This is a genomic window from Collinsella aerofaciens (genome assembly GCF_964243765.1).
Lineage (GTDB): Bacteria > Actinomycetota > Coriobacteriia > Coriobacteriales > Coriobacteriaceae > Collinsella > Collinsella aerofaciens_BU.
In genome coordinates, this window is sequence record NZ_CAXTGI010000004.1 from 114,797 (window position 1) to 196,221 (window position 81,425).

Annotated in this window: 72 protein-coding genes and 2 tRNA genes (1 of these 74 cut by a window edge); 18 read left to right on the top strand and 56 right to left on the bottom strand. The window is 60.2% G+C overall.

Annotated features, from left to right (window positions below; translation table 11 throughout):
- A protein-coding gene (locus ACESSC_RS04300) for a metallophosphoesterase (protein WP_373161371.1) crosses the window boundary here: on the bottom strand, positions 1 to 626 show its 5' portion. It extends 100 nt beyond the left edge of the window; only the first 626 of its 726 coding nucleotides appear in the window; it begins with the start codon at positions 624 to 626; its stop codon lies off the left edge, out of view.
- A gap of 85 nt (positions 627 to 711) precedes the next feature.
- Positions 712 to 951 (bottom strand): hypothetical protein, encoded by a 240-nt coding sequence (locus ACESSC_RS04305; RefSeq protein WP_373161374.1) that lies wholly within the window; start codon positions 949 to 951, stop codon positions 712 to 714.
- Positions 952 to 1,502: 551 nt separating this feature from the next.
- Here ACESSC_RS04305 and ACESSC_RS04310 point away from each other — a divergent pair.
- The 3 genes from ACESSC_RS04310 to ACESSC_RS04320 are packed head-to-tail and all read left to right on the top strand — an operon-like array spanning position 1,503 to position 4,128.
- The gene (locus ACESSC_RS04310; protein WP_117629961.1) at positions 1,503 to 2,045 is read left to right on the top strand and encodes a UBA domain-containing protein; all 543 of its coding nucleotides are present in this window, start codon (positions 1,503 to 1,505) and stop codon (positions 2,043 to 2,045) included.
- Positions 2,046 to 2,063: 18 nt separating this feature from the next.
- Positions 2,064 to 2,849: a response regulator transcription factor gene (locus ACESSC_RS04315; protein WP_373161377.1), complete on the top strand. Its 786-nt coding sequence runs from the start codon at positions 2,064 to 2,066 to the stop codon at positions 2,847 to 2,849.
- Entirely contained in the window at positions 2,833 to 4,128 is a 1,296-nt protein-coding gene (locus ACESSC_RS04320) for a sensor histidine kinase (protein WP_373161380.1), read from the top strand. The genes ACESSC_RS04315 and ACESSC_RS04320 overlap by 17 nt, the downstream gene beginning before the upstream one ends.
- A 272-nt stretch (positions 4,129 to 4,400) precedes the next feature.
- Here ACESSC_RS04320 and ACESSC_RS04325 read toward each other — a convergent pair whose 3' ends face one another.
- Positions 4,401 to 4,775 carry a VOC family protein gene (locus tag ACESSC_RS04325; RefSeq protein ID WP_349107311.1) on the bottom strand — a complete coding sequence of 125 codons (375 nt, stop codon included), beginning with the start codon at positions 4,773 to 4,775 and terminating at the stop codon, positions 4,401 to 4,403.
- Between the two features lie 11 nt (positions 4,776 to 4,786).
- Complete coding sequence (locus ACESSC_RS04330) at positions 4,787 to 5,074, bottom strand: PTS sugar transporter subunit IIB (RefSeq protein WP_006235903.1); 288 nt, start codon at positions 5,072 to 5,074, stop codon at positions 4,787 to 4,789.
- A gap of 163 nt (positions 5,075 to 5,237) precedes the next feature.
- On the opposite strand from ACESSC_RS04330, the gene ACESSC_RS04335 reads away from it, so the two are divergent.
- The 3 genes from ACESSC_RS04335 to ACESSC_RS04345 all read left to right on the top strand — a co-directional run bounded on the left by ACESSC_RS04335 (position 5,238) and on the right by ACESSC_RS04345 (position 7,753).
- A complete protein-coding gene (locus tag ACESSC_RS04335) occupies positions 5,238 to 5,861 on the top strand; it encodes a hypothetical protein (protein WP_349107309.1) in 624 nt (207 codons plus the stop codon).
- Positions 5,862 to 5,892: 31 nt separating this feature from the next.
- Positions 5,893 to 5,977, top strand: a tRNA-Leu gene (locus tag ACESSC_RS04340).
- Positions 5,978 to 6,451: 474 nt separating this feature from the next.
- Positions 6,452 to 7,753, top strand: coding sequence for an ATP-binding protein (locus tag ACESSC_RS04345; protein ID WP_373161384.1), 1,302 nt, complete (start codon positions 6,452 to 6,454; stop codon positions 7,751 to 7,753).
- A 141-nt stretch (positions 7,754 to 7,894) separates the two neighbouring features.
- Here ACESSC_RS04345 and ACESSC_RS04350 read toward each other — a convergent pair whose 3' ends face one another.
- From ACESSC_RS04350 to larC2, 6 genes are all read right to left on the bottom strand, one after another.
- A complete protein-coding gene (locus ACESSC_RS04350; protein WP_373161387.1) occupies positions 7,895 to 8,899 on the bottom strand; it encodes a Ppx/GppA phosphatase family protein in 1,005 nt (334 codons plus the stop codon).
- A 20-nt stretch (positions 8,900 to 8,919) separates the two neighbouring features.
- Positions 8,920 to 9,681, bottom strand: a complete 762-nt coding sequence (locus ACESSC_RS04355) for an FtsB family cell division protein (protein ID WP_373161390.1) — start codon at positions 9,679 to 9,681, stop codon at positions 8,920 to 8,922.
- 196 nt (positions 9,682 to 9,877) lie between these two features.
- Positions 9,878 to 11,167, bottom strand: coding sequence for a phosphopyruvate hydratase (gene eno, locus ACESSC_RS04360; protein ID WP_373161393.1), 1,290 nt, complete (start codon positions 11,165 to 11,167; stop codon positions 9,878 to 9,880).
- Positions 11,168 to 11,356: 189 nt separating this feature from the next.
- Positions 11,357 to 12,217, bottom strand: coding sequence for a nucleoside triphosphate pyrophosphohydrolase (gene mazG, locus ACESSC_RS04365; RefSeq protein WP_373161397.1), 861 nt, complete (start codon positions 12,215 to 12,217; stop codon positions 11,357 to 11,359).
- 2 nt (positions 12,218 to 12,219) lie between these two features.
- Positions 12,220 to 12,768: a phosphodiesterase gene (gene yfcE, locus ACESSC_RS04370; RefSeq protein ID WP_373161399.1), complete on the bottom strand. Its 549-nt coding sequence runs from the start codon at positions 12,766 to 12,768 to the stop codon at positions 12,220 to 12,222.
- A gap of 97 nt (positions 12,769 to 12,865) precedes the next feature.
- The gene (gene larC2 / locus ACESSC_RS04375; RefSeq protein WP_373161402.1) at positions 12,866 to 13,351 is read right to left on the bottom strand and encodes a nickel pincer cofactor biosynthesis protein LarC2; all 486 of its coding nucleotides are present in this window, start codon (positions 13,349 to 13,351) and stop codon (positions 12,866 to 12,868) included.
- Between the two features lie 383 nt (positions 13,352 to 13,734).
- Between larC2 and ACESSC_RS04380 the strand changes: the two genes are divergently transcribed.
- A complete protein-coding gene (locus tag ACESSC_RS04380; RefSeq protein ID WP_373161405.1) occupies positions 13,735 to 14,178 on the top strand; it encodes a 6TM ABC transporter family protein in 444 nt (147 codons plus the stop codon).
- Between the two features lie 71 nt (positions 14,179 to 14,249).
- On the opposite strand, the gene tet(W) is transcribed toward ACESSC_RS04380, so the two are convergent.
- Positions 14,250 to 16,169: a tetracycline resistance ribosomal protection protein Tet(W) gene (gene tet(W) / locus ACESSC_RS04385; RefSeq protein ID WP_373161408.1), complete on the bottom strand. Its 1,920-nt coding sequence runs from the start codon at positions 16,167 to 16,169 to the stop codon at positions 14,250 to 14,252.
- A 643-nt stretch (positions 16,170 to 16,812) separates the two neighbouring features.
- On the opposite strand from tet(W), the gene ACESSC_RS04390 reads away from it, so the two are divergent.
- The 3 genes from ACESSC_RS04390 (at position 16,813) to ACESSC_RS04400 (ending at position 21,511) form a co-directional block, all read left to right on the top strand.
- Complete coding sequence (locus tag ACESSC_RS04390; protein ID WP_373161411.1) at positions 16,813 to 19,944, top strand: thiol reductant ABC exporter subunit CydD/CydC; 3,132 nt, start codon at positions 16,813 to 16,815, stop codon at positions 19,942 to 19,944.
- A complete protein-coding gene (locus ACESSC_RS04395) occupies positions 19,944 to 20,363 on the top strand; it encodes a nitrous oxide-stimulated promoter family protein (RefSeq protein ID WP_373161412.1) in 420 nt (139 codons plus the stop codon). Before ACESSC_RS04390 ends, ACESSC_RS04395 begins: the two co-directional genes overlap by 1 nt.
- 236 nt (positions 20,364 to 20,599) lie before the next feature.
- Positions 20,600 to 21,511, top strand: coding sequence for a PHP domain-containing protein (locus ACESSC_RS04400; RefSeq protein ID WP_373161415.1), 912 nt, complete (start codon positions 20,600 to 20,602; stop codon positions 21,509 to 21,511).
- 29 nt (positions 21,512 to 21,540) lie between these two features.
- Here ACESSC_RS04400 and hisE read toward each other — a convergent pair whose 3' ends face one another.
- From hisE to ACESSC_RS04555, 31 genes are all read right to left on the bottom strand, one after another.
- Positions 21,541 to 21,858: a phosphoribosyl-ATP diphosphatase gene (hisE, locus tag ACESSC_RS04405; RefSeq protein ID WP_117583614.1), complete on the bottom strand. Its 318-nt coding sequence runs from the start codon at positions 21,856 to 21,858 to the stop codon at positions 21,541 to 21,543.
- Positions 21,859 to 21,873: 15 nt separating this feature from the next.
- Positions 21,874 to 22,101 (bottom strand): RDAC family protein, encoded by a 228-nt coding sequence (locus ACESSC_RS04410; protein WP_373161418.1) that lies wholly within the window; start codon positions 22,099 to 22,101, stop codon positions 21,874 to 21,876.
- Positions 22,098 to 22,439: a phosphoribosyl-AMP cyclohydrolase gene (gene hisI, locus ACESSC_RS04415; protein WP_373161420.1), complete on the bottom strand. Its 342-nt coding sequence runs from the start codon at positions 22,437 to 22,439 to the stop codon at positions 22,098 to 22,100. The genes ACESSC_RS04410 and hisI overlap by 4 nt, the downstream gene beginning before the upstream one ends.
- 148 nt (positions 22,440 to 22,587) lie before the next feature.
- Positions 22,588 to 23,370, bottom strand: a complete 783-nt coding sequence (hisF, locus tag ACESSC_RS04420; RefSeq protein ID WP_373161423.1) for an imidazole glycerol phosphate synthase subunit HisF — start codon at positions 23,368 to 23,370, stop codon at positions 22,588 to 22,590.
- Between the two features lie 3 nt (positions 23,371 to 23,373).
- Positions 23,374 to 24,117 (bottom strand): 1-(5-phosphoribosyl)-5-[(5-phosphoribosylamino)methylideneamino]imidazole-4-carboxamide isomerase, encoded by a 744-nt coding sequence (locus ACESSC_RS04425; RefSeq protein ID WP_373161425.1) that lies wholly within the window; start codon positions 24,115 to 24,117, stop codon positions 23,374 to 23,376.
- The gene (hisH, locus tag ACESSC_RS04430) at positions 24,114 to 24,815 is read right to left on the bottom strand and encodes an imidazole glycerol phosphate synthase subunit HisH (RefSeq protein WP_373161428.1); all 702 of its coding nucleotides are present in this window, start codon (positions 24,813 to 24,815) and stop codon (positions 24,114 to 24,116) included. Before hisH ends, ACESSC_RS04425 begins: the two co-directional genes overlap by 4 nt.
- A 139-nt stretch (positions 24,816 to 24,954) precedes the next feature.
- Positions 24,955 to 25,542: an imidazoleglycerol-phosphate dehydratase HisB gene (gene hisB, locus ACESSC_RS04435; RefSeq protein ID WP_373161430.1), complete on the bottom strand. Its 588-nt coding sequence runs from the start codon at positions 25,540 to 25,542 to the stop codon at positions 24,955 to 24,957.
- A complete protein-coding gene (gene hisC, locus ACESSC_RS04440; RefSeq protein WP_373161433.1) occupies positions 25,543 to 26,658 on the bottom strand; it encodes a histidinol-phosphate transaminase in 1,116 nt (371 codons plus the stop codon). It lies immediately after the preceding gene.
- A 1-nt stretch (position 26,659) separates the two neighbouring features.
- The gene (gene hisD / locus ACESSC_RS04445; RefSeq protein ID WP_373161436.1) at positions 26,660 to 28,096 is read right to left on the bottom strand and encodes a histidinol dehydrogenase; all 1,437 of its coding nucleotides are present in this window, start codon (positions 28,094 to 28,096) and stop codon (positions 26,660 to 26,662) included.
- A 102-nt stretch (positions 28,097 to 28,198) separates the two neighbouring features.
- Positions 28,199 to 29,914, bottom strand: a complete 1,716-nt coding sequence (hisG, locus tag ACESSC_RS04450) for an ATP phosphoribosyltransferase (protein ID WP_373161439.1) — start codon at positions 29,912 to 29,914, stop codon at positions 28,199 to 28,201.
- Positions 29,915 to 30,083: 169 nt separating this feature from the next.
- On the bottom strand, positions 30,084 to 30,920 hold the full coding sequence (locus ACESSC_RS04455) for a sugar phosphate isomerase/epimerase family protein (protein ID WP_373161441.1): 837 nt from the start codon (positions 30,918 to 30,920) through the stop codon (positions 30,084 to 30,086).
- Between the two features lie 83 nt (positions 30,921 to 31,003).
- On the bottom strand, positions 31,004 to 31,840 hold the full coding sequence (locus ACESSC_RS04460) for a PTS system mannose/fructose/sorbose family transporter subunit IID (protein ID WP_373161443.1): 837 nt from the start codon (positions 31,838 to 31,840) through the stop codon (positions 31,004 to 31,006).
- Positions 31,830 to 32,621 (bottom strand): PTS mannose/fructose/sorbose/N-acetylgalactosamine transporter subunit IIC, encoded by a 792-nt coding sequence (locus ACESSC_RS04465; protein WP_117757611.1) that lies wholly within the window; start codon positions 32,619 to 32,621, stop codon positions 31,830 to 31,832. The genes ACESSC_RS04460 and ACESSC_RS04465 overlap by 11 nt, the downstream gene beginning before the upstream one ends.
- 8 nt (positions 32,622 to 32,629) lie before the next feature.
- On the bottom strand, positions 32,630 to 33,100 hold the full coding sequence (locus ACESSC_RS04470) for a PTS sugar transporter subunit IIB (protein ID WP_373161446.1): 471 nt from the start codon (positions 33,098 to 33,100) through the stop codon (positions 32,630 to 32,632).
- A gap of 16 nt (positions 33,101 to 33,116) precedes the next feature.
- Positions 33,117 to 33,533: a PTS sugar transporter subunit IIA gene (locus ACESSC_RS04475; RefSeq protein WP_117637123.1), complete on the bottom strand. Its 417-nt coding sequence runs from the start codon at positions 33,531 to 33,533 to the stop codon at positions 33,117 to 33,119.
- 94 nt (positions 33,534 to 33,627) lie between these two features.
- Complete coding sequence (locus ACESSC_RS04480; RefSeq protein WP_373161447.1) at positions 33,628 to 34,689, bottom strand: SIS domain-containing protein; 1,062 nt, start codon at positions 34,687 to 34,689, stop codon at positions 33,628 to 33,630.
- Between the two features lie 176 nt (positions 34,690 to 34,865).
- Positions 34,866 to 36,074, bottom strand: a complete 1,209-nt coding sequence (locus tag ACESSC_RS04485; protein ID WP_373161450.1) for an MFS transporter — start codon at positions 36,072 to 36,074, stop codon at positions 34,866 to 34,868.
- Between the two features lie 91 nt (positions 36,075 to 36,165).
- Positions 36,166 to 36,999 (bottom strand): PTS system mannose/fructose/sorbose family transporter subunit IID, encoded by an 834-nt coding sequence (locus ACESSC_RS04490; protein ID WP_117638274.1) that lies wholly within the window; start codon positions 36,997 to 36,999, stop codon positions 36,166 to 36,168.
- Positions 36,980 to 37,753 (bottom strand): PTS mannose/fructose/sorbose/N-acetylgalactosamine transporter subunit IIC, encoded by a 774-nt coding sequence (locus ACESSC_RS04495; RefSeq protein ID WP_195445971.1) that lies wholly within the window; start codon positions 37,751 to 37,753, stop codon positions 36,980 to 36,982. Before ACESSC_RS04495 ends, ACESSC_RS04490 begins: the two co-directional genes overlap by 20 nt.
- 225 nt (positions 37,754 to 37,978) lie before the next feature.
- A complete protein-coding gene (locus ACESSC_RS04500; RefSeq protein ID WP_233540081.1) occupies positions 37,979 to 38,869 on the bottom strand; it encodes a DMT family transporter in 891 nt (296 codons plus the stop codon).
- 88 nt (positions 38,870 to 38,957) lie between these two features.
- Positions 38,958 to 39,791: a PTS system mannose/fructose/sorbose family transporter subunit IID gene (locus ACESSC_RS04505; RefSeq protein ID WP_117638274.1), complete on the bottom strand. Its 834-nt coding sequence runs from the start codon at positions 39,789 to 39,791 to the stop codon at positions 38,958 to 38,960.
- Complete coding sequence (locus tag ACESSC_RS04510) at positions 39,772 to 40,545, bottom strand: PTS mannose/fructose/sorbose/N-acetylgalactosamine transporter subunit IIC (RefSeq protein ID WP_373161454.1); 774 nt, start codon at positions 40,543 to 40,545, stop codon at positions 39,772 to 39,774. Before ACESSC_RS04510 ends, ACESSC_RS04505 begins: the two co-directional genes overlap by 20 nt.
- Positions 40,546 to 40,603: 58 nt before the next feature.
- The gene (locus tag ACESSC_RS04515; RefSeq protein ID WP_099432286.1) at positions 40,604 to 41,086 is read right to left on the bottom strand and encodes a PTS sugar transporter subunit IIB; all 483 of its coding nucleotides are present in this window, start codon (positions 41,084 to 41,086) and stop codon (positions 40,604 to 40,606) included.
- A gap of 57 nt (positions 41,087 to 41,143) precedes the next feature.
- Positions 41,144 to 41,563: a PTS sugar transporter subunit IIA gene (locus ACESSC_RS04520; RefSeq protein ID WP_373161456.1), complete on the bottom strand. Its 420-nt coding sequence runs from the start codon at positions 41,561 to 41,563 to the stop codon at positions 41,144 to 41,146.
- A gap of 46 nt (positions 41,564 to 41,609) precedes the next feature.
- The gene (locus ACESSC_RS04525; protein ID WP_373161458.1) at positions 41,610 to 42,671 is read right to left on the bottom strand and encodes an SIS domain-containing protein; all 1,062 of its coding nucleotides are present in this window, start codon (positions 42,669 to 42,671) and stop codon (positions 41,610 to 41,612) included.
- 60 nt (positions 42,672 to 42,731) lie between these two features.
- Positions 42,732 to 43,847, bottom strand: coding sequence for an SIS domain-containing protein (locus ACESSC_RS04530; RefSeq protein ID WP_373161460.1), 1,116 nt, complete (start codon positions 43,845 to 43,847; stop codon positions 42,732 to 42,734).
- Positions 43,848 to 44,041: 194 nt separating this feature from the next.
- The gene (locus tag ACESSC_RS04535) at positions 44,042 to 44,755 is read right to left on the bottom strand and encodes a GntR family transcriptional regulator (RefSeq protein ID WP_117638248.1); all 714 of its coding nucleotides are present in this window, start codon (positions 44,753 to 44,755) and stop codon (positions 44,042 to 44,044) included.
- Positions 44,740 to 45,507, bottom strand: a complete 768-nt coding sequence (locus tag ACESSC_RS04540; RefSeq protein ID WP_373161462.1) for a GntR family transcriptional regulator — start codon at positions 45,505 to 45,507, stop codon at positions 44,740 to 44,742. The genes ACESSC_RS04535 and ACESSC_RS04540 overlap by 16 nt, the downstream gene beginning before the upstream one ends.
- Positions 45,508 to 45,545: 38 nt before the next feature.
- A complete protein-coding gene (locus ACESSC_RS04545) occupies positions 45,546 to 46,034 on the bottom strand; it encodes a hypothetical protein (RefSeq protein ID WP_373161464.1) in 489 nt (162 codons plus the stop codon).
- Between the two features lie 420 nt (positions 46,035 to 46,454).
- Entirely contained in the window at positions 46,455 to 48,983 is a 2,529-nt protein-coding gene (locus ACESSC_RS04550) for a phosphoketolase family protein (RefSeq protein WP_373161467.1), read from the bottom strand.
- A 204-nt stretch (positions 48,984 to 49,187) separates the two neighbouring features.
- Complete coding sequence (locus tag ACESSC_RS04555) at positions 49,188 to 50,216, bottom strand: LacI family DNA-binding transcriptional regulator (protein ID WP_373161469.1); 1,029 nt, start codon at positions 50,214 to 50,216, stop codon at positions 49,188 to 49,190.
- Between the two features lie 183 nt (positions 50,217 to 50,399).
- Here ACESSC_RS04555 and murB point away from each other — a divergent pair, with 183 nt between their 5' ends.
- Entirely contained in the window at positions 50,400 to 51,362 is a 963-nt protein-coding gene (gene murB / locus ACESSC_RS04560; RefSeq protein WP_373161472.1) for a UDP-N-acetylmuramate dehydrogenase, read from the top strand.
- Positions 51,363 to 51,593: 231 nt separating this feature from the next.
- Here murB and ACESSC_RS04565 read toward each other — a convergent pair whose 3' ends face one another.
- On the bottom strand, positions 51,594 to 52,799 hold the full coding sequence (locus ACESSC_RS04565) for a coiled-coil domain-containing protein (RefSeq protein WP_373161475.1): 1,206 nt from the start codon (positions 52,797 to 52,799) through the stop codon (positions 51,594 to 51,596).
- Positions 52,800 to 53,065: 266 nt separating this feature from the next.
- Here ACESSC_RS04565 and galE point away from each other — a divergent pair, with 266 nt between their 5' ends.
- From galE to glgP, 3 genes are all read left to right on the top strand, one after another.
- Positions 53,066 to 54,127, top strand: coding sequence for a UDP-glucose 4-epimerase GalE (galE, locus tag ACESSC_RS04570; RefSeq protein WP_117736891.1), 1,062 nt, complete (start codon positions 53,066 to 53,068; stop codon positions 54,125 to 54,127).
- 222 nt (positions 54,128 to 54,349) lie between these two features.
- Positions 54,350 to 55,855, top strand: a complete 1,506-nt coding sequence (gene malQ, locus ACESSC_RS04575; protein ID WP_271728951.1) for a 4-alpha-glucanotransferase — start codon at positions 54,350 to 54,352, stop codon at positions 55,853 to 55,855.
- Positions 55,856 to 55,983: 128 nt separating this feature from the next.
- Positions 55,984 to 58,251: a glycogen/starch/alpha-glucan family phosphorylase gene (gene glgP / locus ACESSC_RS04580; RefSeq protein ID WP_118289414.1), complete on the top strand. Its 2,268-nt coding sequence runs from the start codon at positions 55,984 to 55,986 to the stop codon at positions 58,249 to 58,251.
- 457 nt (positions 58,252 to 58,708) lie between these two features.
- Here glgP and ACESSC_RS04585 read toward each other — a convergent pair whose 3' ends face one another.
- The 5 genes from ACESSC_RS04585 to ACESSC_RS04605 form a co-directional block, all read right to left on the bottom strand.
- Complete coding sequence (locus tag ACESSC_RS04585; protein ID WP_055252176.1) at positions 58,709 to 59,908, bottom strand: ABC transporter ATP-binding protein; 1,200 nt, start codon at positions 59,906 to 59,908, stop codon at positions 58,709 to 58,711.
- A 68-nt stretch (positions 59,909 to 59,976) separates the two neighbouring features.
- Entirely contained in the window at positions 59,977 to 60,816 is an 840-nt protein-coding gene (locus tag ACESSC_RS04590) for a carbohydrate ABC transporter permease (protein ID WP_373161478.1), read from the bottom strand.
- A complete protein-coding gene (locus ACESSC_RS04595; protein ID WP_099432301.1) occupies positions 60,816 to 61,670 on the bottom strand; it encodes a carbohydrate ABC transporter permease in 855 nt (284 codons plus the stop codon). Before ACESSC_RS04595 ends, ACESSC_RS04590 begins: the two co-directional genes overlap by 1 nt.
- A gap of 87 nt (positions 61,671 to 61,757) precedes the next feature.
- Positions 61,758 to 63,074 carry an ABC transporter substrate-binding protein gene (locus ACESSC_RS04600; RefSeq protein ID WP_055252173.1) on the bottom strand — a complete coding sequence of 439 codons (1,317 nt, stop codon included), beginning with the start codon at positions 63,072 to 63,074 and terminating at the stop codon, positions 61,758 to 61,760.
- Positions 63,075 to 63,380: 306 nt separating this feature from the next.
- Positions 63,381 to 64,100: a GntR family transcriptional regulator gene (locus ACESSC_RS04605; protein ID WP_117638177.1), complete on the bottom strand. Its 720-nt coding sequence runs from the start codon at positions 64,098 to 64,100 to the stop codon at positions 63,381 to 63,383.
- 224 nt (positions 64,101 to 64,324) lie between these two features.
- On the opposite strand from ACESSC_RS04605, the gene ACESSC_RS04610 reads away from it, so the two are divergent.
- The 4 genes from ACESSC_RS04610 to ACESSC_RS04625 all read left to right on the top strand — a co-directional run bounded on the left by ACESSC_RS04610 (position 64,325) and on the right by ACESSC_RS04625 (position 69,071).
- Positions 64,325 to 66,775, top strand: coding sequence for a PTS transporter subunit EIIC (locus ACESSC_RS04610; RefSeq protein ID WP_349107271.1), 2,451 nt, complete (start codon positions 64,325 to 64,327; stop codon positions 66,773 to 66,775).
- A 127-nt stretch (positions 66,776 to 66,902) separates the two neighbouring features.
- Positions 66,903 to 67,916, top strand: a complete 1,014-nt coding sequence (locus ACESSC_RS04615; protein WP_089573618.1) for a polyprenyl synthetase family protein — start codon at positions 66,903 to 66,905, stop codon at positions 67,914 to 67,916.
- Positions 67,917 to 68,055: 139 nt separating this feature from the next.
- Positions 68,056 to 68,961, top strand: a complete 906-nt coding sequence (locus tag ACESSC_RS04620) for a peptidoglycan-binding domain-containing protein (protein ID WP_187361857.1) — start codon at positions 68,056 to 68,058, stop codon at positions 68,959 to 68,961.
- A 38-nt stretch (positions 68,962 to 68,999) separates the two neighbouring features.
- A tRNA-Gln gene (locus tag ACESSC_RS04625) sits at positions 69,000 to 69,071 on the top strand.
- Between the two features lie 357 nt (positions 69,072 to 69,428).
- Here ACESSC_RS04625 and ACESSC_RS04630 read toward each other — a convergent pair.
- From ACESSC_RS04630 to acpS, 8 genes are all read right to left on the bottom strand, one after another.
- Complete coding sequence (locus ACESSC_RS04630) at positions 69,429 to 71,621, bottom strand: hypothetical protein (protein ID WP_373161483.1); 2,193 nt, start codon at positions 71,619 to 71,621, stop codon at positions 69,429 to 69,431.
- 184 nt (positions 71,622 to 71,805) lie between these two features.
- Entirely contained in the window at positions 71,806 to 73,695 is a 1,890-nt protein-coding gene (locus tag ACESSC_RS04635) for a carbon starvation CstA family protein (protein ID WP_373161486.1), read from the bottom strand.
- A 675-nt stretch (positions 73,696 to 74,370) separates the two neighbouring features.
- The gene (gene tsaD, locus ACESSC_RS04640) at positions 74,371 to 76,755 is read right to left on the bottom strand and encodes a tRNA (adenosine(37)-N6)-threonylcarbamoyltransferase complex transferase subunit TsaD (RefSeq protein WP_373161488.1); all 2,385 of its coding nucleotides are present in this window, start codon (positions 76,753 to 76,755) and stop codon (positions 74,371 to 74,373) included.
- The gene (tsaE, locus tag ACESSC_RS04645) at positions 76,742 to 77,248 is read right to left on the bottom strand and encodes a tRNA (adenosine(37)-N6)-threonylcarbamoyltransferase complex ATPase subunit type 1 TsaE (RefSeq protein ID WP_089573670.1); all 507 of its coding nucleotides are present in this window, start codon (positions 77,246 to 77,248) and stop codon (positions 76,742 to 76,744) included. The genes tsaD and tsaE overlap by 14 nt, the downstream gene beginning before the upstream one ends.
- Positions 77,249 to 77,260: 12 nt before the next feature.
- Positions 77,261 to 77,881, bottom strand: a complete 621-nt coding sequence (locus ACESSC_RS04650) for a uracil-DNA glycosylase (RefSeq protein ID WP_373161490.1) — start codon at positions 77,879 to 77,881, stop codon at positions 77,261 to 77,263.
- Positions 77,882 to 77,889: 8 nt separating this feature from the next.
- A complete protein-coding gene (alr, locus tag ACESSC_RS04655; protein ID WP_373161492.1) occupies positions 77,890 to 79,035 on the bottom strand; it encodes an alanine racemase in 1,146 nt (381 codons plus the stop codon).
- A gap of 2 nt (positions 79,036 to 79,037) precedes the next feature.
- Complete coding sequence (locus ACESSC_RS04660; protein WP_082435564.1) at positions 79,038 to 80,654, bottom strand: NAD(P)H-hydrate dehydratase; 1,617 nt, start codon at positions 80,652 to 80,654, stop codon at positions 79,038 to 79,040.
- Positions 80,655 to 81,194 carry a holo-ACP synthase gene (gene acpS / locus ACESSC_RS04665; RefSeq protein ID WP_055252164.1) on the bottom strand — a complete coding sequence of 180 codons (540 nt, stop codon included), beginning with the start codon at positions 81,192 to 81,194 and terminating at the stop codon, positions 80,655 to 80,657.
- Positions 81,195 to 81,425: the final 231 nt, after the last annotated feature.

Consider the following 81,425-nt stretch of genomic DNA (forward strand, 5'->3'; position numbering starts at 1 on the left):
CCGTAGTACCAGCGCTTGTAGTCCAAGCGATCTTCCAGCTCATCGAAAAACGCCGTAAGCCGATCAACGGCGGGGCAATTCCAGCCGGGCGCCGGATAAAGCGTGGGCGAAAGCATGCGCGTAGGGCAGGTGTGGGTGATCACGTAGTCGACCTTCCAGCCCACGCTGTCGAGCTTTGTCCGCGCCTCCTCAAAGTTGCGCTCGTCCGGCAGCTCCTGCGGCCACCAGCTGGAATACGGAATGCGGTATTCCTTGTCCACGCTCGTGGCGCCGCCCATGATAAAGACCGTTGAGCCGTCGAGTTCAAAAACCTCGCCGCGCGTCAGGCGCCGTATGGGCGAGGTGTCCGACAGGCGCTGTGTCAGTCCGCCGTGCCACAACTCCATGGGTCGCTCCGCCCAGTGGTCGAAACGTTCGTGGTTGCCGTCGACGAACAGCACGGTATAGGGGCGCGACTCCAGCCAAGCGATGTCGGCGCACTCCTCGGCAGAGAAATCCCACGGAAAGCCAAAGTCGCCGGCAATGATGAGATAGTCGTCGCTCGTCAGGCTTTCCCCAAGATCCCAATCGCGCAGCTTTTGCATGTCGAGGCCGCCGTGAATATCGCCCGTCACATAGACCGTCATCGGATTACCACTTCCCTGTAAGTCGCTAGCCCACATTCTGCACGATCACTAAGCCAACCGTTCCAGCCCTTCCATCCTTTAGGACCTACCCCTCGCTCTTCCATCCACACGGGTCAAGCACCCAAAAAACCAGATCGAGCACGCCGCTGGTCATCATGGCACCGGCAAGGGCCATGCAAACATGCAGAGAACTGGCACTTCGGAGCACGTCAAATGGTCCCAGAACAGCCAGCAGCGCGACCGCCACGCCGGCCGCGCACAGCACAAGACACGGCCCTGCGTCCTTGACGCACTTCTTTGCAAGGTGCTTGGTGTTGCCACTCATCAATATCGAACTCCTTAGAGGGTCGTTTTTTTCAGATGCATGCCGCCGCGACGGAGCATGGCGGCAGGGTAAGTGTCACATATCGTGCGGACATCAATGGAGAAACCGCCTGCTCGACCAACCCTTGACGCCGTTTTGCATCGGTACCCCATCCCCCGCTATCGGGCTCTATTACTTTTTCCGCGAAGTGAGCGTCTGTTTTTGGACCCCTGGAGCATCCGCATTTTTCAACGGCATAAACGCAGGATTCTGGCATCAAAACCGCAGAGAACGGCGCCCTCAAAGTGTCAATGCTTCGGGGGTCCGATTTTGCTCGTTCACTTCTCGGGAAAAGTATTAGACCTCGCCGCCAACCATAAAGAATAATCCCCTTCCACACACCCAAAAACTCATCCAACATTAATCTTGGCTCAAGAATCGCTTAATCTATAACCTGCACTATAGAGTTCGACCAAGGGCGGGGCGGCACCGCGCAACGCAGGCCGCCGAACGCAACGCTCGCGCCCGAGCAGATCGCCTGGCGTCGCGCCCATCGAACGAAAGGACAGGTCATGGACGACCTCGAAAAAGTTGAAACCATCCGCACCAAGTGCAACGTGAGCTACACCGACGCCAAGGCAGCGCTCGACGCCGCCGACGGCAACGTTCTGGATGCCATCATTTGGCTCGAGTCGCAGGGCAAGACCCAGACCACGTCGGCGCATGCCGCCACCGAGTCCGCGCCAGTCGATGAGCCCTCTGCCGAGATGGTCGCCGCGCAGGCAGCCTACGAAAAGTCGAGCGAAAAGACCGACTTCTCCAAGAAGATGGACAGCGCGTGGGAGTACCTCAAAAAGCTCTTCCGCCTGAGTCTGGACACCAAGTTTATCGCCACGCGCCGCGATGCGATCATCCTCAACATCCCCATCCTGATTCCCATCGTCGCGCTGTTTGCCTGGGGCGCCACGATATGGCTGATGCTGATTGGCCTGTTCTTTGGCATGCGCTACCGCATCGACAGCGACGGCGACGTGCCCGGCAGCATCAACAACCTTATGGATAGCGCTGCTAACGCTGCGGACGACATCAAGCAAAATCTCAACGACGACAAGTAATCGCAGACGGGGGCACGCATGGCACGGATCCTGATCGTAGAGGACGAGGAGAAAATCGCCCGCTTTGTGACGCTCGAGCTGGAGCACGAAGGCTACCAGGTGGAACACGCCGCCGATGGCCGCACTGCCGTGGACCTGGCGCTGGAGCGCGACTACGATCTGATTCTGCTCGACGTACTGTTGCCGCAGCTCAACGGCATGGAGGTCTTGCGACGTGTCCGCAAGCACAAGGATGTGCCGGTGATTATGGTCACCGCGCGCGATGCCGTGATGGACAAGGTGGCCGGGCTCGATGCCGGCGCCGACGATTACCTGACCAAGCCATTTGCGATTGAGGAGCTGTTCGCACGGATCCGCGTGGCACTGAAGCGCTCGGAGGCCGTGCGGGCGGCTTCGGGCGTTGGCGGCGCCGGGGCCGGGGCGGGCGTAGCGAGCGGCACGGCCGCCGGTATCGCCACAATGTCCCCGGCAACCGACACGGCCCAGTCCGCTGCCACGCCCTCCCCCGCCGCGCTCGCCGTGGGTTCGGTCGCGCTCGATCCCGACCGCCGCGAAGTCACGGTCGGCGGCTCGCCCATCGCGCTCACGGCCCGCGAGTTCGACGTCCTCGCCCTGCTTATGACGCATGCCGAAACCGTGCTCACGCGCGAGCGCATCGCGCGTGAGGCGCTGGGCTACGAATACGTGGGCGACACCAACAACGTCGACGTGCACATTGCGCACCTGCGCGCCAAGATCGAAGACGCCGGCAGCGCCCGCATCATCCAGACCGTGCGCGGGGTGGGCTATGTCTGCCGCGCGTAACACCGAGGCCAAGCGCGTCACCTCCATCGCCCGCGCCATCAACTGGGGCTATATGTGGCGCCGCTTGATGAGCTACGTCTGGCTCGATCTGCTGCTGATGGTGATTGCGGCGGCGATCCTCGTCTATGGATACAACCAGACGCTGCCCGACAGCGCGTTTACCGCAGGCTGGATTCCCGGCGCCACCGTTCACGGCATGTCGCTGACGCCAGCACGCGGCTGGGACCTGACAACGCTCACCTATACCGTCGAGTTTGCGCGTACCACCAAGACCTTCCCCCTCGCGCAGGACCTCATCGCGCTATGGCCTCTCTACCTTGTCGTTGTGGGTTGTCAGGTCATCAGCGTGCTCAACATGCTCGGCGGCGCCCGCCGCGTGCGCCGCACTATGGCGCCGCTCAACGACCTGGCCCTGCGCGTTGACGAGCTCGGCCGCATGCAGCTCGCCGGCGGCAAGATGGAAACGCTCGAGCAGGCCATCGAGCGCGCAAGCGTCGACTCGCCGAGCGTCACCACCGGCGACGCCGATCTGGCGAGTATCGAGGTCGCGCTCAACCGCCTGCTGCGCCAGATGCAAGAGGCCAAGCTGCAGCAGATGCGCTTTGTCAACGATGCAAGCCACGAGCTGCGCACGCCCATCGCGGTGATTCAGGGCTACGTAAACATGCTCGACCGCTGGGGGAAAGACGACCCGGACGTGCTGGCGGAATCCATCGCATCCCTCAAGGCCGAAAGCAAGCACATGCAGGAACTCGTGGAACAGCTGCTGTTTTTGGCACGCGGCGATGCCGGGCGCACGGTCCTGCGGCGCGCGAATACCAACCTGGCCGCACTGGTCGGCGAGGTATGCGAGGAATCGCAGATGATCGATACCGAGCACACGTATCGACTGGAGTACGACGCCGCGCTTGCCAGCGACCCGCGCTGCGACGCGCCCGTTGACGTGGCGCTCGCGAAGCAGGCTCTGCGCGTGATCGTGCAAAACGCCGCCAAGTATTCGGACGCAGGCACGACCGTCACATTTGGTATAACGCCCGATGCGGGCATGGGCACGATCGACATAAGTGTTGAGGACGAGGGTATCGGTATGAACCAGGAATCCGCAGCTCACGCGTTTGAACGGTTCTACCGAGCCGATAACGCACGCGATGCCGGCGCGCAGGGCTCGGGCCTGGGGCTCGCCATTGCCAAGTGGATTGTCGATAGCCATGGCGGCGTCATTGGCGTGACCTCGGTCGAGGGCGTCGGCAGCCGCTTTACGATTCGCCTGCCGCGGTAGGGGCACCCGCGCGAATCAAGGTCTAATACTTTTCCGAGAAGTGAACGCCTGTTTTTGGACCCCCGAACCATCCGCATTTTTTGGCCGCAAAATCGCAGGAAACGGCATCCTCAAAGTGTCGATGCTTCAGGGGTCCAATTCTGCTCGTTCACTTCTCGGAAAAATATTAGACCTGGATTTTATGGCCCTTTCAGAAGGTCGTCCCCTCGGCATAAAAAAGGGATAGGGCCAGGCGGCTCTATCCCTTTTTGCTAGCTATAGCAGCTTGTGCGCTACTCGCGGCACAGGTGCACGGCGAAGCCGGCGAACTCGCGCTTAAAGTACACGAGCTTGGTGCCGCCGTCGGGCAGCAGCACGCGCGACTCCTCGTTGACCTCGAGCCCGCGCTCGGCAAACCACTTCTCGGCCGCATCGATGTCATTGACGGCAAAGCCAATGTGGCCCTTGGCGCCACGACCGTTCTGCTTCATGATCTCGACCAGCGAATCGTTAAAGTACGAAACGGGGGTCTCGATGACGGGCAGGCCCATCATCGTCGAGAACAGCTCCGCGATCTCCAAGGCGTCTGCCGGATCGGCAGCGTTAATGCCCACATGGGCAACGCGAATGCCAAAGAGCTCAACCGGATTGGCGTTCTGCTCACTCATACAGCCAGCGCCTACTGAGCCATAACGTCGAGGACGGCCTTCTCGGCAGCGACGCGGTTCATGCCGGTCATGAAGGGCACGCCACTCACGTATGGGCAGGTGAGGCCCTCGGGGGCAACGGTGGTGGCGATCAGCAGGTCGGCGCCCTCGTCGCAGTAGTCCTTGGCCTCGGAGATGGCGCACTGCACGATCTCGTACTTGTCGGCGTAACCGTTGGCGTCGAGCAAGGTGGCGACCTTCTGGGCAACGAGCGTGGAAGTAGCAGCGCCAGCACCGCAAGCCAAAACGATTTTCTTCATAGGTAATGTCTCCCTTCATGGTTTACTTTAGGTAAGTGTACCGCAGCGAGCGATAGCACTCGGCCTCGATGAGCTTTTATGCCAGTTTGCTTGCGCGCTGCGTATAATACATCCAGTACGTGTTGTCATACCGCTCGCTTTATGAGTGACTAAGGACCCTAATATGCCCGATTCCCGCACACTCTGGACCGCCGTCGTTATCATCTGCATCGCCGTGTCGGTGTTCTTTAGCGTCAAAAAACGCACCACGTTTAAGCGCCTGCAGCAGTTGATGGCCGCCAAACAGTGGGACGAGTTCGATCGTTTGCTCGACGGCAAGCTCACCAGCATGCTGTACCCGCGCTACAACCGCGACTACCTGCGCCTGAACTCTTATCTGCTGCGCGAGGACCACGAGCGCGCCGATGAGATGTTCGATTTGCTGCTGGGGCTCAATCTGCCCAAGATGCAGCGCGTCGACCTGGTGATCAAAGCCTTTAACTACTACGTTGGCCAGGAGGACCGCAAAAAGTCCAAGGAGCTTCTGCACGAGATCAAGGGCTTTGAGGGGGGTCAGGCCGAGGCGGTCGCACACGAGTGTCAGCTGATGTACGACACGATGATCCTCAAACGCCACAACGACATTCCCGAACTGGAGCGCATGCTCAAGGATGCCGGCGATGACCCGGTCAAGCGCTGCCGCCTGGAGTACCTGTTGGCCCTGCAGTACCAAAACAAGGGCGACGAGGCAAAGTTCCAAGAGTTCCTGGAGAAGTCGGGCCAACACTCGATGGCCGTCAACGCGTAACGGACGGCTTGTGCTAGACTTCTAGTCTTACGGGGGCGTGGCGGAATTGGCATACGCAGGAGACTTAAAATCTCTCGCCGCAAGGATTGTGGGTTCGAGTCCCACCGCCCCTACCATATGGATTTTTCGAGCCCGTGTCCCCCAGGGATGCGGGCTCGTTTCTTTCGGACGCCGGTGGGGCTCGAACCCGCGAGGGGGCGAGCGTCAAGCGGACGCGCAGCGTCCGCAGCGAGCCGGCGAGGGCGCCGGCAGGCGGCCGAAGCCGGTGCGGATTTGCGCAGCAAATACGCAGACGTCCCACCGCCCCTACCATTTGGCTTTTACGAGCCCGTGTCTCTTTGGGATGCGGGCTCGTTTCTTTTGGATGCCGATACAGATGGTGAGTTGCGGTGGAATAGTTCTTGTTTATGCTGTTTACCAGCCTATTTAAGAACTATTTCACCGCAGCTTAGGTTGATACTCCCACATTTTTCGATGGAAGAACGTGGTTGTCTCGCACATTTTTCGATGGAAAAACGTGGTTGTCTCGCACATTTTCCAAGAGAAACGCGCATATGGCCTTATACTAGCCGAGAGGGTTGGGAGGCAATATGCAACGACAGCTTATGAGTGAACTTATCGCTTGGAAATCAAGGGCGAATCGCAAACCTCTCTTGCTTAAGGGAGCCCGCCAGACAGGAAAGACGTGGCTTCTTAACAAATTCGCAAGCCAGCAGTATCGAAACGTCATTCGTTTTGACTTTATGCTCGAGCCGAGCGCACGTTCGCTGTTCGATGGGGACCTCGACCCCAAGCGCATCATCTCCCAGATAGAACTCCTAAGTGGCCAAACCATAACGCCGGCAGACACGCTCATCATCTTCGACGAGATCCAAGAGGCGCCACACGGGATCACCTCGCTCAAGTACTTCAACGAACTTGCACCCGAATACCACATCGTAGCAGCCGGCTCCTATATGGGCCTCGCGCTCCGACGCGAAAACGAGTCATTTCCCGTCGGCAAAATCGACCAGCTCACCATGCGTCCCATGGGGTTTGCCGAGTTCGTTCGTGCCGTCGACGGCAACCCGCTCGCCGACGCCATCCTTGCCGCAGACATGAACCTTCTAGCAAACGTTACCGAAAAGCTCGAGCACTTGCTCAAGGAATACCTTGTTGTCGGTGGTATGCCCGAAGTTGTCTCCGCTTTCGCCGAGACACGCGACTTCATCGAAGCCCGAAGGCTTCAGCAGCAAATCATCGAGGCTTACGAATCCGATTTTGGCAAACATGCACCCGCCCGCATCGTCGAGCGCATGAGGTTGGTTTGGAAATCCCTTCCCGGCCAGCTTGCCAAGGAGAACAAGAAGTTTGTCTATGGCGCCCTTCGCCCCGGAGCGCGCGCACGCGATTTTGAGGAAAGCCTCCAGTGGCTCGCGGACTACGGAATCGTTCATAAGGTTCCGCGCGTTTCTGCCCTCAGAGCACCGCTCTCGAGCTATGAGGATCTCTCGGGCTTCAAGCTGTTTTGCATTGACACCGGCATCCTTGGAGCGCTCTCCAGCCTCCCCCCGACCATCGTCCTAAACGGATCCGCTGTTTTCACTGAGTTTAAGGGCTCGCTCACCGAGCAATATGTCGCACAGGAACTCTTGTTGCAAGGCAAAAGTCCTGCGTACTGGTCCTCTACCTCCGGCAATGCCGAAACCGACTTTGCCATCGACCATGCGGGAACCGTGCTTCCGCTTGAGGTCAAGGCGGCGGAGAACCTCAAAGCAAAGAGCCTGAAAATAGCCTGCGAAAAATTCAAGCTCATGCGTTGTGTGAGGACCTCCCTGGCGGCATATAGAGATGAGGGCATGCTCGTCAATATTCCGCTTTGGGAGATTGGGCAAATCAACAAGCTGGCATAGGCGCTGTGGGGACGCCCCGCAAGGACTGTCCCCAGGTGCCGGCAGAAAAGGAACGTCCCTAAGTGCCGGCTGTTGAGTTGCGGTGGAATAGGGACTGTTTGGGGACCGAAAGGGCGATTTTAGTCCGTATTTCACCGCAACTTATTGGAGGGTACTCAGGCTCGGAGTCCAGGTGATGGTGGGTAGCTCGCCGTCGAGAACTTCGTTGATAGTGGCAGCCATGCCAGCAAGCAAACTGTTCTCGCTTACGGTAAGCGTGTCGTAGCCGCCGGCTCGCATAAGCTCGCGAATCACCACGGCACCAGCCAAGATCACGCCCGCGCGCTTGGGCTGCACGCCCGGCAACGCGGCAATGCCCGCAACATCCAACGCGGACATACGCTCGATGGCAGCCGAAACCTGCTCCATCGAAAGCTCGCGCAGGTGCACAAAGCTCGAATCGTACGGTTCCAGCTCGTGGACCAGCGCCACGAGCGTGGTAACGGTGCCACCCACCGCGACCAGGCGCTCGGCACGCTCAAAATTGCTCGGCAGGCCCTCAAAATAGGCAGCGAACTGCTCGCCCGCCCAGCCGGCAGCGGCAGTAAGCTCGCCGTCCGCAGGCGGCAACGCGGAGAAAAAGCGCTCCGTCACGCGGCGACAACCGATGTCCAGCGAGCGCGTTCCCTCCAGCGCAAAGACGCCGCGCTCCGGCGCGTACACGCCAGTCGCGAGCTCCGTGGATCCGCCGCCCGAATCGGCAACAATGATGCGCTCGCCGGCAAAGTCGTGCGCCACGCCGAAAAACGTCAGGCGCGCCTCGACCTCGCCCGGAATCACCTGTGGCTCAAGCCCCAGATCGCGCAGGCCGTCCAGCAGCAGCGCGGCATTGGACGCATCGCGCGCGGCACTCGTGCAGGTGGTGCAGACGCACACGGCCCCAAAGGCACGGGCCTCGTCCACAAACATGTGACACGCAGCGAGCACACGCTCGACAGCCGCCTCGCAAAAGCGGCCCGTCGCGTCGACGCCCTCGCCCAGATCGGTAATCTCGGTATGCTTGGACGATTCCACAATCGCTCCGCCCTCGACCTGGGCCAACACCAGTCGCGACGACACCGTTCCCAGGTCGATCGCGGCCACCTTATAGCGTTTGCAATTTGTCATTGCGGGCTCCCCTCCGGGCGCTATTTGCCGTTGGACACGACCGTTTGACCCTCGACGCCGTTAAACCCAAACAGCATGTCGAGCGCCTGGATGTACCACGGCGCGTCCTTGCCGACTTCTTCGATTTCCTTGGCCACTTCGCTGGCCTTCTTGGCGTTTGAGGACTTTTTGCTCGACGACGAGTCCGAATCGTCGTCCAAGCCTAGCACGTCAATCTTCTTCTCGCCGGGCATCACCAGGCCCAGGTCCTCGGACGCCGCGTCCTTGATACCCTCCTCCGAGAGCAGCTTGTCGACGCTTTTTTGCAGCTCATCATTGTATTGCTGGCGAATCTCGACCTGCTTGGCCAAGATATCGCTCGAACGCTTTGCCACGTACAGATCGCGCACGGGGAAATACAGGCTCACGAGCACCAGCGCCACCACGATACCGATAAACAGCGGACGCAGAGGGCCATGCGTAAAGTCATAGATCGCCTTGACCACCGCGTTGTCGTTGGCGTAATGCATAAAGTCCGAGCCCGAAAGACGGTTCGAGGGCCTACTCGATTTGTCGTGTGCCTGAGTCGAGGGACGCGACGCATGCGACGAACGTGCCGGGCGCACCGGTCCATCTGCCAAGGTATTTGATTGAGCATTGGAGCGCGAGGTACTTGTCGGGCGCTGCGTGGAGCGGTCGGCGCCGGCATAGGCGGACCCACCAAGCTGCACCGTGCGCGCACGGCGAGGCGACGGCTCGCGCGAACCGGCGGAATAGTACCTGTTGTCGTAAATCTGATCCATGTGCGCCTTGTGCGGTTGAGGTTTGCTTGCGCTAAGTCCTTTAGTTATAGCACGAGCGCCCGCACCGCCTTCGCCAGCCTTTGCTCGACATAAAAAAGGCGCTGAGCCATATGGCCCAGCGCCCGACAGAACTCTGTAGCGTCTAGCTGGAGCGGGGCGAAGCCGAGTCCATCCCCTCCCCACCAGGCTCGTCTATCTAGCGAATGTTGTAGAACGCAGCCTTGCCGGCGTAGTGCGCGCTGCCATCGAGCTCGTCCTCGATGCGGATGAGCTGGTTGTACTTGGCGATACGGTCGCTGCGGCACGGGGCGCCCGACTTGATCTGGCCGGCATTGACGCCCACGACCAGGTCGGCGATCGTGGAATCCTCGGTCTCGCCGGAGCGGTGACTCACGATGCAGGCGTAACCGGCCTCCTTGGCGGTCTCGATGGCCTCGAGCGACTCGGTGAGCGTACCGATCTGGTTGACCTTGACCAGGATCGCGTTGGCGGCACCCAGCTCGATGCCCTTCTTGAGGCGCTCGGTGTTGGTGACGAACAGGTCGTCGCCCACCAGCTGCACCTTGTTGCCAATGCGGCGGGTAAGCTCAACCCAACCGTCCCAGTCCTCCTCGGCCATGCCGTCCTCGATGGAAATGATGGGATAGGTGTCGACGAGCTTCTCCCAGTAATCAACCATCTGGGCGCTCGTGTACTCCACGCCCTCGCCCTTGAGCTCGTACATGCCGGTCTCGGCGTTGTAGAACTCGGTCGAGGCCGGATCCATGGCGTACATGAAGTCGACGCCGGGCTTAAAGCCAGCCTTCTCGACGGCCTTGGTAATGTACTCGAACGGCTCGGCATTGGTCTTGAGGTTGGGCGCAAAGCCGCCCTCGTCGCCCACGCCGCCGCCCAGGCCCGCCTCGTGCAGCACGCCCTTGAGGGTGTGGTAGACCTCGGCGCACCAACGCAGGCCCTCGGCAAAGCTCGGGGCGCCCACCGGCATGATCATGAACTCCTGGAAGTCGACGTTATTGTCGGCATGCACGCCGCCGTTGAGGATGTTCATCATGGGCGTGGGCAGCAGATGGGCGTTGACGCCGCCCAGGTACTGGTACAGCGACAGGCCCGCCGACTCGGCAGCGGCGCGGGCGACGGCCAGCGACACGCCCAGAATGGCGTTGGCGCCGAGATTGGTCTTGTTGGGGGTACCGTCCGCGGCAATCAGCGCGGCATCGACGGCACGCTGGTCGAAGGCGTCGAGGCCCACGACGGCGTTAGCGCACTCGTTATTGACGTGCTCGACGGCCTGCGAAACGCCCTTGCCCAGGTAGCGGCCCTTGTCGCCGTCGCGCAGCTCGCATGCCTCAAAGGCGCCGGTCGAAGCGCCCGAAGGCACCATTGCGCGGCCGAAGCTGCCGTCCTCGAGCACGACCTCGACCTCGACAGTGGGATTGCCGCGGCTGTCGAGCACCTCGCGACCGTAGACGTCCAAAATATCACTCATGCTGTCTCCCTCTCACTTGGAAACGTAGTGGATGCAAGCGACCGGCTGACCGTGCACCGTCGGTGTGCCTCCGTAAGTTAGCCATGTCGCACTTTTTGCATTATGCCCTAAGTTAGCCGAGGGATACACTTGTTTTTCGAAAAACTTAGCGGGAACGATGAGGCGTGTCAGCCCGTCGCCCCCGCAGTCTTACTCCTCTGCCTTTGCGGCATCCCAGAGGTCATTGAGGCCGTGGGTCGAAAGCTCGGCCAGATCCACGTGGGCGTCGGCCGCCATCTGCTCCATCGCGGCCCAGCGGCGGCGGAACTTTGCCGTGCTGGCACGCAGGGCGCTCTCGGCGTCGATTCCCTCCTTGCGCGCAACGTTGACCAGGGCAAAGAGCAGGTCGCCAAACTCCATCTCGCGCTCGGGCGAGCCGGGAGCCTCGACCTCAAACTCGGCACGCTCCTCGGCGACCTCGTCCCACACGTCCTGGACCGTCTCCCACTCAAAGCCCACGGCAGCCGCCTTGCGCGATACCTTCTGAGCCTGCATGAGCGCCGGCAGATGCGTGGGCACGCCGTCGAGCAGGCCCTCGGGCGCTGGGTCGCCTGCCGTCACGGCCTTGTCCTTGGCGGCCTTCTCGGCAAGCTTGACCTCGTCCCAAATCTTGAGCACCTCGTCGGAGCTTTCGGCATCCACATCGCCAAACACGTGCGGATGGCGCCGGATGAGCTTGGCGTCGATATCGCGCGCCACGTCGACCAGCGTAAACTCGCCGGCGTCCGCCGCGATCTGCGCATGCAGCACGACCTGCATGAGCACATCTCCCAGCTCCTCGCGAAGGTGCGCCGTGTCATCGGCCTCGATGCAATCGAGCGCCTCGTAGGCCTCCTCGATCATGTTCTTGCCAATGCTGCGGTGCGTCTGCTCGCGGTCCCACGGGCAGCCGTCGGGCTGACGCAGGCGCCAAATAGTCTGCACCAGATGCTGGAGCTCGGCCGACGCATCTACCAACGTCGACAGGTCGCGCGAACCCTCGGCATTTTGCTGAGCCATATGCTCGGACATGGTTACTCCTCCTCCAGGATCACGTGGCGAAACGCGCCGTCCTCGTAGATACCGTAGCTGTGCGTGCCGTCTTTGGGAATGCTCACGCTGCCGGGGTTGAAGAGCCACAGGCCCGGGTGCGCCTCGCTCGCTTCGTTGACCTTAATGTGCGTATGGCCATAGACGAGCGCGGAGCCCTCGGGCAGCGCGGGCGCGTGGTCGACGCTGTTGTGCATGCCGGCGCCAAAGACGTGGCCGTGCGTCAGGAACAGCTCGCGGCCGGCCTCGTCAAACAGGGTGGCGTAGTCGGCCATGACGGGAAAATCGAGCACCATCTGGTCGACCTCGGCGTCGCAGTTGCCGCGCACCGCGATGATGCGGTCGGCCAGGGCGTTGAGCAGCGGAATCACGCGCTTGGGAGCGTAGTCGCGCGGCAGGTCGTTGCGCGGGCCGTGGTAGAGCAGATCGCCCAGCAGCACGATGCGGTCGGGCTGCTCGGACTCGATGGCAGCGACGAGGCGCTCGCACCAGTATGCCGAGCCGTGGATGTCGGAGGCGATGAGGTATTTCATGGGGGGGTCCTTTCGGGACGATGTTGATGGGGTTGGGGCCAAGGCGTCACTCGAGCGCGATGCTGATGGGGTTGGCGCGACGCGTCACTTGGCCGTGCTACTCAAATCGCAGCGCAGCGCTCTGGGCCGCCTGCATCACGCGCTGGAGCGGCACGTTGTGCTCACGGGCAAGACGGGCGCAGTCCTCGTACTCGGGTGCGGCGCGTTCGCTGCCGTCGGGCAGCGTCGCCACCTTAACGGATACCTCGCCCCAAGGCGTCGTGACCTGCTCAAAGCGGCGCGGCAGGCAAACGCGCTCCATAATCTGGCGTCGGATGCCGTTGGTCGTGGTCTCCAAAAAGATGATCGTCTGCAGGCGCTCGATATCCTCATGCGAGCAGATTACCTGCAGCTGCCAGCCGGGGCGGCCTTTTTTGCAGTAGAGGGGTAGCCAGTGCACCTCGCGCGCACCCGCCTCGCGCAGGCGTTCGGCGGCGTAGGCGAGCACCTCGGGCGATGCGTCGTCGATGTCGCACTCCAGCTTGACGATGGTCTCGGGCGCATCGGTCTCGCGGGACAGCGGAGATGTACTTCCACGTTGCATACGGTCCGAATCCTTTCCGCGCGGGCTCGTTTTGTTCACTCAAACGCTAGCACATCGGACGTGGCGCAGGCGTGACTTTCGTCCGTCGCCGCCCTCGCCCCTATCTAAACGTGTACGTCAGCCTCCAAACATGTCATTTTTTGTCGGTTTTGAAGGCTGACGTACACGTTTTGGAGCGGGGTCGCACACGATCAGAATTGCGCCCGCACTCCGTTCACCACAGAGTTCGCCGCACTCAACAATTTTGAACTTTCTACGCAGTTCATCGGCTAAAAATTACCATCGGCATACTTACTCGCTGCACGATGTTACTCTAGTTGCATTTGGCTAACTAAACGGCTGCCGAGAACCCCGCCCGGCACCGTTGCGGTATAGGAGGTTTCATGTTCGAGAAGCGGCTCTTCTCCCTGGTTCCGCAGGCAACGCCCTATATTGTGGCGAGCGTCCTGTTTAAATGGATCGCGCTGATGGCAAACATCACGGTGATGTGGGCCCTTGCACGCATTCTGAGCGGCATCGTCACGGACGGCCTTTCCGCCGCGCTCGCCGTCGATGCCCTCGCACAGGCGGCCCTGCCGCTCGCCGCCGCTATCATCGTGCGCGCCGCCGCCATCTATCTGGCGCAGCGCTCCGGCGACAAGGCCGCCTTCGAGGCCGTCCGTCGCGTGCGCTCGCTCGTCTACGACAAGCTCACCGCGCTGGGCCCGTCCTATACCGAGACCGTCCCCACCGCCGAGGCCGTCCAGACCAGCGTCGAGGGCGCCACGCAACTCCAGGTGTACTTTGGTGGCTACCTGCCGCAACTCTTGCTTTTTTGCTTCCATTAAATCTTCCTTACTATATTCCATTGTTACCCTCCATAACTTCTGATTGTTGCCGTCTTGACGATTATGTATCTTTACATTACCTTCTGAAACATATGGCGCACCTTGTCCAGGCGGCTGTTTGGACGGCGGGGCTGGATGACCGGCTGACCGACAGCGGCCTGATATCCTTTCAGCTCTGTAAGGCATACGCTCCGCCCGTTGGTGTAAAAGGCCAGATCAGTACGGTATGCCTGTATACAGCGGGCGGGAATCTCGCCAGTAAAGACAACTTCATCCTTTTTTACCTGGGCCGTTTCGATGGTGGCACAGTATTTCGGTGCATCATGATAAGCCCTGGAAAGGTATTCCCGGGGCGCATAGAGGATGAAGGAGAGATAAGGTTCCAGCAGCTGCGTCCCCGATTCCTTCAATGCCTGTTCCAATACAATCGGGGCCAATGAGCGGAAGTCCGCCGGCGTGCTGACCGGACTGTAATAAAGCCCGTATTCAAAGCAAATCTTACAGTCCGTTACGTTCCAGCCGAACAAGCCCTGCTCCAGCCCGTAACGGATACCATCCCTGACAGCGTTTTGAAAACTCTGGTTCAAGTATCCCAGCGAAACCCGGCTCTCGTATTGTACACCGGAGCCAAGCGAGAGTGGTGTAACAGACAGTCCTATGGATGCCCAAAACGGGTTGGGCGGCACCTCGATATGGATGGTGTGGCTGGCTGCTTTGAGCGGCCGCTCCATATAAATGACGGAGGGTTCCTTTACCACTGTTTCAAGCTTGTATTTTTCCGACAGCAAAGCGGAAACAACCTCCAACTGCACCCGGCCCAAAAAAGAAAGAATGATCTCATGGGTGATGGAATCCACTTCGCAACGCAAAAGCGGGTCAGTATCCGCAAGTTGCGTAAGAGCGTCCAGCAGCCGTTCTCTTTGCGCTGCCGTTTTCGGCGCAATCGACGTCCGCAGCATGGGGAGGGGGTCCTCACGCCACCTTTTACGAGGGAGCCGGGTTGGGTCCCCTAATACATCGTTTAACCTCACGCTGTCGCTGGGAAGGATAACAATTTCACCCGGATAAGCGGTGTCTGTCCGAACAATTTCCCCTTTGGATGGAATACGCATCTCTGTGATTTTCAGCTTTTCTCTCCCGGCCAGAGCCACCGTATCCCGCAGGCGCAGCGTTCCGCTGTATAGCCGCAAATAGATGAGCCGCTGGCCACAATCTGTATACTCCACCTTGAAAACGCTGCCGCATAGGGCGTCGCTCCCCTGTTCCCCAATCGGTTGGAACAGCCCTGTCACCGCATCCATCAACGGTTGAATGCCAAGGCCCTTTTTGGCGCTGCCATGATAGACCGGGAACAGGGAGGCGTCTTGAACCCGCCGCTGTTCCTCCTGCGCAAGTTCTTCCCGGCTGATTGGTTCTCCTGCGATATACTTTTCCAATAATTCATCGTTATTTTCGATGACCGCATCCCATGCTTCTATGTCGGTATTTTCCTCCAGGACTATTTCCGGGGACAGCGACACCGTCTGCTTGATGATAATATCGGCGGAGAGCTTATCCCGAACAGACTGATACACGCCCTGCAAATCAACGCCAGCCTGGTCGATCTTATTGATAAAGATAACGGTGGGAATGTCCATTTTCCGCAGGGCATGGAACAGAATACGGGTCTGGGCCTGCACACCATCTTTAGCGGAGATCACCAAGATGGCCCCATCTAAAACAGCCAAAGAGCGGTACACCTCCGCCAAAAAATCCATGTGGCCGGGCGTATCCACAATGTTGACTTTACATCTGTGCCACTGGAAGGAAGTGACTGCCGCTTGAATGGTAATCCCACGCTGCCGCTCCAAAAGCATGGTGTCCGTCCTCGTTGTCCCTTTTTCGACGCTCCCCGGTTCTGAAATGGCTCCGCTGGCATATAGCAGGCTCTCCGTCAAGGTTGTCTTTCCAGCGTCTACATGGGCAAGAATCCCGATATTGATAATGTTCATGTCTATCCTCCATACAAGGCCCAAATGGGCGCAAAAATCCCCAGCGGCTAATACTTTTACCGCTGGGGATCATGACTTCGGACAAACAGAAGTATGACGGCTTACATGAGCCGCTGTCCGTCACGATATTTACTAAAAAGGCAAAAGTATTCTTAAATTGGGTACAAAAACTAAGCCCCTGCAAGGGGCAATCATTTTTGCGCCCATTATCAAATTTTATTTAAGAATACCTTGCCGCATATTTTTTACTCCTTTTCTGGATTAAATCATTGTATCACATCAGTTTTAGGAAAGCAAGTACCTAAAAGAAATTTTTCTTCCCCTTATATGTAACAATCATACCGGCTTCCTAGCGTTCAGAATGTTTTCTGCTGTCTGCTGTGGTGTTTGGTTGGAATTGTCCAACCAAAAGCCGATCCGTGGTGTTGTCTGCATTTTACTAAATACAAATTCAATGTATACAGAAAGATATAAGGAGTGGGAGGGATTCCGCCGTAGTTGGCATTGTAGGAAAATCCAAAAGTTTAGATTTTCCCACAATGCTTATCTTTTGGTCTTTGGTTCGGAATAGTGTAGTGCTGGCGGTCTATCTCTTGTTTTCGGTTGCTTGCTTCCTTACCGTACATGAGCATTCTTTGCCGGCTTGGCACCAATCACGCTGTTTGTACTGCTCGTGGGCCAAGCGGGACTTCCCGCCGCGCTGCTGCTCGCGTGCGTTCCGGCCATCCCCATCTCCATCATGATGGTCATGCGCAACGCCAAAAAGATCGGTGCCGAGTACTGGGGTAGCTATGTCGATCTGGGCGGCATGTTCCTGGAGGCCGTGCAGGGTCTCACCACCCTTAAGGTCTACCAGGCCGATCGCAGCTGGCACGAGCGCATCAACGCCGAGTCCGAGCGTTTCCGCACGGCGACCATGCGCCTGCTGGTGATGCAGCTGCGCTCCATTTGCGTTATGGACCTGGTCGTCTATATGGGCGCCGCGCTCGGCATTATCGTAGCCGCGCTGCAGCTCGCCACGGGCAAGATCGGCTTTGAGGCCGCCTTCCTCATCGTCTTTCTGTCGCAGGAGTTCTTTTTGCCCATGCGCCGCCTGGGATCGCTGTTCCACACGGCCATGAACGGCATGGCCGCCTCGCGCCGCATGTTTGGCATTTTGGATACGCCCGAGCCCGAGCGCGGCGATGTTGAGCTTGACGGTCGCGGCGATATCGAGCTCGCGGGCGTGAGCTATGCATACGGCGACCGCACGGTGCTGGACAGCGCCAGCGCGACCATTGCGCACGGCTCGCTCGTGGCACTCGTGGGCGAAAGCGGCGGCGGCAAGTCCACGCTCGCGGGGATTATCGCGGGCCGCAAGGGTGCCTACCGTGGCAGCGTTCGCATTGGCGGCGTCGAGTTGCGCGATGCCACGGCCGCCTCGCTCATGCGCGCCGTCACGCTGGTGCCCACCAACGGTTACCTGTTTGCCGGCACCCTGCGCGACAACCTGCTGCTCGCCCAGCCCAACGCCACCGACGCCGAGCTTTTGCGCGCGCTCGACCGCACGCGCGTGGCGGCCTTTGTGCGGGCCAACGGCGGGCTCGACATGGTGATTAACGAGGGCGGCACCAACCTTTCGGGCGGCCAGCGCCAGCGCGTGTGCATGGCCCGCGCCCTGCTGCACGACTCGCCGATCTATGTGTTTGACGAGGCTACGAGCAACGTCGATGCCGCAAGCGAGGCCGCGATCGGCGAGGTCATCGCGTCGCTCGCCGGCGAGCACACCGTAATCGTGGTGGCACATCGCCTGTCGACAATCGTGGACGCCGACCAGATTCTGGTGCTGGAGCGTGGCCGTATTGCCGAGCACGGGACTCACGGCGAGCTCTTGGCCGCCGCGGGCGCCTATGCGCGCATGTGGAACAGCCAGGAGCAGCTCTCGGCATATGCGTATGCAGAGGGTGATGCCGAGGATGCCGGCGCGGTTGAGGCTGTTGACGGCAGCGCCGCCTGCACCGATAGCTTCAACGGTGCTGGCTCGTCTTCCGCTGCCGCGGCGCCTGACTCCGGCCGCGCCCGTCGCTCGGCGCCGTCCATCATGTGGCGCATGATGGGGCTCGTCCGACCGCTTGCCGGCTGGCTTGTACTAGCCGTCGCGCTGGGCAACATTGGCATGCTCACCGCCGCGTTCGTGCCGGCCTTTGGCGCCCTCGGCCTTATGGCCGCGCTGGGCCGCAACGCCTTGGGGCTTGGTCTTATCGCAGCATGCGCGGCCTGCGCCGCCTGCGGCATCGCACGCGGGCCGCTCCACTACGGCGAGCAGCTCTGCAACCATTACATCGCATTCCGTCTGCTCGCACACATTCGCGACCTGGTGTTTGGCGCCCTGCGCCAGCTCGCCCCCGCCAAGCTCGAGGGCCGCGGCAAGGGCGAGCTCGTGAGCCTGGTCACCTCGGATATCGAGCTGCTCGAGGTCTTCTACGCGCACACCATCTCCCCCATTGCCATCGCCCTGGTCTGCACCGTTGTGTTTGAGGGCTTTTTGCTGGCTGTGAGCCCCGAGCTCGCGGGCATCGCGCTCGTGGCCTACGCGGTCCTGGGCGTGCTGCTGCCCCTGGCCTCGGCCAAGGCATGCGGCACCACCGGCCGCCAGAGCCGCGAGGGCGCCGGTAAGCTGGGCGCCTTTGTGCTCGACAGTCTGCGCGGCGCGTCCGAGACTATCCAGTTTGCCGGTGGCGCCGATCGCAGCCGTGCCCTGGGCAAGCTGACCGAGCAAGTCGGCGCCGTGGACGCGCGCCTCAAGCGCCGCCAGGCGGCCAGCGAGGCCGTAGCCGATGCGCTTATTCTTGCGGCCAATCTGGTAATGCTCGGGCGTGCGCTGCAGCTGGTGTCTGCGGGAACGATTGATTTTGCCGCAGCGTTTGTCGCCGTCTTTACCTTTGTGTCGTCGTTTGGCTCGGTGATGGCCGTGAGCCGCCTGGGCGCCTCACTGCAAGAGACGCTCGCCTCGGGCGCACGCGTGCTCGATTTGCTCGACGAGCAGCCCCAGTGCGCCGAGGTCGCGGATGGACAGGACGTTGAGTTTGCCGGCGCCGCAGCCGAGCATGTCAGCTTTAGCTATGCGGGCAGCGTGGACGCGGGCGGTGCGGGCGCCACAGAGCAGGTCGCGAACGACGCCGCTGCGAGTCTCATCCTCGACGACGTGACTTGCACCTTTGCGCCCGGCACCATGACCTGCATCATGGGGCGCTCGGGCTCGGGCAAGTCGACGCTGCTTAAGTTGCTCATGCGTTTTTGGGACCCCGCAGCCGGCACCATCACGGTGAGCAGCGTCGATGCCCGCCGGATCAACACGGCGAGCCTGCGCGACAACGAGGCCTACATGACGCAGGATACGCATCTGTTCTGCGGCACCGTACGCGAGAACCTGCTGGTCGCGCGCTCCGGTGCCTCCGATGCTGAGCTGCTCGACGCTTGCCGCTCCGCCTCACTCACCACGCTCATCGACCGTCTGCCGCAGGGACTCGACACGTCCGTTGCCGAGCTGGGCGACTCGCTTTCGGGCGGCGAGCGCCAGCGCATCGGCCTTGCGCGCATCTTCCTCAACGACGCACCCTTCATCTTGCTCGACGAACCCACCAGCGCGCTCGATGCTCTCAACGAGGCGTCCGTGATGCAGGCAATCGACGAGCTCAAGCGCCGCGGCAAGACCATTGTGCTCGTGAGCCACCGTGCCAGCACCTGCGCGTTTGCCGATTTCTCGCTTTCGGTCGAGCACGGGAGGCTGAGCTAATGGCGCGCCCAGTCGACACACCGGAGCTAGCACGCAAACGTGAGCGTGAGGCCCAAATGGTGTCGCAGATGATTGCGCTGTGGTGCCGCGGGCATCATGGCGGCGGGCATGTGGTCGAACAGGCTGGCGACGATGAGTCCGTGCGCGTGAAACTCGGCCTTCGAACCATTACGCTCTGCCCCGAATGCGCCGAGCTGCAGAAATACGCCATCGCGCGCATTGAGCACTGCCCGCACATGGGCACCAAGACATTTTGCTCGGCATGTCCTTCGCATTGTTACCGGCCTGCCATGCGCGAGAAGATCCGCGAGGTTATGCGTTGGTTGGGACCGCGTATGATCCGCTATCGCCCCATCACCGCCGTGAGACACGCGATGGTAACAGTGCAGGCCAAACGCGCGGCGGCACGAAGCAAGTAGTCGCCGGCGCCGGCACGCGCCGCCCCGCCCCGCCCCTCGCCTCAAACGTGTACGTCAGCCTCCAAACATGTCATTTTTTGCAGCTTTTGGAGGCTGACGTACACGTTTTGAGAGCAAACGAGGCCGCACCGCGCACCGCGCAGCCTTTCCGATCGATTTCGACCCCCGGCGTGCCCGGCGTGTTGAGGGCTGCGCCATTACAATGGAGCGGATTCACCAAATGCAAAGGAGTCGCCATGCCCGCCTGCCCGCTGGTCGATTGCCACACCCATACTTCGTTTTCGGACGGCCATGCCTCGTTTGAGGACAACGTCCGCGCCGCTGCTGCGGCCGGCTGCCGCGTCATGGTCTCGACTGACCACCTCACCCTGCCCGCCAGCATGGACGCCAACTGCGAAGTGCAAGTTGTCGAGGGCGACCTGACGGCGCATCGCCTGGCATTTGAGGACGCCCGCAAGCTCGCCGCGCAAATCGCGCCGGAGCTCGCCTTTATCTACGGTTTTGAATGCGATTGGTACGAGGGCTGCGAGCCCTTGGTGGAGCGCTGGTCCGATGGCGCCGTGGTGCGTCTGGGCAGTGTGCACTGGATTGGCGATCCGGGCGATATCATGGCCGGCGCTGCGGGCACGGCGGGAACGAAGGACGTCGCTCGCCCCGATGCACCCGATTCGCTCTGCGGCTGGATCGACGACGATACCAACCTGCATGTTTGGGAAAACCTGGGGGTACACGGCGTGTGGGAGCGCTATGTCGACGACTGGTGCCGCGCCTGCGAAAGCTCACTCAGCTTTGACGTGATGGCCCACCCCGACCTGGTCATGCGCTTTTCGAAGGAAGGCTTTGCGCCCGACTTTGACCCGGTACCGTTTTGGGAGCAGATGGCCGAATGCGCCCACGATACGGGTCGCCGTGTCGAGGTCTCGACAGCCGCACCGCGCAAGGAGCTCGACGATTACTACCCCGCGACCGGCCTTTTGCGTCGCTTCGCCCACGCCGAGGTGCCGATTACTTTTGGCTCGGACGCACACCGCGCCTGCGACATCTGCTGGAATATCCGCGAGGCCCAGACCCACGCCTACGACTGCGGCTACCGAACCTTCGATATCCCCCACCCCACCGGCGAATGGGAATCCACGCCCCTCGCCTAAGACTAGCCGTTAGGGACGTTCTTAAACGACTAGTGGCGGCGGGCGTTGAGCTCGCCGGCCAGTTCGTCGAGGGTGATGCCGTAGCGCTCGAGCGTCACGAGCAAGTGGTAGATCAGGTCGCCGGCCTCGTAGCGGATGTGATCGTGATCGTTATCCTTGCAGGCCATGATCACCTCGCTCGCCTCCTCGGCAAGCTTCTTGAGCAGCTCGTCCTCGACATCGGTCAGCAGGCGGGCGGTATAGCTCTCCTGTGGCGACGCATCGCGACGACCGTGAATCACCTCGGCCAGTCCCGTCAGCGTCTCGCCGATGTTTCCCGGCTGCACGTTAGCTGTTCTGACTCCCATGGTCATTTCCTCTCGTTACTGCAGCGTAAAGTAGGTACCGGTCTCATCGAACCGAGGCTTTGCGCCCTTTTTCTCAAAGAACTCGACGACAACGGCATGGGCCTCATCGAGCCTTTCCTTCTCGGCCTCGAGCCAAAGCGACTGCGCCCCGCAGGCATCGGTCAGGTGCACGCGGCACGGCACGCCCGCGCGGAGGAGCTCGGCGTTGCAGTCGGCAACTTCGAACGGCGTCACGACCTTCATCGCGTTCCCCCTTCCACGCGCTTAAAGAAGCAGGTACGGTTGCCGGTATGGCAGGCAGGACCCGGCGAGTCGACCTTGACCAGCAGCGTATCGCTATCGCAGTCGGCCCAGAGCTCGCGGACCTCCTGCATGTTGCCGCTCGTCGCGCCCTTGTTCCAGAGCTCCTGGCGGCTGCGGCTCCAAAACCACGTGGTACCGGTCTTGAGCGTCAGTCCCACCGACTCCTCGTTCATCCAAGCAACCATAAGCACCTCGCCGGTGTCATATTGCTGAACCACACAAGGAATCAGCCCGCGGGCGTCATACGTAAGATCAGACGCTTCTATTACCTCAGTCATCATTTCTCCCAAGTCATAAACGAAACCCCACAGGTCGGCGAGGGTTGTCCAGGTGCCCGAGATTCCGAGCGACAAGCCCGACGACGCGTACTTTGGTACGCGAGGAGGGTTGGAGCCGGAAGGTCGGGTGCCTGGGCAAGCCGCAGCGTTAGAAGTCCAATCTCACAGGTATTCCCTGGCTAGCCATGTATTCTTTGACTTCGCGAATGCTGAAGGTTCCAAAGTGAAAGACGCTCGCCGCCAGCACAGCATCGGCCTCGCCCTCGATCACACCCTCGGCAAAATGCTCGAGCGTGCCCACGCCACCGCTCGCAATGACGGGGATTGGCACCGCGCGGGCCACAGCACGGATGAGCGCCAAGTCAAAACCGGCCTTGGTGCCGTCGCGATCCATACTGGTCAGCAGAATCTCGCCGGCGCCGCGACGAGCCGCTTCCTCGGCCCACGCCACCGCGTCGACACCCGTAGCGTTGCGGCCGCCCGCCGTAAAGACCTCCCACTTATCGGCGCCCGGTTCCCCGGGAAGCCCCACGCGCTTGGCATCGATCGCCACGACCACGGCCTGGCTGCCAAACGCCGCGGCAGCCTGGCTAATCAGCGACGGGTCGCGCACGGCCGCCGAGTTGAGCGACACCTTGTCGGCACCGGCTGCAACCATGGTGCGCATGCCCGGCAGGTCGCGAAAACCGCCGCCCACGGTATAGGGAATGGCCAGCTCCTCGGCCGCATGCGCCGCCATCTCGATAGTCGTCGCACGGTTGTCGCTTGTGGCGGTAATGTCTAAAAACACGACCTCGTCCGCACCCTCGCGGTCGTAGGCACGCGCCAGCTCCACCGGATCGCCGGCATCGCGCAGGCTCACAAAGTTGACGCCCTTGACCACACGGCCGTCCTTGACGTCTAGGCAGGGAATTACGCGTTTGGTAAGCATGGGCTACTCATCCCCTCGGGCGGCGGCCAGCGCCTGCGCCAGCGTAAAGTTGCCTTCGTAGAGCGCACGGCCGGTAATGGCGCCTTCAATCGCGCCCTCGCCCACCGCGGCCAGCGCGCGGATGTCGTCGAGCGTCGATATACCGCCCGAAGCCACAACGGGAAAGCCCGCGACCTGCGCCACATGGCGATACGCCACCACGTCGATGCCTGTCTGCATGCCATCGCGCGCGATGTCGGTGTACACCAGGTGCTTAAAGCCCAGCTCGGAAAGCTGCGCCACGGCATCGTCGAGCGCCACACCCGAGCCATCGCGCCAGCCGTTCACCTTGACCTGGCCGTCGCGTGCGGCAATATCGGCGACCAGCAGCTCGCCAAAGCCTTGGGCTGCCACCTCGGCAAAACCCGGCTCGGTCACCAGCACGGTGCCCAGCGCAATACGACGAGCACCATAGCCGGCCAGCTCGTCGATGCGTGCGAGCGAACGAACGCCGCCGCCCACGTCCACGGACAGACCGTCGACGCCGCAGATGGCCTTAATCGCCGCAGAGTTGGCAGCGCATGTGTCCTCGTCCTCACCAAAGGCAGCGGACAGGTCGACGACATGCACCCAGCTTGCGCCCTGCTCGGCAAACGAGCGGGCGACGGCCACGGGGTCATCGGAATATATCTTGCAGCGGTTGCGGTCGCCGCGCTCCAGGCGCACAACCTTGCCGCCGATCAGATCGATTGCGGGAAACAGGATCATCGGCCAACCTCCTCGACGATGCTCACGAAGTTCTTAAGAATGCGCTGACCCAGCGCAGAGGATTTCTCGGGATGGAACTGACAGCCCCACACGTTGCCATGGCGCACGATGCACGGAAAGCTCCGCGTATAGTGCGTGCGCGCCAGCACATCGGCGGCATCGGCGTCGTCGGCCACCGCGTAGCTGTGGGTGAAGTACATGTTGGCACCCTCGGCAAAGCCGGCAAGCAGCGGATCGGCCGCGCCAGCAGGCGTCATGTGCACCTGGTCCCAGCCCACGTGCGGCACCTTCAGGCGGCTCGACTCCAAGCGCGTGCACGAACCGCGCATAATGCCCAGGCCATCGACCCAGGGGCCGTCAGCCTGCTCGGGGGCGTTACCGTCGGCGACCACGCCCTCGTCCGCAGGCACGCCCTCGTTGCCGCGCTCAAAAAAAAGCTGAAGGCCCAGGCAGATGCCGAGCAGCGGAGTTCCGGCGGCGACGGCGTCGAGCACCGCGTCCGCCTCGCCGCTCTGGCGCATAAAGGCGATCGCGTCATAGAACGCGCCCACGCCCGGGATGACCAGACCGTCGGCGTTACGGATCTGCTCCGGATCGTCCGACGTGCAGGCGGCGGCACCGGCGCGGGCAAGCCCGCGCACGACGCTCGACAAGTTGCCCTTGTGGTAGTCGACTACCACGATCTTCGGTTCGCCCACGCGACCCTCCCTTTTCCTTCGTCCAAAACTTGCCAAAAAGAGACAGGTTTATTTTGGTCGGTTAAACGTTCACCCACTGCATGAGACACCATTTCCGCAGATAAAACCTGCCAAAATAAACCTGTCCCTTTTTGGCAGGTTACAGTGAGCCCTTGGTGCTGGGGATGCCCTGCACGCGGGGATCCAGCTCGCAGGCATGGCGCATCGTGCGGCCCACGGCCTTAAAGGCGGCCTCGATAATGTGATGCGAGTTGCCGCCCGCCAGCTCGCGCACGTGCAGCGTGAGCTTGGCATCGCGCGCAAAGGCATAGAAGAACTCGACGGCCAGCTCGGTATCAAAGCTGCCCACGCGCTCGGTTGGCACGGGCAGCTCGCAATAGGCCTGCCCGCGACCCGAGATATCCACGGCGGCCATCACGAGTGTCTCGTCCATGGCGATCGCCGCGTCGGCAAAGCGCGTAATACCCGCCTTGTCGCCCAGCGCCTGGCAAAACGCCTCGCCCAGCACAATGCCCGTGTCCTCGACGGTGTGGTGCGCGTCGACCTCGACGTCGCCCGCCGCGTGCACCGTCAGATCGAACAGACCATGGCGGCCAAAGGCGTTGAGCATGTGGTCGAAAAACGGCACGCCGGTCGAGATATCGCACACGCCGGATCCGTCCAGGTCGAGCTTTACGACAATGTCGGTCTCACCCGTCTTGCGGCACACCTCGGCATAACGGTCCATCTACATCTCCTCCTTCACCAGCGCGGCAAACGCAGCCAGCACCTCGTCGTTTTCCTGCGGGGTACCCACGGTAATGCGCAGACAGTCCGCGAGCCCCGGCGCGTAGCTAAAGTCGCGCACCAAAATCGAATACTCGTCGCGCAGACGCTCGCGCACGCGTCTGGCATGCGGCGTGCGCACGAGCACAAAGTTCGCCGCGCTCGGCCACGCCTCCACGGGCATGCCCTCGGCAGCCATTGCACGCAGGGCGCACAGCTCGCGCTCGCGCTCGGATGCAACCTGCGCCACCACGGGCGCGTACGCATCACGGGCACGCACGCAGGCAAGTGCTGCAGCCTGGCTCAGCACGTTGACCGAATAGATCTGGCGAATCGCCGCGAAGACGTCGACGACCTCGGGCGCCGCGATCACATAGCCCAGACGCGTGCCGGCGGCGCCAAACGCCTTGGACAGCGTATGCAAAATCACCAAGTTGGGGTGCTCGGCGATAAGGCCTTGCGCCGTGGTGGCCGCGCCAAACGAATCGTCGGCAAACTCCACGTAGGCCTCGTCGACCATCACCATGCCAGGGCACGCATCGCACAGCTCCGCGACAAAGTCGAGCGGCGCCACGTCGCCCGTGGGATTGTTGGGCGAGGTCACGATTGCCAGGTTGCACTCGGGTGCCGCCGCAAACACGGCAGCCTGGTCGAGCCTAAAGGTCGCCGGGTCGCGCCACACGTCGCGCACCTCGGTCTGGCAGAGCGACGCAAAGAACGCATACTCGCTAAAGCACGGTGGGCAGTTAAGCAGAGCCCTCCCCGCGCCGCCAAACGCCAGCAGATAGTTATAGAGCAGCTCGTCGCCGCCGTTTCCCACGCAAATATTCTCGCGCGTCACGCCATGCCAGGCGGCCAGCTCGTCGCGCAGATCGTTAGACATGGGATCGGGATAGCGGTTGAGCGGGGTGGCGGCAAGCGCCGCGTCGATCGCCTCGCGCACGCCGGCCGGCACGGGATAGGTGTTCTCGTTGGCCGAAAGGTTGATGCGCGTGGGCGTAAAGTTGGGATCGTAGGGCTCAATGCCGGCCAAGTAGGGCTGGACGAGCTCCTTCATACGAGGTGTCAGCTCGGCCATGTTAGGCCTCCCCACTGGTCACGTCAGCGCCATCCGCGCCCGCAGCCGCCAGGTCCACGCCCTCGGCAACCGTCGCCACGGCATCGCCCGGCCAGGCGACCTTGGTCAGGTCGGCCGCGGCCAGCGACTCGGCACTCACGGCATCCTCGCCCTGTTCCAGCACGCGGCGACGCAGGGCGGCGGAAAGCGCGTGCGCCCACAAGCCCTCGGCCGCGGCCAGGCGCTGCGTCGCGGGAGCGTCCGAGAGCAGGCCCTCGGGCGTATAGCAAATGACGCTCGAGCGCTTGACGAACTCTTCCACCGAAAGCGGGTTGGAGAACATGGCCGTGCCGCCGGTCGGCAGCGTGTGGTTGGGACCGGCAACGTAATCGCCAAGCGGCTCGGAGCTCCAAGCGCCCACAAAGATGGCGCCGGCGTTGCGAATGCCGCCAAGCAGGCCCATCGCATCCTTGCAGTGCAGCTCCAGGTGCTCGGGCGCCACGGTGTTCACCGCCTCGACGGCGGCAGCCATGTCGGCGGCCACCACGATGGTGCCCTCGTTATCGAGCGAGACGCGCGTGATCTCGGCACGCGGGGACTGCGCCACCAGGATATCGATGCCGGCCTCGACCTCGCGCGCAAACTGCTCGTCGCAGGTCACCAGATAGCAGGCCGCCAACGGATCGTGCTCGGCCTGGGCCATCAGGTCGGCCGCGACCACCATGGGCTTGGCCGTGGCATCGGCCAGCACGCAGACCTCGGACGGGCCGGCGACCATATCGATGCCCACGTCGCCCGAGACAATCTGCTTGGCAGCGGCAACAAAGGCGTTGCCCGGACCGGTGATCTTGTCGACGCGCGGAATGGTCTCGGTACCGTATGCCAGCGCGGCCACGGCCTGGGCGCCGCCCACCATATAGATTTCGTCCACGCCGCCGAGCTTGGCCGCCGCGAGCGTATAGGGGCTAATCAGGCCGTCCTTTTGCGGCGGGGTCACCATGACCACGCGTTTGACGCCGGCCACCTTGGCGGGAATGGCGTTCATGAGCACGGTGGAGGGGTACTGCGCACGACCGCCCGGCACGTAGATGCCGGCCGCAGCGAGCGGGGTCACCTTAACGCCGAGCATCGTACCGTCCGGGCGCGTGGTAAACCAGCTCTGCTCGACCTCGCGCTGGTGGAACTCGCGAATCTGGCGTGCAGCCTTCTCGAGCGCAGCGACAAAGGCCGGATCAAGGCCTTCGAGCGCGGCATCGATCTGCTCCTGCGGCAGACGGAAGCTCTGCAGCTCGACACCGTCAAAACGCTGACAGTAGTCGCGCACCGCGGCATCGCCATTAGCACGCACGCTGGCCACGATATCGCGGGCGGCGTCGACGATGTTTTGCGGCAGCACGCCCTTACGGTTGAGCTGGTTGGTAACGAGGCGCTCACCGGGAGCAAGCTTGATGGTCTTCATTTCGGTATCCCCTATCGGTCGAGGTAGTGTTCGAAAAACGAGAGGCCGGGCGGCGGCAGTCGGCCCGCAGCCCGTACGTTGGGGCGCCCGTGCGTGCTCGCGCTATTGTGCCGAGCCCGCAACGGGCTCAAAATGCTTGTCCTTCACGGCTGCCGCCAAGCGATCTGCCAGATTGCGTACGCGCGGATCCAGACGTGCGGCACCCGGATTGACAAAGAAGCGGGCCGTGCAGTCCATAATGCGACCAGTAATAACGAGGTCGTTATCGCGCAGCGTGGCGCCCGTGGCGGTAATATCCACGATGCGATCGGTCATGCCGACGATGGGACCCAGCTCAATGTTACCGTGCAGCGAGACGATATCGGCGTTCACACCGCGCTCGGCATACCAGGCGCTCGCGATGCGCGGATACTTGGTGGCCACGCGAAGCGACCCGCGACGGGCATAGTTGCGCTCGGCCTGGCCGGCGCGCCACGCGGGCTCCGCCTCAATGAAAGTGCACAGGCCGTAGCCCAGATCGACCAGCTGCAGCAGGTTGAGGTCTGCCTCGATAAGCGAGTCCCAACCGCAGATGCCGCAGTCGGCACCGCCACAGCCCACAAAGGCGGGCGCATCGCTGGGACGCACGATGACAAACTCGATATCGCCGACCGCGCCCTTACCGGCACGCGTGTCGCGGCCGCGCACGATCAGGTGACGGCCGGGGTCACGCAGCTCGGAGACGTCCAAGCCTGCAGCCTCGAGCACGTCGAGTGTGTCGGCTTTGAGCGAGCCCTTGGGCACGGCAATGCGCAGCGGGCCCTCGGTGCCACGGCCCACGGCGTGATCGCCGTCGGAAGCGGCATCCTCGGCCGAGGTGCGCGCGGCCTCCAGGCGCTCGAGCGAAAAGGCGAAGCCCGCCGCCGGCACCTCGATGCCGTCGCCAAATGCGCCGGTAAAGATGGAGTCGTATCGTCCGCCCGAGCCGACCGGATCGGGCAGGCCGCCGGCATAGGCCTTAAAGACCAGGCCCGTGTAGTAATCGAACGAGTTCATGATGGAGAAGTCGAACGACAGCACCTGGGCGTCCTCAGGAGCCAGACCCTCGACCAGGGCACGCAGCTCGCGCGTGAGCGGTGCGACAATGCCCGCCGCCGCCAGAAGCGCATCGACGCGGTCGAGTACCTCGGCGCCGCCGTGCAGGCGCGGCAGCTCGCTGATGGCGGCCTTGACGGCATCGGACTCGGCGCTTGCAGCCACGCGGGCATCGAGGCCCACAAAGTCGTTGGCGTGCACGCAGCGCAGGGCCTCGGCAGCCAGCTCGCGATCCTCGCACGCCGCAAGCAGCTCCTTAAAAGGACGCACGCTGCCTGCGATAATGCGCGCATCGGGAAGTGCCAGCTCGCGTACGGCCTCGGCAACGAGCGAGACAATCTCAACATCGCCCGCGGTATCTCCCGCACCGATGAGCTCAAAGCCCAACTGCGTAAACTGACGCGAGCCACCGGCATTGCGCTGACACTCGCGAACCACCGGCGCCTCGTAGCGAAGGCGCAGGGGCAGGTCGGCCGCGCGCATGCGGGTCGAAACCAAACGCACGATCGGCAGCGTGTTGTCGGGACGGACCACCAGCAGGCGACCGTCGTCATCAAAGAGCTTAAACGGCGTGTCCGCAATACGGCCGCCTTCCTCGAGCGAACCCTTGTCCTCGAGCAGCGGCGTCTCGACCGGAAGGTAATGATGCTCCCTGAAGCAGCCCTTCACCGTACATGCGATCTCCTCGCGCGCCTGAGCCTCCTCGGGCAATATGTCCCGGAATCCCCACGGTGTGGCCGTCATCTGGTGAGCCTCCTCATGCTGCGTTTCATATAGAACAGAAGACCGGCATAGCTCCGCCGGTCTTCTGGGTACTTTAGCATACTAGAGTGCTTGCGGGGAAAATCCGCCGCAGCCGCTCACACCGTATTCATCTGGAAACATAGGGTAGGTTGCCGCAGCCCGACCCCACCTAGGCGCCAATCGCACGACGATACTCTGCCATCACCTGCGCATCGGCAGCTGCGGGGTCGGCAAAATAGCGCCCGTCATAGGTCTCGGCCGAAACAACTCCGCGATAGCCGCGCGCCACCAGCCTATCCAGGTCGGCGCGCATATCGCGGTCGCCGTCACCCCAGGCAAGATGCGTCGTGCCATCTGCCGCAACATCGACAAAATGCACGTGGGCGACATCATCGCCAAGCAGATCGAAATAATCGTCGATGGTATCCCCCGCCACCGCCATAGCGCCCATATCCAGACACGCCTTAAGTGCCGGATGGTCAACCGCCTCAATCATGCGCTTCGTGTCGGCCGCCGAGTTCACGATTATCGACTCAACCGGTTGTAGAGCCTCGAGCACCAGTCGCACGCCGCGCGCTCCCGCACGCTCGGCAATCGCACGCAGCATCGAGGCGCTGCGACCCCACGCGTCCTCGATCGGCTCGTTCAAAAATGCCCAACCGCTCGAAACCATGACCTGCTCGGCTCCAAGTTCCGCCGCGATATCCACAACGTTCTTAAAGTACGCGAGCGTGCGGGCACGCGCTTCATTCCCGCGCGCCGCGATATTCCACGGCTTGGGGTTGTTCTGTTCGGGGCAAAGCCCCACAATCCGAACCCCATACCGCTGTGACAGCTCCCACACCTGCTCGAGCGAATCGTATCCATGGCAATCGACATACAGATGCATCGCCCCGGTCCAAAGCTCGCAACACGTGTAGCCCGAGGCCGCAGCCGAGGAAAAGAATTCCTCAAGGTCAAAATAACGATGGCTGATATTCATGACGGCAAGCTGCGGATACTCCATCTTGTCCACCTTTCGGCAAAAGGGCGCCGCAGCACAATGTGCGCGACGCCCCCTCTTGCATTGTTTTAATTATGACGGATGCCCTACTGAACACCAAGCACTCCAAAGAACGCGCCGGCGATACTCACGAGTAGGATCACGAGCATGATGAGCAGCGGATTCATCTTCTTCTTGAGCATGAGATAGACGATTCCAAACAGCCCCAACGTGACAAAGCCCGGGAAGATTCCGTTGAGCAGCTCGGCCAGCGTCTGAGCGCCATCGCCCGCACCGATCATGAGCGGAATGTCCACGGTGACCATCTCCATGGTCATAGCGCCGATCACCATGGCACCCATGATAGAGGCCATCTTGACGATCGTGTCCATAATGCCCGATTCCTGGACCTTGCTGATCATGTCCGAGCCAAAGCGATATCCCACAAACGTCAGCAGGTAACGGATGATGTAGTGGGGGACGTTGAACACGAGCAGGAACAAAATCGGGCCAAGAATAGAGCCCTGCAGCGCCAGCGACGTGCCGACACCCGTTGCCAAAATTCGCAGCGTGCCCCAGTAGAAGGCATCGCCCACGCCGGACAGCGGTCCCATCAAAGCAAGCTTGACATTAGAGATCGCGCTCGTGTCAAAGTTATCTTCGGTGGCGTTGACTTCTTCCATTGCGGCAGCAATGGACATGGGGAGCGTCGAGATGTACGGCGTGACGTTATAGAGCTCCATATGGCGCTTAAGGGCGGCCTTAAAGTCCGCATCCTGCGGATACAGCTTACGAAGGATCGGCATAAGGGCCCACATGAAGCCGATATGGCCCATACGCTCGTAGTTCCAGGAATGCTCATAGGGAATCGAGCGCCAGAACAGCTTCTTAAGGTCTGCGCGGGAAATCAGCCCGTCGTAAGAAGACTCAAACTTAAAACTCATCGAACCCACTCCCAATCGCAGGATCCTCGGTGGCCACTGCGGGCTGCTCCGCCTTTTTCTTGTCACCCAAAACCGTCATCGCGACAACGATGATCGCGGCAAAGATCGCCACGCCCGTCGTACTAATGCCAAAGTAGGCGACGAGAAAGAAACCAGCGAAGAAGAACGGAGCCACCGTTTTGTTCATAATCATCTGCGCCAGCATCGCAAAGCCGAGTGCGGGCAAGAAGGCGGCGGCAACATCCATGCCGGTCTGAACAAAATCGGGGATGATGTTGAGCAGGCTGGCAACGGCATCGGCGCCAAAGAAGAATGCCAGGGGAATGATCAGCAGGCCGCACCAGCTCTGCGCGTAACCGGCAATGAGCATGTTGCGCGTGATGGCCTTGGTGTCTCCGTCCTCGACGTTTTTGTCGATACGGTGCACCAGCAGCAGCATGACCGGCTGGCCCAGGGCCGTATCGAGCGCCAGGACGATCGTTGCGATGGGAATGCCCAGGGTCAGGGCCGCCGAAGCGTCCGCACCGGCCTGCATGGCAAGCGACACGCCCAGGATGGTACCGGAGATCGTATCGGGCGGGTTATACGCGCCGACCGAGATGGCGCCGACCATGGCAAGCTCCATCGTGGCGCCCATAATGGTGCCGGTCACTACGTCGCCCATGACAAGGCCGACCAACGGTCCGAGCACAATGGGGCGCTGGAGGTAACTCGTACCGGTCAGCCACTCGGAATAGCCCAAAAGGGCGATCAGAAAAATCAGAATTGTCTTGATAACCATGACAGCCCCTAACCGATGGCCTTTGCGGCGTCAGTTTTCGCATCTGCCGGAATCATCTGAATGAACAGCTCATAGCCCTCGCCGAGCAGATCCTTCACGTATGCCTCGTTCTCGGGTGTAAGAAACACGCTCGTCGAGACTTGGCGGGCATCCTCGCTAAAGGCCACATTGCCGAGGTTGATCTTCTTAACGCCCATCGCCTTGGCGACGGCGCCGGCCTGCTGAATCGTCTCGCAAACCACAAAGAGCTTGTACTTGTTGGTCACACCGCTCTGGAGCGCCTTGATGGCATCCTCGGTGTTTTTGACAACGACCTTGCAGCCCTCCGGCTTTGCAAGGGACAGGGCCTGCAGACGAAGCTTGTCGTTGAGGACCGTGTCGCTCACTAACAGGATGCAGTCGGCACCCAGAGCCGAGGTCCAGCTAACGGCAACCTGGCCGTGAAGCAGTCGATAGTCCACGCGAATCATCTGAATCATGATGTGCTCCTAACGATTAAAACTCATCGAGTTCGGCCTGCCCCAACAGGTCGTTGACGTACTTGACCTTGGTGTCGTCCGCCTCGACGATCTGGCGAATGGCCTCATCGATCGGGGTGGAGTCGGGCACGAACAGCAGCTGAATAAGGAGCGGCAGGTTCATATTGGTCACCAGGTGCGTGTTGGGGCGCGTCTGGACGATCTTGGTGAACTCGTTGTTGACGCTGCCGCCAAAGAGGTCGGTGCAAACGACGACCTCATCGTCCGCGGCAAAGCCGTCCAGAATCGCTGCGGCCTCCTTGACCAGGTCCTCGTTTCCGTCGACATACATAGACAGCGCATGGACGTTCTCGCGCTCGCCCGAGAGTAGCCCAATGCTCTCGACGATTCCGGACGCAAAATGAGCATGGGATGCAACGATAAACTGCCTCATTCGATTCCCCTTTCTTGCGAACTTCGGCATAAAAATGCCCGGACGCATGCGCCCGGGCAGGGTGCTTCTTGATCAGTAGCTAATTTGTCGCCGATTAGTAATCGAACTGGTGATAGTAGCGACGGTAGTTGAGGTTGTGCTTGGTGACCGTCTCGTAGTAAGCGGCAAGGCGATCGGTGATCAGCGAGGAGAGGATCCACGGAGACACGATGACGCGGAACTCGTCGTCAAGGCCGGGGATCGCGAACTCGGCGGTGTCGATGATGTTGATGTCGGTGTCGCCGGTCACGCCGCGGGTCAGGAACGCGCGGACGCGCTCGTCGAGCTTGCGGTTCTCGTCCTCGCCCATGAACAGGAACACGGGGACGCCCGGCTCCACGAGCTCGAGGGTGCCGTGGAAGAAGTCGGCCGAGGTGATGTATCGGGTGCGCTTCCACTGCATCTCCTCGAGGATGCACATCGAGAACAGGATCGTCTCGCCCCACAGGGCGCCGGAGCCGATGAACATGGTGTAGGGGGCCAGGGCGTACTTCTTGGCGAGCTCCTCGGCGCGCGGCTCGAAGCTCTTGCGGATGTCGACCAGGTGGGTCCAAACGTCCTTGGTCTGCTCGATGAACTTATCGAACTTGGGGAAGCAGCCGCGGCGGTTGAGCAGGCGCAGGCCGAAGCAGTCGGCGAGGTAGTAGCCCATCTCGCAGCCACCGTTACCATGATCGGAAGCCATCTTGACGCAATTCTCGGCGCCGACAGCCTGGCCGATGAGACCCTCGGGCTTGGTCATGGCGTAGACACGAATGCCCTTTTCCTTCATCTTCTTGACGGCCTCGAGGACCTCGGGGGTGGTGCCGGACTCGGAGGCGGTGAGCACGACGGACTTCTCGGTCATGCGCTTGTGGCCGGAGACGTTCCACTCGGCGGCGTGGATCAGGTAGACCTCGAGGTCGCGGTCGCCGAACTTGTTCATGAGGTACTCGAGCTGCATGAGCTCGTCCCAGGTGCCGCCGACGCCCATCAGGAACACGGCGTCGTAGCCCTCGTCGGCGACCTTGTCGGCGAGCGCGGTCATCTTCTTGCCGGCCTCGTAGACGTTCTTGCCGTCCTCGATGTAGCCCTCCTGGCTAAAGTGCATGATCTCGATCTTCTCGGTTTCCTTCATGGCTTTTCCTTTCTGTCTTGCACGCGAATCTATACATCGCGTTTCTTTTCGATACCAATTATAGACATACACCTAACGTATTTTTAATACCACTTTTCAATCTGTTCCAATCCTCGGTGAACGGTCGAAATTCTCTGGTGAGTGGTATTAAATTACAATTTGATGTATAGCTAACGCTACTGGTGCCTCCCTTGCGTGACAAAGAACAGCGTTCCTACCAGCGCAATAATGGTCGATGCCCCAAACAGCACCGCCTGGACACCCAAAGCCTCCGCCAAAAACGGAGCCGCCAGCAGCGGCACCACGCCGGCGCTCATCAGGCCAAAACGCACAAAGCCGGTAATACGCCCCAGGTATTTGATGTCGGCACGCTCCTGAATCAAAATCATCTGCAGCGGTTCCAGGAACCCCCAGGCCAGACCGTTAATCGCCTGACCGATAATCGCGACCCCCAGCATATCGGTGCCCACGTACACCATGGACCCAATGCCCACGGCCATGAGCGCGCCGAGCAGCAATCGCAGGTTGACGTGGCGAGCAGAAAGCTTGGTCAGGATGAACGCGCCCACCGAGGAAGTAAGGCCCACGACCGAGGACAGCCAGCCCAGCCAGACGATATCCACGTTGAGCACATCGCGATAGAACAACGACTCCAGCGAATCGAACGCGCCAAACGCAAAGAAACCCAAAAAGCCCGAGATAAAGATGAGACGCAGGTCGTGGTCGCGAAACGTCAGTCGCGCACCCTCGGCCATGCCGCCCAGAATACCTCCCTTCGGCTTCTCCCCTTTTGGGGGAGCAACACGCTCGTGACAGCCCAAGGAGAGCACGGCCGCCACACCCATCATGCCCGCCATGAGCAGATAGACCGATTGCGTGGCAAAACAGCTCACGATGGCACCACCGAGCAGCGGGCCAGCGGTATAGGCGATATTGCTGTAAAACACCATGAGACCATTCACGCGGGTACGGCCCTCGGTGGTCGACTCTAGATATCCCGGAAACGCATGCGTGCAGGTGTTGATAAAGCCGCCCGCAAGTCCCAAGACGCACGCGGCAAACACAAGCCCGGGGACAGACAACGGCGCCAACCCCACGCCAAGCGAAAGCACCGCCGTAATCACGCACGTCACAAACGACGTCCGACGCGGCCCAAAGCGGTCGATGACCGATCCCGACACCATATTGCCCACCGACGTCATAAGATTGCGCATGAGCGTAATGGCGGCAACCAAAAAGGCCGTGCCGGCCAGATCATACGTGGCCGCACCGATAAGCCCCAAAAAGTAGACCGCGTTGTTGGCGCACCACTGCAGGGACTCAATAAGAATCAGCCTGACCTCTGCCGGCGTCAGGCGCATTGCTTCGCGATCCTTCGCGAACATACGAACTCCTTCTATACAAAAAGGGGATGGAGGGCATAGACCTGCTCCATCCCCTTTCCAGGTTGCAATGAAAATCTATGCAGCCGGGCCCTTACGCCAGCACGCCGAAGAACGCGCCGACGATGCCCACGACCATGGTGGCCACGATCAGCACCATGGGGTTGATCTTCTTGGACAGCAGCCAGTAGTACAGCCAGAAGGCGAGCATGCCGAGCATGCCGGGCATGATGCCGTCCAGGATGTCCTGGAGGGTCTGGGCGTCCTCGCCCGAGCCGATGGCCACCGGGATGCTGGCCCAGAACATGTCCTTGCACATGGCGCCCACGACCATGACGCCCACGATTCCCACGCAGGTCATGATCTTCTGCATGAGGCCGGTCCTCTGGGCCTCGTCCAGGAAGCCCACGCCCAGCTCGTAGCCCTTGACGGCGCCCCAGACGCGCAGCGCGAAGCCGGGGACGTTGTAGATGAGCAGGAAGGCGATGGGGCCGAAGGGGTTGCCGGCCTGGCACAGGCTGATGCCCACCGCGGCGGCGACCACGCGCAGCGTCGACAGGAAGATGGAGTCGCCGATGCCGGACAGCGGGCCCATGAGGGCGGCCTTGACGTCGTTGACGCTCTCGGGCTCGATCTCGCCGCGGGCGACCTTCTCCTCCATGGCCATCGCGATGCCGCCGACGAACGGGGCGAACTGCACGGTGATGTTGAAGAACGCGCAGTGGCGGTGCAGGGCCTCGGCGTAGTCGTCGGGGCGGCCGGCGTAGATCTTCTTGAGCATGTTGGCGACCATCAGGCAGAAGGCGATGTTCATCTGCTTGTAGTAGGTCCAGGAGAACTCCATGCCCAGGGCGCCGGTGTTGAGGGCGCTCTTGACGAGGTCGGAGCGCGTGATCTTGTTCTCGGGACTAGAAGTCATCGTCCTCATCCCCTTCCGCGGAGAGCTGGGGCTGGGCTCCGCCCAGGCCGAGCAGGTCGAACTTGTCGATGCCGATGATGATGGCGATCAGGGCGACGCCCAGGACGGGCACGTTGGCGTAGGAGCACAGCAGGAAGCCCAGGAAGTAGAAGGGCACGAGCTGCTTGGTGAGCACCAGGCGGCCGAGCATGGCGAAGCCCATGGCCGGCAGGATGTTGGCGGCCACGCCGCAACCGTCGATGATGAAGGGCGGGATGAAGTCGAGCAGACCCTGGATGGCGTCGGAGCCCAGATAGAAGGCGCCGCCGCACAGCAAGAAGTACTCAACGCAGCCCCAAATTCCAATTCCCCAATGAACGGCATAGATGCCTTTGAGGTTTCCCTTGAGGGCAAACTTGTCTGCCATATCGACAAACACAGGGAACAAAGCATTGGTAATATTGCCGATCGTCAGCGAAAGGACGGCGATGGGCATGGCGAGCGCGATGGCCGTCTCGGTACCCTGGCCGAGCTGGATGGCAAACGCGCAGGCGAGCACGCCGCCGACGGTTTCGTTAGGCGGCACGTAAGCGCCGATGGAGATCGAGCCCATGAACAGCAGCTCAAGGCTTGCACCTACGGCAAGACCAGTCTGCAGGTCCCCCAGCACCAGGCCCACGAGCGGGCACAGGACGATGGGACGGAACGCGTAGAGGGTGCCGAGCTGGTAGTCGAGGCATCCAAACGCTCCGACTAAGCCAACGAGGATTGCTTGGACAAGCATAATTCCTCCCAATAAGGAATATCGAACCGTCGTCACTCCCGTCGCGCGCGTTGTTGATATCAATTCCGGGAGTTCGATCACACGGCTCGAAGCGTACCTGGTGTGCTGCTAACACCCATGCCAGGTACAAATGATTTGATACCAATTATAGGTATGCAGGTTCTTACTATTTAATACCACTCGCCCAGCGGGGTATTTTTTACCGTAAACGGCAAACGCATCCCATCAGGCATGTTCCTTGTTTCGATGGCGGACAAGCGCCACCAGAAAGCCATCGCCAAAGGCATCAGATGCCAAGTTGGCTACAATCACCAAAACGATAATCGCCGCGCCCAAAAACTCGTTCCAGCGAAAGACCTCGCCAAAGAGGAGCGCCGACCAGCAGGGAGCGAGCACGACCTCACTCATGCAGACCAAGTTGGCCGCAAACGCGTTAGTGCGCGCAATCCCCTTGGCATACAGCACGCTCGCAAGGCCACTGCAAAAAAGGCCATGCACCAGCATGAGCCCCCACTCAAATGGTCTCACGGAGTCTAGGGTGCCGGCAAAATAGACGATCGGCAGCATCGAGATACCGCAGGAGATGAGCGAGGACACCATGGGCGACGCATCGGGGCGAGAGTTCAAAAAGAAACACAGCCCAAAGGTGGCGCCCGAAATGACGGCAAGCAGGTTGCCGAGCATGCCCTCGGCACTCAAATCACCTAAAAAGAAAAGTCCCATACCCGTAAAAGCAACCACCACGGAGGCAATCTTCGCAGGCGAGGGCAACGTGTGTGTTGCGAGCGATTGATACACGATAACGAAAATCATCGAGGTGTACTGCAGGACGATTGCGTTACCGACCGTCGTGAGCTGGTTGGCAAAGTTAAACGTGGTGCCTGTCACAAAGTTGCAGACGGCCACAAGGACAATAAGACGGCTGACGCGGAGGACAGGCCTGCCGACGAGCAGGATAAAGAGCGCCATAAATATTGCCGTGACGGCACCGATCAAAAGAGCTGACTGCGAATTGGCGTGAACGAGGATGCCGATAAAGCTCCACAAGAGCGCCGTGCCAAATAGATACATCGCCCCGCTCACGCCATTATCGGGTGGATTGTCAGATCGAATCACGAAGCACCTCCAGCTAGCTTTCGATAATAAAAAACGGCGACCGCAACGGGTCGCCGTTTCCCTTGGGGGCAGATAATAGGCCGGGCCCTTACGCCAGCACGCCGAAGAACGCGCCGACGATGCCCACGACCATGGTGGCCACGATCAGCACCATGGGGTTGATCTTCTTGGACAGCAGCCAGTAGTACAGCCAGAAGGCGAGCATGCCGAGCATGCCGGGCATGATGCCGTCCAGGATGTCCTGGAGGGTCTGGGCGTCCTCGCCCGAGCCGATGGCCACCGGGATGCTGGCCCAGAACATGTCCTTGCACATGGCGCCCACGACCATGACGCCCACGATTCCCACGCAGGTCATGATCTTCTGCATGAGGCCGGTCCTCTGGGCCTCGTCCAGGAAGCCCACGCCCAGCTCGTAGCCCTTGACGGCGCCCCAGACGCGCAGCGCGAAGCCGGGGACGTTGTAGATGAGCAGGAAGGCGATGGGGCCGAAGGGGTTGCCGGCCTGGCACAGGCTGATGCCCACCGCGGCGGCGACCACGCGCAGCGTCGACAGGAAGATGGAGTCGCCGATGCCGGACAGCGGGCCCATGAGGGCGGCCTTGACGTCGTTGACGCTCTCGGGCTCGATCTCGCCGCGGGCGACCTTCTCCTCCATGGCCATCGCGATGCCGCCGACGAACGGGGCGAACTGCACGGTGATGTTGAAGAACGCGCAGTGGCGGTGCAGGGCCTCGGCGTAGTCGTCGGGGCGGCCGGCGTAGATCTTCTTGAGCATGTTGGCGACCATCAGGCAGAAGGCGATGTTCATCTGCTTGTAGTAGGTCCAGGAGAACTCCATGCCCAGGGCGCCGGTGTTGAGGGCGCTCTTGACGAGGTCGGAGCGCGTGATCTTGTTCTCGGGACTAGAAGTCATCGTCCTCATCCCCTTCCGCGGAGAGCTGGGGCTGGGCTCCGCCCAGGCCGAGCAGGTCGAACTTGTCGATGCCGATGATGATGGCGATCAGGGCGACGCCCAGGACGGGCACGTTGGCGTAGGAGCACAGCAGGAAGCCCAGGAAGTAGAAGGGCACGAGCTGCTTGGTGAGCACCAGGCGGCCGAGCATGGCGAAGCCCATGGCCGGCAGGATGTTGGCGGCCACGCCAAAGCCAGCAAGGACAAAGGGCGGGATGAAGTCGAGCATACCCTGGATGGCGTCAGCACCCAGATAGAACGACAGCGAGCACAGCAGGAACGCCATGATGACACCGGTGGAACCGATCAGGAAGTGCATCGCATAGACACCCTTAAGGTTGCCCTGGCCGGAGAAGACATCAGCGCGGTCAACCAGGATCGGCAGGGCGGCGTTGAGGATGTTCTTGATGGCAAGGCACAGCGTTGCGATGGGCATGGCAAGCGCGATGGCTGCCTCGGTGCTCTGGCCCAGCTGGATAGCGAAGGCACAGGCAAGCACGCCGCCGATCGTCTCATCGGGCGGTACGTAGGCGCCGATGGAGATCGAGCCCATGAACAGCAGCTCAAGGCTCGCACCGATCGCGAGACCAGACTGCAGGTCCCCCAGGACCAGGCCCACGAGCGGGCACAGGACGATGGGACGGAACGCATAGAGCGTACCGAGCTGGCAGTCGAACTTACCAAATGCGGCGATAAGTCCGATGAGGATTGCTTGGGTAAGCATACATCCCCCTTTCCATATAGGACACTACGAAGAGCTCAGACTCTTCGAATTTAAACGCCTAGAGCACGCTGGCGCAGTCAACCTTGGGGTCATCGGCCAGGGGTCGAATCTCGACCTCAACGCCACGATCCAGCATCTCGCGCACATCGGCTTCCTCGGCCGCGGTCAGGAAGATCTGACGAGAGACCTGACGAGCGTCGGGACGCTTCTCGTCCTTGGGCTTGGTGTTGCCCAGGTTGACCGACTTGATCTGCGGGCAGCCCTCAACAAGCTGCTTTGCCTCAGCGATAGTGGCGACGCAGATGATCATCTTGTACTTGTCGGTCACGCCCGAGTTGATAGCTTCGATTGCATGCTCCATGTCCTTGATGACGAGCTTGCAGCCGGCAGGCTTGCCCATCTTGAGCGTCGTCTTCCACACCGGGTCGTTGGCGACCTTATCACCCACGCAAAAAATGCAGTTGGAGCCAAGGCCCTGAACCCAGGAAACTGCGACCTGGCCATGAAGCAGGCGATGGTCAACGCGAAGTAGCTGAATCATAATGTGACCCCCCAAAGGTCTTGCGCCGTCTTACGGCATGTCAATAGGCGCTGCGGATTAGAACTCTTCTTCCTCGTCGTTATCGACCAGCAGGTCGTTGACAAACTTCACGCGCGTATCGTCCGCAGCGACGATGGCGCGAATCGTCTCCTCAACCGGCGCCGACTCGTCAGAAAACAGCAGCTGGATGAGCAGAGGAAGGTTCATGTTGGTAACGAGGTACGTGCGGGGACGCGTCTGGACGATCTTGGTGAACTCATTGTTGACGCTGCCGCCAAAGAGGTCGGTGCAGACAACGACATCATCGTCAGCAGACATGCCCGCCAGCAGTTTTTGGGCCTCCTCGGCCACGTCCATGCGGTCCTCGACGAACATCGAAAGATCGTGGACGTTGTCGCGAGCACCCGAGAGCAGCTCGACGCTCTCCTTGATGCCGGTAGCGAAGTGCGCATGGCTGGCGATGATGTACTGTCTCATTCTGTGTTCCTCTCAATAGCCCGGCACGTTCCCGCACCCGTTTTCTTTAGTAGTCGAACTGGTGATAGTAGCGACGATACTTGAGGTTGTGCTTGGTGACCGTCTCGTAGTAGCGAGCCAGGCGGTCGGTCACGAGCACCGTCAGAATCCACGGGGAGACGATGACGCGGAACTCGTCGTCAAGGCCGGGGATCGCGAACTCGGCGGTGTCGATGATGTTGATGTCGGTGTCGCCGGTCACGCCGCGGGTCAGGAACGCGCGGACGCGCTCGTCGAGCTTGCGGTTCTCGTCCTCGCCCATGAACAGGAAGACCGGGACGCCCGGCTCCACGAGCTCGAGGGTGCCGTGGAAGAAGTCGGCCGAGGTGATGTAGCGGGTGCGCTTCCACTGCATCTCCTCGAGGATGCACATCGAGAACAGGATCGTCTCGCCCCACAGGGCGCCGGAGCCGATGAACATGGTGTAGGGGGCCAGGGCGTACTTCTTGGCGAGCTCCTCGGCGCGCGGCTCGAAGCGCTTGCGGATGTCGAGCATGTCCTTCCAGATGTCCTTGGTCTGCTCGATAAACAGATCGAACTTGGGGAAGCAGCCGCGGCGGTTGAGCAGGCGCAGGCCGAAGCAGTCGGCGAGGTAGTAGCCCTTCTCGCAGCCGCCCGAACCATGGTCAGAAGCCATGGCGACGCAGTTCTCGGCGCCCACAGCCTGGCCGATGGGGCCCTCGGGCTTGGTCATGGCGTAGACGCGCACGCCCATGTCCTTCATCTTCTTGACGGCCTCGAGGACCTCGGGGGTGGTGCCGGACTCGGAGGCGGTGAGCACGACGGACTTCTCGGTCATGCGCTTGTGGCCGGAGACGTTCCACTCGGCGGCGTGGATCAGGTAGACCTCGAGGTCGCGGTCGCCGAACTTGTTCATGAGGTACTCGAGCTGCATGAGCTCGTCCCAGGTGCCGCCGACGCCCATCAGGAACACGGCGTCGTAGCCCTCGTCGGCGACCTTGTCGGCGAGCGCGGTCATCTTCTTGCCGGTCTCGTAGAGCGCCTTGCCGTCTTCGAGGTAGCCCTCCTGGTCGAAATGCATGATCTCGATCTTCTCGGTTTCCTTCATTTGTCTCTCCTTTCTGGGGTTGTCTCCACACCCCCCATGCCAACGGGCATCAAAACCCGCTTACATCCCGTAACACTCAGCCGCTTTGGCCTTAAGCGCATTGACTGACTCTTCGTAGCCCTCTGCCTTGACCTCCATTTGCTTGGAGACGGCATCGAGATACGGGTGCACGTCCCATGACTTCAGACGCTCGGCGATTATGGCCGCAATCGTCTGGAAGAACACAAGATTGGGAATTGCGCTGAGCAGCGGAGCCACCTGAGGTACCGCAACCTCGTGAGCCCTACCCCTGGGATGGGCCGTGAGCAGCACCGTATTTGCCGTAACGTTCGATAGCGCATCGGCGATATTCGCAAGACGCTCCGACCCTTGTGGATCGTCGACGATAAACACCAGATAACCCGGAACGATCTGCATCTCGGGACCGTGGACGAACTCCTCGCCCTCGTGATGCATGGCAGGAATCTTGATGGTCTCGCTCAGCTTGAGGGCCGCCTCTTCGGCAACGCCATAGTTGGGGCCGTTGCCGACGACCATGGCGGGCATGTGCTCAGAAAGCTCGAGCATGCGGTCTTGGACATATGCCTCGGCGGTCTTGCACATCACAGCATTGGCATGGATAGCCTCGCGCAGGTCGTCTAAACGCTGGGCAACACCCTTGGCGTCAATCGTTCCGCGCGCCTGACCGCCGTAAATACCAAAGAGCGCCAGGTACTCAACGAGAACCTCGACGCCCAGCGTCACAAAGTCCACCGACTCGACGCCCACACCGTAGTCAAGAACGATGTCAGCGTGCTCCTTGATGGGTGCCTCGACGTTTGCCGTGAGCGCAACTGCAGCCATATCGTGTGCGCGCATGTAATCAAGAGCCGCGATCGTATTGGTCGAATAGCCGCTCTGCGAAACGGCAATGTTGAGCGCATGCTGCGGATAGGTGTGTTCAAAATCGACGAAGGCCTCGGGCGTCACAACGGACACCTGCATCTGCAGCGCATCTTGCAGGTAATCGCGAGCGCAATCGGCGGCATGGCGCGACGAGCCCGAAGCAACGATGCGCAGCGCGTTAAAAGAACCGGACTGGAAAATATCAACGAGCTGCGCTACCAGCTCAGACGAACGCTCGAGGTTCTCTCCCATACGCACATGGGCAAGCTGAACGTAATCGAACATCTTCATCGTCTCACCTCGTAACAAATCATTAGTATTGGATACCAATCACAGTTACAGGTTACGGCTTTTTGATACCTCTTTGTCGATTAATTTATCCCCATCGGCGAACGGTCGATTTTGAGCCATGTAAGGTTGTATATGCAGTCTGCTCAACGAATCAAAATTCCGTCAGCTTTTCAGCCCGTTATGCAAAAAACCAGCTAGTACGTATAGGTATATCCACCCGCATCGCCGCGGTTAAACGACTTGACGTACTCGATCGCCTGGCCGCTTGCATCGAAGCTCACGCACTCAAGCGTCAAGGCAAGATCGCCCTGCTCCAGTCCAAGCAAGCCGGCATCTCGCGCGCCCAGCGCTTCGATATCGAGCTTTTCCTGTGCCATGACCGGCTTTCGGCCCAACATCTCATAGGTCTCGTACAAACTGAAGACCGACACGTCAATATCTTCGATTGTGGGAAACAGCAGGCACGGGATGAACGCCATCTCAATCGATACGGGATCGCCGTTGACGCAGTTCAAACGCCGAATCGAATACAGCAAATCATCCTCGGCAATGCCAAACAGGTTGGCATAATATGGGCCCGCATAACGCTTGGAACGCGCGAGGATACGGACGGACGGCTCGCCACCCGAAGCACGAACCGATTCGCGAAAGCCTCCCGTTCGCTCGTACGCAACGGGCACTTTCTGTGCCACAAACGCGCCCTTTCCGCGGACGCGTCGAATCTGCCCACGCCGAACCAGCTCATCGACAGCACTTCGGATGGTCAAGCGTGTCGTACCAAATTCCTCGGCGAGGTCTTTTTCGGACGGAATCATGGAACCCGTGGGATATATACCGCGCTCGATACGCTCCTCGATGCGGCGTCGAATGCGCATATAAACCGGGGTGGCATCTACTGTTTCAGCCATTGTTCACCTGCCACGCTCCTCATGCCGTTCTTTTCGCCGTTATCGGCAAAGCGGAACTTTGTGGGCAAAATCACCGATTTGCAATGCTCCACAAAACGCATGTCCTTATCAAATTCTATCGTGCTCTCATAGAACACCGGCGTTCCCTCTTCTTGTTGGAGCAGCTCGGCCTCTTCGGCGTTCAAACGCGAGATGGAGATATGCTCACGCCCATGCTCAACGCGCACGCCGCCTTCTTTGAGCAAGACATCGTAAAGGCTCTCACACTCAAAATCGTGATCGGGAAGCGCGGGGCACAGGGACAAGTTAACGTGAGCCGTCTCGATTGACGCCGGCTCGCCCTCAATAAGTCGAACGCGCTGCATGCGGAGCAAAGGAGCGCCTACAGCCACCCCAAGCTTGTCGGCAAGTGTCTTATCCGCCTCGATGGTCTCAGTGGAAACCAGACGAGAAGAGGGATGCAGACCGGCAGTCCGCACAGCATCGGAAAAGTTATACGTTTCCTGGAAGATGTTCAGCGGCTTAGGAGGACACACATACGTACCCGATCCGCGACGGCTCTCGAGCGTTCCACACGAGATGAGTCGCGTGATACCGGCGCGCAACGCCGTACGCGAAACGCCGAGCTCTTCGCACAGTACGCGCTCGGCCGGCAGGCGATCGCCGCCGGCAAGCTGATGGTGCTGGATATACCAAAGAATTCCCTCAACAGCACGATCCTTGGGGGGAATTGCATAAGATTCGCCTGCCATTGCACAGACTCCTCGTTCAGAAACGTAAGCCGCCAAAATTAGGCCAGCCCTCCCATGGCATCAAATTCGGCCTTGATCTTCTCGGCGACATTCCGATACGACTTATATAGGCTTGAATCGCGTTTGACTTCGTCGGTCATAACGGGAATCTCTAATTTGGAAACCTCGTCTTTTCCCGTCTGAACCGCCACAACAACGCCCATACCAAGACACATATTACGCTTTGCTGCGTTCATTTTTGCCGCCTTAGCGGGATTTGCCAGAATACGCTGGGCAAATTCCTGTTTAGAGACCGCTTCATCGGCTTCCTGATCGCCCGCCTCGGCTACTTCGCACTGCAGCACGTCCGCATAGTCAAAAATCTTCGGCTCGCCGCCGCGCTGATGCACGGCCCACTTGCGGCGCGTGGCATCCTGGTAGATAGCCGGCAAAAACGTAAACCGCGGCGGGTCCAAAATCGTATCCGTGATGGTAAACACATCGGGATCAAAGGCATCCTGCGGGTTTTTCTTCTTGAACAGCCCCATATCAGCCTCTCGTAGTAGCATTTAACAACTCAAGCTAAATATAGCACCAATTTCAAGTCGCCGCTTTAGCGCATCGGTGCGTGGCATCTACGGCTCGTTCAACGGAGATTACATACAGACGAGGGCCGGGGCGCCTGCTTTGTTTTGAGAAGTGGGCTCCGCGAACTTCTCAAAACAAAGCAGGCGCCCCGGCCCCGGCAATGCAATCTTGGCTGACCACAGTTAGATGCACGGTTTTCAAGGAAGTAGCAGCCGTGTCCCCATTACATAAAAAAGAATCAGCCCCCGCATATCGAAACGGTCGAGAGGGCCTTGCCCGGCGGGGTGGCCTTGCTCCGGGAAGTTCGCGAAGCCCACTTCCCCGGACAAAGTCTCCCCGCCCGGAGGCGGCCCCAGCGCGAGACCGTCCCGGATGCCTACCTACTCGTTGTCGCCCGCGGTCATCTGCGTTGCAGAGAGCGCGCCGTCGGCAGCAGTTGCAGCCGCGGCATCGGGCCAGACCCAGTCGGTAAAGGCGGGGTGATCGTAGCCCTCGTCGCACGCGAACTCAAAGGCCTCGGTGCGGAATGCCTCCCATTCATCAATCTGCTCGGCAAACTTGTCGGCGTCGACCATGCGCAGCACGTCGGCGGCCAGCGCCCAGCGATCCATGTTGTTCAGGCGCAGCATGTCAAACGGCGTGGTCGTGGAGCCCTTCTCCTCGTAGCCGTGGACGCGGAAAGCGTCGTGGCCGGGGCGGTCCCAGATCAGGCGGCGAATCGTGCCGGCATAGGCGTGGAAAGCGAAGAGCACGGGCTTCTCGCCGCAGCCGAACAGCTCGGACCAGCGCTCATCGCTGATAGCTTGGTCGTTCTCGCAGACGTTTTGGATCTTGAGCAGATCGACCACGTTGACGAACCACACCTTAACGCCCAGCTCGCGCAGCATATCGGTTGCGGCCAGGGCCTCGAGCGTCGGCACGTCACCGCACGTGGCGACCACGACGTCGGCCTCGGCGAGCGAGTCGGCGGTCGATGCCCACTCCCACGTCGCGACACCCTCGGCAAGCTCGGCGCAGGCCTCGTCAACCGTCTGGAAAGTCGGGGCGGGCTGCTTACCACAGAAAATGGCGTTGACGCAGTCGGTGGACTGATAGACGCGCTCGGCCACGGCAAGCGCCATGTTGGCGTCGGCCGGATAGTAAGCATTCACGATATGCATATCGTTAGCCTTGTTGAGCAGCAGGTCGATAAAGCCGGGATCCTGGTGAGAGAAACCGTTGTGGTCCTGACGCCAAACATGGCTCGACAGCAAAATGTTGAGGCCGCTGATGGGAGCGCGCCACGGAATCTCGCGCTTGGTGGCCTCGAGCCACTTGCAGTGCTGGTTGACCATGGAATCGACCACGTGGACAAAGCTCTCGTAGGAGCTCCACACGCCGGAGCGGCCGGTGAGCACGTAGGCCTCGAGGAAGCCCTCGCACTGGTGCTCGGACAGCTGCTCGACGACCTTACCAGAGCCGGCCAGCAGCTCGTCGTTGGCATCATCCTCGTAGAAGCCGGCATCCCACTGCTTCTTGGTTACCTTGTAGGCAGCCTGCAGGCGGTTGGACGCGGTCTCATCGGGACCAAAGATGCGGAAGTCGTCCATGTTCTTGGCCAGAACGTCGGCGGTGTACTCACCAAAGACACGGGCAGCCTCGGTGGAGCCCCAGCCGTGGCCCTTCTCGGCGACGGGAATCTCGTGGGCGTGGATATCGGGCAGCTCGAGCTCGCGGCGCACCTTGCCGCCGTTCGCGTTGGGGTTAGCGCCAATGCGCAGCTCGCCGGTCGGCATAAAGGCCGTCACCTCGGGACGCACCTGGCCCTCGGGCGTAAAGAGCTCCTCGGGCTTGTAGGAGCGCAGCCACTCGCGCAGCACGCGGAAGTGCTCGTGGGTGTCCTTGGCGCTCGCCAGCGGCACCTGATGGGCGCGCCAGGAGTCCTCGGTCTTCTTGCCGTCGATCTGCTTGGGGCAGGTCCAGCCCTTGGGCGTGCGGAACACGATCATGGGGTAGGCCGGGCGGACCACGGTCTCGCCCGCGGCAGCCTGGGCCTGTGCGGTGGCCTTGATGTCGCAGATCTCGTCAAAGACCTGCTCAAACAGGGAGGCGAAGCGCTCGTGGATGCTCGCATGGCTCTCGTCGTCAAAGCCGGCGACAAAGAAGTGCGGCTTGTAGCCCATACCCTCGAAGAACTTGGTGAGCTCCTCGTCGGACACGCGGGCAAGGATGGTGGGGTTGGCGATCTTGTAGCCGTTGAGGTGCAGGATCGGCAGGACGATACCGTCGGTTGCCGGGTTCACGAGCTTGTTGGACTGCCAAGAGGTCGCGAGCGGGCCGGTCTCGGACTCGCCGTCGCCCACCACGGCCACGGCCAGCAGGCTCGGGTTGTCCATGACGGCACCGTAGGCGTGGCTAAGCGTGTAGCCGAGCTCGCCGCCCTCGTGGATGGAGCCGGGCGTCTCGGGCGCAAAGTGGCTCGGAATGCCGCCGGGATAGGAGAACTGGCGGAAGAACTTCTGCAGGCCGGCCTCGTCATTGGTGATGTCGGGGCGAATCTCGCGGTAGGTGCCGTCGAGCAGCGACTGAGCAGTACCGGCGGGGCCACCGTGACCAGGGCCCATCAAGAAGATAGCATTCTGGTTGTGGTCGGCGATCAGTCGATTGACGTGACCGAACAGGAAGTTGATGCCGGGCGTGGTGCCCCAGTGGCCAACCAGGCGGTGCTTAACGTCCGGACGACCGAAGTCGCGCACCTCACCGGTTTTCTCGTCGACAAAGTCGGGGCGCATTAGCGGGTTAGAGCGAAGGTAGATCTGACCGACGGACAGATAGTTCGATGCGCGCCAATACAGGTCGACGCCCTCGAGCTCGGAAGCCGGCACCTCGTGGCCCAGCTTTTGCCACGGCGTCCCCAGTGTTTTAGCCATTGTTTATGTCCCTTCGCTGTGCGGTCACCCTCCAATACGGCAACCTTTCGTTGGGACCAGTATATTTGCTAAAACGTTTTATCATGGTGAAAAAACGTTTTACCACCCTTATCAATCCCATCGATTAGCAAAACGCGACATTCACCTGCGGCGTTGATTGTCACAGGTGCTCCACATTCGGTCTCTGCAAATTGGTAAACGTGTTTAGTTGTGTTTAGTAAGCTCGAGCACGCTGTCCTTAACGATAAGCTCCGGCTCCAGAACGACCTCTTCGGCACGCCTGCCGCCCCTACCGGCAAGACGCTTGGACATGCAGCCAAAAGCATGCTCCGCAAGGACACCAGGGTCCTGCTCAATCGCGGTCAGCGCCGGCTCAAAGAGAACGTCGGCCGCCGAGTTGTCATAGCTCACCACCGAGATATCGCCCGGGATGCTCTTCCCCATCTCGTGCAAGCGCTTGAGCAAACCGAGGGCAATGTTATCCGAGCTTGCGAACACGGCAGTGGCGTCAGTTGCGAGCACTGCCTCCGAGGCCTCGTATGCGCTCGGAATGTAGTACTCGCTCTCAAACTCCAAACGCGCGTCGATCGGCAGGCCAACCTCGCGCAGCGCGCACTCATAGCCGGCAAGTCGCTTGCGACCCGTATTGGAACGGCGGGCATTAACCAGGCAGGCAATACGGCGGTGGCCTTGCTCGATCAGATAGCGGGTGGCCATATAGCCGCCCATCTCGTGGTCGAACATCACCTTGTCGCACTCGAGCCCCTCAATGGCACGGTCGACCATTACGGCCGGGATGGGCAGGTGGCTGACTTCTTCGCGCAGGGCGCGGTCATCGGAGAACTCGTCACCCACCACCAGGAAGACGCCATCAACGCCGCGCGTCACCAGCTGGCGCAGCAGCTCCAGATCGTCATCGGCGCTTCCGCCCGAGCTGGTAATGAAGAGCGCATAGCCGTCCTCGCGGCAGCGCTTTTCCAGGCTACCGGCGAGCGAGGCAAAAAAGCGGCTCTCGATGTTAGGGACGATAAGGCCCAGCGTGCGCGACTCGCGCATGACCAGGCTGCGCGCAATCTGGTTGGGAACATAGTGGTTGCGCGCCGCGACCTCTTTGATGAGCTTGCGGTTTTCTTCCGAGATGCGACAGGGCCGATTATTGAGAACAAGCGAGACCGACGAGGGGGAAAGCCCCACCTCCTGGGCGATCTGCTTGAGGGTGACTTTGTTGGCCATCTCGCTCCTTCCGGGTTTACGCGCAATCTCTTGAAAGTATAGCGACTACCCCTCTACCTCGGTGATAAACACTTTACCAATCCGGTGGACGGCTGTTTTATCGCCGCCAGCGCACCAAATCCGTCCGGGTGGGGTATATTGCAATCGATTGATGACAACGACCACCAAAAGGCGGATATCCGTATGCACGAGAACGATTTTTTTAACGAGGACCTGCTGTGCGCGCTCGCTGGCGTTGCCGGCGAGGACAACGTGCTGATGAGCGAGCCCATGCGCGAGCACACCACGTTTAAGATCGGCGGTCCGGCCGACGTCTTTGTCACGCCCGATACTGAGCAGGGCCTCGTCGCCACGCTCGATACCTGCTATCGCTGCAATCTACCACTCACCATCGTGGGCAACGGCTCCGACTTGCTCGTCGGCGACAAGGGCATCCGCGGCGTCGTCGTAGCGCTGGGCGAGGGCCTCTCCGACATTACGGTCGACGGCACGCACGTCACGGCGGCAGCCGGCGCCTTGCTTTCCGATGTCGCAGCCGCGGCAGCCGAGGCCGGCCTTACCGGCATGGAGCCCATCTCGGGCATTCCCGGATCGGTCGGCGGTGCCTGCTACATGAACGCCGGAGCATACGGCGCTTGCATGGCCGATGTGCTGGAGTCCGTGCGCGTCTACAAGCCCGCACGCATGCTCGACGACGGCACCCGCGGTAGCGGCAGCATTATCGAGTTCGATGTCGATGAGCTCAACCTGGGCTATCGCAAGAGCCGCATTGCCGACGACGGTTTCATCGTGCTTTCGGCCACTTTCAATCTCGCCCCGGGCAACGCCGCGATGATCAAGGCCGACATGGACGACTACCGCCAGCGCCGCGAGGACAAGCAGCCGCTCGACATGCCGAGTGCCGGCTCCACCTTCAAGCGCCCCGAGGGCTACTTTGCCGGCAAGCTCATCATGGACGCCGGCCTGCGAGGACACGCCATCGGCGGCGCGCAGGTGAGCGAAAAGCACTGCGGCTTCATCGTCAACGCCGACCACGCCACCGCCGCCGATGTCGACGAACTCATCCGCCACATCCAAACAACCGTCAAAGACCAATTCAACGTAGACCTAGAACCCGAAGTCCACCGAGTAGGCGAATTCCTCTAATAAAAAAGAAGGCCCCGAAAGGGGCCTTCGCCATCTTTATATCAGACAACCAGTCCGGTGTGTCGCGCTTTGAACCCGGAAGGTCCGGGACTGCGGGCGAGGCATAAGGTTGGTCGCGAGTTCCGCACGCAAAGAAGGCCACTTAATGTGGCCTTCGTCTTGCGCAGGACTGTAGAGCAGGCAACCTTATGCCTCGCCCGCAGTCCCGGACCAACCAGCTTCAAGCCGCAGTTACGACAGCGCAATACCGCCAAGCCAGCCCCAACGCACGCCAGAGCCAGTACCATAAAAGCTAATGAACGAATCAAGCGACTTAGACGTAATGGCGCCCTCATTGCTCATTACGATGCCGCCGCCAACGTAGATACCCACATGACCGTAGATAAGGCCCGGAGCACCCGTGCCGCTGTGCGAGGAATCGGCCACGATCATGCCCACCTGCAGCGCCGAGCGGTCGGAGCTATAGCACCAGGCGTTGAACATGTCACACGCGTTGCCGCCAAAATAGCCCACGCCGGCATTGCGGAAGACGTTGGTAACCCAGGCAGCACACCAGCCCTGGCCGGGAGAAGGCGTCGAGTAGCACGCATTGACGACGGCCTGCTGCTTGCCCGAACCGCCCGTCTGTTGCGGGGTGCCGCCGGCATACGAGCCGCCACCCGAGCTCGAGCCACCCGAAGAAGAGCCCGTGTTCGCAGAGGCCGCGGCTGCCGCAGCCGCCTTCCTAGCGGCCTCCTCAGCCTGGGCGGCAGCGAGGATCTCGGAATCGCGCTGAGCCATGAGTTCCTTGACGTCGTCGGAAAGACCGTTCAGCACGGTCTGGACTTCTTGCTGCTTGGCCTGCATATCCTGCATCTGAGCCGTCTGCTGGTCCTTGAGTTTCTCCAGGTTGGCCTTTTGTGCTTCGAGCTCGGTCTTCTGCGCGTCGAGCTCAGCCTGAATCGTCTGGATATCCTCGATGGCATCGCGGTCGCTCTTGTTGATCTTCTCAACGTAATGCGCGTTGGCGACGAGTTCCTCAAACGAGCCAGAGGCCAGCAGCAGCGACAGGATATTCGTACCGCCGGACTTGTAGCTGGCGGCCACGCGATCGGAAAGGTCGTTGCGCTTCTTCTTGAGCTCGGCCTTCTTTTCATCGATCTGGGCCTGCGTGTCGTCAATCTTGCCCTGGACATTCTCGATGTCGTTGAGGGTCTGGGCATTCTTGTTGGCCAGCGCCGCATACTCATTTGCGATGCTGTCGAGCTGGGCCTGAACCTCGTCGAGTTGGGCCTGGGCGGCATTCAATTTATCGGTGGTTTCTTTGGAAGCCTCCGCCGCATGGGCGCGAGTGGGCAGGCCAAAAAGAACTGCCGCAGAAGCGGCGCCGAACAGGGCCTTAAGGGCAGTGCGGCGCGAGAGCTCCTGGGAAAGGATGGAATCGCTGTTTGGTGACATATGTACTCCGTTACATGCTTATTTATATGTCGCTCAACTCATACATATTAGCGTACATATGGCGCGTCCCAACGATTTCCACGAACGGCAGGAAACTACAAGGTCGGCGGCTCGTAAGCAATTGTCAAATTTGAGGTAACAATTGAGCAAGCTCTTATATGAGTACGTTAACATAATCCTCTGCTTTTCCTACAGTGCACCATTTGGGCGTCCCCGCCTGCGCTATACTCCCCTCTAGAAGTGTTCCTGATTCGATAGGAGACTACATGTCCAAAGCACTCGACCCCAAAGACACCTGCGTCCTCGTTACCGGTGGCGCCGGTTTTATCGGCTCGCACACCGTCGTTCAGCTGCTCGAGGGTGGCTACCAGGTCGTCATCGTCGATGATCTCTCCAACTCCAGCGCCGTCGCCGTCGACCGCGTCAAGACCATCGTGGGCGACGAAGCCGCCAAGAACCTCACCTTCTACAAGGCCAACGTGCTCGACCGCGATGCGATGAACAAGATCTTCGATACCCATCAGATCGACCGTGTCATCCACTTTGCCGGCTTTAAGGCCGTCGGCGAGTCGGTGAGCAAGCCCGTCGAGTACTACCACAACAACATCGAGAACACCCTGGTGCTCATCGACGTCATGCGCAACCATGGCTGCAAGTCCATCATCTTCTCGAGCTCCTCGACCGTCTACGGCGACCCGGACAACCCGCCCGTCACCGAGGAAGACCCCAAGAAGCCCGCAACCAACCCCTATGGCTGGACCAAGTGGATGATCGAGCAGATCCTTATGGACGTCCACACCGCCGACCCCGAGTGGGACGTCGTGCTGCTCCGTTACTTCAACCCCATCGGTGCTCATCCGTCGGGCCTGATCGGCGAGGACCCCAAGGGCATCCCCAACAACCTGGTGCCCTATGTCGCCCAGGTCGCCGTGGGCAAGCTCGAGGCCGTTCAGGTCTTTGGCAACGACTACCCCACCCCCGACGGCACCGGCGTGCGCGACTACATCCACGTGTGCGATCTGGCCTCTGGTCACGTTGCCGCCCTTAACTGGATGAACGGCAAAACCGGCGTCGAGATCTTTAACCTGGGCACCGGCACCGGCACCTCGGTACTCGAGGTCGTCGCCGCCTTCTCCAAGGCTTGTGGCAAGGAGCTGCCCTACGTGATCCGCGAGCGCCGCGCCGGCGACATCGCTGCCAACTGGTGCGATGCCTCAAAGGCCGAGCGCATGATGGGCTGGAAGGCCCAGTACGACATCGCGGACATGTGCCGCGATAGCTGGAACTGGCAGAGCCACAACCCCAACGGCTTCGCCGACGCCGAGTAGCAAAAACCTACATACCGTTCTTGCCCCGATCTCACGTTGTGAGGTCGGGGCTTTTTTTCATGGCATGTAGCCATTCGCCGAAAATCGACCAACTTTTTTATCTTGCCTGTACATGTTTAAACAACATGTTTTACAATAGGCGTATCGAATCAGAACATCGGAGGCGGACTGCACACCCATCGGCAGGCCGACCCCACAACAAGAAGGTTGGTGAGCGCATTCATGGAGCGTGCAAGCGGCGTCCTCATGCCCGTCTCATCTCTGCCCGGACCATACGGAATCGGCGGCTTTGGCTGGAATGCCTACGACTTCGTCGATTTTCTCGCCTCGTGCAAACAACATTACTGGCAGATTCTGCCCCTTACGACGACCAGCTATGGCGATTCGCCTTATCAGTCGTTCTCGGCCCGCGCAGGCAACCCCAACTTTATCGACTTTGCCGAGCTTATCGAGGCAGGGTATCTGGAGCAGCGCGATATCGATGGCGTGTATCTGGGATCCGACCCCAGCAATGTCGACTACGGTGCCATCTTTGGCGGCCGCCGTCAGATTCTCGACCGCGCCGCCGAGCGCTTTGCTGCCGACAAGCCGGCCGATTTCGATGACTTTATCCAGGCCAACGAGGACTGGCTCATCCCCTACTGTGAGTTCATGACCGTCAAAGAGGAGTGCGGTCTCAAGGCGTTTTGGGAGTGGCCCGCGGAGCTCCGCACCCGCGGCGAGGCTTCCGCCAAGGTCTGCACCGACCATCCGGCGCGTATGCTCTACCACCAGATGACGCAGTACTTCTTCGATCGCCAGTGGAGCCGCCTCAAGGCCTATGCCAACGAGCGCGACATTCTCATCATCGGCGACCTGCCCATCTATGTCTCGCGTGACTCCGTCGAGATGTGGGCGACACCTGAGCTCTTTAAGATCGACGCCGCCGGCAATCCCGTGAGCGTCGCCGGCACGCCGCCCGACCAGTTCTCGGCCACCGGCCAGTACTGGGGCAACCCCATCTACGACTGGGACGCCATGGAGGCCGACGGCTTCTCCTGGTGGGAGGGCCGCATTCGCGCCGCCCTCGACATGTACGACGTCATCCGCCTGGATCACTTCCGCGGCTTCGAGGCCTATTGGGAGGTGCCGTTCTCCTCGCCTGATTCGTCCTACGGTTCGTGGACGCAGGGTCCCGGCCTCAAGCTCTTCAAGACGCTCGAGGAAAAGCTCGGCACGCTGCCCATCATCGCCGAGGACCTGGGCTTCCTCACCCCCGGCGTCATCGATATGCGCGACAACTCGGGCTTCCCCGGCATGAAGATCCTGCAGTTTGCCTTTGAGGGCACCAACTCGTACTACCTGCCGCACAACTACATTGCCAACACCGTCGCCTACGTGGGCACTCACGACAACGAGACGGCACGCGGCTGGTTTGAAGGAACGGCTACCCCGCGTCAGCGCGAGCAGACAGCCCTGTACACCCATCAGCAGGCCGGCGAACCCATCGCCGACGCGCTCAACCGAACCATCGCAGCCAGCGTGAGCGACACGTGCATCTACACCATGCAGGACCTGCTCAACTTGGGCAACGAGGCGCGCATCAACACCCCTGCCACGCTGGGCGGCAACTGGACCTGGCGCATGCTCGACGGCGCCATCACCCGCGAGCTCGAGCACAAACTCACCGACTGGACCGAGACCTACTTCCGCATCCCGTCGGAAGCCGAAATCGAGCTTCCTCAATAGGAGCTACCGCGCCCGACCCCTCCCCACCGTGCGGACGCGCTTGCTTACCCGCGCGAGGCCACCCCAATCCCCTCGCGCGGGATTCTTATGAATTGCAGACATGTAATCAACCCATTACAGGAGGAAACATGCCCCAAATTAACCTCATGGAACTCGCCGAGCAGTCTTTTGGCACCTCGCTCGAGCAGCTCGACGACCGTCGCATTTACAAGCTGCTGGTCAAACTCGTGCAGGAGCGCTCCGCCGCCTGCCCGCTCAACAACGGCAAGAAAAAGCTCTATTACATTTCCGCCGAATTTTTGATCGGCAAGCTGCTCATCAACAACATGATCGACCTCGGCATCTACGACGAGGTTAAGGACCAGCTCACCGCCGCAGGCCACGACCTCAACAAGATCGAGGAGTTCGAGGTCGAGCCGTCGCTCGGCAACGGCGGCCTGGGCCGCCTGGCCGCATGCTTCCTGGATTCCATCGCCACGCTGGGCTTGACCGGCGATGGCGTGGGCCTCAACTATCACTACGGCCTGTTCCGTCAGCGCTTTGTCGACAACCAGCAGAAGGCCGTCCCCGACGAGTGGCTCGGTGAGCAGGACATCCTAGTCGACGACGACCGCTCCTACACCGTCGAGTTCGGCGATTTTGCCGTTACCTCCAAGCTCGTCAACATCGACGTGCCCGGTTACGGCCAGCCCACCAAGAACCGTCTGCGCCTGTTCGACCTGGCGAGCGTCGACGACGGCCTGGTCCCCGGCAGCTCCATCGACTTCGACAAGACAGAGATCGCCAAGAACCTCACCTTGTTCCTCTACCCCGACGATTCCGACGAGCAGGGCCGCCTGCTTCGCATCTACCAGGAATACTTCATGGTGAGCAACGCCGCCCAGCTCCTGATCGACGAGGCCATCGAGCGCGGCAGCAACCTGCACGATCTGGCCGACTACGCCGTGGTCCAAATTAACGACACGCACCCCACCATGGTCATCCCCGAGCTCATTCGCTTGCTCACCACCGAGCATGGCATCGAGTTTGACGAGGCCGTGACCATCGTACGCTCCATGGTCGCCTACACTAACCACACGATTCTTGCCGAGGCGCTCGAGAAGTGGCCGCTCGTCAGCCTGCAGAAGGTCTCCCCTGCCATCGCCGACATTATCGTCAAGCTCGATGAGATCGCGAAAGCCGAGCACGATGACCCGCGCGTCGCCATCATTGACGAGCACGACACCGTCCACATGGCCCACATGGACATCCACTTTGGCTTCTCCATCAACGGTGTAGCCGCCCTCCACACCAAGATTCTGGAGGACACCGAGCTTCATCCGTTCTACGAGATCTATCCCGAGAAGTTCTCCAACAAGACCAACGGCATCACCTTCCGCCGCTGGATCCATGGGGCCAACCCCGCGCTCGCCAGCCTGCTCGACGATGTGATCGGCACCGACTGGCGCAGCACCGGCGATCTGAGCAAACTCGCCAAGTTCGCCGACGACAAGAATGTTCTTGAGCGCCTGGCCGCCACCAAGACCGAGGCCAAGGCCATCATGCGCCAGTTCATGGCGCTCGAACAGGGCGTGACGATCCCATCCAACGCCATCATCGATGTTCAGGTCAAGCGTATCCACGAGTACAAGCGCCAGCAGATGCTCGCGCTCTACATAATCTGGAAGTATCTCGACATCAAGAACGGCAATAAGCCTAAGCACCCCGTCACCATCATCTTTGGCGGCAAGGCGGCCCCTGCCTACACTATCGCGCAGGACATCATCCATCTGATCTTGACGCTGTCGCAGTGGATTGCAAACGACCCCGACGTGGCTCCCTACCTGCAGGTTGTCATGATCGAGAACTACAACGTCACCGCCGCCGAGCGCGTGATCCCCGCCGCCGACATCTCCGAGCAGATCAGCCTGGCCTCCAAGGAGGCGAGCGGCACCTCCAACATGAAGTTCATGCTCAACGGCGCCCTAACCCTGTGCACGCTCGACGGCGCCAACGTGGAGATTGCCGAGCTCGTGGGCGACGAGAACATCTATACCTTTGGTGCCTCGTCCAAACAGGTCGAGCAGCTCTACGCCGACGGCAGCTATAACGCCAGCGCACTCTACCGCAAGCCCGGTATCAAGCTGCTGGTGGACTTTATCACCAACCCCGCCTTTATGGCGACCGGCAACGCCGAGCGCCTGCAGCGCCTGCACGACGACATTAAGGGCAAGGACTGGTTTATGGCCCTGCTCGACATTGAGGAGTACATCCAGACCAAGGAGCGCGTACTGGCCGACTACGAGGACCAGGACGCCTGGATGCGCAAGGCGCTCATCAATATCGCCAACGCTGGCACCTTCTCGTCCGACCGCACCATCTCCCAGTACAACGACGAGATCTGGCACCTGAACTAATTTCGCTTCCCTTACCCATCCTCTTGAGAAACGGAGTCGTGGCAACACGGCTCCGTTTTTTGTGCCCACACGTTACCCTGTGACCCGACTCGGCCAAACAATCTCGATCCATAACAACTACTCAACCAAAACGGTCCCAGCTGTTACAGATTGAGACATACCGGCCCCTCCCCTTGGGTTTATCTCAATCTGTAACATCTAGCAGCTGAAATTCACCTTTGGTGTTACAGATTTAGATGAAATGGTTAGCTCAGCGGAACCGTCTCGATCTGTAACATCTAACGTCCGAAATCGGCCCTATCCGTTACAGATCGAGACAAACGACCGGTCAGACAGTCCCAACACAAAGAAAGGCTCCCCTCTCGCCCAGTGGACGGGAGGGGAGCCTTATATGTGACCGCGGCAAAAGGATGGCAAAGCCGCAGTCGCCCAAAGGAAGGGCCTGGTTGCACCGGGCCTAGATAAGGTTCTTGCCAGAGACCTTATCGAAGAGGTGGGTCGCGTTCTTCTCAAACTTGAACCAGATGGGGTCGCCCGCCTTGAGCGCGCCCTTGGCCTCGAGGTCGACGACGGGAATGATCAGGACAAACTGGCCGTCGGGAGCAGTCACGTGGACATGCTCGGTCGAGCCCATGAGCTCGGTCACCTCGACGGTGCCCTGGAGCGCACCCTCCTCGTCCTTGTCGGCAAGCAGGATCTGCTCGGGACGCACGCCGGCCGTGATCTCCTTCACGTCGCCGCCGTCCCAGTTGAGAGCAAGCTGAGCGCAGGTCTCGGGGGCGAGCGCCACGTTCATATCCTCGGTCTTGACCGTAAAGCCGTTGCCCGAGCGCACCAGCTGGGCATCGAAGAAGTTCATCTGCGGCACGCCGATAAAGCCGGCGACGAAGATGTTCGCGGGATGGTTGAAGACCTCCTGCGGGGTGGCGATCTGCTGGACGACGCCGTCCTTCATGACCACGATGCGATCGCCGAGGGTCATAGCCTCGGTCTGGTCGTGGGTAACGTAGATGAAGGTGCCCTTGATCTCGTGACGCAGCTTAATGAGCTCGGCGCGCATCTGGTTACGCAGCTTGGCATCCAGGTTGGACAGGGGCTCGTCCATCAGGAAGACCTTGGGGTCACGCACGATGGCGCGGCCGATGGCGACACGCTGACGCTGGCCGCCGGAGAGTGCCTTGGGCTTACGGTCAAGGTACTCGGTAATACCCAGGATCTCGGCAGCGGAGCGAACCTTGCGGTCGATCTCGTCCTTGGGGACCTTCTTGAGCTCAAGCGTAAACGCCATGTTCTCGTACACCGTCATATTGGGGTACAGAGCATAGCTCTGGAACACCATGGCGATATCGCGGTCCTTGGGCGCCACGTCGTTGACGCGCTTGCCGTCGATGAGCACGTCGCCCGAAGTGATGTCCTCCAGGCCAGCGACCATGCGCATCGTCGTGGACTTACCGCAGCCAGAGGGGCCAACGAGGACGATGAACTCCTGGTCGTGAACGGTGAGGTTGAAGTCCTCTACAGCGAGCACACCGTCCTCGGTAACCTTGAGGTTGTGCTTCTTCTCCTCGGTCTTCTTCTTTTTGCCAAAGAAGCCCTTCTTTTTGGACTCGTTGTTGGGATACACCTTCTGAACATGTTTGAGAACGATCTCGGCCATGTCTCTACCTTTCGATACGCGGCGCCACGCTGTGGGGCGCCGCAGAAACTTGCAAAACAGTTACGGCATCAGCCCTTGACGGCACCTGCCACCACACCGTCGATGATGTACTTCTGGCAGAAGATGTACATGATGACGATGGGGACAACGACCATCATGATGCAGGCCATCATGGGGCCGAGCTCGACGTGGCCATAGCCGCCACGGAAGTACTGGATCAAGATAGGAATGGTCTTGTACTTGGTGGAGTCGAGCGTAAGGTAGGGCAGCAGGTAGTCGTTCCAGACCCACATGGTCTCGAGGATGCCGACCGAAAGATAGGTGGGCTTCATGATGGGAAGGACGATCTTAAAGAACACCTGAACCGGGTTGCAGCCGTCGATCATGGCCGCTTCCTCAATCTCGAGCGGGATGTTCTTGACGAAGCCGGCGAACATAAAGACCGCGAGGCCCGCGCCAAAACCAAGGTAGATGAAGCAGATGTTAAACGGCGTGTTAAAGCCGATGCGGTCCGCGAGGTTGGACAGCGTGAACATGAGCATCTGGAACGGTACGACCATCGAGAAGACGAACAGGTAATAGAAGAAGTTCGAGATCTTGCTGTTGACGCGCACCACGTACCAAGCGCACATGGAGCAGCACACCAGAATCAGCACGACCGACGTGACCGTGATGATAAGAGAGCACATAAACGCCGAGGCAAAGCCCTGCTCGTTCAGAGCGTGCACGTAGTTTGCGAGGCCGTTGAACGTCTCGGGCGTGAGCAGATCGAACGCCGTGGTGGTGCTGATTGCGGTCGCTTTCTTAAAGGAATTGAGCGCAATCATGAACACGGGGTAGATCCATGCGAGCGACAGGATCGTAAAGAAGATCGAGAGCGCGCGGTTAATAGCCTTATCGCGTTTCATTACTGCTGCACCTCCTTGGACCTCGTGGCCTTAAGCTGGATCATAGAAATAGCGACAACCAGGATGCAGAAGATAACTGCCTTGGCCTGACCGATGCCCTGCCATGCGATGCCAGCACGCGAATAGAACGTGTTGTAGATGTTCAGGGCGAGCATCTCGGTAGAGTGCGCCGGGGCACCACCGGTAAGGGCGAGGTTCTGGTCGAACAGCTTAAAGCCGTTGGTGATGGACAGGAACAGGCAGATGGTGATGGTCGGCATCAGGTTGGGGATCTTAACCTTCCAAAACGTCTGCCATGCCGTAGCGCCGTCGACCTTGGCGGCCTCGATGTAATCAGACGGAATGGACTGCAGACCGGCGATGTAGATGATCATCATGTAGCCGACCTGTTGCCACAGGGTCAGGATGATAAGGCCCCAGAAGCCAGCGGCGGAGTTGAGGGCGATAAGCTGGGCACCCACGTTGGAGAGCAGGCAGTTGATCAGAATCTGCCAAATGTAACCCAGTACAATGCCGCCAATCAGGTTAGGCATAAAGAAAATCGTACGGAAGATGTTGGTGCCCTTGAGCGCCTTGCGAGTGAGCGCCTGCGCAATGGCCAGCGCGATCACGTTGATGAGCACCGTCGACAGGAAGGCAAACGCCACGGTAAAGAAGAACGACGTGGAGAACTGCGGGTCGGTCAGTGCGCGCACGTAGTTCTCGATACCGACAAAGTGCGCGTTATTGATGGTAATAAACTGGCAGAACGAGAGATAGAAACCCTGGATAAAGGGAATCACGAACCCGATCATAAACGCCAGGCACGTGGGCAGCATAAAGAGCGGCCACCAGCGTTTGAGTGCTTTGCCCATAGAAGGGTCCTTTCAATATGCAGGGGGCGGGCAAACCTACGTCTGCCCGCCCCCTGTCGCTAATCAGATAGCTTGGGCAGCAACTGCTTACTCGGAAGCAGCCTTCTCGGTCTTCCAGCCATCGACGAAGGCGTTCTTGACGCCGTCCCACTTGGTGTTGTCGGCAGCATAAGCGATGAGAGCCTGCTTGAGGTTCTTCTTCCACTCCTCAGAGGGGATGTAAACGAAGTCCCAAGCAACGGTCTTCTTGCCGTCCTTGGCCATAGCAACGGCCTGCTGCGAGAAGACGTTGGTGGTCTCCTTAGCGCTCTTGAACGGGGCGGTCAGACCCATCTTGTCAGCGATGATGCTGGTGGCGGTGTCAGAAGTGACGCACCAATACATGAAGTCCTCGGTGGCCTTCTGGGCATCCTCGGAAGCCTGGGAGCTGACGCACCAGTAGTTCTCGCCGCCGGAGCACAGGCCCTGGTTCTCCTCGCCGTCGACGCCGATGTAGATCGGCAGCATGCCGAGCTGGTCGTCGGTCATACCGGCCTTGGTGAGGTCGGCGTAGGCCCAAGAGCCGTTCTGGTAGAAAACGGCCTTACCGGTTGCGAACTCGTTGGTGGCGTCGTCACCGGTCTTGGAGGCAAGCTGCGAAGGATCGCAGGTGGAGTCGGTGATATACAGGTCGAAGATCTGCTTAAAGTTGTCGAGATACTCGCCCTTGATCTCGTCGTCCTCCTGGTTGTGCTCCTTCTCGAACTCGTAGTAGAGCGGGAGGTTGGCGAGGTGGGTGGTGTAGCGCCAGCTGGAGGAGTCATCCATGCCGGCGGAAGTGAAGGCACCGTCAACGCCGAGCTCGTCCTTGCGGGCCTGGATGTCATCGGCGCAAGCCTTCAGCTTGTCGAAGGAGTTGATGTCCTCGGCCTTGTAGCCGGCCTTCTCGAGGAGCTCCTTGTTGTAGATGATGCCGTAGCTCTCCTGAACCCAGTCGATACCCAGATCCTTGCCGTCGGACTGCAGCGCCAGGGAGTCGTCGATGAGCTCGCCGCGGAGCTTGGTGTCGGAAAGATCGGCGCAGTAGTCCTTCCAGTTCTTAAGGCCGGTGGGGCCGTTGACCTGGAACAGCGTCGGAGCGGAGCTCTTGGACATCTCGGACTTGAGCTTCTCCTCGTAGGTGTTGGAGGCGGCGGTCACGATCTTGACCTCGACGCCCTTCTCCTTCTTGTACGCCTTGGCGATCTCCTTCCACTCCTTGTCGACCTCGGGCTTGAACTGGAGGAAGTAGACCTCGGCAGCGTCACCAGAAGCAGAGGAGCCAGAGCCGGCAGAACCACCGCAGCCCACGAGGCCCAGACCAAGAACCGCAGCCGCGGAACCAGCAAAGCCCAGGAACTGCCTTCTGCTCATTTCGTTCTTCATTACAATCCACCCTTTCACACCGTGGCGGCACCCTTTGCCGCCGCCTTCGGAGATTGGCTCGGGGACTTTGCCCCTTTTGCTGACTTGTACAATACGCTATTTGGCTAGTTGTTTGAACAAGTATTACTAGAGCGGTAGAAAAACTTCGGTGAACGGTAATTTCGACTTGATACTTGACAAGTTTTGTATAAACAATTATTTGTTATCGAATGCAGAGAAAACGCCCGATCAAGCCGGTGCATCGTCGGTTTGACCGGGCGTTTTCGCTTTGAGGGCATGAGTCTCGTCAGGCTGCGAGCTAGCCGGCTATCGCTTGGAATTGACGCGGTAATGGAAGATCTCGGGGTGTGTGCGGGCATGCGTGACCTCGAACAAGATGCCGTCCGAGGTGTACGACTGGCTCTCCATAACGGCGACGCAGTTGTACTTGCCAAGGTCCAGATAGCTGCAGTCCTCATCGTTGGCGAGCTCGACACTCACCGTACGGCGGCTCGCCATCACTTTGATGCCGCGCTTGTGCTCCAGATAGCCGTAGATAGAATCCGCCGCGATCTCGGGGGTCAGGCCCTTGGCGATCGACGCCAAAAAGTAGCCGTGGTCCACTTGGCGCGCGCTGCCGTTGAGGCTTCGGACACGCACGACGCGAATCAGCTCCTCGCCCACCTTAAAGCCCAGGCGACGAGAGAGTTGCTCAGTGCAAATCAAATGTTCAAAAGACTTGACCTCGGTCGATGCGACGGCATTGTTGCGTTTTGCGAACTCGCCAAACGACTCAACCTCTTCGAGTGCGCCCAGCATATCGGTTTCGCCCTTAAGCCAAATAACGCGCACGCCCTTGCCGTGTATAGGCTGCACAAACATCTGGTCGGCCAGCATGCTCAAGGCGCGTCGAACGGTATTGCGCGTGCAGCCAAACTCCGCGGTCAGCTCGGCTTCGGTTGGCAGCATCTCCTGAAACGCATAGGTCCCGTTGATGATGCGCGAACGGATCTCGCGGTAGATTCCTTCGTAAATCGCTTTTGGCATGATTTCACCTCTAATGAATATGTATGGCTAGGCACGATAGCATTTCTTAAAGTTGTTTAAACCGATTATCGGTAAAGCACGGATTATTTACCGTCGACGGTTCCCCCGAAACCCAAATCGGACCGAATCAAAACCGTCAATGCGGCAAGCAGCCAGTCCTCTACAATGAGTTCATTGTTTAAACGTTCTTGCTCGCACAGCATGTTGCATCCGAAAGGCATATTATGCTGCAGAAAATCCAACGTTTTGGCGGAGCCATGTTCGCGCCCGCCATGCTGTTTTCTATATCAGGCCTCATGGTCGGCATCTCCGCCCTCGCAACGACCGTGGATATCGTCGGCGACCTCGCCGTATACGGAACCCCCTGGTACGTTTTCTGGACTATCATTCAGCGCGGCTCGTGGACGGTCTTTAAGCGCCTTCCACTCCTTTTTGCCGTAGCGCTGCCCATCGGCCTTGCCCAAAAGCAACCGGCACGCTGCTGCCTCGAGGCGCTCGTAGCCTATTTTGCCTACTGTTTCTTTTTGAGCGAGATCATTAAGCTGAGCGGCGACAACCTTGGACTTAAGTACCCGTCGTCTTTAACCCCCGCCAGCGGCATCACCGTCATCGACGGCATCAAGACGCTCGACACCGGCATTATCGGCCCGCTGGCGGTGTCGGCAACCGTCGTTGCCATCCATGACCGCTTCTACGATGCCAAGGTTCCCGATTGGCTCGGCACGTTCTCGGGTTCCTCGCTCGTCTACCTCATCAGCTTTTTTGCCGTGTTTGCCCTTGCCGCCATCTCGGCCGCCATCGTGCCCTTCGCATACGCTGTGACCGAAACGCTGCGCCACGCACTTGCGGGCGTCGGCCCCTTCGGCGTGGGCATCTTTGTGTTTTTGGAGCGAGCGCTCGAGCCCATGGGGCTGCACCATCTGCTCTATATGCCCATCTATTACGACAATCTGGTCATTCACGACGGTATTTACGCCACGTGGACCAACCTGCTCCCCATTCTCTCCCATAGCACGCGCCCTTTAAATGAACTTGCGCCCTGGGCAGGTTTTACCGCCACCGGCTGGGGCAAGCTCTTTGGCCTTCCCGCCATCGCGGCAGCATTCTATTTCACCGCCAAACCCGAACGCCGCGCCGGCCTTAAAGTCATCCTTTTGCCCGCCATCGTCGCCTCGGTAGTCTGCGGCGTCACCGAGCCGCTCGAGTTTCTCTTTATGTTCACCTATCCCGGACTCTTTTTGCTCTACGCCGTCCTGTCCTCCTGCCTTGCCATGACCATGAACTTCTTTGGCATCGTCGGCATCTTCTCGGGCGGTCTCATGGAAATGACGGCCTTCAACTTCATCCCACTCATGCGAATGCATGCCGGCTCCTACCTTTTGGCGCTCGGTATCGGTCTTGCCTTTAGCCTCATCTTTTTTGTTAGTTTTCGAGCACTCATCTTGGTCTATGACCTTAAGACGCCGGGCCGCGAGGATCATGCCTCCAATCGCGCGGCAATCGATCGTTTAACGGGAAGCGGCTTTGCCAAAGAGCAAACTCCCAATGGCGAGGTCAGTATTCAATCCGATCAAGATCACGTCCTCGCTGAGCGGGTAATTCAGCTTTTAGGTGGCGTTGGCAATATCGTGGGCGCAACCAACTGCGCCACGCGCCTGCGCGTCGAGGTCGCAGACCCTTCCATCGTTGCAGATAATGCGTCGTTTGTCGCGGTGGGCGCCAAGGGCCTCATCATTACGGGCAAGACCGCCCAGGTGATTATTGGCATCTCCGTTCCCCGCGTTAAAGAGCATTTTGACCAGATCATGGGCCTCGAGCCGGGATTTGTGCCCACCACCTCGGCCTCCCCTGCCGCCAGCGCAGCCCATAAGCGCGGCGATATCTGCTTCTTCGATATCGACGGAACACTCGCCTGGCAAGACCCTCGAGTGGCACAAGAGCTTCCCGAGAGCGAGCGAGACCTCTCCCCCTATCCCAATGAAGCGGTCTCGCAAGCCATCCGTGATTTTGTCGCCAAGGGCAATATGGCGTTTATCTGCACAGGGCGCACGCTGAGCTGCATCCATCCAAAGCTGCTCGAGCTGCCCTGGACCGGCATCGTCTGCCTCGCGGGTGGCTATGTCGAACTTGAGGGACACGTGATTCGCGATTTGGCGATGACGCCCGGCATGCTGCAGCGCCTTGCTCCCATTCTTGAGCAATCGGACGAAGTGATTCGTTTTGAGGGACTCAATGGCGTCGTTCGCATGAGTGCCGATGCGCCCGACGCCCCGGGATACGCCCGCACCGTGGGCGATGCAATTACGCAGCTGCAACATTACAGCGCCTACAAGATCTTAATGTCCACGTCGCTTGCCAACCGCATCGCTCAGGATCAAGCGTTTGAGCCGCTGCTCTGCTTTAACGAGCTCGAGCTCGAAGTGACCGAGATTTCGCCTCGCGAATGCACCAAGCGCGAGGGTATCCAGTCCGTACTCGACGCCCTCGATCCCCACCACGGAACCGTATACGGCATCGGCGACGCCAGCAATGACGTCTCGCTGATGAACGCCGTCGACGTTGGCATCGCCATGGGCAACGCACCGGACTTCCTCAAGGAAAAGGCCGACTATGTCACCGACAGCATCGACCACGACGGCGTCGTCACCGCGCTCGAACACTTTGGGCTTATCTAGCCAAGCCCCTACCGCACTTGCGGCCGCATGGACCAATCGTCTTCAACCGCCGCGCTCGACGCCCTAATGTGGCAATATGTTGTCTGCATAATGCAACGATGCAACCTATCAAAGAATGCGAGAACCCGTGTCCAGTCCGTTTACCAGCTTTTTAGCCCAGCACTTTGACCAGATTAACGACTATCTGGCCACGTTCTTTGACGGACAGGCGACTTCCGCCGATATCGAGCGCTACCTGTATACCCCGCTCTCGGCATTTACGGCAAACGCTGGCAAGCGCCACCGCCCGCTCATCTGCATGCTCGCCGCCACTGCGGTAGGCGGCAGCTTTGAGAGCGCCCGCAGCGCAGCGGCGGCCATCGAGCACTTTCAGTCGGGCGCACTCATCCACGACGACATCGCCGACAACGGGCAGATTCGTCGCGGCAAGCCCTGCATGCACCTTACCGAGGGCACCGGTCTTGCCATCAACTGCGGTGACCTGGCGCTCACCATGGTCACCAAGACGGTTCTCGACGACCCCACACTCAACGCAGACGTGAAGCTTCGCGTGCTCCACGAGCTTACCGAGATGATCGTCCGTACCATCGAGGGCCAGGCGCTCGACCTGGGCTGGGTCCGCGACGGGCGCTTTGACATTTCGGTCGACGATTATCTGGACATGGCGACGCACAAGACCGCGTACTACAGCGGAGCGACGCCGCTTGCCGCCGGAGCCATTATCGGCGGCGGCAGCGAAGAGCAGATTGAGGCACTGCGCGCCTTTGGGCTGCACACGGGCCTTGCCTTCCAGATTCAAGACGACCTGCTCAACTTGATCGGCACCAAGGAGGCCGCCAACAAGGACTTCCGCACCGATATCACCGAGGGCAAGCGCACCCTCGTTGCCGTGCATGCCCTGTCAGACGAGCGCTATCACGACGAGATCGAGGCAATCCTTTCCTCGGGCACCGAGGACCCTGCGCAGCTCGCACGCGCCGTGGAGATCTTCCAGGAGACCGGCTCCATCGATTACGCCCACACCTATGCGCTCGACCTGACCGCTAAGGCCAAGGCCGCTATCGAAGGCGTCGAGCTCGACCCGCATGCGCGCGAGCTCTTCCTCTCAATGGCAGATTTCTTTGTGGAGCGTCTTAACTAGCGGGGGTCATAAAACCTGTGGGCAGCGAGTTTGGGTACAAGTTGCTACACTATTGAGTGCATGTTTATAAATTGTCTCGCGTTGTCTATCCGACACACGCTCAAAATAGTACGAATGGTACGCCGAAAGGGGTTCGTTCATGGAACCTATTACCACGGGCATGCAGGGAGCAGCCGTCGAGGATGTTCAGTCCCGCCTTCTGCAGCTCGGCTATACAATCGATGACGCCGAGGTTGTCGACAAGCGCTTTGGCACCACCACCGAGCAGGCCGTCAGCACCTTCAGGCTCGACAGCGGCCTTGCTGCCGGTCATGCCGTCGATATCCCCTGTTGGAGCGCCCTGGTCGACGCCTCGTATAAGCTGGGCGACCGCACTCTGTATCTGCGCATGCCCAATTTCCATGGCGCCGATGTGCAGGCCCTGCAGCGCGCTCTCAACGTTTTGGGCTTTGCCTGTGGCGAAGACGACGGCTACTTTGGTCCGCATACCGAGGCCGCCCTGCAGCAGTTCCAGGAAAATGTCGGCCTGTTTGCCGACGGCATGGCCTTCCAGGACACCTACGCCTACATCAACCGCCTGCACCATGTGTGGGAGGGCAAGCCCTCGGTCACCGAAGCCGAGTCCCGCATCGGTTTTGCTCGCGCCGCCAACGTGCTCGAGCGCTTCCAGATCGCCGTTATCGGTGAGGACCCCATCGCACGCAGCGTTGCTTCGCGCATGTGGAACATCGCCACGGCAACGACCGACAACAGCGGCATGATGCTCTGCGACTCCGAGGTCCCAACCGACGTTGACCTGGTGCTCGAGATCGCAAGCGACGAGCTGCCCGCCGACGCTGCGCCACGCGCCACGATTGCCCTCGCCGAGTGCCACAACCTGGCCCAGCGCATCCGCACCGCCAATGTCGCCGCGCAGCAGAAGCCGGCTCGCATTCGCATTGAGCTCACGGGCATGACGCGCTACAACGGCACCTTCACGGCCAGCGACGCGCAGACGCTCGCCGTACGCCTACTCGACGGCGTTTGCGATGCCCTCGCAGATTAGGTAAACTAGACGAGTTGCTTTTGGGCAACACCACACATTGGGACGTAGTTCAACGGTAGAACTCCGGTTTTTGGTGCCGGCTGTTGGGGGTTCGAATCCCTCCGTCCCAGCCCCAAAGAACATAGCGCTCCAGGCTCTTATGAACCTGGAGCGCTTTTTCGTGGGCAAGCGGAGGGATTCGAACCCGCAAGGCAACACAACTTCTCGTCCAGCACGAGAAAATCTGCCTTCAAAAGACAGGCACCCCAAGCCCATTAGGACCAAGAGCGCCTTACATCTAGAAAATATCAGCCCAGTTCCGAAAAGCGAGCCGCTTGCGACAACCAAGTGCCGTGTGGCCCCGGCGGGCCGGGCATTAAGTTTGTCGCGAGTTCCGCACGCAAAGAAGGCCACTTAATGTGGCCTTCGTCTTGCGTAGGACTGTAGAGCAGCAAACTTAATGCCCGGCCCGTCGGGGCCACACGTCCCTAATTATTCAGCATGCGGTCGAAGCTTCCCGAGTCGCCATCCCGATAGTCGGCGGTCATCAGAATCTCCTGCGGAATACGCCCACCCTCGCGCAGCACGTTGCGGAACTGCACGCGCGTAACCATGGGCAGGTCTTTGATCGTGGCCGCCAGATTCTGCGGCACGCCCTGGTTGGCCGCCGCGGGCTCGCACTCGCCGCCCGCCTTCACGCGACGCTTATGCTCGGCAAGCATGGCGCGATACATTCCGGCATGCAGGCGAATCTCAACGACGTTGGCATTGCGAGCCTGCTCGACAATACGCGCGCCCTCTCGATCGATGTCGCCCACGTAGTAGACATAGCTAAAGCGATAGCCGATCTCGGCCAGATAATCATCAAGTGCATGCGAGACGCTCGCCTTGCAGCCGCCGCCAAAGATTACGCCGCCCACCTTGGTACCAAAGAGCTTGGCATGTTTGCGTCCGCGCAGGAGCTTGACGATCTCGTCATAGGTATCCAGGTTCTCGACCATAATGAACGGCTTGTCGGCGCCCAGCGTAAAGAAGCCCGTAAAGTGCACAGGACGGTTGGGAGCAACCTTAATCGCCTGCATGCTGATGCCCTTTTCGGTCATGCGCCTGATCAGACGCTCACCATGCTTGCCGTCGAAGGCCTTCTCATCGTTGAAGATCTGATAGGCGCGCTGGCGACGCGAGGCAACCGGCGTATCGGCACCGCGGTTCTGTTCAATCCATGCCTGGATAATCGCAATCTCCTCAGCGATTTTGCGATTGGACATTTCGTTGTGCTGAGCGCGCTGCGGCGTCTTTTTACCGTCCTTGCCTTCAACCTTTACAATCTGGGTCTGCTGCTCCTTGATCTTGGAGAGTGCCATAGGCGTGGGGACAACCTTGAGCAGCTGCCTGCCCAGTACGCGGGCCAGGGCAAATGCCGAGACCTCGCCGTGGACGGTCGACTCAGACCGCTGGGCCGCGTTATCAGCCGCGGCAGGCTCAGCCTGTGCACGGGGCTTACGCTTGGAATCTGCCCGGGTATTGCGTTCCTGCTTGGGCGCGGACGAGCTCTTTTGCGGACGCTCGGGCTTATCCCCCTTCGTCTGCTGGCGCTTGAGCTGCTCCACCGGGGTCTCGACCTTCTCATCTCCGTTTTGTGTCGCTGCCTTCTCGGCCACGGCCTCGGCATTTGAGCCACGACCGCCGCGGTGACGACGACGGCGGGGCTTGCCTGAGGCGCTCTCCCCCGCCTGCTTATCAGCAGTCTGTTGAGCTTTGACCTCGGTGTCAGCCGCAGGCTGTGACTCGGAAGCTTGCTGCTCGCGAGCCGCCGGCTCAACGGTTTTCTCGGTTTGTTCGGCCTTCTCGGCCTGAGCGGTCGAAGCCGGCTCGCCCTTCTCCTGACGCTTTACGGGATATGCGCGTCCCGCAAAACCGCGGCCGGGACGACACGAACCCGGAGCCCTCTTGGCAGACTCTTCAACATCGTCTGCGACCTCGGAAGGCTCTTCGACCTCATGCACGACATCCTGCTGTGCAGCCTTAAAGTGAGCACCGCGACGGCGCTTGGGCTCTTGGGCCTCCACGGGCTTTTGCTCCTTCGCGGGCTTCTGCGATTCGGCAGCGACCTCGATCTCAGCAGCCTCGGTATCGAGCTCATCCTTTTGAGCAACGGCGCGACGGAAGCGCTCCTGCTGAGCGCGGCGCTGCGCATCGCGCTTGCCGCCCCCGCCAAAGCCACCGCGTCCTGCCTTGGCCGTAAAGGCACGCACGACGTTCTCATCGAGCAACTCATCGGTATCGACATGCTCACGCGGAGCAGCTTCTTCCACAGCAGGCACGTCAGCGGAATCCTCGACGACAAAATCTTCGACGGACTCGGCAGGCTGCTCCTGGGCATCGCGGATCTCGACATTGATGGTATAGAACGCCGGGCGACCATTAATGCCGCTGCCCTCGATCTTGGTCACAATCTTTGCCGCGATGAGCTCATCGCGCATCGCCTTGGTGTCACATTCCTTATCGACGGAGCGGAAAATCTGTGCCAGCGCGCTCGACTTAATCTTGAGTGCCTTGCGGCAGAGCAGGTCGTAGGCAACCAGCTTTGCCCGCTCGGCAGAAAGCGACGTTTGTCCGCTCAGACGCTCAGCCAGAGCATCGACATTTTGTTGGTTATCGGAATATACCGTCTTGGCCACGGGGCCCCTTTCATATGCACACATATACGTCTATATGGTACAACGCGCAAGCCTATCCACGCAAAACATCTGCGAGGACGCCCTTGCATCACCCATTCTCGCAAGAAAAAAAGACCGAGTCCGCATTGTTGCGGACCCGGTCTTTCCGAGTCATATGGATGGGACGGTTAGTCCATCAAGCTGACTAGGCCTTGGCAGCCTCGGCGTCGGCAGGAGCCTCGGCGGCAGCGGCGCGGCCGTACTCGGCCTTGCCCATCTCGGACCACTCGGGCTCCTCGTCGGGCATGGAACCGGCCTCCTTGCCGAAGAACTCCTTGAGGCAGTTGACGGCAACGATGAGGCCCAGGACCATCAGCAGCACGGCGAAGACGAGCTGCAGGCCCTTGGTAGCGGCGACGGAGACGGCAGCCGTGGTGGCGGTAGCCGGGATGGTGCCGAAGAAGCCAAACTGCTGAACGGCAGTCATGCAGCCCATGGCGCTCTGGACCAGCGAGGTGAAGGTGCAGCAGAGCAGGAAGGCGACGGGCACGTAGAGCATCCAACCCTTGCGGCCAGTGCACTTGCAGAACACGGCGAGGGTGATCATGGTCATACCGCCGAGCAGCTGGTTAGAAGCACCAAAGAGCGGCCAGATGTTGGCATAGCCACCAAAGGCGAGGGCGAGGCCGGGAAGCAGGGTAACGACCGTGGCGAACCAGGGGTTGCCGAGGACCTTCATGTAGCCGGCCTTGGACTCGATGGCCAGGGCGTCGTTGGTCTGGGCAAAGAACTCGGAGAACGAGGTGCGGGCGATGCGGGCGACGGCATCGAGCGAGGTCAGGGCCAGAGCGGAGACGTTCATGGTCATGAAGACGGTTGCAAGCGTGCCGTTAACACCGAAGGCCTGCATACCGCGGGAGATGCCAGCGGCGAAGATCTGGAACGGGGTGGAAGCGACACCGGCATTGAGGGCACCAGTACCGGCGGTGTTCATGTCGGAGAACATGATGCCGGCGACGATGATGGCAAGGATGCCGACGAAGGACTCGACGATCATGGCGCCATAACCGACCTTGACGGCGTCCTGCTCCTTCTCGACCTGCTTGGAGGAGGTACCGGAAGAAACGAGGCTGTGGAAACCGGAGAGAGCACCGCAGGCAACGGAGACAAACAGGACCGGGAACATCATACCCGAGGCATTGCTAAAGCCGGTAAAGACCGGAGCGGTGATGGTGGCCTGGCCGTTAACGCCCAGGACGACGATGCCGAGGACGGCGCAGACGATCATGACGATCATCATGATGGAAGTGAGGTAGTCGCGAGGGGTCTTGAGCATCTGGATGGGCATGGCGCCGGCAAAGACCAGGTAGACCATGACGACGGCAAACCACTGGAACTTGTCCAGATAGACCGGGAACTGCATGCCGACGGCGAACATGAGGACCATGAGCACCACGCCGGTGACGAACTCGGCAGCACCGGTGAGGTTGAACTTCTTCTGTGCCCAACCAAAGGCGATAGCGACGAAGGTGAACAGGATGGAGATGGTGCCAGCGCAGCCGGCGGCATAGGACTTGGTGAAGTCGATGGCACCGGTAGCAGCGCCAGAAGCGTCAACGACCGAGGTGAACATGAACGTCTTGCAGACCATGTCGGTGAAAGCGGCGATGACGATGATGCAGAACAGCCAGCAGAACAGCAGGAACAGGCGACGGCCGGTCTTGCCGATGTACTTCTCGATGAGCTGAGCCAGCGACTTGCCGTTGTTCTTCATCGAAGCGTACAGGGCGCCGAAGTCGTGGACGGCGCCGAAGAAGATACCGCCGACGAGGACCCAGAGCACGACGGGCAGCCAGCCAAAGGCCATGGCGACGATCGTACCCGTAACAGGGCCAGCACCGCAGATCGAGCTGAACTGATGCGAGAACGCAGTGAAGGCGGAAACAGGCGAGAAGCTCTTGCCGTCCTTCATGCGCTTGGCCGGCGTGAGGGCCTTTTTGTCAACGCCCCACTTGTTGGCCAGCCAGCGGCCGTAGCCCAGATAGCCGCAGGCGAGCACCGCCGCGGCCACAACCATGAGCAAAACTCCGTTCATTACATTTCCTCCTCTAAAAAGAACTTCCCAGACATAAAAAATGAGGGCCGTCGGTTGCGCTCGACGGCCCTCATCTTCATCAGCCGCCCGTTATCGTACGGGCTAGCTGTATGTGCTAACCCGCATCAGATAATTACTACGCTGATAATGTTTAGCTGATGCGTGAACATGTCTAAGAAATCCTCTTCAATCATGATGCGAACGATCCGTGCGGTTCACATCCCCCAGTGGATGAAACGCAGTATGAAACTTTAGTTACCTAAAGTCAACGCAAATTTGTAATGGATTTTCAACTTTTTTGAATTTCTCGTTATAAAATGCCACTGACCTCGGACTTTACCCGACAAAAGTTTTTGCATGAGAGATGCCCCTCGGGAGCCGCGGGAGCTCCCATCCCAAATGCGGAGCAAAGCTCCGCACACCATCTTTTTCTTTCAGCTAAAGCACGCCGGAAATTCGACGCAGCTGGCTAACCTTGCCGGACGTTGTCGACGCCAAACCAGCTCAGAAGCTATATCGATACAGAAAGGTCCCCGGACGGAGGGGCCGGATATAAGGTTTATCGCGAGTTCCGCACGCAAAGAAGGCCACTTAATGTGGCCTTCGTCTTGCGCAGGACTGTAGAGCAGGAAACCTTATATCCGGCCCCTCCGTCCGGGAACCGCGCCGCACCAGCTACAGCGTCATGTTTGGATCGGCGTCGGCGTCGAACGGCGAGATTTCTCCTCGGTCGAATTTACGTCGGGCAACCTCTGCGATCATGGCTGCGTTATCGGTGCACGCCGAAAGCGGTGGCACCGTTACGCGGATCCCCTGACGCCCAAGCTTCTTGATCATCATCTCGCGCAGATGCGGATTAGCCGAGACACCACCGCCGATGCAATACTCCTTGCACCCGGTGGCGTGCAGGGCGTTTTTGGCCTTTTTGTACTGCACGTCAAAGACCGCCGCCTCAAACGAGGCCGCTAGGTCGGGCAGGTGAATCGTGCGCCCGGCCTTGGTCTCCTGTTCAATGTAGAGCGTCACGGCCGTTTTAAGACCCGAAAGCGAGAAACGATAGTCTCCCCTGCTGTTAAGCGCGCGAGGAAAATCGATCGCGCGGGGGTTGCCCGTCTCGGCCAGCTTGGAGATGATGGGGCCACCGGGATAGCCCAGACCCAACGCCTTGGCTACCTTGTCGAAGGCCTCGCCCACAGCATCGTCGAGTGTCTCACCAAGTACCTCGTAGTCGCCCCATGCTTTCACGTGCACGAGCATGGTATGACCGCCCGAGACGAGCGTGAAGATAAACGGCGGCCTGAGATCGGGCTGCGCCAGCAGGTTGGCGAACAGATGGCCCTCCAGATGGTTGACGCACACGAGCGGCTTGCCGGCGGCATAGGCAAAGCCCTTGGCGAAGGCGACGCCCACTACCAGAGCACCCACCAGGCCCGGACCCTGTGTCACGCCAACAGCGGCGAGTTCGCTCGGCGCGATGGCTCCGCCCTCAAGACCAAGCGATGCCGCGGCATCCTCGAGCGCCGCATCCACGACACTCACAATCACCTCAACGTGTTTGCGCGAGGCGATCTCGGGCACCACGCCGCCAAAGCGGGCGTGAAAATCAATCTGTGTCGACACCTGGTTGGCCAGCATATTGCCATCCGCATCGATAATCGCCACGGCCGTCTCGTCGCAGGAGCTCTCGATAGCGAGCACTAGGCGGCGGCGCTCAATTTCGGCACGCTCCCCCTCGGAGCGCCCAGGCGCAGGCAGCGGCCATACGCGCTGCTCTGCCGCCGTCGGCTCGGGCGAAGCATTGTCGACCGGAAGCACCAGGGGCAGCGGAGCCGTCATGACGATGGCGTCCTTGCCGGCACCATAATAGCCGCGGCGACGGCCAGCCTCGGTAAAGCCCAGAGCGTTATAAAGCGCGGTCGCTCCCTCGTTACCGTCCTCGACCTCGAGCGAAGCCGTAGTGCAGCCGAGCATCTGGGCATCATAGCTCACGTGCGACAGCAGCTTGCGGGCAATGCCCTCACGGCGATGTGCCGGGTCGACGGCGACATCCAGAATCTGCACATCACCGTCCACGACCATACCGCCGGCAAGGCCCAGCAGCTTGCCGTCGTCGTGTGCCACCCACCAACTACGCGGCGCAGCGACATCCTCGCCCAGTTCGGACAGGAACATGCCCGGCGTCCATGCCTCGTGTCCGGCACCTTCAAAGCAGGCAGCCTCCAGCGCGCTCGCGCCCTCGGCATCCGCCGCGCCCATGGGACGGAACTGCAGATGACGACCGGCGAGCTCATCGGCAACACCCGTAATTTCGCTCTGCGCACTCTCGGCAAGACCAAGACGCTTGCGCTCGTTTTCCTCGGCATCCGAAAGGCGCGTGTAAATCGGCAGGACGCGGGCCGGATCGCCGTCACCCGCAGCGTGCGCGAGCAGCAAGCCCTCGCCCGAAGGCCACCACAGGTCGCGCTCCACGCAGCGGGCGGCCTCGTCCTCACCCAGCAGCTTGCCATAGCGCACGAGACCGTCACCGGTCAGCTGAACCTGGTCCCAGTCCGCTGCTTGGCGCCACTCATCGAGCGCCACCGCGGCCTTGACCACGTGCTCGCGCTCAAATTGACGCTCGGGACCCTCATCGACCAGCATATACAGCGCCGGATATACCTCACCGCGCATAGCATCGGCCAAGATACCAAGCCTGCCGCGCACACCAGCCTTCCACGCCGTCCAAGCGCAAGCGTCGAGCGTCGACACGCCCAGCAGCGGAACATTGGCACCACGCGCGAGGCCCTTGGCAGTGGAGATGCCGATGCGCACACCCGTAAACGACCCCGGGCCGCGGCCGACCACGTAGCAACCAACATCGCTGCGATCCAGACCGGCTTGAGCCAGCACGCCATCAACGGTATTCACGAGCTCAACGTTGGCGTGACGGCGACACATGTGGTCGCCACTCACGAGCTTCGTCTCGCCCGTCTGCCCATCAATCCAGCTTGCCGCGCAGGCAAGCATGTCGGTCGAGGTATCGAGCGCCACCACCAGCGCGTTGTCGTTATGCAAGCTCATCTTGTACAGCCTTATCAATCAAATGGGAAAGCTCCATTGCGCGGTCACCGTGCGCCTCAAGCGTTATCGTTCGCACATCGCTGTCGCCCTCATCACGCCTGAGCGTCACCGAAAGATACTCATCCGTCAGCTCGTCCTGGAATTGTTCGCCCCATTCCAGCAGGCAAGCACCCTCATAGCCCAGCACATCGAAAATGCCCGTATCCTCGAGCTCGTAGGCATGCTCCAGGCGGTATAGATCAAAGTGAAACAGTGGAATACGACCTTGATCGTGAACGGCCATGAGCGCAAACGTAGGACTCGTAACCATATGCCCATCGCCCAGCCCGCGCGAGACGCCCTTGGTAAAGTGAGTTTTGCCCACTCCCAGGCCACCGGTCAGGATGAGCACATCTCCGTCCTCAAGGCACGGTGCAATTAGCTCGCCAAAGTACTCCGTATCGGCAGCGCAAGTCGTTTTGTAAGTACCTACCCCCAGGCGCTCCAGGGACATATATGCTCCTTATTATTCCGAGGCGTCCTCTGGTGCGGGATGTCGCCCCAGATAGTCGCCCAGCATCTTAAAGTCTTCCTCCAGCAGCTCCTGCCACGCTGGATTGCGTAGCGCTGCTGCCGGATGGAAAGTGGGCATCACCACAAAGTGCCCCATCTGATGGAACCTGCCGCGCAGCTTGGTAATGCCGATCTCGGTCTTGAGCACAAAGTGCGTTGCGGGGTTGCCGAGCGTCACGATGATATCGGGCCAGATGCTTCGAATCTGCTCGCGCAAAAACGGTGAGCAAGCCAGCACTTCCTCGGGGCGCGGATTGCGGTTTCCCGGCGGGCGGCACTTAAGCACGTTGGCAATGTAGACGTCTTCGCGTTTGAGCCCCGCCAGCGGCAAAATGCCGTTGAGGTCCTCGCCTGCCGCCCCCACAAAGGGCTCGCCCTGCAAATCCTCATTACGGCCCGGCGCCTCGCCAATAAACATCACGCGAGCGCGGGGGTTTCCCACGCCAAACACGATGTTGTGACGCGACTGGTAAAGCTGGCAAAGGTGACAATCGCCCAGAACGGCCTCGATCTCCTCGAGTGCGACCTCACGCGGCGCCTGATGGCTATGGCCGGGAATGTGCATGACGCCCATAGCGACTCCTACACGTAGACCTTGTCGAGACGCATACCAAAGCCGCAAGCGACCTCGTAGTTAATCGTGCCGCGTAGGCGCGCCATCTCGTCCATGGTAATCTCGGCATCTCCATCGCGGCCGACAATGATCATCTCGTCACCATACTCGGCCTCGGGAATCTCATGCGCCGGGTTGGACTGAATGGCGACCATAAACTGGTCCATGCAGATATTGCCCACCTGACGCACACGCTCGCCGCGATACAGCACGTCCATACGATTGGAAAGCGTACGCGAAAGGCCATCGGCATAACCGATCGGAAGGGTGCAGATCTGAACGCGCGTGCGCGGTACGCGGTAGGTAAAGCCGTAGCCCACGCCCTCGCCCATCGCAGGATGCGCCACGCGCGTCACACGCGCGTGGACGCTCATGACGGGATCAAGCTGCATCACGCGACCACTCAGCTCACATGGCTGCATGCCATACAAGCCGACGCCGGCGCGAATCATATCAAAATGCATCGAGGGGTCGAGCATCGAGGACGGCGTGTTGGCGCAGTGCACGATACCGCACTCAAAGCCCGCATCCTTAATGGCCTGAACGGCCTCGGTAAAGCGCTGACACTGCAGTTTGTAGTCCCAGCCCGAAGGTTCATCGGCCGTGGCGAAGTGCGTAAATACGCCGTCGCACTGAATACCGCGATGGAAATTAATACCGCGGACAAAGTCGAGCACCTGCGTGTAATGTACGCCAATGCGGTTCATGCCCGTCTCGATGGCGAGATGATACTTGCCCACCTTGCCCGCCGCGACGGCACATTCGCCATACGCAAGAGCAAAGTCAGACGTATAGACCGAGGGCATGATATCAAACTCGAGCAACGTCGGAATAGCCTCGATAGGCGGCTCGCTTAGGATGAGGACGGGTTTCGTAATCCCGCCCTGTCGGAGCTCAACGCCCTCGTTAACCGTCGCCACGGCAAACATGTCGGCACCGGCCGAATACATGATCTTGGCGCACTCAACAGCTCCATGACCATAAGCATCGGCCTTGACCACGCAGCACAGGCGCTGACGTGGATTCAGCAAGTTCTTATAGGCCCTCGTGTTGCGACGGAGCGCCCCGCGGTCGATCTCGACCCAGGACCAGCGCGTCAAATCGGCTTTATTCATGATTAGTCATCCGACCCTTCGTCCATGATTCCCAGATCTTCGAGCGCATCCTTTGCCGCCAGCTCCATGGCAGGACCGATCAAGTCGATAAGATCGGTCGCGATAACGCTCTTCTCACCATACTCCGTCGCCGCGGCAAAACCGGCGTAGCTGTGAAGTGCGACGGCGTACGAATACAGCAGCTCCCAACGATCCATCTCGTCGCGCATGGTGGCAAGCGTGCCGGCCAAAATACCCGCGAGAACATCACCAGAACCGGCAGTTGCCAGAGAAGCCGGACCCGAGAGTGGCAGCAGCACGCGCTCAACGCCACAGATAGCCGTCGTCGGCCCCTTGGCTATGACCACCAGATTGTCGGAGCCTGCAGCCCAGACAACCTTCTGCGCAGCTGCAATCGCGGTACCAAGGTCGTTCACCTCGTCACCGGCAACCAGACGCGAAAGCTCACGATAGTGCGGCGTCATAACCAACGGCTGCTCACGACGATACATCTCGGGGTTACTATCAATACCGTCAATGGCAATCTTAGCAAGGCAGTTGAGTGCATCGGCGTCCAAAATTAGCGGTACATCAAGCTCGAGCAAGCCCGAAACCACCTGCATAGCGCCAGCAGACGTCGTCATACCGGGACCGCACAGTACGCAGCTGTACTTCTTTGCGATCTCGCACACCGTCATGCGCGCAGCGGCGCCAAAGGAGCCGCGGGAATCAGACGGAATAGCAAAGACGGGAATCGAAGGAAGTGCCATGCGAATAAGATTGGCGCAGGCGTCAGGAGCCGCGACCGCCACGTAACCAGCACCCGCGCGAGCTGCAGACTTGGCCGCCATAATGGCAGCACCAGGATATTGCGCCGATCCGGCGACAATAAGCACGGAGCCACGGGAATACTTATCGATATTCGATGGTAGCGGAGCAAAGTAATCAACTAAGTCACCGGGCTCGACAATCTCGGCGGCGTGGTCAACATCATCGATGACTTCGTCAAGACGGTCGTAAAGATTGCCGCAGATCAAATCGCCAGCATACTCAGGGCCATCAGCGCTATACAGACCAATCTTGGGCGCAATCATCGTCACCGTGCGCTCGGCACGAATGCAGTCGTCATCAACAACGCCCGTCTCGGCATTCAGGCCCGAGGGGACATCAATGGATACGACACAATCGGCGCATTCATTGACCGTAGGAATCCAAATGGAGAACGGCGCACGCAGATTCCCGTGGAAACCGGTACCAAAAATGGCATCGACAACAACATCCGCCTTATCGATCAAAACCTCGAGTTCGTCACGCGAGGGACCGACGCAAACGTGCACATCGCGGCCGGCAGTTCGACGAGCAACATGACGTGCCAAAGCAGCAGGAATCTCATCCGGCTCAACCGGAGAAACGATATCCACGTCCACACCCTTGTGGCTCAGGATATCGGCGGCAACCCAACCGTCGCCGCCATTATTACCAAAACCGACCAGAACGAGAACCCGATCGGGATTGAGCTTCAAGACCTCGTTGGCGGCAAACTCACCCGCTAGCTCCATAAGCTCGGCCTTCGAAGTCCCTTCGCGTTCGATGATATCCTCGAGACGAACGACTTCTTCGGTACTCAAAACCGGTTTCATCTATGCTCCTAGCGTATCTTGCGAAGCATCGCCCAAGTGCTCCGTCAATGCTGAATTCTGCAGCTGCTCAAGCTCATCTAAAACAGAGCGAGCCTCTTTAAATGTCTGCGCAACGCGTTTCTTGTTGCTCACCTTTTCTTCCTTAGGCTTAGGTCGAGCATCCTCGGTGATTGCAATGGCATTAGCGACAGCCAAGTCACCCGTAAGGGTAATAGAAAGAGCGACCTCGACAACACCCAAATCCTGGGCGATTTCGAGAGCACGACCAGAAAGCAGAGCCTTCGGTTTGCCGAGTTTATCACGCGTTACCGAAACATCCTTGCGACCCACGCCTTGACTAAAACCCGTGCCGAGAGCTTTAAGTACCGCCTCGCGCGAAGCAAAGCGGCTGGCATAGTGAGCAGCGGGACGCGACGATGCATCACAATACGCACGCTCTTCTTCGGTAAACACACGCCGAGCAAACGACGGCGTCTTTTCAAGAATTGATTTCATGCGGGAAATCTCGACGATATCAACGCCGATACCAGCTTCAGCCATGTTCACCTCCATATCGCACAGACTAAGTTATTGTAGCCCGTTCACAGAAGATGCGACAAACGAGGGTTATAAAACACAGCTACTATGTGAGACAAATTGCCCGAGATACAAAAAAGGGGGAGGCCGCGAGGCCTCCCCCTTCTTCAATCTCGATGACGGCTCGGTGCCGTCCACCGGTCAGCGGCGCCCTGGCCTCCCACGGGCTGGCCCCGCAGTACTCTCGGCGCGATG

Excerpts from the sequence above, each read along its gene's own strand:
- ACESSC_RS04310 (WP_117629961.1), top strand. The coding sequence starts at position 1,503 with ATGGACGACCTCGAAAAAGTTGAAACCATCCGCACCAAGTGCAACGTG.
- ACESSC_RS04465 (WP_117757611.1), bottom strand. The coding sequence starts at position 32,621 with ATGGTTATCAAGACAATTCTGATTTTTCTGATCGCCCTTTTGGGCTAT.
- ACESSC_RS04455 (WP_373161441.1), bottom strand. The coding sequence starts at position 30,920 with ATGGAGTATCCGCAGCTTGCCGTCATGAATATCAGCCATCGTTATTTT.
- murB (WP_373161472.1), top strand. The coding sequence starts at position 50,400 with ATGCACGAGAACGATTTTTTTAACGAGGACCTGCTGTGCGCGCTCGCT.
- ACESSC_RS04355 (WP_373161390.1), bottom strand. The coding sequence starts at position 9,681 with ATGGATCAGATTTACGACAACAGGTACTATTCCGCCGGTTCGCGCGAG.
- ACESSC_RS04485 (WP_373161450.1), bottom strand. The coding sequence starts at position 36,074 with ATGTTCGCGAAGGATCGCGAAGCAATGCGCCTGACGCCGGCAGAGGTC.
- hisD (WP_373161436.1), bottom strand. The coding sequence starts at position 28,096 with ATGAAGACCATCAAGCTTGCTCCCGGTGAGCGCCTCGTTACCAACCAG.
- ACESSC_RS04545 (WP_373161464.1), bottom strand. The coding sequence starts at position 46,034 with ATGGGGCTGTTCAAGAAGAAAAACCCGCAGGATGCCTTTGATCCCGAT.
- ACESSC_RS04585 (WP_055252176.1), bottom strand. The coding sequence starts at position 59,908 with ATGGCCGAGATCGTTCTCAAACATGTTCAGAAGGTGTATCCCAACAAC.
- ACESSC_RS04460 (WP_373161443.1), bottom strand. The coding sequence starts at position 31,840 with ATGAGTTTTAAGTTTGAGTCTTCTTACGACGGGCTGATTTCCCGCGCA.
- ACESSC_RS04380 (WP_373161405.1), top strand. The coding sequence starts at position 13,735 with ATGTTCGAGAAGCGGCTCTTCTCCCTGGTTCCGCAGGCAACGCCCTAT.
- tsaE (WP_089573670.1), bottom strand. The coding sequence starts at position 77,248 with ATGTCCCTGGAGCGCCTGGGGGTAGGTACTTACAAAACGACTTGCGCT.
- ACESSC_RS04395 (WP_373161412.1), top strand. The coding sequence starts at position 19,944 with ATGGCGCGCCCAGTCGACACACCGGAGCTAGCACGCAAACGTGAGCGT.
- ACESSC_RS04610 (WP_349107271.1), top strand. The coding sequence starts at position 64,325 with ATGCTGCAGAAAATCCAACGTTTTGGCGGAGCCATGTTCGCGCCCGCC.
- eno (WP_373161393.1), bottom strand. The coding sequence starts at position 11,167 with ATGAGTGATATTTTGGACGTCTACGGTCGCGAGGTGCTCGACAGCCGC.
- hisB (WP_373161430.1), bottom strand. The coding sequence starts at position 25,542 with ATGGACCGTTATGCCGAGGTGTGCCGCAAGACGGGTGAGACCGACATT.
- ACESSC_RS04470 (WP_373161446.1), bottom strand. The coding sequence starts at position 33,100 with ATGATTCAGATGATTCGCGTGGACTATCGACTGCTTCACGGCCAGGTT.
- ACESSC_RS04565 (WP_373161475.1), bottom strand. The coding sequence starts at position 52,799 with ATGTCACCAAACAGCGATTCCATCCTTTCCCAGGAGCTCTCGCGCCGC.
- ACESSC_RS04330 (WP_006235903.1), bottom strand. The coding sequence starts at position 5,074 with ATGAAGAAAATCGTTTTGGCTTGCGGTGCTGGCGCTGCTACTTCCACG.
- hisG (WP_373161439.1), bottom strand. The coding sequence starts at position 29,914 with ATGACGGCCACACCGTGGGGATTCCGGGACATATTGCCCGAGGAGGCT.
- galE (WP_117736891.1), top strand. The coding sequence starts at position 53,066 with ATGTCCAAAGCACTCGACCCCAAAGACACCTGCGTCCTCGTTACCGGT.
- malQ (WP_271728951.1), top strand. The coding sequence starts at position 54,350 with ATGGAGCGTGCAAGCGGCGTCCTCATGCCCGTCTCATCTCTGCCCGGA.
- ACESSC_RS04510 (WP_373161454.1), bottom strand. The coding sequence starts at position 40,545 with ATGCTTACCCAAGCAATCCTCATCGGACTTATCGCCGCATTTGGTAAG.
- ACESSC_RS04620 (WP_187361857.1), top strand. The coding sequence starts at position 68,056 with ATGGAACCTATTACCACGGGCATGCAGGGAGCAGCCGTCGAGGATGTT.
- ACESSC_RS04535 (WP_117638248.1), bottom strand. The coding sequence starts at position 44,755 with ATGGCTGAAACAGTAGATGCCACCCCGGTTTATATGCGCATTCGACGC.
- ACESSC_RS04505 (WP_117638274.1), bottom strand. The coding sequence starts at position 39,791 with ATGAGGACGATGACTTCTAGTCCCGAGAACAAGATCACGCGCTCCGAC.
- ACESSC_RS04335 (WP_349107309.1), top strand. The coding sequence starts at position 5,238 with ATGCCCGATTCCCGCACACTCTGGACCGCCGTCGTTATCATCTGCATC.
- ACESSC_RS04595 (WP_099432301.1), bottom strand. The coding sequence starts at position 61,670 with ATGGGCAAAGCACTCAAACGCTGGTGGCCGCTCTTTATGCTGCCCACG.
- ACESSC_RS04590 (WP_373161478.1), bottom strand. The coding sequence starts at position 60,816 with ATGAAACGCGATAAGGCTATTAACCGCGCGCTCTCGATCTTCTTTACG.
- ACESSC_RS04650 (WP_373161490.1), bottom strand. The coding sequence starts at position 77,881 with ATGGGCGTCATGCACATTCCCGGCCATAGCCATCAGGCGCCGCGTGAG.
- ACESSC_RS04345 (WP_373161384.1), top strand. The coding sequence starts at position 6,452 with ATGCAACGACAGCTTATGAGTGAACTTATCGCTTGGAAATCAAGGGCG.
- ACESSC_RS04400 (WP_373161415.1), top strand. The coding sequence starts at position 20,600 with ATGCCCGCCTGCCCGCTGGTCGATTGCCACACCCATACTTCGTTTTCG.
- tsaD (WP_373161488.1), bottom strand. The coding sequence starts at position 76,755 with ATGAGCTTGCATAACGACAACGCGCTGGTGGTGGCGCTCGATACCTCG.
- hisE (WP_117583614.1), bottom strand. The coding sequence starts at position 21,858 with ATGGGAGTCAGAACAGCTAACGTGCAGCCGGGAAACATCGGCGAGACG.
- ACESSC_RS04325 (WP_349107311.1), bottom strand. The coding sequence starts at position 4,775 with ATGAGTGAGCAGAACGCCAATCCGGTTGAGCTCTTTGGCATTCGCGTT.
- acpS (WP_055252164.1), bottom strand. The coding sequence starts at position 81,194 with ATGGCTGAAGCTGGTATCGGCGTTGATATCGTCGAGATTTCCCGCATG.
- hisC (WP_373161433.1), bottom strand. The coding sequence starts at position 26,658 with ATGGCCGAGCTGACACCTCGTATGAAGGAGCTCGTCCAGCCCTACTTG.
- ACESSC_RS04320 (WP_373161380.1), top strand. The coding sequence starts at position 2,833 with ATGTCTGCCGCGCGTAACACCGAGGCCAAGCGCGTCACCTCCATCGCC.
- ACESSC_RS04490 (WP_117638274.1), bottom strand. The coding sequence starts at position 36,999 with ATGAGGACGATGACTTCTAGTCCCGAGAACAAGATCACGCGCTCCGAC.
- larC2 (WP_373161402.1), bottom strand. The coding sequence starts at position 13,351 with ATGCAACGTGGAAGTACATCTCCGCTGTCCCGCGAGACCGATGCGCCC.
- ACESSC_RS04660 (WP_082435564.1), bottom strand. The coding sequence starts at position 80,654 with ATGAAACCGGTTTTGAGTACCGAAGAAGTCGTTCGTCTCGAGGATATC.
- ACESSC_RS04530 (WP_373161460.1), bottom strand. The coding sequence starts at position 43,847 with ATGAAGATGTTCGATTACGTTCAGCTTGCCCATGTGCGTATGGGAGAG.
- glgP (WP_118289414.1), top strand. The coding sequence starts at position 55,984 with ATGCCCCAAATTAACCTCATGGAACTCGCCGAGCAGTCTTTTGGCACC.
- hisI (WP_373161420.1), bottom strand. The coding sequence starts at position 22,439 with ATGACTGAGGTAATAGAAGCGTCTGATCTTACGTATGACGCCCGCGGG.
- ACESSC_RS04525 (WP_373161458.1), bottom strand. The coding sequence starts at position 42,671 with ATGAAGGAAACCGAGAAGATCGAGATCATGCATTTCGACCAGGAGGGC.
- ACESSC_RS04315 (WP_373161377.1), top strand. The coding sequence starts at position 2,064 with ATGGCACGGATCCTGATCGTAGAGGACGAGGAGAAAATCGCCCGCTTT.
- ACESSC_RS04635 (WP_373161486.1), bottom strand. The coding sequence starts at position 73,695 with ATGAACGGAGTTTTGCTCATGGTTGTGGCCGCGGCGGTGCTCGCCTGC.
- ACESSC_RS04425 (WP_373161425.1), bottom strand. The coding sequence starts at position 24,117 with ATGATCCTGTTTCCCGCAATCGATCTGATCGGCGGCAAGGTTGTGCGC.
- ACESSC_RS04520 (WP_373161456.1), bottom strand. The coding sequence starts at position 41,563 with ATGAGACAGTACATCATCGCCAGCCATGCGCACTTCGCTACCGGCATC.
- ACESSC_RS04515 (WP_099432286.1), bottom strand. The coding sequence starts at position 41,086 with ATGATTCAGCTACTTCGCGTTGACCATCGCCTGCTTCATGGCCAGGTC.
- ACESSC_RS04495 (WP_195445971.1), bottom strand. The coding sequence starts at position 37,753 with ATGCTTGTCCAAGCAATCCTCGTTGGCTTAGTCGGAGCGTTTGGATGC.
- yfcE (WP_373161399.1), bottom strand. The coding sequence starts at position 12,768 with ATGAAATACCTCATCGCCTCCGACATCCACGGCTCGGCATACTGGTGC.
- ACESSC_RS04600 (WP_055252173.1), bottom strand. The coding sequence starts at position 63,074 with ATGAAGAACGAAATGAGCAGAAGGCAGTTCCTGGGCTTTGCTGGTTCC.
- ACESSC_RS04410 (WP_373161418.1), bottom strand. The coding sequence starts at position 22,101 with ATGAAGGTCGTGACGCCGTTCGAAGTTGCCGACTGCAACGCCGAGCTC.
- ACESSC_RS04605 (WP_117638177.1), bottom strand. The coding sequence starts at position 64,100 with ATGCCAAAAGCGATTTACGAAGGAATCTACCGCGAGATCCGTTCGCGC.
- ACESSC_RS04550 (WP_373161467.1), bottom strand. The coding sequence starts at position 48,983 with ATGGCTAAAACACTGGGGACGCCGTGGCAAAAGCTGGGCCACGAGGTG.
- mazG (WP_373161397.1), bottom strand. The coding sequence starts at position 12,217 with ATGTCCGAGCATATGGCTCAGCAAAATGCCGAGGGTTCGCGCGACCTG.
- ACESSC_RS04475 (WP_117637123.1), bottom strand. The coding sequence starts at position 33,533 with ATGAGGCAGTTTATCGTTGCATCCCATGCTCATTTTGCGTCCGGAATC.
- ACESSC_RS04350 (WP_373161387.1), bottom strand. The coding sequence starts at position 8,899 with ATGACAAATTGCAAACGCTATAAGGTGGCCGCGATCGACCTGGGAACG.
- hisF (WP_373161423.1), bottom strand. The coding sequence starts at position 23,370 with ATGCTTACCAAACGCGTAATTCCCTGCCTAGACGTCAAGGACGGCCGT.
- ACESSC_RS04480 (WP_373161447.1), bottom strand. The coding sequence starts at position 34,689 with ATGAAGGAAACCGAGAAGATCGAGATCATGCACTTTAGCCAGGAGGGC.
- ACESSC_RS04555 (WP_373161469.1), bottom strand. The coding sequence starts at position 50,216 with ATGGCCAACAAAGTCACCCTCAAGCAGATCGCCCAGGAGGTGGGGCTT.
- ACESSC_RS04540 (WP_373161462.1), bottom strand. The coding sequence starts at position 45,507 with ATGGCAGGCGAATCTTATGCAATTCCCCCCAAGGATCGTGCTGTTGAG.
- ACESSC_RS04305 (WP_373161374.1), bottom strand. The coding sequence starts at position 951 with ATGAGTGGCAACACCAAGCACCTTGCAAAGAAGTGCGTCAAGGACGCA.
- alr (WP_373161492.1), bottom strand. The coding sequence starts at position 79,035 with ATGAATAAAGCCGATTTGACGCGCTGGTCCTGGGTCGAGATCGACCGC.